Origin of the sequence: uncultured Tateyamaria sp. (assembly GCF_947497045.1) — a bacterium.
Classification (GTDB): domain Bacteria; phylum Pseudomonadota; class Alphaproteobacteria; order Rhodobacterales; family Rhodobacteraceae; genus Tateyamaria.
In genome coordinates, this window is record NZ_CANMEU010000001.1 from 331,777 (window position 1) to 445,233 (window position 113,457).

The following is a 113,457-nucleotide window of genomic DNA, read 5'->3' on the forward strand; positions in this document are numbered from 1 at the left end:
TGAAAGCTGGACTGACCCTGTTGGCCCTGGCCTATGTCTTGAGCCAGTTTTTTCGCGCATTTTTGGCCGTGCTCACGGCCCCATTGGGCACCGACCTCGGCGTTGGCCCGGATGTTCTGGCCACCGCGTCGGGCTTGTGGTTCCTCGCCTTTGCCGCCATGCAGATCCCCGTGGGCATTGCGCTGGACAGTCTCGGGCCCCGCCGCACCGCCGGGTGGCTGTTCCTTTTTGGAGGTGCGGGTGGCGCTGCCCTGTTCGCAGTTGCGCAGGGCCCCCTCTATATCCATGCCGCAATGATACTGATCGGGGTGGGCTGCTCACCCGTGTTGATGGCCAGTTTCTATATCTTTGCGCGCGAGTTTGAACCGGCACGCTTCGCCACCCTCGCGGCGCTGATGATTGGTGTGGGAACGGTGGGCAATCTGATCTCATCCTACCCGCTGGCCTTTGCTGCGGACACGATCGGGTGGCGTGCAGCCCTTTGGGGGCTTGCCGCCCTGTCGGGGGTGATCGCCCTTGGTATCCTTACAACCGTGCGTGATCCGGCCAAGGTGACGGGCACGGTGGAGGGTCGCCTGATGGACCTCCTCCGCCTGCCTGTGTTGTGGCTGATCATTCCGCTTGCGGCGATGAACTATGTTCCGGCTGGCGCTGTGCGCGGCCTTTGGATTGGTCCGTACCTGCGCGATGTGTTCGAGATGAGCACCAGCCAGATTGGCCAAGCCTCTTTGGTGATGAGCGTGGCCATGATTGCAGGGGTTGTGGCTTACGGCCCGCTTGATCGTATCCTGGGAACGCGAAAATGGGTGGTTTTTGCGGGCAATGCGCTGACGGCATCCTGCGTACTTGCCCTTGCTGTCTGGGTCGACGTGTCCCCCATCCTTGCAATTGCGCTGATGGCCGGGATCGGTTTTTTCGGAGCCACCTTTCCCGTCATTGTCGCCCATGGGCGCAGCTTTTTCCCGGCGCATCTGACGGGACGAGGCGTGACGCTGATGAACCTATTTGGGATCGGGGGCGTGGGGGTGATGCAATTTGCGTCCGGGCGCATTCACACGGCCGCCGCTGGCAGTGACCCGGGCGCGCCCTATGTCGCCGTCTTTGCCTTTATCGGTGTGGCCCTTGCGCTGAGCTTGATCCCCTATGCACGCAGCCGTGACAACGTGGGCTGAACCGCCCCCTTTCCCCTCGCGGCTATTGCGTATAAAGCGCCCTCACCTACCCAAAAAGGAGAAGTCGCATGGGGTATCGTGTCGTCGTCGCGGGTGCCACCGGTAACGTGGGCCGTGAAATGTTGAACATCCTGGCCGAGCGCCAGTTTCCAGTGGACGAATTGGCCGTACTGGCCAGCCGCCGTTCGCTTGGGACCGAAGTATCCTTCGGTGACAAGACATTGACGACCAAGGATATCGACACATTCGACTTCACGGGCTGGGATATGGCCCTGTTCGCCATCGGCTCGGACGCGACCAAGACATATGCGTCCATCGCCGCCGAGGCCGGCTGCGTGGTCATCGATAACTCGTCGCTTTACCGTTATGACGCGGACGTACCCCTGATCGTGCCGGAAGTGAATGCCGATGCGATCATGGGCTATTCCAAGAAGAACATCATCGCCAACCCCAACTGCTCGACCGCGCAGATGGTTGTGGCCCTGAAACCCCTGCATGACCGCGCAACCATCAAGCGCGTCGTCGTCAGCACCTATCAGTCCGTGTCCGGCGCGGGCAAAGAGGGCATGGACGAGCTGTGGGACCAGACCAAGGCGATCTACAACCCGACCTCGGATGTGCCCCCCAAGAAATTCCAGAAGCAGATCGCGTTCAACGTCATCCCGCAGATCGACGTGTTCATGGAAGACGGCACCACCAAGGAAGAGTGGAAGATGATGGTGGAGACGAAGAAGATCGTCGATCCGTCCATCAAGGTCACGGCCACATGTGTGCGCGTCCCCGTCTTTGTAGGCCACGCCGAGGCGGTCAATATCGAGACCGAGGATTTCCTCGATGAAGACGAGGCTCGCGATATTCTGCGCGAGGCCCCGGGCATCATGGTCATCGATAAGCGCGAGGATGGGGGCTATGTTTCGCCTGTGGAATGCGCGGGTGACTATGCCACCTTCATCAGCCGGATCCGGCAGGACAGCACCATCGACAACGGGCTGAACTTCTGGTGCGTTTCGGACAATCTGCGCAAGGGTGCGGCCCTGAATGCCGTTCAGATTGCCGAGCTGCTGGGCACGCGGGTGCTGCAAAAAGGCTGAGGGCGGGGCGGAGGACACCTCCGCCTTACGGGCCGACGTGACGGGGTAAGGCGGAGGTGTCCTCCGCCTTTTTCACGCGCGCTTGCGCCAAACCTGCGCGATCATTTCCCTTTCCCTTTGTCGCTGTTGCATGCACCCTGTCCACGACCTCGAAGACGAAAGGTGCTGTTCCATGCGTTTGCTTGCCGTTGCTTTGCTGCTGTGCCCCCTGCCCGGCCTTGCCGATACCTTCACTCTGGACGCGCCGCCTGTCGCGGTCACGGCCTATGCCAGCGGTGCGCAGGTCACCCGACGCACCAGCGTTGATCTGCCCGCAGGCCAGCACATCCTGCGCATTGCAGACATGGACCCGAACGTATGGCCCGAGGCGATTGATATCCGCCTGCAAGGGGCTGTGATCACGGCGCGCCAATGGACGCAGGCACCTGATCAACCCTACCGCGCACCGCGCACGCCAGCCTGGCTGGCCGCCAAAGAGGCGCGCGATCAGGCCGCTGAGGCGCTGGCCGCACGTGACGATCAGATCGCACTTGCCCTTGCCAAAGGCGATGCCGCGCAGGATCAGATCGCATTCCTGAATGGCATCGCCCTGCCGGATGAGACCGGAACGGACGTGGACACGTTGCGTGCCATCGGTCAGTTGATCGCAAGCGACGGCACAGCCGCCCGCGCTGCCATCCGCGCTGCCGAAACCGAGGCGCGCACCTTGCGGGCTGATCGCGATGACCTCGAGTTTGCCCTGCGTGAGGCCGAAGCCGCCTTGCGCGCTGTGACGCCGTCCAACACGCAGCCCGCCACGTTGACTCTCAATGTCACGGTGGAACAGGCGGGGTCTGCAACGCTGGAGATCAATTACATCAGCGATTTCGTGCAGTGGGCCCCGACTTACCGCGTGGTGCTGGCTGAGGATGACACGCTGATGATTGAGCGCGGCGCGAGCGTCACCCAATCATCGGCGGAGGACTGGACCGATATCAGCCTGACCCTGTCGACCCTTTCGCCGTTTGAAGGATCCGAACCCGGCACCTTGCGCCCCTTGCGCCGCCGCATCATCGATCCAAAGGAAGAGGCCGAGACATTCTCGCGCTTGCGCGCGCAATCGGGTGTGGCGGATATGGCCTCGCCGATCATGGAGGCACCTGTTATAGTGGAAGAGGCCACCGCCACCGCCGATTTTTCCGGGGTCGGGGTCAGCTACACGCTGCCCGGCACGGTCTCCATTCCCGCCCAAAGCGACGCGGTGCAGATCGCCCTCGACACCCTCGACTTTGATGCTACCCTGACAGCCCGCGCCGTGCCTGCCCTCGACGACACCGCCTATCGACTGGTGGAATTCGAAAACACATCGCCCGAAATCCTGTTGCCCGGCGAAGCGCTGCTTTACGTGGGCACGCAATTGGTCGGGGCGGCTGATCTTGACGCGCTCCCGCCCAACGACACGGCCGACATCTTCTTTGGCCGCATCGAAGGTCTCCGCCTGACCCGGACCGTGCTTGACCGCAACGAGGGGGATCGGGGCATCATCACCCGCTCCAACGAACAACGCGAGGAGATACGGATCGATATCGAGAACCTGACCGACCGCGCATGGGATGTCACCCTGCGCGACGCCGTGCCCTTTTCGGAGCAGGAGGATCTTGTGATCGACTGGAGTGCCACGCCGTCGCCGGATGACACTGCGGTAGACGACCAGCGCGGTATCCTTGAATGGGACCTGACGCTGGCCGCTGGCGAAACCCAGTCCATTGCGCTGCAAACCGAGCTGAGATGGCCCGAGGGCATGATTCTCAGATAGCTGTTTTTGCCCATTCTTGGTTTCTATCTGCTTAACAAAAATCCGGCGTAAGCCTGCCGCATCCTCGGATGCGGCATTGGTTATAGTTTTATCTATATCTTATCGACGTCTAAGCTATTGATATAAAAATAAATCCTGAACCTTAAACCTGATCGTTAAAACTCGCGCGGATCACGCAAGAAATCAGTAATTTGCGCCTGTCATACCAGTCTCATCAAACCGGTCGGGGGGCCGGGGAAAGTGTCAGCACCGAGGCTGATGCACAACATAAAGGTGAGTGGGATTATGATGATGAACTGGATGATGACGCTGATCCGCGGATCGAAGACTGAAACAACTGACCGCGCTGACGATGATCGGTCGCAAGTGACACGGGACGAGGTGGCCGATCTGTTCGCCGCTGACCTGGCCCGCCCGGCGCTGCAAAAGCGCGCCAAGGTGCAGCGCCGCAAGCCGCGCCGCTTCACGGCAGTAAGCCTTCCTATGTGTGCCTGAGATCAAGCAAGGCCTGCGCACGACATCACGCGCCACTCTGATCGGGCGCGGCGGGCCATAGGATTTTCAAGCAATAAAAAATCAAGGCTCGGATCACATACCGGCCTGACAAGAACTCCATACGCATTTGGGTAACAAACGTTGAGGTGCGTGGCGTATGGATAAAGTGGGGTAACGAGTGGCGAGGCGGTGGACCGGACAGCGGTGCGCCGCCTCTTTTTTTCGCCCTGCGGCGGGATCAGAACCGTTCGGCGCGCACGACTTCGCAGTCGCTGATCGACACGATCCCGATATGACGATCCACCACCGCAAATGCGGCGTCCAGCAATGCATCCAGTCGGTCGGGCCGGATCACGCAGACGACCTGCACCATTCCTGTACCCCGGCTGACCTGACCTTCGCGGCTCCACCCGCCGGACCGGCCTGATCCGCCCAGCACCGGCAGCACCGACCATCCGGTCACCCCAGCCCCTTCCAGCGCATCCGTCAGACGGCTTTGCATGACCAGTTCGATGATGATGGCAACCCGTTTGGCTTTGTGCGTCTGCATGGTGGTGTGGTGCTCCTTCAGGTCAGTGCGCTGGCCACAGCCACATAGATCGGCAGCCCAAGCGTCAGATTGAACGGGAATGTCACCCCGAGGGACAACGTCAGGTAAATCGATGGGTTCGCTTCGGGCAGGGCAACCCGCATGGCCGCAGGCACCGCGATGTAGCTGGCCGAAGCCGACAGCACCATGAACAGCACGACCCCGCCCGTACTCAGCCCCAATACCAGCCCCGTGCCAAGGCCCAGGGCCGAGCCCACAAGCGGCATCACGACCCCAAAGGCCAGTACACCCGGCTTCAACACCCCCGACCCGCCGCGCAATCCACGCCCCGCGACCAGCCCCATATCCAGCAGGAACAGGCACAAAACCCCCTGGAAGGGTGACACGATAAAGGCCTCGATCTTGGCCAGTCCTTCGGCCCCCGTGATCCACCCGATGGCGAAGCTGCCGACCAGCAACACGATGGAGCCGTTCAGCATGATCTCGCGGATCAGGTCCTTGTCCATCCGGCGGGCATCGCCCCCGCGCGAGATCAGCCAGAGGGCAGACAGGATCGCCGGGGCCTCCATCGCCGCGGCAACCGCAACCATGTACCCTTCAGAGGCAATTCCACTGCTTTCCAGCACCGATGTGCCCGCCACGAAGGTCACAATCGAGATCGAGCCGTAATGCGCCGCAACCGCAGCGGCATCCAATCGGCTCAGCCCGCTCATCACCTGCAAGAGTGCAAACGCAATCAGCGGCAGGACGGCTGACAGGATCAGTCCGGCAATCAGCGACAGGGCAAGCGTCGCGTCGATGCCATGATCGGCCACACTCACCCCGCCTTTGAACCCGATGGCGAACAGCAGATAGATCGACATGCCCTTGGCCACCGCCTCGGGGATATTCAGATCGGACCGCGCCAGTGCTGCGGCCACCCCAAGCGCAAAGCTGAGGATAATGGGCGACAACAGGTTGGTCGCCGCAAGGCTCAGGATTTGATCCATGCGGATCCTTTCAGTCAACCGGCGCCCTAGACGGGTTGAAAATCAAGTGTTTTACCCATGAATTGGCTCATCCCGCCTTCCGCGATATCCGTCCACAGCCCGTGAATGCTGAGCGAGCCGTCGTTCACGCGTTCCTCAACAAAGGGGAAGGTCATCAGGTTTTCCATAGACGTCACGACGGCCAGTTGTTCAAGCCGTTGGGCTTTGTCCTCCGGTCCCTGAATATCGGCGACTTCGCTGAATTTGGGTCGCAGAATATCCATCCAACGCCCGACAAAACTGGACTTTTCCTCAAGCTCGGGGGCTCGTCCCTCGCACATGTCGATACAGCCCTGCACCCCACCACAGCGCGAGTGGCCAAGCACGACGACATGCGCGACCTTGAGCACATTCACCGCGTATTCCACGGCTGCCGAGGTGCCGTGGTGATCCCCGTCCGGCTCATAGGGGGGAACGAGGTTGGCAATATTGCGGTGGATAAAGAATTCGCCCTGATCCGCTCCGAAAATCTGCGTGACCTGTACCCGGCTGTCACAGCACGAAATCACCATCGCCCGCGGGCGCTGTCCTTCAGTAGCCAAGCGGCGATACCAGGCGGAATTTTCGGTATAAGTGGTCGCTTTCCACCCCTGATACCGTTGCAAAAGAAATGTCGGAAGCGGTTTAACCCTGTGCATGGTGTGGTTTGGCCTGTCCCTGAGTGGCTTTAGGGGCGGTAAATACCCGGAATTGTCAGCAAATTCGAGCAAAAAGGCGCTTTGGCCCTAACGATTTGGGAACCGTCTTTGTGGCATCACAGGTTCAACCGTGGGGGCGGACCACAATGTGTGACAAGAGGTGATAGTTTTGAAAAATGTAACTCAAATCCGATTGGCTGAGGCTGTGCATGTCGATCAAGACCGTTTGGGTGCCCTTTATTCCCAGATGGATGCCGACAGCGCCGAAGATGTCGTGTGCCGCGCGATGGAGGAGTTGGCGTTGCGTATGGGCCATTGTGACCGGCAGTACCGCGCGGGCGATCTTGGAGCATTGCACAAGTCCAGCAAGTCGCTGATCGCGATTGCGGATCAGATCGGGATGACGGTTTTGGCCGGCGTGGCCCGTGATGTTGCGACTTGCGCAAAAACGGGCGATCTGGTCGCACTTGCCGCCACCCTGGGGCGGTTGATGCGGACGGGTGAGGGGTCGCTATCGGCCATATGGGAGTTGCAGGACGTGACCATCTGACGCCGCACCCTTGCAGCAGCAGGCAAAGCAGATAGGCTGGCAGGCATCACATGATCAAAAGGTGCCTAAATGCCACTTACCTTCGCCGCGCCCGACGCCGCCGCCATCCCTTTGCACCTGCTTGCCGAGGATGCAGTGCAGCCTTGGCTCGACACGCAAAGCGATACGGTAAAACACTGGGCCAGCGCGCAGGGGTTCACAGGGGCCATCGGACAGGCGTTGACCTGCCCCGGTGCGGATGGGATAAGCGTGGCCGCCATCGGCTATGGCACCGCTGCCACGCGTAAACGGGGCCGGTTTCATCTGGCTGCCGGGGCCACGCGATTACCATCAGGCACCTACGATCTGAAACACACACTGGATGCCGACACACGCGATGTCGAAGCACTCGGCTGGTTGCTCGCTGCCTATCGGTTTGACCGCTACAAGGACCAGTCCGCGATGAAAGCAGCGTTGATCGCGCCCGAGGGCACAGACGCCACAAGGATTGAGGCGATTGCCAACGGCGAGGCCCTCAGCCGCACCCTGATCAACACACCAGCCTCCGACATGGGCCCCCCGGATCTTGAGCAGGCCGCCCGTGATCTGGCCGAAAAATTCAACGCACAGATCAGCATAATTGCGGGCGACGACCTGCTCGCGCAGAACTTTCCGATGATCCACACCGTTGGCCGCGCAGCAGATCGCGCCCCCCGTCTGATTGACATGCAGTGGGGGAACAACGGGCCACGCCTGACGCTTGTGGGCAAGGGCGTTTGTTTTGACACCGGTGGGCTGAACCTCAAACCGGGAGCATCCATGGGGTTGATGAAAAAGGACATGGGCGGGTCTGCTGCCGTCCTTGGGTTGGCACAGATGATCATGGCAACCGATCTGGACATCCGATTGCGGGTCCTGATTCCCGCAGTCGAAAACAGCGTTGCAGGCAATGCGTACCGACCCGGTGATATCCTCACCTCGCGCAAGGGCCTCACGGTCGAAATCAACAACACCGACGCCGAAGGGCGGCTGGTGCTGGCAGACGCGCTCGCACTCGCGGATGAGGACAAGCCCAATCTGATCATCTCGATGGCGACACTGACAGGAGCGGCGCGCGTGGCCGTTGGCCCCGATCTTGCGCCCTATTTCACCGACAGCGATCCTGTGGCAACCGCGCTGGAAACAGCGGCGCGCACGCAAGCGGATCCCGTCTGGCGCATGCCGTTCCATGACCCCTACGAGGCGATGATCGAACCGGGCATTGCTGACCTCGACAACGCGCCAAAAGGCGGGTTCGCCGGGTCCATCACCGCCGCCTTGTTCCTGCGCCGCTTCGTGACCGAAACACCCTACATGCACTTTGACATCTACGGCTGGCAGCCAAGCGATGCGCCCGCCCGCACAAAAGGGGGTGTGGGGCAAGGCACCCGCGCGCTGTTTGCGGCCCTGCCCGATGCTCTCAAACCATGAGTGATCCGCGAACGACACCCAATCCAGACTATCTGGGTCTCGATCGGCCCGGCCAAATCCTGTGGCCCCATGTCGATCTGTGCCGCATGCCCGGGGGCGTGCGCGACCGCCAGCTTTTGTGCGGCGCGCATGTGACGGTCATGGGCGAGGACGACACGCATGCCTACATTCGCGCCGCCCATGATGGTTATATCGGCTTTGTGCCAAGCCGCTGCATCGGGACACAACTGCCCCCAACGCATCACATCACAAGCCCGGGCGCACATGCCTACCGCAAGGCATCCATCAAAGCCCCCGAAACCGCCGCTTTCAGCTTTGGGGCCGCGCTCACGGCTCGCACAACCTCGGATGACTTTGTCGAAACGCATCTCGGGCACGTGCCCAAAGCACAACTGACACCGCTGCCATCAACGAACCCAACAGACACGGCACGGCTGTTTCTGGGCACGCCCTACCTGTGGGGCGGCAACACACGCGCCGGCATCGACTGCTCCGGGCTTGTACAAATCGCGCTCACAACCGCAAACCAGCCCTGCCCCGGCGACAGCGATCAGCAAGAGGCTGAAACCGGCATCCCCGTGCCAGACCAGGACTACCGACAAAACGACCTGCTGTTCTGGGAGGGGCACGTGGCGCTGATCACCAGCCCGACAACCATGATACACGCCAATGCTTATCATATGCAGGTCGTCGAAGAAGACATCACAACCGCCCTCGACCGCATCGCCAGGACGGCGGGTCCCGTGACCAGCCACAAACGGATCACACCCTTCTTTTGACCAAAAATACCGTGGGGAAGTTTGAAGGGGCAACGCCCCTTCATCAGCAAAAATAGATAGCCCCCGCGCAAGCGGACAATCGGGTCACTCCACCGCGCGGATCAACTTGCGCTCAAGCACCCGCAAGACCGTCTTCAGATCGTGACCGCGCCGCAGGATCTGACCGCCAATACCGATCACCGCATACATCCCCTGACGCCCACGCAGCTTGGGACGCTTCTCAATCCGATAAAGCGGGGTCTCAGCCGTCCGGCGAAACACCGAAAACACGGCAACCTCGCGCAAACAGGAGATGCCGTAATCGCGCCACTCGCCCGCCGCGACCATCCGCCCATACAGCGACAGGATCACCGCCAGCTCCGTGCGGTGAAACGCCACCTGCGGGCTGGGCATCTCATGCGAGTTTGAAGGGGGGGGCGTATGCAACGTCATACCGGACAGTCGCGCGGTGCGACACACATTTCAAGAGGGGTCGTTACGAATGCTTGAACGCGTTACAGAATACGGGCAACATCCACATATTCGGAAACGCATGAGGGGCCATGACACCGCAAGACCGCGCAGAACGCAGCGCAGACATCATGTGGGCCAATGACGCCGCCAGTCAGTCTTTGGGCATGCACATCGCCGCCATCGGCCCCGGTACGGCGACCCTGAAAATGCCGGTGCGCACTGACATGCTGAACGGGCATGGCATGTGCCACGGCGGCTTCATCTTTACGCTGGCCGACAGCGCCTTTGCCTTCGCCTGCAACACCTACAACGCGCGCGCTGTCGCCCAGTCCAATCAAATCACCTACCTCATGCCCGCTCAACCAGACGAGACCTTGACCGCAACAGCAACCGAAGTTGCGCGCCATGGTCGGACCGGCACCTATGACGTCACTGTCACCGGAGCGGCTGGCCAACAAATCGCCCTGTTCCGCGGGCTATCGCGCACCATCAAAGGCCACCATTTCCCCGAGGACAGCGCATGAAAGACCTCACGCCAACCAGACACATGCTGGATCCCATCGAGATCGCCAGCCGAGACGAAATCGAAGCGCTCCAACTTGAGCGATTGAAATGGTCCCTATCGCACGCCTACACAAATGTCCCGCATTACCGGGCCGCCTTCGATCGCGCGGGCCTGCGCCCGGACGATCTGCACAACCTCGCCGACCTCGCCAAATTCCCCTTCACCGTCAAACAGGATCTGCGCGACAACTACCCTTTCGGCATGTTCGCAGTACCGCGCGGTCAAGTGAAACGTATCCACGCCTCCTCGGGCACAACGGGGCAGCCTACGGTCGTGGGCTACACCGAAAACGATCTGAAACACTGGGGCGATGTGGTCGCGCGGTCCCTGCGCGCGGCGGGGATGCAACGGGGGGACCTGCTGCACAACGCCTATGGCTATGGCCTGTTTACCGGCGGCCTAGGCATCCATCTGGGTGCCGATACACTTGGGCTGACGACCATTCCGATCTCGGGCGGAATGACCCCGCGCCAGGTGCGTTTGATCACGGATTTCGAGCCCAAAGGGATTACGGTCACGCCCTCCTATGCGCTCTCGGTTCTGGATGAATTTGCAGCCCAAGGCATTGATCCGCGCACATCCTCTCTTGAGGTTGGCATATTCGGAGCCGAGCCATGGACAAACGCCATGCGCCGTGAAATTGAGCAAGCCTTTGATATGCACGCCGTTGATATCTATGGCCTTTCAGAGGTCATCGGCCCCGGCGTCTCGATGGAATGTGTCGAAACCAAAGACGGGCTGCACATCTGGGAAGACCATTTCTTCCCCGAAATCATCGACCCCAATTCAGGCGAACCCGTGCCCGAAGGCAAAATGGGCGAACTTGTCTTTACCTCACTGACCAAAGAGGCATTTCCCATCATCCGCTACCGCACCCGCGACCTGACACGGTTGCTGCCCGGCACGGCACGGTCCATGCGGCGTATGGAAAAGGTGACGGGGCGATCTGACGATATGATCATTCTGCGCGGGGTGAATGTGTTTCCAACGCAAATCGAGGAATGCCTGATGGCCACCCCCGGCCTTGCGCCACATTTCCAGATCGAGCTAACCAAACCCGACCGTATGGATCAGATGCGGGTACTGTGTGAGGCAACAGACGGGTCCGTGGACGCAGCATACGCGGCCAGCGCCCTGGGTGACCAGATCAAGCAGAGCATCGGGATCAGCGTCACGGTCGATGTGAGGGCTCCGCACAGTGTCGCGCGTTCCCAAGGCAAGGCGGTGCGTATCATCGATAATCGCTGACGGATCAGCGCGCGTAGCGGGCGAGAAAGGTCTCAACCGCACCATCGACCACCCGGTCAATGTCAGCCTCGCTCACGGTGTTGATAACACCGAACATCAATCGGGGCCAAAGGTCAGCCTTACACAGTTCCCCAAACTGATCCGCGGCCAAGGTCAGATCGTCGATCCGCAACTCACCGCGCGTGACGGATTCGGCAAAATAAGCCGCCATCTCGCCTCGCATCCGTTCCGGGCCGGATTTGTAAAAGGCACGCCCGATCTCCGGAAAGCGATCCGATTCCGCCACGCAGATCCGAAACACCTGCTGTCCAAACTGCGAGGTGATAAAGCGCAAAAAATGACGCCCCGCCTGGCTCAGCACCTCGCGCGGTGGGGCGGACATATCAATGTTGTCGATGGCAGCCTGGCTTTGACGGGCGCATTCGGTATTGGCGACCTCCATGAATAACAAACGCTTGTCGGGGAAATAGCTGTAAAGCGTCGCCTTGCTGACGCCCGCCTCTTTGGCGATATCGTCCACGCTCGCGCCCTCAAACCCGTCCGCCATGAACACGACCCGTGCCCCTTCAAGCACCTGATCGAATTTGCGGCCCTTCCGGACGATGAGGGTGGCGTCGTTCATATGGTGTCCTGTCTGGCAAGGACTTGGTTTATAAACCGATCCGTTCAGTTTCCATAGACAATTCCACTCAGATGCCGGTGCAGGACACATCAAAGGACGCTGCGTTCTCTATTCTTTACTCCAAAAGCGGATCGGCGGTGGATAGCGTCGTGCACACGCGATACGCTTGATCCATGCTTGCGATCCTGTTGAAAACCCTGCCCTTCTTTGCGCTGATCGGTCTTGGATATTGGGCAGGACGCACCCGGTTTTTCAGTCAGGAGGCGACCGCCTACCTCGCCAAATTCGTGTTCTACTTTGCGCTATCGGCAATGATCTTCCGCTTTGCCGCCAATCTGGAACTGGCACAGGTCTGGGACGGTCGGCTCGTGGCCGCATATCTGTGGGGGACCGCGTTTGTTTACGGGATCGCCACAGCCGTAGGGTTTTTGCGCGGGCTTGATGTGCAAACAAACGCGGTCGAGGCGCAATGCGCCGTGATCGGCAATGCGGGTTTTCTGGGCTTGCCGATGCTTGCACTGCTCTTTGGCCCGCAAGCCATTGGACCCGTGATGTTGGTGCTGGCCACTGACCTTATCGTATTTTCCAGCCTGATCGTGATCCTGATCACCGTAGGGCGGGACGGGCGTATGTCACCGGCCGTCCTTCGCACCATCGGCATCGGGCTCATCAAGAACCCGATGATTGTCGCGATGGGGCTGGGGTTGATCTGGGCAGGGCTGAAACTGCCAATCCCCGCCCCGATGAACGATTTCCTGAACATCCTGGGCGGGGCCGCCACCCCTGGTGCGCTCTTCGCCATCGGCGCTTCACTCGCCTCGAAATCAGCCGAACGGATCGAAATTGCAGGCTGGCTGAGCTTTTGCAAGCTGGTGCTGCACCCGGCATTGGTGGCGTTTTCCGCCATCTATCTGTTCAAGGTCGAAGCCTTCGGAGCAGCCATGATCATCGCCTGTGCAGCCATGCCGGTGGCGGGCAACATCTACATGCTGGCCCAGCATTACGGAGTCGCGCCCCAAAGAGTGTCGGCAGCAATCCTCGTTTCAACCGCACTCAGCGTGATCACCCTCACAGCCGTCATCGCATGGATCAGCTGATCCTCTTCATCTTGCCAAATAAACTCCCGCCGGAGGCAACCGACAGTTGCTGCCCGCGCAGAGGCCCGATAGCGATAGGACAACGAAAGGACAGCCCATGAAAACTGTATCCGAAAGCGCCTGCTTTGGCGGCACCCAAGGGGTCTATACCCACAGATCGAAGGCTTGCGCCTGCGACATGACATTCGGCCTGTTTCTGCCCCAGGAGGCGCGCGACGGGCCCGTACCGCTGTTGTGGTATCTGTCGGGGCTCACATGCACCCATGAAAACGCGATGACCAAGGCGGGCGCGCAGGTCTGGGCGGCCGAGCAAGGGATCGCTCTCGTTTTTCCCGACACCTCCCCCCGGGGCGAGGGTGTGGCCGATGACGAAGGCTATGATCTGGGCCAGGGCGCGGGCTTTTATGTGAACGCCACCCAAGACCCTTGGGCCGCGCATTATCAGATGTGGGATTACGTAACGGATGAACTGCCCGCTCTGCTTGGCGAAACCTTCGCCCTTGATATGGACCGTCAGGCCATCACCGGACACTCGATGGGCGGTCATGGTGCACTGACGATGGCCATGTCCTTACCGGGGCGTTTCCGGTCAGTGTCCGCCTTTTCGCCCATCACCAACCCGACGGCCAGTGACTGGGGGCGCAAGCAACTTTCTGAGTATTTGGGGAACAACGAAGAGCTGTGGTCGCCCCACGACGCCACCTTGCTGATGCGCGCAAACGGGTTTGACGGCCCGATGCTGGTCGACACCGGGACGCAGGACCAGTTTCTTGACCTGCTCAAGCCCGAAGCACTGGCCGAAGCCACCGCCGCCCGTCGTCAGCAAATGACCTTTCGGATGCAACCGGGCTACGATCACAGCTATTTCTTTGTCTCTTCTTTCATGGAGGATCATGTGAATTTCCATGCCGAGGCTTTGTGGGCATGACCACGCTTTACATCGACGCCGATGCCTGCCCCGTCAAAGCCGAGGCAGAGCGCGTCGCCACCCGGCACAGGATCGCCATGAAAGTTGTCAGCAATGGTGGGCTGCGCCCGTCCCGGAACCCTTTGGTCGAACACATCATCGTGGCCGAAGGCCCCGACGTGGCTGATATGTGGATCGCGGACCGCGCAGGTGCGGGGGATGTGGTGATCACCGGCGACATCCCATTGGCAGCCAAATGCGTCGAAGCCGGCGCGCGCGTGCTCAAACACAACGGCGAGGCGCTGACGTCCGCCAACATCGGCAACGTGCTCGCCACCCGCGATTTGATGAGTGATCTGCGCGCCGCCGACCCCTTTCGTCAAGGCGGCGGCAAAGGGTTTACCAAAGCCGACAGATCGCGTTTTCTGGACGCGTTGGAGCGGGAACTCAGGGCAGCCACGAAATGACGATCAAAGCAGTCGTATTTGACATCGGCAACGTGCTGATCGAGTGGAACCCCGAGCGGTTTTACGACCGCGTCATCGGCGAAGACCGCCGCCGCGCCATGTTTGCTGCCGTCGATCTGCACGCGATGAATGACAAAGTCGACCTGGGGCACCACTTTACCGACACAATCTATGCCACGGCTGAACAATACCCGGACTGGCGCGCCGAAATACGGATGTGGCACGACCGATGGATCGAAATAGCGGCCCCCATGATTGATCATTCGGTTCGGCTGATGGCTGCGTTGCAGGCCAAGGGCATCCCCGTCTTTTCGCTGACCAATTTTGGTATTCAAAGCTATGACCATGCGGCCACGCACTATCCGTTTTTGCGCCAGTTCGATCGTAATTTCATCTCGGGGCATATGCAGGTGATCAAGCCGGATCCGACGATTTATGAGATGCTTGAGGCAACAAGCGGTCTGTCAGGGGATGCGCTGATCTTTGCGGATGATCGCGCAGACAACGTTGCCGCCGCCGACGCGCGGGGTTGGCACACACATCTGTTTGAGGGCCCGCAGGGCTGGGCCGACCGGCTGGTCTCCGAAGGGCTGCTGTCGCAAGCCGAAGCCGCATGACAATCCCCTTCATCTCCTTCGATGAGGGCGACGCGCTGCTGGACTGGATCGGCCTGACCGATACCTTAGCCACCGGTCACGATCTGCCCCGGGCCGAGATTGGCGATACGTTCTTGTACCGCGATCCCGACACGTTGCTGAGCCGGGCAGCGTGGATCGACGGGCTGGGCATGGCTGTGAAATCCGCCACCATCTTTCCCGGCAACCCGGCCAAGGGCACGCCGATGGTCAATGGCGGTGTCGCGCTTTATTCGGATATCGACGGCACGCTTGAGGCGATCATCGACTTTCATCTGGTCACCAAATGGAAGACCGCCGGGGACAGCCTGCTTGCCGCGCGCCGCCTCGCACGCCCTGACAGCCACAACATTCTGATCGTCGGAGCCGGAACGGTGGGCCATGCGCTGCACAACGGCTATCGCACCCTCTTTCCTGACGCGACCTTCACGATCTGGAACCGGACTATAGCCAAGGCGCAAGCCATGGCCGATATCTGCCCGGATATGATCGTGGCGCAGGATCTGGCGCAGGCCGTGCAGGACGCGGACATAGTTACATCCGCCACAATGTCCACCGATCCGCTGATCAAGGGCGACTGGCTGCGCCCCGGCCAGCACATTGATCTGATCGGCGCATACCGCCCCGACATGCGCGAGGCGGATGATGCGGCCGTGCTGGCTTCCCGCATCTTTGTTGACAGTTATGAAACCACTCTCGACCATATAGGCGAGATCAAGATTCCATTGGAGGCAGGCACCATTTCCCGCGATCACGTTCAGGCGGACTATTATGATCTGGCCGCGTTCACCCGCGCGCCGGACGATATCACCTTGTTCAAGAACGGGGGCGGGGCACATCTGGACCTGATGACAAGCCGCTACATCCTTGATCGGTGGCGCGGGCAATGACGTGGTTTGTCGTCATCCTGCTTGGGCTGATCGCTGTCCCCGTCACGGTCGAACTGATGCGCAACGGCGTTGACGACAAGGTCCGCGCCGATGCCCCGGGCGATCTGGCGCTATTGTCCCAAGGCACCACACATTACGAATGGATGGGGCCCGAACGCGGCCCTGTCGCCGTGTGCATTCACGGTCTGACCACCCCGTCCTTCGTGTGGCGGGGTATGGCGCGCGGGCTGGCACTCATGGGATTTCGGGTGCTGGTCTATGACCTTTACGGGCGCGGATATTCAGACCGGGTGCGTGGCGCACAGGATGCGGATTTCTTTCTGCGCCAATTGCTGGACTTGCTGCGATATGAACAGGTTGGCGATGATCTGACGGTGTTCGGCTATTCCATGGGGGGCGCGATTGCGACGCATTTTACCGCCAAACACCCCGAACTGGTCAAACAACTGGTGCTGATCGCGCCCGCAGGCATGGTCGAACTGGGTGGGGGCAAGTTGGCGCTGGCCCGCGATCTGCCCATCATCGGCGACTGGCTGTTCTTGCTGATCTATCCGTTTGAGGTACGCCGTGGGATTGCACGGGACAGCACGCTGCCCACATCTGTTGAGGGCGTTTATGACATGCAACAGCGGGAAACCGGGCGGCGCGGCTATTTTCCGGCGGTGCTGGCCAGCTTGCGTGGTCTTTTGCGCGGCACGACCCAAGACCAGCACGCTGCCATCGCGCAGGCCGGGGTGGCCGTGCTGGCGATCTGGGGGGCCGAGGATGATGTTATCCCACTGTCGTGCAACGACACGCTGGCCGAGTGGAACCCGAACGCCCAACAGGTCGTAGCCGAAGGGGCAGGGCATGCGTTGATACACACCCACACCGAACAGGTGCTTGAGGCGTTGCGCACCTCTCGGGGTTAGCGGCTAGGCCGGGTTCGGCGTGCCCAAGGGACGTTCGCGAATAGGGAGATGCACAATGGCACTGAACGCCCCGATGGCGACGCCGATCCACCAGACCTGTTCGTAGGACCCGAACGCGTCATACATGCGGCCCCCCAGCCACACCCCCAGGAACGATCCCAATTGGTGGCTGAAAAACACGATCCCATAAAGCGTGCCCATGTACCGCAACCCGTAAATATGGGCCACAAGCCCGCTGGTCAGTGGAACGGTCGCCAACCAAAGCGACCCCATTGCGATGGAAAAGACGATCACCGTCATCGGCGTCATCGGGTAGATGATGAACAAGGCGGCAACGATGGTGCGGGCGGTATAGATCCCCGCCAGCAGGTACTTTTTGGAATACCGTTTGCCCGCCCATCCGGCAGCCAGAGTGCCCCCGATATTGGCCAGGCCGATCAGTGAAATCGACACCGCCCCCAGGGCGGACGTGCTTGTGACCCCGATAGTGTGCAGCATGCTCCCGGCCAGGATTGGGCCGCATACCTCGGTTACGAAGGCTGGGAAATGGGCGGTGATAAAGGCCAGCTGATAGCCGCAGGAAAAGAACCCCAGAAAGATAAGCGCATAAGTCGGGTCCTTGAACGCCTTGATCAGGATTTGCCCCATACTGTCTTCCAGATCGGTCCTGGATGCAGTGATTGGCGCGCGCATCAGCGGCAGCGTCGCAAGCATCGCCAAAATCACGCCGGCAAATACCAGAAACACGTTTTGCCAACTCATCATCCCAAGCAGCCATTCGGCCACGGGCGCACCAAAGACCTGCCCCGCAGACCCGGCCGCCGTGGCGATGGCAAGGCTCATGGATCTGTTGTCATCGCTTGAGGCACGCCCGACCACAGCCAGAATTACCCCGAACCCAGTGCCTGCGATCCCGAACCCGACCAGCCACGCATAGGCCTGATGCTCCGCCGGGGTGGTGGAGTAGGCCGACAGGACCATACCAGCGGCATAGATCAGCCCGCCCATAACGATCGCCTTGCGATCCCCGATCTTTTCGGCAATGGCCCCAAAAATTGGCTGCCCGATCCCCCATGCAAGGTTCTGGATCGCAATCGCCAGTGAAAATTCGGACCGCAGCCAGCCAAATTCATCCGCAATCGGAATCTGGAACATCCCGAACGAGGCCCGCACCGCAAAGCTGACCATGATGATAAAGCAGCCCACCAGAAGAACGGGCGTGAACAGGGGCATACGGGCTTGCATAAGGCATCTCCGGCGGGGGTAGACCGACACTAGTCATCACGGAATCGCCCCGTCAAATCAGGAATTTTTGGGCTCGCATCACAATCCCTGAACCGCGCGATCTTTTCACATCGGCATTGGCGCGGTAGGCATGACGCGATGACAGATTTACTGACCGAGTATCAATCGCTTGTGGCCGCAGGCACCTTGCAGCGCGATGATGCGCAAGAGGCCGTCTTGCCCGAATTTGAACGCATCCGGGCGGCTTTGGCCGAACCGGTCAAGCGGGGTTTGTTTCGCAAGGCCCCCGAGCCGCCCAAGGGGCTGTACCTGTGGGGCGGGGTTGGGCGCGGCAAGTCGATGCTGATGGATTTCTTTGTCGACCGGGTCGAGGCCCCCGCCCGCCGCGTTCATTTTCACGCCTTCATGCAGGAAATCCACGCAGCGATGCACGCGGCGCGCAAACGCGGGGTGGATGATGCGATTGCCCCGGTCGCCGCAGACGTTGCCGCATCCGTGCGCCTACTCGCCTTTGACGAAATGCAGATCAACGACATTACCGACGCGATGATCGTGGGGCGTCTGTTTGAGGCGCTGTTCGAGGCTGGTGTCGTCGTCGTCACCACGTCAAACCGCATTCCCGATGATCTTTATAAGGACGGGTTAAACCGCCAGCTTTTCGTGCCGTTCATCGAATTACTCAAGGACAAGATGGTGGTGTGGGAACTCGCCTCGCCCACCGATTACCGGCAGGATCGCCTCACTGGCAGTACCACCTATTTTACCCCACTTGGCGCGCAGGCACGCGGCGAAATGGACGCCATTTGGGCCGCCTTTTCCGGGGGGCAGACCGGATCGCTTGAATTGAAGGTGACGGGCCGCACCGTTACCATTCCGCAGTTTCGCAACGGTGTAGGCCGGGCCAGCTTTTTCGATCTGTGCGCGCAGCCCCTTGGTCCAGCTGATTATCTGATGATTGCAGATGCGTGCAACGTGCTTATGATCGACGACATCCCGTGCCTGTCGCGCAGCAATTTCAACGAGGCCAAGCGTTTCGTCACCCTGATCGACGCGCTTTACGAGGCGCGCGTGCGTCTGATCTGCTCAGCGGCGGACAAGCCCGAATTGCTGTATCTTGAGGGCGAAGGCACCTTTGAATTTGAGCGCACCGCATCGCGGTTGCGCGAAATGCAAAGCGACGCCTGGGCCGCCTAGTTCTGCGCCTTGTTCACCAAAGCCGCCAGCAACCTGTTCGTGTCCATCCGGCCCGATGACATTTGCAACTTGCGGGGGGGCACGAATTCTCCACGGGCGGCGGCTGTGTTCAGCAACGCGTCGATATAGGCGTTGGATTGCCCTTCGGTCAGAGCCTGCACGAGCAGCGTATGGAACCGATCCCCCGGCCCTGCGGTATACCCGAATCCTGCCAGTACATTTGCCGTCAGCGCCCGTAGATCGCTGTGATTGGCGTCCGTATCTGTCAATCGGATGGGTTGGCGCAACTGTCGGCTGACCGCCTGAGAGGCCGAGGGGGCCTCAAGCGCCAAAAGCGAGGCGTCGGCGCGCGTGACCTCCGAAGTCGTTCCGCTCAGTGGTTGTTGGGGGGCTTCGGCGCTGGCTTGATCCATCTCGGGATCGATGCCGGGTTGCATCACGATCAACCCGATTGTGACCAGCAAAAACACCGCCGCAATCGACAACATTTTGATGTTGGACAGGGATGGATCGTCCCGCGACAACGCGCTCTGCCACAGCGCGCTTATCCTGCTGATCAGCCTGTCCATACCGCTTCCCCCAAAGCTGACTGTCGTGACAATGCGTCGTTTGCAGCCTTATACCCACAAAATATAGCCAGACATGCCGTGACTGGTCAATATAATGTGGGTATGTCAAGGGGTTTGAGGACCCGATGCCCGCGGCTTAGCCGTTTTCGCGCAATACCGCGCCCGCCAGATACAGCGACCCGCAGATCAAGACCCGCGCATTGGGGTTGCCCGTCACGATGTCCGTCAATGCGGTGTGCACATCCGCCGCCACGGAGGCTTCAAACCCCACATCATCCGCTGCCTTGGCCGTGTCCGCCGCTGTCAGCGTGTTTGCCTCACCCGGAATGGACACCGCCACAAGCCTCTGAGCGACCTTGACCAGCGGTGCCATATATCCGCGCGCATCCTTGGTGTTGAGCATGCCGCAGATCAGAAATGTGGACCGTTCAGGCAAGGCGCGCAGCACCGCCGCCAAGGCTGCTCCGGCGGCGGGGTTATGTCCGCCGTCCAACCACAGTTCAGCCCCGGTTTGCGCCGCCGTCTCGGCAAGCGGACCCGTGCGCAATCGTTGCATCCGCGCAGGCCAGGTGGCGCGGGTCAGCGCCGCCTCGCAGGCATCCGCGTCGCACCCAAGGTGGCGCAACGCCGCCAGTGCCATACCTGCGTTTTGAATTTGATGATCCCCGGGCAGAATGGGGCGCGGCAGGTCCAGCAGGCCAGCCTCATCCTGATAGACCATACCATCCCGTTCGGGGTTGGCGTGCCAGTGCTGCCCATAGGCCAGAACCGGCGCACCCAACCGGGCGGCGCGCGCTTCGATCACGTCCATGCCCGCGTCATCCTGCGGGCCGACGATGCAAGGCACGCCGCGCTTGATGATCCCCGCCTTTTCACCCGCAATCGCCGCCAAGGTGTCCCCCAGAAAGGCCTCGTGATCCATCGACACAGGGGTGATGATCGTCAATGCCGGGGTGTCGATCACATTGGTCGCATCCAGCCGCCCGCCAAGCCCGACCTCAAGCAGGGTGAAATCCGCAGGCATGCGTGCAAAGGCAAGGATGGCGGCACAGGTCGTGATTTCGAAATAGGTGATGTCTTTGCCACCATTGGCCGCATAACACTCATCCAGCAAAGCCGTCAGCGCCGGTTCGGAAATCAGCTCTCCGGCCAGCCGGATCCGTTCGTGGAACCGGGCAAGGTGGGGCGAGGTATAGGCGTGCACGCGGTGCCCGGCAGCCTCAAGCCCGGCGCGGATCATGGCTTGGGTCGATCCTTTGCCATTGGTCCCCGCAATGTGGATCACCGGGGGCAGATCGTTTTGCGGATTGCCCAAGGCCTCAAGCAGCCGCCACATCCGGTCCAGTGTGAGGTCGATGATCTTGGGGTGCAGCGCCATCATGCGCGCAAGGATGGCGTCAGAGGTGGGCGTCGTCATTCGGAGGTGGCAGCGCCATCTTCGGCGGCGGCTTCGGGGGCAGGCAGATCGCCTTTGACGGCAGGCGGCAGGCCCATCAGCATCCGTGTGATCGTGATCAACTCATCGCGCATTTCGGTGCGCGACGTCACCCGGTCCAGCATCCCGTGGTCCAGCAGATATTCAGCGCGCTGGAACCCTTCGGGCAGTTTTTCGCGGATTGTCTGTTCAATGACGCGGGGCCCGGCAAAGCAGATCAGCGCATTGGGTTCGGCGATATGTACATCGCCCAGCATCGCGTAGGACGCTGTTACACCACCCGTGGTCGGATGGGTGAGGACGACAATATAGGGCAGCCCCGCCTCTTTGAGCATTTGCACCGCCACGGTTGTGCGCGGCATTTGCATCAGGCTCAGGATGCCTTCTTGCATCCGTGCCCCACCCGCAGCCGAGAACAGGATCAGCGGGCGGTGCAATTTCACAGCCTCCTCGGCAGCGGCGATGATCGCATTGCCGACATACATCCCCATGGACCCGGCCATGAAGTTGAAGTCCTGCGCGGCAGCCACGATGGGCGTGCGCCCGATCTCGCCGGTGGCGACCAGCATCGCCTCTTCCTCGCCGGTGCCTTTTTGGGCGGCGCGCATCCGGTCGGGATATTTCTTTTGATCCCGGAAATGGAGGGGGTCGGCCGTGGGTACGGGCACCGCCACCTGATTGAACACTCCACCGTCGAACAACGCGGTAAACCGATCACGCGGGGTGATCCCCATGTGATGGTTGCAATTTGTGCAGACGTTCAGGTTGTCGCTGAGTTCGCGGTGAAACAGCATCGTGCCGCATTCATCGCATTTGGTCCACAGATTGTCCGGCGTTTCGCGGCGCGAAAAGATCGAATTGATCCGAGGCCGGACGTAATTGGTGATCCAGTTCATGGGCACTTCCTGCTGCGATGTCTTGCGTCCAGATAATCCTGACGCGTCCGAAATGCAATCAAGCGCGAATGGCAAGCCGCGCTGTAAGCCAACTGACCAGCATGAATGCAAAGTCCACAGGCAGCCACGCGGCCATCTGCGCCTCGTCTCCGATGCCAAAGGGCAGCACATACAGAGCAAGGCCCGACATCTCGTCCGGGGTGGCCGTCAGCACCATCGCCGAGACGTTGTTGGCGAAGTGAACAGCCATCGCAGGCCCAAGGGTGCCCGACCGCGCCGTGAGGTCCGCCATCAGAATGCCGAACATCGTCGCCCACAGCGCAATCACCCACGCATTGCTGCCCGCACTGGCCGGCATGTAGTGCCCGATTCCGAACAGGGCCGCCGGTGCCAGCATCCAGATCAGCGGAGAGCGAAAGCGCGCTGCCAGTTGTTGCTGAATGTAGCCGCGAAAGAAAATCTCTTCGGCGCTGGTCTGGATCAACACGGCCAGCAGCGCGATGGGCAGCAGTGCAAACCACCGCCCGAAGCCCATGTTGCGGCTCAGGGGTTCGTTGAAATCGTAAGGGGGCAGCATCCAAAGTGCTGCCGTCAGCAGGATCATCGCAAACAACACGACCGTGAACTGCCGCCCGGCAAGGCCGGGTGCACCGATCAGAGATACGGGCCTGCGTTTGTGCACCATGATCACGACCAGTGCGGCGGTCACCGACAACAGCCCCAGCTGGAACAGGATGATCAACATCCCCTCCGCCGTCTGTCCGGTTTGTCCATCAGCCATGATGGCGCGCACTGTTTCGGGCTCCATCAGCCCAAACAGCGTGCCAAACACCAGCTGGCTGAGTGCGAGGAAAATACCCGCCGCCAGTATGATCCCGAGGATCAGCCGCCAGATCTGGGGGCTACGCGTCGCGGGCTCGATAAACCGCGCGTGCGGGCGATAATCAAAGGACAGCACCTTCATTCGTCAATCGGCGGGGCAGGTGGCCCTTCGTCTTGCGGGATGGACACGTTGGCCTGGCGCAACAGGTCCGCAGCCCCGGTAAGGTGGCTTGCAACCGTCTGCAACAGGACTTTCAGAACGGCTGTGTCATTGTCGAGGACCGCACGAAATTCAGCGGCCCCGATGCGCAGGAATTTGACGTGGCTGGAGGCGGTCAGGTGCAACTGGCGCGGTTCATCCAGAATAATCGCCAGATCCCCGATCAGGCGTCCCGGTTCCACGGTCGTGACAATCCGGTCCTTGCCGTCCAGCGCATCGTAGCTCAGCACTGCCGTGCCCGACACACACAGATAGGCCGCATCCGCCTTTTCATTCATCGAAAAGATGCGCTGCCCCGGTTCGGCCTCGTACCATTGCGCCGCAAACGCGAGCAACCGCTGGTTCCGGCTGTCCACGCCCTGAAATAGCTCGGTGCGGGCAATGACACGCAATTTGCGGTTCAGGTCATCACCTTCGTCCTGATCGTCATGGTCCTGCACACCATCGATGCGCCCATCCTTGATCTCGACAAAAAGGTCATAGGCATCCGGGTTCTCAAACTTTTCTTCCAGAAAGATCAACGTGGCCTCGGGCAACAGTTTGCGCAATTCCCCACGGGTCTTGCGCCGCTCGTTTGCGTCATGGCTGGCCAGCGCCCGGTCAAGGACCAACACGTCGGGGCGCTTAATCCCCGCGCGTGAAAACGCAGCCCGTTCGTGGAAGATCGTGGGCAGGTTGGTGCCGCCAAGCCCGGTCCGAATGTCAAAAATCGTTTCCGCCACCAGCCTGCGCAGCCCCTTGTCGCTCAGCAGCTCGGCCACCAGATCCTCGATCAGTTCGCCCTTGGTGCCCGCCACCATCGATATCCGTCCATAAAGGGCGTTTTCCAACAAAGTCAGGCGGGGCAGATAGTTGTCGGGTTCGACCGGAGTGAAGAAATCGGTTGTCTGTTCACGCAAAGCCGCCCCGTTGGTTTTGCGGATTTCCACAATTTCCTTCTTGAAGCTCTCGGGGAATGCAGGGCCAATCTGTTCCGCAGTAAAGGCGAACGGCACTGTCAGCAGCAGCGCAAATTCCTCATCCGTCAGTGCAACATCGCCCTTGTCACGGCGGCGTTGTGAGATGTCGACAAGACGCTCGTACATCTCTTCGTCGATGTTGAGCGCGGTGAACAGCGGGTGGCTTGTCCCATCCATGCCAAAGGTCTGGTGCAATGTTTCAATAAGGGTTTGCGAAATCGCGATACCCTGTTCGGCCAATCCGTTGTCAAAGACCAGATTGATGAACACCGTGTTTGCGGCCAGCCCTTCCTGACTGATGTCGCGTGAGGGCGACGCGAACAACAGGTTACCCCCCAAAGGCACCGTCGGGTTAAATTCGTCTGGGTCAAACCGGTAAACGGCATCGATCACGCCCTTTTCACGCAGGCACTCTTCGACGGCGGGGCGCATTTCGACAATGGCTCTGGCAAGCTCGGGATGCCGCTCTGCGTCGATGCGGCTGTTGAGCATGCGGCGGAACATGAATTCGTCGATGCCCATCGCCTGCACAAGTTCAAACCACCATTTGCCGATCTCGTCTTCGGTCGTCAGACCGGCAAGGGCCGGGTCCACCCAATCCGCGTCAATCCGATCAAGGCTGTTGCCCGACCGGATCGCCTCGGCCGTAAAACGATCCCGTTTTCCGTTGTTCCAGGGCACCGTCTGGGGGCTGGTCATAAGCGGCATCAACAGATTGGTGCCGAGTGTGCCATCAAACAGATAAGGGCGCGAATGGGCGTATCCGATGCGCGCGGCAATCACTGCCTGATGCAGCTTTGACAGATCGTGACCCGCAATCGAAACCGTGCCCCGTGTCGGCAGCACCTCGCGTGTCAGCAACTCAGCCATGGCGGTGCGTTCGGTTTGGTTTTTGGCCTGAATGGCCACACGCGCGCCTTGCGGGATGGTCAGATCGATCTGTTCCAGCACCGGATTGCTGTCGGTGTTGCGCACCGTGACATCGTCCAGCACGATGTCGCCACGCAGATGTGGGATCTTGTCGGGTTCGCCTTCAAAAAGGCTTTCGTCGACCATGTCTCGCGGCGCAAAGCGTTCCGTCACGATTTCCCACCGCAGCGCCATATCCTGCGTCTGGTTGTAGTAGGTCAGCAGTTCTTTCCACGGGTTCGACAGATCTTTGTAAGCTGCCAAAGCAGCGACCAGCGCGCCCACGGTAATCTCGCCCTGAATGGCAAGATACCCCCCGACCGAATAGAAAAAGAAGGGCGTCAGTTGAGTGATGAAGTTGTTGAGAAACTTCATAAAAAACTTTTGCTGATAAATCTTGAAGCGCAACTCGAAGATATGGTTCAGCCGGTCGGTGAATTGGGCCAGTCGATACCGCAGCCCGCCATTGGTACGCAGGTCCGAAATCCCCGCCGCACTTTCACCGATTTCGGACGAAAAGGCGCGCACCTGCTTGATCCGGTCTTTGTTCAGCAGGTTGATGCGCCGTTGCAGGATCGGAATGATGTAGGCCTGAAGCGGGATCAGCGCGACCCCGGCCAGGCCAAACCACACCGATTGCAGAAACAGGAACACCACGATGATAAGCATCTGGCCCGCCTGAAACACGGGTTGGGCCACCATGTCCCCCATCAGCCCGCCCATCGGCTCGGCTTCGGAGGTGACCATGCTGACCAGCTCACCCTGACTGGTGGAGCGGAAATAGCTGCGCGGGAATCGCAGCATCCGGCTGATCAGCTGGAACCGGAAGCGGCGCAGCAGCCGTTCGGCGGTCACCCCCTTCATGGTGTTGAGCCGCATTTTGAGCAGCCCATGCACCAGCACAGCCCCCAGATATCCAAAACACAGCGCCAGCAGGAACTGGATCTGCGTCACCTCGACCCCCCACACATCAATGGTGTTGTCCGTCGCCCCGATCGCGTCATTGATCACCCGTTTGGGCAATTCCAGTGTCGCGTAGAGAAACGGAAACGTCACGATCGTCAGAGCCAGAAGCATCAACTGATCGCGTTTGGAGTGCTTCCAGATGAAAGCGAAAAGAGTGGAATCCATGCGTCGTCCCGATCGGTCGCCCGCTGGACAATAGGCTGATATAACAACCGCGCGCGTGCCGTAGCGGCAAATCTAGTGCCCGCCAACACCCATTACAACCGCACCGCGACCAACGCGGGCGCTTGCAGGGGTGCCGACCAATGGCTATTCCGGTCCCGACACGTTCAGGGAGACGCCAGATGCTTAACGGCAAGTTCGACAAATCCAAGCTGCCCAGCCGCCATGTGACCGAAGGGCCAGAGCGCGCGCCACATCGCTCGTACTACTACGCGATGGGCATGACCGAGCAGGAAATCCACCAGCCGCTGGTCGGTGTCGCCACGTGCTGGAACGAGGCCGCCCCCTGCAACATCGCGCTGAACCGTCAGGCGCAATCCGTGAAAACCGGCGTGAAATCCGCGTTCGGTACCCCACGCGAATTCACCACGATCACCGTTACCGACGGCATCGCGATGGGTCACGAGGGCATGCGCTCATCGCTGGCGTCGCGCGAGGCGATTGCCGACACGGTCGAATTGACCATGCGCGGCCATTGCTATGACGCCATCGTGGGCCTTGCGGGCTGTGACAAATCCCTGCCGGGGATGATGATGGCCATGATCCGGCTGAACGTGCCTTCTGTCTTCCTTTATGGCGGATCGATCCTGCCGGGCCGCGCGCCCGCTGACGCTGCGGTGCCTGCTGAATACGCCGACCGGGACCTGACCGTCCAGGACATGTTCGAAGCCGTCGGCCACCAGCAAAACGGCACCATGACCGAGGCTGAATTAGACATCCTCGAACGCGTCGCCTGCCCCACCGCCGGGGCCTGTGGCGGCCAATTCACTGCCAACACCATGGCCTGCGTGTCCGAGGCCATCGGCCTTGCCCTGCCCAATTCGTCAGGGGCCCCTGCCCCATACGAGAGCCGGGATTCCTATGCCGAGGCCTCGGGTGCTGCGGTGATGACCCTGATCGAAAAGAACATCCGCGCCCGCGACGTCTGCACGCGCCAGGCGTTCGAGAACGCAGCGCGTGTGGTGGCCTGCACCGGTGGGTCCACCAATGCAGGACTGCACTTGCCTGCCATGGCGCATGAGGCGGGTATTGATTTCTACCTTGATGATGTGTGCGAGATTTTCCGCGACACGCCCTATTTCGTCGACCTGAAACCTGGTGGGCAATACGTCGCCAAGGACCTTTATGAGGTCGGCGGCATCTATGTGGTGATGAAGGAACTGCGCAAAGCGGGTCTGATCCATGAGGATTGCATGACCGCCACTGGCTATTCCATCGGCGAAGAATTGGACAAGATCGAAGGCGAGGCCGACGGCAAGGTCATCTACCCCGTCGAAACGCCGATCACCAAAACCGGCGGCGTTGTGGGCCTCAAGGGCAACATCGCACCCGAAGGTGCCATCGTGAAAGTGGCGGGCATAGAGGCGCAGCACCAGCTGTTTACCGGCCCCGCACGGGTGTTTGAGTGTGAGCAAGACGCGTTTGAGGCCGTTCAGAACCGCACCTACAAAGAAGGCGAAGTGTTCGTGATCCGCAACGAAGGCCCCTCGGGCGGGCCGGGCATGCGCGAAATGCTCGCCACCACGGCAGCCTTGTCCGGTCAGGGCATGGGCAAAAAGATCGCCCTGATCACCGATGGCCGTTTTTCCGGGGCCACACGCGGGTTCTGCGTGGGTCATGTCGGCCCCGAAGCGGCCCACGGTGGACCCATCGCATTGCTGCGCGATGGCGACATCATCACCATCAACGCTATCGAAGGGTCGATCAACGTCGCCCTGACCGACGAAGAACTGGCCGAGCGTAAGGCTGCATGGAGCGGCCCGCGCGAGACGATCTATGCCTCGGGTGCGCTGTGGAAATACGCGCAACTGGTTGGCGAAACCTACAAAGGGGCGGTTACGCATCCCGGCGCGAAGGTCGAGCGGCATGAGTACATGGACCTGTAAGGCCCTGATTACGGGCGCCTTTCTGGCTCTCGCAGGCTGTGACGAGTCCGAATTCGGCCCCAGTTCGCAAGCGCTGTTATCTGCCGATCTGGGCAACAGCGGTGTGCGATTGGTACCGCCGCCCGGGTATTGCATAGACAAACGCAGCCTGCGCGCGAGTTTCGCGTTGATGGCGCGCTGTGACACCCTTGGCGGGGAACGCAGTGTGGCCGTGCCCCTGGCGGTTATCACCGCCACCGCGACCCCGCGACTGGACGGGGCGGCATCGGCAGCAACCAGTTCCGAGACCGTACTGGGCCGCCTGCACACATCGACGCTTGCAATGGTGCAGGTTCGGGGCGCGCCTCCCAGCCCAACCTTGCGCGATGTCTATTGGCGCGGCGTTGGGGATGTCGGGGATCATGTGCTGGGCCTTGCGATATATGAAAGCAAGGACGGGGCGATCTTGGGCGAGCAAGCCCCCGAATTGCTGGTTCAGGCCATGCAGCGCACCCTGTCCCAGACTGCCGCTCTCACAGCACAGGCGGCAAACAATTCTGTATCCAGCCCATGAAACCAATTGGCAACGCCACCCTGCCCGGTTTATCTGAAGGAAACCTTTGGCATAGATAACAAGCCCGATGAACAATGGGCAGCCAAGCGTAGGGGCATATGGCAGGCAAAAGCATCAAGTTCATCGACAAACTGGCGCATCGCCGTGCGATGCGGCGATGGGCCCGTGCCGCACGGAATGCCGGCGACACCCCACTGGACGAATTGCGCGGCACCCGCAGTGCAGCACGCCTGTTGCGCAGTCACCTTGATCGGTTGATCCACCGCGCCGATGAACGCCTTGCCTTGCCTGCGATCGGCTCCACCAGCTTTCCCCGCCCCCACAATGCGGACTGGTCATGGCGCCCTGAGTTGTGGCGCGGCCCATTGGCAACCAAGGGGCTGTCCTCAGTCCAGACAAAATCAATGCTTGGGGATGAGGTAACGCTGTTTCACGACTGCGCCCTCAGCGAATTGACCCTGCGCCAGTTGCGCAACCAGCGCGAGGAAGACCTTGCGCCCTATGGGTTGCGCCTGGACGTGTTCAAGTTCGATGGCTCGTTCCTGAGCCTCGTGATAGACCTGCCTACGGAGGCGGTCCAGGGCATGCGCAAGACCCATCTCATCGGCATGAATGCCATTGTCGAGATGGAAAAACCGCTGGAAATATTTGGCCGCCTCAACATCCGCCACGGGCCCAACACCGAACAGATCGTGCGCGAGTTGCCCCTGAACCATAAGGACGTCACGGTTGAATTCGACCTCGCCTATTCCAAGCTGAACGAGAAGCGGGTTGAGCGGGCATGGATTGATCTGATCTTTGAAGGGCCGCAGATGAACCAGGTGACACTGCGCGATCTGACATTCTCGCGCCGCCCCCGCGCCGCATTGTGAAGGAGTTGTCGACATGAGCACCCTGACACTGACACCCACGAAAATGCGCCACGGCATCTGGCAGGGTGTGCTGATGCAATCGGGCAGCGGCGTGCCACAGATCTCCGTGACCCACCTGGGCAACGCAGTACCTGACGTGCAGGTCAGCGAAAGCGGTGACACGGGCCAATGGATGCTGCAAGTCCCGATCCCATACGAGGCGATTGCGGACGGCGTGCAGGTCTTTGTGATCACCGATGCAACGGATGGCGAAGAGTTGGGGCAGTTCACCTTGATCGCCGGTGAAGCCTTGGGCGACGACATCCGCGGCGAGGTCGAATTGCTGCGCGCCGAGCTGGACATGCTCAAGCGGGCCTTTCGACGGCATTGCGTCGAGACGGGGTGAAGCGGTCTTTGCCAAGGCGTTAAAGCCGGCGTGAACATCTTATCACGATGATGCCACATTTTTTGGGTATTCGAGCCGAGCTCAAAGTGCAGCGGAGCCCCGCAAATGAGGTATCTTCGGTTCGTAAGGCCCAACACTATCGAAAATTTTGGTGCGCGCGAGGGCTTCTTTTGCGCCGCAGGGACGTCCTCGAGCATTACACCTCTGATCAGCTCGAGAACCTTTTGGCATGGTTTCGCTCCAATCTCACGATCCCGGACAAATTCAATCGGTCCCGCTCAAAAAGGATCATGGGACAAACGCACTGCGGGCATCAGCTGGTTCAAGGAAGACGCCGCTGACGCCATCCAACGCTCTTAGGAGTTGATCACACTGTTGAGAGAAAATGGCTATGCAATCGATACCATTCGCACCGAACGGGTCGGTTACACTGTCTACGAAGATCAACAACAGGTCGTCGCAAAACCGTTTTCTGACACGCCGATATGACTGTGATCGCCCACGACTGATGCCAATCTGACCAAAGCGCCGCCGGTCCATGAGCATGTCGTGCGTATATGCGCTTTCAGCGTTTCGCCGCCACCTTCAGCGCCGCCCGCAGAACCTGTCGATCTCCGACGTGATTTGCGAGGACCAAAATCAGCCGGGCGTTCAACGCTTGACTGTCAGCATCGCTTAACCCCTGATGCACGGCCAGCAGTTCGTCATAGAACCCGTCGGGGTCTGCGATGTTTGGTTCCAGGTTCAACGTCATATTTCAGCCCCCTTTCCAAGTGCGATACGCAGCGCGGCGCGAATGTCGTCGGCACCTGCCGTGTTCCAGCGGGCTGCGACGTGCTGGTCGGGGCGCAACAGATAGATAGCATAGGGCGCATCGCCCAAATAGCGTGCGCGTACCATGTCATTGGGGTCATCAACGCTAAGATCAAGCGACACGTGATGAATGGGCACGCCGTCTACCTCTTCGATTTGGGGCGCATCCACATCAAGGCTCAGCACCACAAACTGCCCCGGCAGACGATCGAGCAGGAAACCATCGGCCAGAGTTGCATCCACACAGGGTGCTCCCACCCGCGTGCGCGCAGGCCCGTCAAGCCTATCCGGGCCGTTCAGGGACAGCCCATCATAGACGCATGGCACGGACAGCCGCCCCGAATTGACCAGAGGGCGGGCAAAGGCATGGTCGCGCGCCAGTTCCAGCACTGCGTTGCGGAACCTCTTGCTCATCTCGCTTTTGGGGGTCAGGAAATCAGTGGCGCGGGTTGAGTTCAGGATATTTTCGTCTGCCCCATGCGCCCGCTCTTGCGCGTAGCTGTCCAGCAGCGTGTCGGGGGCCAACCCCTTGACCACCAAATCCAGCTTCCATGCGAGGTTCTCCGCATCCTGCACGCCTGAATTTGCACCCCGCGCGCCGAAGGGCGAGACCTGATGTGCGCTGTCCCCGGCAAAGATCACCCGGTCGTGGCGAAACTGCGCCATACGCCGACACTGGAAGGTATAGATCGAGGTCCATTCCAGCTCATACTCCGCCCCTTCGCCCAGCATCGCATCCACACGGGCGCGAATGTTATCCTCGCGCAGTTCCTTGGCGCGGTCGATGTCCCAGCCAAGCTGAAAGTCGATGCGCCAGATATCATCAGGTTGTTTGTGCAGGAGCGCGGATTGGCCTGAGTCCTTGAAGGGCGGTTCGAACCAGAACCACCGTTCGGTGGGGAAGTCGGCCATCATCTTAACGTCTGCAATCAGGAAATTGTCCTCAAAAACGCGCCCATCAAAGCTGAGACCCATCATGTCGCGGATGGGCGAGCGTGCACCGTCACAAGCGATCAGCCAGTCAGCTTCCAGCTGGTAGGGGCCGTCAGGCGTGTCGACCTCAAGGCGAACGTGGTCACCGACCACCTCCAACCCCGTCAGCGCATGCCGCCCACGGATTTCGATAGGGACACCTTCGTCTTGGGCAACCCGGATTTCATCCACCAGAAATTTCTCGAAATAAGGTTGTTGCAGGTTGATAAAGGCCGGGTTCTTGTGCCCGCCTTCGGGGGCGAGGTTGAATTCGAACACCTGTTCGGGCCCGTGAAAGACACGGCCCACGTTCCAAACGACACCTTTGTCCCGCATCCGTTGACCGGCTCCAAGCCGGTCTGCAATTTCAAGCGTGCGCTTGGCAAAACAGATCGCGCGACTGCCTTGCCCCACCCCTTCGTGGTCATCAAGCACAAGCACCGGCGTGCCTTTGCGCCCCAGATCAAGGGCCGTTGCCATGCCGACAGGGCCCCCTCCGACAATCACAACGGGGCGGCGCTGCGCCGGCTGCGTCTGCGTCGCAATCGGTTCGTAAGGATAGAGTTTGAAGGCGAGATCGTAGCGAATATCGACCATTGGCTTACCCTTGCAGGGCCTCCCACATTTCGATGTCACGTTTGTCGGTCCAGATGCGAGGGTGCGAGATCCCACAAGCTTCGTCATAGGCGCGAGCGACATTGAAGGGCAGGCAGTGTTCGTAGATCGCGTAGTCGTGGAATTTCGGATCACACGCGGCGCGCACCGCATCCCACGCATCTTTGAGCGAGCCGCCACGGGCGGCAACGCGGGCAGCAGGGCGGTAGGTGCTGTCAACAAAGTCGCGCGTGCTTTCGATAGCGATGTTCACGGCGTCCTGCCCCATCAGCGCGCCACCACGTCCCGGCGCAATCGCGTCTACGCCGTAGGATTTGATCGCATCCAGCGTCGTCCCCCAGTCCGAAAAATGCCCGTCGCCGCAATAGCAGGCCGAACGGTCCTCTACGATATCACCGGTGAACATGACGTTCTGATCAGGCACATGGACCACCGCGTCCCCCGCCGTGTGGGCGCGACCCAGATGTTTGATATCAACCCGGCGGTTGCCCAGATAGACGGTCATGGCATCACTGAAGGTCGTGGTCGGGTAGGTCAGCCCGGGGATGCTCTCGTGCCCTTCAAACAGGCGGGGGAAGCGTTGGAACTCGCTGTCCCAGTCTTCTTGCCCGCGTTCGACCACCATGGCGCGGGCCGTATCGGACATGATGATCTGATCGGCACCGTAAGCCGACGCGCCCAATACGCGAACCGCGTGATAATGGGTCAGCACCACATGACTGATCGGTTTATCGGTGACCTCGCGCACCTTTTCGATGACTTTGGCGGCCAGACGTGGGGTCGCCTGCGCCTCGACGATCATCACGCTGTCATCGCCGATGATCACGCCCGAATTGGGGTCACCTTCGGCGGTGAACGCCCACAGACCGTCACCGATCTCGTCAAAGGTAATCGTCTTTTCCGTCATGTCCCCTTGGGACGCAAAGGCCTTTGCCATAGTATCTATCCTTGTCGGTCAAACCTGCAATTTCGTGCATGGGTAATGGTTCGTTTTGTAACTAACAAGGGTCACTATTGCACTAAAGCGGACGACCACGCACCCAGAAACAAGGATCGTTTCAGCGTATCAAGATAGACCAGCAACCCCGGCTCCAGTGTGACAACGCCCGTTGGGGACATGTCCACTGCACCGATCGCAGGGAGAGGATAACCAGGCCGGTCCGTCTCGGCCCACGCGCCGGAAATGAGATAACGGACCAGATCGGTGGCCGAATCGGTTTGCGATGTGGTGTCCAGAACCAACACAGTCCGCATCATCGTCGTGGCAAAGTCGGTTGGAGTGATGATTGCCACCCTTTCGCGGGTTTCCGGCCGGGTCGCCGCATAGCTGCCCAGCACATTGTAGGCTACGAAAAGGTCACCTCGCGCCAAGTCGTCGATCATGGCCCCCGAACAGCAATAGAGCCGTGCACCAAGGCTGCCGAACACCTCCATCAGCCGCCAATAGGTCTCGGAGGTGCGCGCATCCTGCGTGGCAAACAGATAGCCAAGACCGGACAGGCGCACATCATATGTGCCAACCCTGCCACGGAAAAAGTCCGGATCGGCGCGCAGGGCTTCGATCAGCTCTTGGCGGGTTTCGGGCAGGGGGCGGCTCGCAAACGCCTCGCGGTTGAGGACAATGGTGGCCGGTTCGTGGGTGAAGCCGAACAGGCTTTGACGCCATTGGCTGCCCGCACTTGGGTCAACATCCGGCAACCGACGCGCCAACCCGTCATTGGCCAGCTTGAGTTGCAGATCCATCGCGCTGGAAATGACCACGTCAAAACAGTCCCCGCATTGCGCGATGATGTCGACAATGTCGGCAGACCCCGCAACGGCGTAATCAATGCTGACACTTGGGTTCTGCGCGATAAATCCCGTCAGGATCGGGGCGAAACTGTCGGTGTCCGTGCTCGACAACACCCGCAGCGTCTGCGTGGCCTTAGGTGCGTCAAACATCTGACGCTCCTCAAAATCCGCCGCGCGTGCCACACTCGCCCACAGGATCAATACGACAAATGCAAGACCGCGCATGCGCCACCCCCTTTCAGGTTCTTGAGTTCCAGATGACCACCATGCGCCTCTGCCACATCCTGCGCGATGGTCAGACCAAGGCCCGAGCCAACCGTGTCCTTGACGTTGTTCCCGCGTTGAAACCTTTGCGAAAGCATATCGATCTGGTCACCGGGAAATCCGACCCCCTGATCCGTAACGGTGATCATCGGATCGGGATCCCTTGCAACGGCGATGCGCACCACCTTGTCGGGCGTCGAATATTTCAGCGCATTGTCCACCAGATTGCGCACCGCATTCTGGATCAGGATCGGGTCCGCCTTGACCGGTACCGGGCCTTGATCGACCAGCCTTAGGTCAAGGTCCATCATGTCGGCCACGGGCGTTAACCGATCCACGATGTCCGAACAGATGGCCACCAGATCTATGTCCTGTTTTTCCAGCTGATCACGGCGAAAGGTGACCATGGCATGATCAAGCAGCTGACCCGCCGCCCGGCTGCTTTCGTCGATGGCCCGGATCATGGCGCGCAGCGCTTGGCGGTTTTCGTCCTTATCGACCCGCATCAAGGTCACCTCGGCATGGCTGCGCACCGTCGCAAGCGGGGTGCGGACGCGGTGGGCAGCCTCGGCAATGAAGGTCTCAGATTGGGTCAGCGACAGGTTCAGCCGGGTCATCAACGCATTGAGCGAGCTGACCAGCGGCAAAAGTTCGGTCGGCACCGTCCGGGTCACGGGGCGCAGGTCGCTTGGGCCACGACGCGCGACCGACTCGGCAATCTGGCGCAAAGGGCGCAAGGTCGATGCCGACGTCCAGAGCGCCATGCCTGCCGCCAGCAGAAAGAACGCCGCACCAAAGACCGCTGCGTTGATCGAAATCCTCAGCAGGGTGCCCGCAAGACTGTCGCGGGTCTGGGCCACGCTGATGGTCAGCGACACCGGGCGCGGGTTGGCGGGCAGTGTTTGCGTCACGCTGGCCACCCGCACCTGCGCCCCGGCAAAGGCCTGCGTGGAAAAGCCCGGCGTTTGGCGGGTCTGCGCGGTTGCCCCTTCAAGCCCTACATAGCCCGACAGCAGTGTCTGGTCCTGATAGATCGCATAGAACACGCGGTCATCGGCAGGCGTGTCCAGCATGGCAAACGCCGCATAGGGCACATCCAGTTCGATCTGTCCGTCCCTCACAACCGCCGCATCCAGCAGCGAGGTCATTGACGCCTCAAGGATGCGATCCTGACTTTGTTGTGCGATCTGTTGGGCATAAAGCCGGATCACCATGTAAAACAGGACCGCCAGGACCGCCGCACCCCCGATCAGCGTCAGCGTCAGGCGACGCCGTAATGAGCGGGGCCTAGCGTTCATCAAGCCGATACCCAAGGCCACGATGGGTCGAAATGGTGACGCTGGAAGGTTCAAGGTGCTTGCGCAACCGTCCCACATAAACCTCAATCGCATTTTCCGTGACCGTGTCGTCATAAGAAAACAGGCGGTCCACCAACTTGCTCTTTGAGAATATCTGCCCCGGCGCGTTCATAAACAACTCAAGCAGGCGCAGCTCGCGGTTGCGTAGGCTGACTTCGATATCCCCGATCCGCAGCACGCTGGCCACCGGGTTCAGAATGGCCGTCCCCCGTTTGATAACAGTTTGTGAGGCCCCGGCACGGCGACGCAACACGGCGCGGCATCGGGCTTGCAGCTCGGCGTGATCGAACGGTTTGGTCAGGTAGTCATCCGCGCCCAGATCCAACATGCCCACACGGTCCGACACTTCGGACCGGGCGGTCAGCACAATGACAGGCGTGTCATTCTGCGCCGCCCGGTGGCGCTCGAGAAAACGGCGCCCATCACCGTCGGGCAACATGATGTCAAGCAGGATCAGGTCGTAGTCCCCGACGCTCAAATAGTCTGCACCATCCCCAAGAGTTGGTGCATGATCCACCACATGCCCGTCCAGCCGCATCCGATCGCCTACGGCGGCGGCCAGGTCCATGTTGTCTTCGATCAGCAGGTATTTCATTGGTTTATGCCGCGCGGTCAGGTCGTGACAGGTTTATGTCAGGTTTGGATGTTTCAATGTGAGCATTCGCGCGCCAGCCGTGCGGAGTCAAATGGGAGGACATTATGAAAACGTTTGAACTGAGCCGCCGTGCTCTGCTGGGTGCTGCTATGGCACTGGGCCTTGGTGGCCAGGCAATCGCGGACGGCCATCAGGTTGTCGACAGCATCCACTTTCTGATCCCCGGCGGTGCCGGTGGTGGTTGGGACGGTACTGCGCGTGGCACGGGCGAGGCGCTGACAGGGGCGGGCCTCGTGGGCACCGCATCCTATGAAAACATGTCAGGCGGCGGCGGCGGCAAGGCCATCGGGTTCCTGATCGAAAACGCTGACAGCAACCACGGCACACTGATGGTCAACTCGACCCCCATCGTGATCCGTTCGCTGACAGGCGTGTTCCCCCACAACTTCCGCGACCTGACACTGGTTGCAGGCACTATTGGGGATTACGCTGCCATCGTTGTAGGCAAAGACAGCCCTATCAACTCCATGGATGAATTGCTGGCGGCGTATGATGCGGACCCATCGGGCACAGCCGTTGGTGGTGGTTCGGTCCCGGGTGGGATGGACCACCTTGTTGCGGCCATGGTGATGGAAGCGGCAGGCAAGGATGCCCTCGGTGTCAAGTACATCCCCTACGATGCGGGCGGCAAAGCCATGGCGGCACTGCTGTCGGGTGAGATCGCGGCCCTGTCGACAGGCTTTTCCGAGGCGGTCGATCTGGCCAATGCGGGTGAAGTCAAGATCATTGGCGTGACAGCGCCCGAACGGGTGGATGCGTATCCGGATGCGGCCACCATGAAAGAGCAGGGGATCGACACGGAGTTCGTGAATTGGCGTGGGTTCTTTGGTGCGCCCGGCATGCCTGCCGAGCAGGTAGCGGCCTATCAGGACGCGCTCGCCAAGATGTATGATACGCCCGAATGGGAAGCCGTGCGCGCGCGCAACGGCTGGGTCAACATCCACAACAACGGTGACGAATTCAAAACCTTCCTAGAAGGTCAGGAGAAAGTCATCGGCGATCTGATGAAAAAGCTCGGGTTCCTGTAATCCAAAGGAGCGGCTGACGCCGCACGCTTTTTGTAAAAACAGGACGAGGGGCCAGCCCCTCGTGCTCCCCGAGGTATTTTGAGCGAAAGGAAGAGGAGATTGGTCACAACCTCCTCCCCTCGCGAAGGCTTTCAACGGCCTTCCTCTCGCACGGTCATCAACTCCTCAGCCTGTACCGCATGACCTTAATGATCGTATTTTCTTAAAATTTGCTTTCCTTTCGCTCAAAATACCTCGGGGGAGCCTGCAAGGGCTGGGGCAGCGCCCCCTAAAACAAGAATTTCGGCCCAGCAGTTGGGGCCTACCCCACTGCTTGTCATAGGAGAGACAGATGGCACTTGATCGATGGATCGGACTGATCTTGCTAGGAATATTCCTGGCCTATGGCTACACCGCCTGGTTCACAATGGATGCTGCTCTTGCCCCGTTCATGCAGCGCAACCCGATCTGGCCTTCGTCCTTTCCCAAAATCCTATCGATCCTGGGGGTCGTTTGTGCCCTGATCATTATCACGGGCATCGAAGGCGGAGAAGCCAAGGTCGGCGACATCGACTACCGCAGACTTGGCGACTACAACATCGCTCAGGCGCTCATGCTGTTGGGGTTGATGGCCCTTTATGCGCTTTTGCTCCGCCCGGCGGGCTTTTTGTTTTCGACCATTGCGTTTCTGATTCTCGGGTCCGTGATCCTGGGTGAGCGGCGCTGGATCACGATGATCATCGTGTCAGCCATCGCAACAGGGATCGTCTGGTATTTGGTGCAGGTCGTGTTGGGCATTTATCTGCGTCCCCTGCCCGGTTTCATAGGAGGTTAGGCCATGATCGAAGGTATTCTCATCGGTCTGCAAACGGCCCTTTCACTGCAAAATCTGCTGATGGTGATCGGGGGCTGCCTGATCGGGACCTTCATCGGCATGCTGCCCGGCCTTGGGCCGATGTCGATCATCGCCATCATGATCCCGGTTGCCATTTCGATCGGTGACCCTGCTGCTGCGCTTATTCTGCTGGCAGGCGTCTATTATGGCGCGATTTTTGGGGGATCGACCTCCTCAATCTTGCTGAACGCGCCGGGGGTCGCGGGCACGGTCGCGACCAGTTTTGACGGATATCCCATGGCGCGCGAGGGCAAGGCAGGCAAAGCCCTCACCATTGCGGCCATCGCGTCCTTTTGCGGTGGCACCATCGGGGCTATTCTGCTGATGATATTTGCGCCGATGCTGTCTTCGGTCGCACTTTTGTTCCACTCCGCCGAGTATTTCGCCTTAATGGTTGTTGGGCTCTCGGCCATCGCCGCCTTTGCGGGAACGGGTCAGGTCGCCAAGGCGATCATTATGACCCTTCTTGGCCTCATCATGGCAACCGTCGGCGAGGGGGCATTGTTCAACATGCCGCGCTTTACGATGGGCCTGATGGATTTGCAGTCCGGCTTTGGCTTTGTGACCCTTGCGATGGCCATGTTCGCCTTGCCTGAGGCCATCTTTCTCGTTCTGAACCCGGGGCGCTCGGCTCAAGGCGACGGTGGTGCGATCAAAGATATGCGCATCACCCGCAGCGAGGCGAAATCCATCGCCCCGGTCATCGGGCGGCAGTCGTTGCAGGGCTTCTTTATCGGGGTCTTGCCCGGCGCTGGTGCCACTATCGCGTCTTTCCTCGGCTACGCTGTGGAACGCAACATCGCTCCCAAGACCGAACAAGAACAGTTTGGCAAAGGGTCGATCAAGGGCCTTGCAGCCCCCGAAACGGCCAACAATGCGGCCTGTACCGGATCGTTTGTGCCCCTGTTGACCCTTGGGATTCCCGGCTCTGGTACCACTGCGATCCTGCTGGGTGCTTTGATTGCGCTGAACGTCACGCCGGGGCCGCGTCTGATGTTGGATGATCCACAGATTTTCTGGGCCGTCATCATTTCAATGTATATCGGCAATCTGGTGCTGTTGATCCTGAACCTGCCGCTGATCCCTTACATTGCGAAAATCCTGTCTGTGCCGCGCAATTTCCTGATCCCCTTCATTCTCTTTTTCACGCTGATGGGGGCCTATATCGGACAAAACAACGCGACTGAATTGCTCCTGCTTGTTGGTTTCGGGGTTTGCGCCACAGTGCTGCGTTTCGCGGATTATCCGCTCGCGCCGTTGCTGATCGGTTTCATCCTTGGCGGTATGCTTGAGAACAACTTCAGCCGGTCCATGCAGCTATATGACGGGGTCAGCTTTGTCTGGGAACGTCCCATGACCCTTGGCTTGTTGGTGATTGCAGCATTCCTGGTGATCCTGCCAAGCTACCGGGCGCGCCGTGCCCGAGCACGGGCCGCTGGCATCGCTGACGGCGATTGATGCCGCCTGTGCTCTGATCCGCCAGACCGGGTGGCGATCAATGGCGGTCGGGGCAAAGCTGCCTTGGTCGCGTCATCAAGGCTGTGCGTCTTAATCGCGACGCTACGCCGCGATCAGGGGCAACATGGTTGCTACAATCTTTCACGAGCACTAAACGCAATTCAGTTTTTGATGCGCTCCAGACAAGGCTTACCATGTCCAACACTTCAAAACCTTCAACAGTGGATCGGCTGTTGGATCAAATTGAGCAGAAGAGCGCGACAATCGGCATTATCGGCATGGGTTATGTGGGCATACCACTGGCCGTTGCCGTTGGGCATGCCGGGTACCGGGTCATTGGTTTTGATGTCCTTCCCGACCGGATCGAGCAGCTCAATTCATGCCGCAGCCCAATCGGCCATATCCCTGACGCGGCTCTTGAGCAAATTCAGGAGACCGGCTTTGAAGCCACAAAAGACTTTGCGCGTACCGCCGAATGCGAAGCGTTAATCATTTGCGTGCCCACACCTCTGGATAAAACACGCGAGCCCGACCTGAGCTTTGTGACGTCCACAATGGATGCCATCGGGCCTTATCTGCGGGCAGGCCAATTGTTGGCGCTGGAAAGCACCACATGGCCCGGAACCACAGATGAGATATTGAAGCCCTATGTGGAGCGCGCCGGTCTGACGGTCGGCGAGGACTTTTTCCTTGTGTACTCGCCAGAGCGCGAAGATCCGGGCAACGCCAGCTTCAGCACGCATTCGATCCCCAAGATTCTTGGTGGTGACACGCAAGCATGTCGCAAGGTAGGCGTCGCACTCTACAGCGCGTTTATCGACGAGGTTGTGCCTGTCAGTTCCACCAAGGCGGCTGAGATGACAAAGCTGCTGGAGAATATTCAGCGGTCTGTAAACATTGGGCTGATGAACGAGATGAAGATCGTCGCGGAGGCGATGAACCTCGATATCTTTGAAATCATTGATGCCGCCGCGACCAAACCGTTCGGCTTTGTTCCCTACTATCCCGGCCCTGGAGTTGGCGGCCACTGCATCCCGATCGACCCGTTTTACCTGACGTGGAAGGCGCGCGAATTTGGGTTGCACACGCGGTTCATCGAGCTTGCAGGCGAAATCAATGCCACGATGCCGACCTATGTCATCGACAAACTTGTGCGCGCCCTGTCAGAACGCGGCAAAGCGCTGAAGGACGCCAAGGTGATGGTGCTTGGTGTGGCTTACAAACGCGACCTAGAAGATGTCCGCGAAAGCCCATCGGTTCTTGTGATGGAAATTTTGCGCGACTGGAATGCGGACCTGTCCTATAGCGACCCGCACGTACCGATTTTCCCGGTCATGCGCGAACATCGGTTTGATCTGTCATCGACGGAACTTACACCCGAAACACTGGCCCAGCAGGACGCGGTCCTTTTGCTGACGGATCACACTGGCTTCGATTACGATCTGATTGCTGAACATGCGCCTCTTTTGATCGATACGCGCGGTGTCTATCGCCGCCTCGGGAAAAAGGTTCCTACGGCTTAGGTTCGGGGCGTCTGGCCGATAAAGACAAGAGCAGAGGTGGTGCAGTTCTTTGAGCCTTCGCCGTAGCGGATAGCCACGCGCCTTAAGTTATTGGGCCTGCCTGACGATGAAGGTCTTGTTCGGCATACCACTCTGGCCGACGACGACACCAACGCGCTATGACGCAAGGCAGGGCGTATTCGACTACATCAAGATGTCTACAACCCAAAACGCAAGCACACAAACAACGACATGCCGTCGCCCGTTGACTTCGAAGAAAGACGGATCAAACTGAGATAAGCCGGTGTCTAAGAAACTAGGGGATCTCAGTTCTGGTGAACAAACTTGTGCGCGGGGCAAGGCATCTTTGCCGCTGACCTCGCCAAGCTTGAAGCAACTCAGTTTCGCGCTGATGATCTGATCCTTACCCCCATCCTCTATCAGACGCATATTTCGCAGCTGATACGCCCCACCCGGATGCGCCGGGGCGGCGCATCCGAGCAGGACGGAGAGTGAGGTGAGCCTTGGGACATTGCTCACCTCGGACACTGCCTGTCGGGAGTCCGGGATGCCAGCACGGGGAGAAACTGGCGGGTCAGGCAGGTATTCGAAACACTGTTAGGCCGATTGCAAGGCTGGTGTCCTTTTGTCCTTCTGAGATGACGACCCTGTGGTCTGCGACATCGTCGACGGCTCCGCCGGAACACGGATCAACAGCGCATTCTGCACGCTTACAGAGGTGTCCAGTTTCATTTCGCCACCCAACTGGTGCAAAACCGTGGACGCCGTCAAAAGGGTTGTGCTGACATGAGCCTCCCCTTCGGATGCAGGATCGGCACAGGGGTAGAGATGATCCATAAACCGCTGCAACACTTGCGGGACATCGGTGGACAGGCGAAACACGACGAAGCCGGGCTCAGCCACTGCATCAATAGACACTTGCGAGCCGCCACATTCCGCAACTGCGCGCGCCGTATTGGTCAACAAATCCAGAAGCACCCGAAACAGGGCCGACCCATCCACCGTAAAGATTACAAGCGGGGCCACAGACACTTTGAACTCAATCGGCACGCCAGACTTCTTCTGATGGTCCCGCGTGAAATCGGCGATGTTGCCCAACAACTGACGGGTGTCATCACAATTGTGAAGCTGCGGCAAAGCAGCGTCCACCGAAGGCTGCAATTCGGAGCGACAAATCGCGTTCATACGCTGAATGGCGCGTGTAATACGATCAGCCTGGCGCTGGACATGCTCGTCTTTGTGCTGTTCCAAAAGCTCGGCGGCGAGGCCCGCGCGCGTCATCAGCCCCTTTATGTCATGGGCAACGCCACGCATCTTCAGGTTATCGAACGGCATGGTGGTTTCCTATGTTGGCACATCAACTCAAGTTCAACGCGAGTGAGTGGTGACTGTCGGTCCATGTCCTCAAACTAGTGCGATTCGAGGCATGCATTATTCCACGGTCTTGCCCAACCATTGCGATTGCGTGCGATCAGGCTCAGAGGTCTGCCGACTTTCTGAAAAATGCGCATTACGTGGGATGTCAGGCTGTCTAATCCCTCCATTTGAAGGATGATGGACAACAACATTACCGCCCAAAAAAAGCTTGATCATGGTCACCCGCCGGCGAACGGATTTCGGCCATGTAGGCGATGGATATGCCCTCGTTGGGCGCAAAGCCGGAGCGCAGCATATCACCTGTCCGAAGGCATGCAGTTCCTTAATCTCCGCCTTGACCGCTTCCGTCGCGCACCGCGAAATTCAGGGGCGGCAAGCGTTGGATTGCTCATGATGACAACAGGGGAAGCCTCCCTGTCGGAATGATTCATGTTCCGGATTCCGAGGAAGAGGATGATCAGTTCTGCGAGTGTAGGATCGGTGATTTCCTGATGTTTACCAACACGCTCAAGAATATATCTGGACCGAGGGATACCGATGTCGAGTAACGCTGAAACGTCACTTGGAACCGTCCAAGATGTCAGTGGCGTTTCGATCAGCGTCACGATGAATTCGAAGCGGCTTTCCGGGCTGACTTTTGTTCACGGGCACGCTCATCGCATCGGGCAGCTAGGCAGTTTTGTAAAGATTCCAATCGGCTATATCGATTTGTTTGGTATCGTTTCCCAGGTTGAGAGTCTAAAGATGATCTTCGACATGAAGCAGGAGATTTTCTTACGCTCGGCCGCCAAGGGCCTCATCGCTGAAGAAGAAATCGCTGAATTTCTAGGAATCTTCTTCAAGGAACAAAGGTTGGCAGACACTGTCTCGCTTACAGGGGCTACAAAGGGGAAGCTGGGAAACAACAAAACAGGTGACATTGTCTGTGAGGTCGATGGCAAAGACGACAAAAGGATTGTGATTGAGTCAAAGTTCGATAAGAGTCTTGCCCTCGGCGACATTGGCTCGAGAGACGTCTTTGCAAGTGGTGCAGATACGGCTTGGAGCCAACTGATCGAAGCTCAAGCAAACCGAGACGGCAAGACCGCAATTATCGTTTTTGATGTCGCTTCTGTTAGTAACTCGGTGTCCAAAGCTGTACAAAATGTCAGGTTTGTTCCCGAAATTGGTTTTTGCGTAATCATCGATAGCGGCAAGGGTGATTACACCAACCTCGTTATTGCCTACATGCTTGCTCGCGACCTAGTCAAAAACGCAACTAGGATAGAGTTGGACAAAGACTTCCTTGCACTGTTCGTCAACCGAATGATTAAGGACGTGAGTGAAGTCAGACAAATCGAGAAACTCGTGCGGAGCAATATCCAGAACAACCAGAAGATTTTGGAACAACTAGAGAAAAGCATGCTCGCGTTAGAGTTTACGCAAGAGTATCTGATGAGATTCTTGGCCGATGGAACGCTCAGCAAAGAGGACCTCTTGGATTACTATTCAGGTGACGAGGTAAGGGCAAAATTTAAAGAAATAGATGTACTTGGCTGACGGCTTGCAGGTTTGGCGATGCACAGCAGATAGCCATTCTTGATGCAGGCCAGCATGTATCATCTCTTGACGCATGTATCAATTCGTGATACGGATCGTCTATGATTCAAAGCACCAAGGGCAAACTCGCCGCCAACGCCTTGAAGGAGAAGTATGGCAAAGGCTTCCCAGGTGACTTGGTGAAGCGCACGCGGGCGATGCTTTCGGCGCTGGACGCTGCGGTTGTTGTCGAGGATTTGCGGTTCCCGCCCGGCAACCATCTGGAAGAACTGAAAGGGGATCGGGCCGGGCAACACTCCGTGCGGATCAACGGGCGATGGCGCATCTGCTTTGTCTGGACGCCGAACGGCCCCGCCGATGTCGAGATTGTGGACTACCATTGAGAGGATACGCTGATGAGCTTGCTTGAAGACCCGATGCACCCCGGTGCAGTCCTGAAAGAGCTTTACCTCGACCCCCTGGAGATTGGGGCCATCGCGTTTGCGCGGCGTCTGGGCGTGCCTCGGACGCGGATTGAGCGGTTGATCAAGGGCACGACCGGGATCACGCCTGACACGGCCCTGCGGCTTGCTCGTGTGTTCAACACGACCCCGGCCTACTGGGTAAATTTGCAGACGAACTACGACATGGCTTTGGCCGCCAAGGAGATTGATGTTTCGAACATCGAACCTCTTATCGCTGCTTAACCTATAAGACGGCGAATCCAGGTGCTATGTGCCATAGAAGCGACTAGACACCTATGGCCTCCTTGATCTCGACTATTGCCGGACCAAGAGCAGACCGAAGATTGGCACTAGTTTGGGGCCTCCACATTACTAGATTCACACCGCTGAGATCGGTTGGAACTTTCGCCCCCGAAGCTGTCGAAACAACTAAGAACACGCGATCTGCCCCCAACGCACCGATAAAAAGGCCCGCTTCAAATATGACATTATCCCGGGGTGCGAGGACGTCTTGCTCACGGTACTTCAGTTCGTCGTCGGCGGTAATACAGAAGACCGCGTAATCATACTTTTTCGTGCTTTCAACCAGATCATTGAAAGCGGTCGAGGTTGGTTTGAATACATCCTGATGCCAAACAACAGACTCAATGTCTGTTGTTCTATGAAGGCCCCATTTAGGAGGGTTTGGGGGCCGTGGTGGCCCCGGTACCCCGGCCACTGTGGCCCCCGTCTCAATCTCAGGCTCTGCGGTCGGCTCCAGGGCCTCGACCTTTGCCAGATCGATCCGGTAAACGACGGTGAATCCGTTCTTGCAGGTCCGCGCGCCAGTCTCGACCAGGATGCCTTCCTTCAGGAAGTCCCGGATCGTCCGCTTGACTGTCGTTTCGCCCAGCTCCGTATGCCGCTGGATCGTCCCCTTGGAACACCAGATGCCAGACCCATCGTCCGACGCCTTGTCCGCCAAGAACATGATGATCTGCTTGCGCGTCGCACTCCCGAACTTCCGCTCCGCACAAGCATTCGCCACCCGCCAGCTCATGAGAACGCCCCGAAAGCCGCACAGACGTACGAATTTTGTACAGGTTTTGTACGAGATTTCGGTCGTTTTCGGAGAAATCGGCGGAAATCGAAACGGGCGTTTCTGCACGCTTCTGCAGAACCCCTTGCAAATAAGTCATATTTTTCAGGCAGTTTTGGCGACCCCGGCAGAACGGGGTGAATTTCGAAGTATCAATGCCTTAGTCGGAAAAGTTCCAACTTCCGCCGCTATAAGAAATCAAGGGCTTACAAGGTGGGGGTCCAACTTTTTCGAGGGTAGTACCCTCAAAAAGAAAATCGCCGGAGGGGTTGCAGCCCCATCCGACGACAAACAAAAGTTCAATGCCCCATCTGACTACCAGAATCTGCTGAATCCCGCAAGCGCAGGATGGGAGGTGCGGGCATGATGCGGCACCTCACACATAATGGTTTACCGAGCGGCATGACGCGTTGGCAGTTCTTTGGATTGATCGAGCGCGGTCGCCGTCAACTGGGCCTGAGTAAGGGCGCAACCGCCTACCTGAAAGTGGCAATCTCCAACACTATAGACGAAGATTTTGTCGCTGGCCGGATTTGCAGCTTCTGGACGTCGGTCACGAAGATTGCGGCGCAGGCAGGCCTGGACCGGCGGCAGATCGCGCGCATCGAAAGTGATCTGGTCCAGCGAGGGCTGCTGGCGAAAACGGCTTCAGACCACAGTCGCCGTGCTGGCTCCCGCAGAGGCGGGAAAATCGGGAATGAATTTGGGATCAATCTCGCCCCCCTGATTGCGCAGGCAGTCGAGATTCAAGCTGCGGCTCAAAAGGCTGCCTTTGAAGAGGAAGAGGCCGAACGGCTTCGCCGCCGGATCAAAAAGCTGTTCGGTGACATCCGCAGGCTTTGTTCCGGTGGTGCGATGGAAGCCGCTACGGAAGTCCTGCCCAATCGGCGTCCTTCAACCATTCAAAGTTTCGAAAGGCTGCAGCAGGTAGCCGAAGCACTGGAAGCGGTTTGGGAGGATTTTTCCGCGCAAATTGGTAGGGGTGAAAAGTCCCACCAGTGCGACATTTCACCCGCGCTCAATACAAGTAAGGAAAATATTAACAAAACCTGTAGGGCTGAGAGGCGGGATGATGCTCAGCCGGTCCGCACATCAGCTGCCCAAGTGGCGCTGCTGGCCAGTGCGCCACTGCGGGAGATCATCGAGTTATATTGGAATGCGCTCGACAACCGGGGTCGCCTCAGCTGGCAATCGGTCCAATCAGCTGCGAAAGATCGGGCCAATCAGCTTGGAATCAGCGCCGTTACCTGGCAGCGGCAATGCAGGGCGTTGGGCCAGGATAGGACCGCGCTGTGCCTCATGATCGCCGATCGCAATGCAGACCGCTCTGACGCCTACCGGGTCAGGGATGCCGCTGCCGCGTTCGTTGGCATGGCACGATCAGAGGCGCGCCAGGGCATGGTCGTCAACAGCCTGCTCGGGGAACTGCTCGGCAGCGATGAAGGGCAAAGCAATGGTGGTTGATTCATTGCAGCCACAGCCCCTGATTTGCCATCGAGTCGCCCTCGCGACGACAGACCGCGCGCCCACCACAAGGCTGGCGCGGGCTGGTGTTGCAGCCGCTGAAGGCGGCTTCGGTCCCGTTGGGACCGGCGGCGCAGCCGCTTGGTTGGGTGCAGGGGCGCAGCGCCTTGCCCGGCGAGTTGTTTATCAACTCAATAGTCGGTCAGTATTGCGTTTCTTTTGTTGGGGCCGCTGATCATGTCCGGCCCTCAATTTTTACATCTCCAAAGCTATTCACGCAAACCGAACAAGATCGGTCAAAGTGTCCAACAGGTCTTAGATGAAGCCGCGCGCGAACCAGAGTTTTCAATACATGTGGAAAGCCCAATGCCACCGAAAATCATCTATGGTCTGACACCGCAAGAAGTACGCGAAAAGCACGATGAGATTATCGACGCTGGTTATGTCGAGGCCACCTTGAAGGATGGCACAGTCGCTCGCAGGGGTATTCGAAAGGACCGCCATACCCTGCTGACGGCAGTGGCTTCCTATCCGTTGTTGACGGCACAGGTCGCAGATAATGCGGCTGCGCGTGACGAATATGAGCGTTGGGTTGAACTCAATGTCCGCTGGCTCAAAGACACGTTCGGCGATCGGCTCGTATCCGTGATCGAGCATATGGACGAGGAACACCCGCATATCCATGCTTTCATCTTACCTCTTGGCGATACCAGTTGCTCAGCCCGTCATCTGAATCCGGCCTGGCAAGTCAAAGAAGAGGCCGAAGCGTTGGCCAGAGAAAGCAACAAGCCCGCCAAAGAAGCGGTCAAACTTGGTAACCTCGCCTATCGCGCGCGAGGCCGAGAATTGCAGGATCAATACTTTGAGGAAGTTGGGCTACCCGCAGGTCTTACCCGCGTTGGTCCCAAGCGAGAGCGTTTGTCGCGGGAGCAGTGGAAGCAGCGCAAGGAACAGGCGCGACGCGATGCTGCATTGCATCGTCAAATGCTGGCGCGTGTCGAAACCCTCGTCGACGCGGAAGCCCAGCTCGATGTCGAGGCGGATAAAAAGGCCGTCGAGGTTGCCGATAAGTTGGCACGAGTCGAAGCGCTTTATGAAGAGGCATTGTCGGCAAAGAGTGACGCAGAGGCAGATGCGTGCCTGATCTTGGATCGAGCCAAAGCTGAAAGTGCCCAAATCAAGCAGCGAGCCCTCACAAAATTGGATGAAGAGTCCCAGAAACTGGATCGTGAGTCTTCCGACCTGCAAGCTGCGCGCACAGCGTTTGAACATGAAAAGCGGACCATTGTTCGTGAAACCGTTTCACGCGTGGCCTCTGTTACTGCGCGCGTGCTGCTCGGCGTCTTGATGGGCAAAGTGCGCTTGGATGAAAAACGTTCAGAATTGCAGTTCGACGACCTCAAGCTGGCCCAAGATGTGGAGCGTTTTGAGATTGCGCCCATAATCCAAAAAGCGGTCGTGTTGGTCAGCAAAGTCTGGACCAAACTGACCTCTGCGCGGTCCACTTCGGAGGCAGAGAGCGAACGGAAGCATGTTTCGGAAGCCCTCAAGCCCATCGCGAGACCACAATCGGGAGGCATTGAGCCATGACCAAGGATTTAGATGACCGCATTGCAGATCTTGAAGCAAGGCGTCGCGAGAACAGCCTGGCAACAGCGCGTGACGCGGAACGAATCGTTGAAGAACTTAATGAAGCTGTGCGTCAGGCATCCGTGTCGGTTCGCGATTTGAATACACGAACAGATTTGATTGATGAACGCAGCTCAACACTGGAACGGCGTCTCCGGCAGCTCTGGTTGTACGTCGGGGCTGGCGTCACTGCCGCAGTCATTGTGGCGATACTGATTATAGCCTTTGCATTCTGGTCTGGGGCCATGGTCAAAGCCGCCGCTGAGAATGAGGCCTCGCTTTTGCGAGAGAGGTATGCGGCGGAAATCGTCGTTGCGCGTGAAGAGGGAGAAGCAGCCTTGGCCGACCTTCAAGCTGATCTTGCGCGCCAAAGCGAAGTTGCCGCTGAACAGCTAACTGAAATTGGGGCTGATCTGGCCTCTTTGTCGGAAGAGAGGGATGTCGTTCGCCAAGAGCTTGAGCATTTCGTCACTCTTCGGGACCGGGTCGGCATCGAGTTGGTCGATTTTCGTGGTCGTACCGTGATTGTCGTGCCTGAAGGCGCTCGGTTGAGGCGCTGGCGGGCGGCGGGCCTGTCTGAGGTGGCGCACTTGAATGGTCGCATGTATCGGTTGTCAGACTGAAGATAGGCGATGTTGTTACGCTTTAGCGTAATTATCTGAAATATACGTTGTGGCGTAATTTTTATTCATATACGCTCTAGCGTAAAGGAGCAGCGCCATGGAAACCCTCGCCCGCACACCAGAACATATTGGAACAGCCCTGCGGCGTGCCCGGAAAGCCAAGGGATGGACGCAAAAGGACGTCAGCGCGCGGTCTGGCTTGCGCGTGGCCACAATCTCGTCAGCCGAAAACGGAGACGCAGGCACGCAGATCAAAACGATCCTCGCAATCATGATGGCGCTCGATCTCGAATTTCGGATCAATGATCGCGGCGCGAACCAGCCTGACATCGAGGATATATTCTGATGGCCCGAAAGCTGACAGCATTGCTGAATGGGCGGTTGGTTGGGGATATCGACATGGCGCGCAGTGGCGCGATCACGTTCCGATATGAGCAAGAATGGCTGGCGTGGGAGCATGCCTTGCCCATTTCGCTATCCCTGCCGCTTCAAGAGCAAGCGCACCAAGGCGCACCGGTCATCGCCTATCTGGAAAACCTACTTCCCGACAACTCAGCAATCCGAGAACGGGTTGCAGCCAAGGTCGGTGCGGGTGGTACAGACGCTTACAGCATGCTGGAAAAGATTGGTCGTGATTGCGTCGGCGCGCTGCAGTTTGTGACCGAAGACGTCGCAGTGGAACAAACGGGTTTGGATGGTGAACCCGTGTCCAACGCGCAGATTGCAGCACTGCTTCGGAACCTCGCAACGGCTCCGCTAGGGATTGAAGAGGACGATTTCCGAATTTCACTGGCTGGCGCACAGGAAAAGACGGCATTGCTGCGCAAAGACGGTGAATGGATCAGGCCACACGGCATGACGCCGACAACGCACATTCTCAAGACACAGCTCGGCATACTGCCAAACGGCATCAACCTGTCAGACAGTGTCGAAAATGAATTCCTTTGCATGACGTTCTGCCGTGAGATGGGTATGGAAGTAGCCGAAGTGGAAATCGTGGACTTTGAAGACGTTCGCGCGCTTTCGGTCACCCGTTTTGATCGGCGTTGGACACGCGATGGGCGGCTTATTCGTCTGCCTCAAGAGGATTTTTGCCAAGCACTCAGCATCCCGCCCAGCCAGAAATACCAGATGGACGGCGGCCCCGGCATCGCTGATGGTATGCGTCTGTTGGCTGGCAGTGACCGTCCGAACGAGGATCGCCTTGCTTTCTTCAAGGCACAGGTGTTGTTTTGGCTTCTCGGCGCTACGGACGGCCATGCAAAGAACTTCAGCATTGCGCTGCGCCCCGGCGGCGGGTTTCGGATGACGCCGCTCTACGACGTGCTTACGGCGCAGAAGGCGGTCGATGATGGTCAAATCCGGCACAATCGCATGCGATTGGCGATGAGCGTTGGCGATCAAAACCACTATCGGATCAATGAAGTTGTGCGCAGGCACTTTTTGGAGACTGCCAAGATGGTTGGTATTGGGCAGGACTTAGCGAACGGCGTAATCGCCGAAATCCTTGATGAGCTTGTCGCTGCGACTGAGAGAACCAAAACCCAGTTACCCGCAGATTTCCCAGCTGCGTTATTGAATTGTGTAGAAGCTAGTCTTTCGGGTCGGGCACAAGCCTTATCGCCAGTCTAGATCGAAATTCAAAGCCGTTCAGGAATTTGTTTGCCGATTTCGTGAACGAAGTCTGAGGTGTTTGCTTCAAGGGCGTTCAGCACGACCAAAAGCTCGATAACATCGAGGCGGCGTTCACCAACTTCATACTTCCCCACAAATGATGCAGGCTTACCAATGCGCTTAGCCAACTGGGCCTGCGAAAGACCGGCGCTGCTACGCTCCTCCACAAGCGCGGTCAGCAAATACCTGTAGGCCTCGGTGTGAACGGTTCCCGCCAATGAATGTCTCGCTTTCAGTTTAGCGAAACGGCTACCCCCATTACGGGTTTACCCCCAAAATAGGGGTGATATGATCCTCTCAACGCTGATCTCTAGAAAGGCCCGTCTGATGCACACCATCACTTTCTTCGCCAATAAGGGCGGCTCTGGCCGCACCATTGCAACGATGGCGCTGGCCTGTGGCTTTCTGGCGCAGGGCAAACGGGTCGCCGTCATGGACTGCACCGATCAGGCGGGCTGCAATCCCAACGGTCCGCATCCATCCACCCTTCAAAACTGGATGAGGCAGATGGCGGCGTGCAAGTTCCGCCCACCGCAGTTGGAGCTGATTGAATGCCAGACGCCAGGAGAGGTCGAGGATTGCGCCGCCGCAGCTGACGCGCGTGGCATTGATATCCTGCTGATCGACACAGCAGCGCGCATTCGCGAACCTCAGATTGCCGCTCTGGGCATTGCCGAACTGGTCATCGCACCGGCGATCAGTCCGTTCGAAGCCAGATGCATTCTGGACGGCATTGATGAATATCTGGGACCAACTGAAGACGTGATGTGTTTGGTGAATGGATGCCGCAACGGCGCACCTGAGGCTACTGAAACGCGCCGCACCTTCGGCCATTTTGCAGTATTCCATTCTGAGTTGCCCTCGGCCGAAGCGCTGTCTGACCAGATCCTCAACGGCGACATTGGTCACTTCACCGCATCGCTTGCCTGTCGGCCCGACAAACCCGGTTTTGCCCGATACCGCGAAGCACAGGATGCTTGGACCGCTGTTCAGCGCTTAGCTTTTGAGGTCGAGTTTGCCTTAAACGGTCATCGCCTTGAGCTCTTCGACGGCCACTCAGCTTACCCCATCAAAAGAAAGGCTGTCGCATGATCCGTAAATCGCTGACATTTGGAGTCGCTTTGGCCTCAATGGCGCTACCTGCCTTCGCAGAGAACGAACTCACGCCGCTCCCCGCACCTGAAGCTCGCCCATACCCCTATGAAATCCTCGGCCTGCAACCGGGCGATCCCTTGAGCGGTGTTCTGGCCGTCTACGCAGAACGCAGCGAAGCTGCTCCAACAAGCGAGAGCGAAGTTCTGCGGGTACAATCGCCTGACGGCAACGTGTTTGAGTTCACCTATCAGCAATTCACGCGCATTGGCGATGTTGGCGTCAATGGCAGGCTCGCTGGTGCGGACCAAGATCAGGTGACGGCCATGCTATCGTCCGATGTGATGGAACAACGACCGATGGCGATCCACCGCTCTATGCGCCAACCAAGCGACGAGCTGCCCGAACCGCTGGAACTGAAGGCGCAGATCGAGGGACGTTATGGTCCTCCGTCCCGCGTCGAGATCGACGGGCGCACCATGACGCTGACCTATGCCTGGAGCACCGAGGGCTTCATTGAAAACCTGGATGCGATTGGGGAACTGATTCATGAGGAAACCCGTACCGAGATGGGTCGGCAGCGCACCGTCCGGACGACTTACGAGCTGTGCGGCAACTCGCGGCACTACCGAAATGACGTGTCCTACCGCTTTGCCTATCCGCGCGACAATGAGATCAAGACCGGCTGTCTCGCCACCTTCACCGTCACCTATCGTGGTGAGCCCGGCAGCACGCTCATCGGCTTCTCACTTGTCGATTACGAGCTCGGCCGTCAGCACATGGCGGAACTTGATCGACAAATCGTCGAAGCCCTGACCGGCCAAGAAGTCGAAGCCTCGGACATGGATCTGTGATCAAGGATAGCCACATGCATAAGAACCCGCTATGAAGCGCGCATGATCAACAAGCGCAAACATATCACCCCAGACTAGCGCCCGCATATTGGCGGGCGGCTATGAGCCGTTCGCCTCTGATGATCCGTCCATCTTTGCACTGTCTCTGACGCCGCCGCCATCGGGCACGCCGGAGAAAAGACATGACCAACTGGTACACTGCTGACCCGCATTTCGGGCACGAGAACGTCATCAAGTTCTGCAACCGACCATTCCGCTCGGCCAACCATATGGACGCGGTTCTGATGCAGAACCTCTGGGCCATGGTTGGGCCGAAGGATGCGCTGTGGATCATTGGCGACTTTGCCCATGGACCGAAGGCCAAGGAGACCGAATGGCTGCGCAAGCTCTTCGACAAACTGCCGGGAGCGGAAAAGCACCTGGTTGTTGGCAACCATGATCTGGAACCGACGCAGGCGTTACCCTGGACCAGCGTCACGCATCTGGCCGAAGTTCGGGATGGTCCCCAGAAGCAAGCGCATACACTCTGCCATTATCCGATGATCACCTGGAACCACGCCCGTCGTGACGCGCTCCAGATCTTCGGTCATGTCCACAACAACTGGCGCGGCTCTCGCAACAGCGTCAACGCTGGAGTCGATGTCTGGGACTTTATGCCCGTGCGCTTCGATGACATCACGCGCCGCGCGAAGACGCTGCCTGTGAACAAGCACTGGGCCGATGTCGAACACAACGCGAAGGAGATATGAGATGTCCCGATCATATCGCAAGACACCCATCTGCGGGATGACGACAAAAGAAAGCGACAAGCCATTCAAGAAAGCCGAGCACAAACGGGCGCGGCGAGCTGAAAATGCACGTGATCTGACCTATGATGAGCCACCCGCCGCAAAAGCGTTCGGTAACCCATGGGGCGCACCCAAAGACGGCAAGCAATGGATTTATCCCAAGCGCTTCACAGAGATCATGAGAAAGTAAGATTGATGGCGCGTTTTCTAGTCTGGTCTGACCTGCATGATGAATTCTGGGGCGACTTCGATCTGCCCGACCTGTCCACCCCAGTGGACGGAGTTTTGATCGCTGGCGACACGCACACCATGGGCCGTCACCTCGATATCCCGGCACAGGCTGCGCGGAAGTATGGCTGCCCTGTCGTCGTGATCTGGGGCAATCATGAGCCTTATGGATCGATCTGGTCTGACTTAATCGAACAGGAAAATGTGCAGCTGACTCAGCTGCACGCCGAAGGCTTGGACATCCGCGTCCTCCACGGCGCGGCAACAGAGATCGCGGGCGTGCGCATCATCGGCGCGACCCTCTGGACAGATTTGGCGCTCTATCCACCGTTCGAATATCTGGCCCGAACAATGGTGTCTGCCTACATGCAAGACTACCGCGCGATCCGCACCGCGCCCAAAATACGCTTCACCATCGACGATATGTTGGAGCGCCATGCACAGGATAAAGCTGCGATCTTAAGTGCGCTCCGTGAACCGCACGACGGCCCCAGCGTTGTCATGACCCACCATCTGCCAGTGCGAGAATTGATCGCCCCTTGGCGTATAATTGGAGGGGAGGACAAGCGGGCGATGAACAATGGTTTTGCCTGCGACCTTTGGAGCAAAATTCGCGCTTTCGACATCCACACTTGGGTATGGGGGCACAGCCATGAGGGCAAGAATTTGGTAATCGAAGGTAATCAGGGTCCGATCCGCTTTGTAACGAACCAGCGGGGTTACCCTGGTGAAGAAGTGAGGTTTGATAGCTGTTTTTACTTAGAGGTTTGACTTAACTGAAGTGCTCGGTCCCAGACGTGCTACATCTAGTGTCTCAAACATTCATGATCCGGGAAATCGTCGATCTAGATACCCCAAGCGTCCGCGCAATTTCGGCGTTGTCCTGGCCTTGTTCGCGCATGGCAAGTACCGCTCTTCGTTGATGCGCAGATAGCTTTGGAGGCCGCCCCAATCGTTTTCCTGCGCGCTTGGCTCGTGTGCGGCCTTCTGCCGTGCGTTCGGCAATCAGGGATCGCTCGAACTCAGCAAGACCCCCAAGAACAGTGAGAATGAGCTTTCCGGTAGGTGTGGTCGTATCTGCCCATGGGTCGGCGAGGGACCTCAACTTTGCTCCTTGTTCTTCCATGGCGTGGACGATTTCCAACAGATCGCGCGTTGACCTCGCCAACCGATCCAACCGTGTCACGATCAAGACATCCCCTGCGGCAAGGGCCGCAAGGGCTCGCTTTAGCTCTTGTCGATCGCCGCGCGCGCCGCTTGCTGTCTCTTGGAAGACTCTGTCGCAACCAGTTTGCACCAGCTGTTCGAGCTGAGCATCGAGGGTCTGGCCGGAAGAGGAAACGCGCGCATAACCGATCATTTTCATCTGGAAATTATGCACGCGAATTCTGCACGCTCCAAGTGCTTGATACTATTAGGGCAGCGGGCGCGTGCAGAAGTCTTGATTTATGCACGCCTCTGCTTCCAGCAATCACCTCCCTAGACCATTTGGCCAGCTAAGCGGAAGGGTCAGATTTTTGCGCCCCATGTCAATATGGACAATAGAGCCTACGCACTTGCAGCATGGAACGCGAGCTATATTCAGCAACCATCAAGTCCCGGGCTTGTGGGCAAATAGTAGGCCCATTGGGGATTTTTTCAATTCTATATGGGCATTTTTGAGATTTCGAAAACGTTCAGGGATTTCTCGAAGTTTCGGTGTATCAACTAGTTGATTGACAGCTAGGCTTGCCGCTCCAAAGCTGCCAAAGCCCGTCGCAATTGATGCTATATCTATTGCTCCAGCCACCATCATTGAACCTAAGTCATGTCCAGCAAACCTAACCTTCTTCTTCCGTAGATCTTTGACCTCGGCGATGTGTTTGTCGAACGCGTCTCGAATATTGTCTACTATCTGGTCGCTTGAACGAAAGAAGTTGTCCGGGTTGGCTTGAGCTAAGCTGTCGACGCCGACCGAAAGAACGCCTCGGATCTCATCGAATGCGCCTTCCTTTCGCATCTCAATAAGTGCTTCAGGGGGGATTTTCCCTAGCCACTCTTCGTCAGTGGTGGCCGCTCTTTGTAAACCTTGGACCATATGTAGGTTCGCGTTATCCTCTGGGGAGATTGCGGAATTGTATTGCAGCTTCCAGTTGAAATACTTCCATGATGTAGGTGCATCTATAAGGGGAATACCTGAAAGATACCGGCTTTTCAGAAGTATATCCGTCGCTTGACCCATTCTGCCGAAGCTCTGACCTACAACAAGTTTGCCAGCATGAGGATCACCACCAATTAACTCGTTCCAATCCCCGTCAAGAGATCGTGTGATCTGCTCCTCCAAACTGCCAGTCCAGTCTGTATCAAAGATTAAGCGTTCGGGATCAGCTAAGGCTGCGACCACCGATGCTGGTGTCTGAAGGTTATCGACGTAAGCCCACAATTCATCTGAGTCAGAAAACTGTCTTCCAAACAAATGACTTGCATGCACTAACCCATCCTTTGTCGACACCTCTTTCAAAAATTCTCCTTCACCCTCGTCAATCGATGATCTGAAAGGAGCGAAAGCGACGATAGGATTAGGAAAATCTGCGGTAGCTAGGTCCTTATAATTAAGAACATTGAGTATGTGTTTGACTAGGTAGTAGATTTGCCGCTCTACACCCGCACCCTCGAAAATATGACGGCTCTGCGAGAATGGATCGCTCAGTACGATTGTATCCATGTATAGACCAGCGGTACTCACAATATTTTTCTGATAACTTGGGAAAAGATCGCCACCAAAAACAGCTTTAGTGCCTTGCAAATCTTGAATGTGGTAATGAGCTGAATCCGCAACGTTCGACCAGAAATCTTTTAGTGCCTCCAAAAAGGCAGGTATCTGAGGGGAAAAATCTTTCACGAAGTCTTCGTGGCGGGTTGCTGCCCGTGCGAACTGATGTGCGTCCAATCCGCTAGAAGCAGCTAGTTCAGTCAGAAAACCAAGATTTTTTTCAACAAATTCAAAATACATCCCGGATATGTCGGACAACGAAATAGCGCCTTTAGCTTGGTCTCGTTGTGCAGCATGGGCAGCCATCAAGGCCATTGATCGAATGCGACCGTCCACAGTTGAGAGGTCAATCTTTCCATCTAAACCGTAACGAACCTTGGAGAGGCTTTCTTCAACACCTTCGGCAAGGTGCTCGGCAATTTTGATTTTGCCGTCCTCAAACATCACTTTCAAAGTTTCGAGACGCCAGCGTAGTTCGTCGTCGTAATCATCTTGGCTCATTTAGCTGTTTATCCCTATTAGAAATGTGAATGTCGGTGTCGATGGTGTGGAGGTGTAAATAGTCCGAAAGTACCCCAATCGTTTGATAAATTGGCAATTTTGTCAGTGTCTTGAAGTAAAATGGGAAAGACATAGCGACTCAGAAATGTCTCCGCAAAGTGGCACTATTTGGATCGTATCTGTATCCAGAAATCGTCCCGTCCTTGATCCGCTCGACGGCTTCCTTGACCACAAAGAGCGGGACCAGGAACCATTCGCGCGGCATAACCGGTCGCCCGAAGCGATCCGGGATCTCAATTTCAAGCCGTGCGGGTTCAAAGATTCGGTGGATCAGGTTTTCCAGCTTCGTTCGGTTGATGTTGTAGAGTTCGTAGGTCGCCACGATCTCTACATTTGCCATCAGAAAAGTAGGCTGAAGGTGAGCGCCAGCGATGCGCTTTTCCACGCTCATGTTGGTCACTCCGATCTTGTGCACCAGCTCACGGTTCTCCACGACAAGCGGATGATTGGCCTTGCTCCGCAGCACATAGATCCTTCCGCTTGCTTCATCACCGTCGATCGTCTGATCGGAGAACAAGGGGCCCGCGGTCGGCTCGGTGATCCGCCGTCCTGCCTCGTCCTTGTTCAGAGAACGCTGAAGCGATCGCATGAGCATGTTGCTCTCGGTCCCGTTATCGAAGATCACGCGCAAACGTGCATCTGTGCGCCCTTGGTCGTTGATTGTCGTCTCACCCTTATCTGCGACGTAGGCTTTTTGGCCTCCAACGATAAAGAAGCGCCCTTTCTCAATTTCAGCCTTCATCTCGAAAGGCCGCGTGTTACGCAGGCCGCTATCCAGCTCTTTCTGCACCTGTTCAAAGAGCGGTTGGAAGGTGTCGAAGTCTTCGCACTTGTCGCGGTTTGCCACCTCTTCTGCGGCCTTCTTCTCAGCAGTCGATCGAACGTGCTTCAGTTCCGTGATCGGGGGGGATTCAACCTCGATCCCCAACTCAGCCAGTAGCGCATCATCGTCGAGTTCCTCTGCGCTAGCCAATGGCGCTTTGGCTGCGCCTGTCAAAAGCCCAGACCCGTCCAAAGGCTGGACCAACTCGTGGCACTCTTGAAGCTCGCGAATACGGTCTAGCCTGACTGCGTAAAGACGTTCGAAAATATCACGCTCCTCGCCGTGCTGTGGTGCGGAGCCATGTTCTTTAGAAAAGCGCTGTATCTCCTCAAATCCTGCGATGATGCGCTCTTCGCGGGGTGTGCGCGTGACGGCGTTCGTGGTTTCGACCTCGACGCCAAGCTCAGCCAGCAGCGCATCGTCTTCTTGGGTGAACTCTTTAGCCATTAACTGCCTCCTGCTTCATGCGCAAAAGGTAAGCGACGCCCTCTGCCATCTTCTTTTCCCAGGCATCGGGCGAGGTGATATCTGGCAAGCGTCCACGCTCTTGCTTGAACTTAGCAGCGCGGCGCGCTAGATCACGAGCGTCCTCGGGGGAGAGCTGGATCTTCTTTGCTGAGATCACCGCCTGCACCTGCTTCAGGCTTTCCTCGCTCATGGTCTTGGCCAGGATCGCGTAGGCTTCGCCGAACGGATTGATCCGGTCGATCAGGTCAATGTCGAGCTCGCGCACGTCCATCGCGAATTTTCGCACGCCATCGATCAGCGCCGTGTTACTACTCACCTGTTCATCATCAGGCACGGAAAGCGCAATCTCTTTGGCCTTCTGGGTCAGGTTCAGAGCGGCAACCGCATGCTGACGCACGGCCTCCTGATCCTCGGCATCCAGTTCAGGGAACTTCGCCCCGACGATCTTGCCCATGCGCACTTGTGTTAGCTCTTCGGGCACCAGCTCTTCGTCAAACAACCCGCGTTCGATCGTCGTCTTGTCCTGAACAAAGGCGGTTATCACCTCATTCAAATCCTCCTGGCAAATGCGCTCGGCTTCTTTGCTCTTGGGTTCTGCCAGTCCCTTGATCTCGATCTGGAACTGACCGCTTGCCTCATTGAAACCGACATTCTCCTTGGCCGGGTCATAGCCGCCTTCGCCATAGTCGAAGCCTTCGACCGGCCCGTTCTTTGGACTCTTCGGTGTGAAGTTGAAGCGCGGGGCAAGCACCTGCTCCATGAGCAAGCTGGCAGCGATCGCCTTCAGCGTATCGTTCACCGCCTCCGTGACGGCTGCCTCGGCAGCGTCTGGCTCAGCGATCAGGTTGGTAAAACGGGCGCGGGATTTGCCTTTGGCGTCACGGGTGGCGCGGCCAATGATCTGCACGATCTCGGTTAGGCTGGCGCGATAGCCGACTGTCAGCGCATGCTCGCACCAAATCCAGTCAAAGCCCTCCTTGGCCATACCCAAGGCGATTATGATATCCACATGATCGCGGTTGTTCTTCTGAGCTGGATTTTTTAGCGCGCTCGATACCTTGTCGCGCTTCACAGCCTCATCATCCACCAAATCAGCGATCTTCAGCACGTGCCCTTCAGGCGTCTTCACAAGCTGAAAGCCGGTGGTTGAATCGGTGCCCTGCCAGTCCCCTAAGGCGTCGATGATATGCTCAACCTCGCGATGCTTGTCCTTCGTGCTCTCACGCGAATTCACGCTTGGGATGTGTAGGATGGTCTTCTCGGCAGGATCGAGCACCTTCAGGATGTCGTCGGCATAGGAACCTGAGTAGAAGAAATATCCGATATCGAGCGTTTTCAGATATTTGTAGCCGTTCAGCTGCTCATAGTAGGTGTAGGTGATGGTGTCGAACTTGGCTTCGTTCTCAGGCAACAAGATCGGCACGGCGTCACCGCGAAAATAGCTGCCTGTCATAGCCACGACATGCACACGGTCACGCGCGATGAAGTCGTTGAGCTGCTTGCCAAGAATGCTGTCTTCGCTTGCTGAAACATGGTGAAACTCGTCCACAGCGATCAACCGATCATCGAACGCCTCCACACCAAGCTTTTCCACGGCAAAGCGGAAGGTGGCATGGGTGCAGACAAGTATCTGATCGCCGCTCTCGAGAAAGGCTGCGACCGATTTGACCTTGCCGCCGTCTGTCCCAGGCGAATTGCACAGGTTCCATTTCGGCGCGACCGTCCAATCCGCCCAAAAACCAAACTTGCTCAGCGGTTCGTCATTGAAGCTCGCACCGATCGACTTTTCCGGCACCACGACGATCGCCTGCTTGATCCCTTGGTTCGCCAACTTGTCGAGCGCGATGAACATCAGCGCGCGGCTCTTACCCGAGGCAGGCGGCGACTTGATTAGAAGATACTGCTCGCCCCGCTTCTCATAGGCGCGTTCCTGCATCGCGCGCATGCCCAGCTCGTTTGATTTCGTCGAGTTCCCGTTCTGTGCGTAGCTAACAGAAACTGAGGGAACGGTCCTTGTGCTAACCATTTATGCCAACTTTCAAAAAATTATTATTTACATCAATCATTTCCGTTCCCCTGCTATATCCGCCATAGCCGCCTTTAATACCTGAAAACAAACCTTCGCTGTATGTTGGTCTGGTGAGAAGCCAGATGCCATTTGCTGGTAAGGGTGGATGTAGTTTCGAAAATCTCGGAGCCCGTGGCTAAACTTTTTCACGTCGGGTTTAAGCAGCCCGATTTCACATGCGGCATCAATAAGTTGCGCGAGGCTCCACTCGTGAAAGCGTTTTGTCTGACCATCACTTGCCTTAGGGCTGCATTTGGCTTGGTTGAACTTTGATGGTTCTTTCTGAGCCGTGCCCAGAATAACAGCCTCCAGCACGCTACCGCAGAGGAAGATCACGGATAGGTTCGCTCCAGCTTTCAATGCCGTCCGCGCTTCGTTCAGCCTTGCCTCAATGATTGGAACAACTGGGGCATCAACGGGCAACCTTGCGATGTTAGGAACGGCGAACTCACGATCCAGAAAAGTCTCTTCGGTTGGCGCATCAGTTGGCTTCGCTTTCTTTCCCAAGAGCCGATTTGCGATACCGCGACCTTTTTTTAGGACTGGCCGGTCGATCACGCGCCCGTTTAATTCGCAATCCGCCTCATAAGAATCCATCATCTCGGACAGCACTTTTCCGACAACGGTATCTGACTCCTGCTCCCAGAAAGACCGCATCTTTTTGCCTTTGGAAGTCCCATAAGTTTGGTACTTTGGGCCATGAATATTGATCCCATGGCGCTTGAAGAATTCGCCATAGCTGGCGTCAGAATAATCCAGCACGTAGCCTCCACCCATTTCCAGAAGCTTCTCGATGTAGCGCTTCTCGATGTCTGTCAGGCTACTCATGCAGGCACCGCCTTGGTCACCTTGGTGTAGAGCTCAAACAGCTTTTCGAGGCGTTCGGTGTCGTTGCGGAAGCGGCGGCCGATGTAGATGCGTTCAAGCGTCTCGTCGTTGCGATCATGGGCGGCGCGCAGGTCTGTGGGCATCTTTTCGGGATCGTAGAGATCGGCGATAGTGGCAGGGAAATGCGCCTCGCGTGCTAGAAGGATTCCCTCGGCACAACGGTTCAGGTCTGCCTTGTTTTTCTCAGTCAGCTTGGGGACGGGAAAAGTGTTCCAACCCATAGTGTTGGAGTAACGGAGACGAGTTTCGAGTTGCCCGCAGACAGTTTTCACCCAAACAAGATGCAGCTTCGAAGCGACCAAAGCCATTTTCCAAACTGGTGCATCATATAGAGCGAGCGCAAGATTGGATATACGCACGTCCGGGGCCAACAGGCCACATGGCAGATATTCCCGCCTCTCAGAGGAAACGCTTGGAACAACGATAGTGGCGTTTTTTCCAATAATCGTCCGTTCGAACTTGTAAGGTGTCTTGAGGCCCGCCTTCCCGCGCTCACTGCCATTCAAGCGGTATTCACGCACTCGTTCCAAGCGTTCCGCTATTGGCGGAATGGAAAATGCTAATTCCGCTTGGTCATCCTCCACCCAAAGGCAGTACCTTTGAAGACCATTGATAAACTCAGATGAACCAACGATCGGATTGATAAGTTGGGAGGCTTCTGGATAGGCTTTCAGTATCGATTTCTTCTCATCGGACGAAAGCAATAGATTACCTTGGTCGCGCGGGATGTTTCCACCAAACATGATCGAAACATCAGAAATTGGCTCAGATGCGCGCAGCACAATGATGTTTGCGCTCTCTGTCAGGTACGCGTTAATGCTCTCAACAGACTTCTGAAAGTCAGAACCGTAGATTGTTTTGCTCCGCTCACCTTTGGCCGCCACCCCAGCAATGATGCAAGTGACTTGGGCGTTGTTGCTTGCGTTGTTCCCCCAAAGAAAATTGTGATGTGCAAAGAATATTTCTTGTTCGTTTTCAAAAATTCGAGGCCAGACCAAAGGGACCTGAACCCCTTGGCAGATTGAATTCGTGGACACAAATGCAAAGCAGCCGCCTGTTCTTATGAAATCTGAAGCCTTCCAAAACCATCCAGAGATATAGTCAATTGCCCGAACTTTTTTCTTCCCTGGCAGTAGTGCGTTCAAGTCCTCCTTCTGCTCTTTGGTCTGGTATTTGTCACCAATATAGGGTGGATTGCCGCAGACATATGTCTCCCCGCCTTCGTTCTCGAAGTCGATCTCGGCCTGATCCACAAGAGACATGAAAAGGTCGTCGGCATGATGCTTCACTCCGGTCCCTGTTGGCGGGCATATGGTCAGCCAATCAAGTCGCAGGGCGTTGCCGCAGGTGATCCAGTTCATCGCGTCGAGCGGCAAAAATTCCGCTAACGCTTCCTTTTGCCCGCGATAGGTCACGTCACACTGATACTCGGCGATAATCAGAGCTAGCCGCGCGATCTCGGCAGGGAAATCACGCAGCTCGATCCCGCGATAGTTCGTCAGCGGTATTTCTGTGCGCCGGTCAGCTTCGTTGCGCCGTTCGTTGATCTCGGCCTCGATCGCCCGCATTTCCTTGTAAGCGATGACAAGGAAGTTGCCCGATCCGCAAGCCGGGTCGAACACCCTGATCTTGGCAACGCGATCTCGAAGGTTGCGCAGCTTACGACGGTTGTCGCCCGCCTCTTCTAGCTTTTCGCGAAGGTCGTCGAGAAAAAGCGGATTGAGCACCTTCAGGATGTTCGGCACGGATGTGTAGTGCATGCCAAGCGCGCCGCGCTCTTCGTCATCGGCCACGGCCTGGATCATCGAGCCAAAGATATCCGGGTTGATTTTCGTCCAGTCAAGGCTGCCGATATGAAGCAGATAGCTGCGTGCGATCTTGGAAAAACGTGGTACGTCCGTGCTGCCCGAAAACAGCCCGCCGTTCACATATGGAAATACATCGGCCCATCGGGGTAGATCCGCAGTCGCGCGTTCCTCGATCGCAGTATTCATCGCGCGGAACAGCTCACTGATCACTTCATGCGTGTTGGAGCTGTCCTTGGCGCTCATTTGCGTGACTGTCGCGGTGAACAGGTCCTCACCGTTCAGGATCGATGTATCCTCGGCAAAGAACAAAAAGATGAGCCGCGCCATGAAGTGGTTCATGTCGTGGCGACGCTCAGCTTTGCCCCAATCAGGGTTATCGTTCAGCAGAGTGATGTAGAGCCGGTTGAGCCGTCCTGTCGCCTTGATGTCGAAGGCGCTCTCGCGGATTTGTTTGACGGTGCTGATGCCTGCGAGCGGCAGGAAGAAGCCGAAGTGATCGGGAAAATCGGTGAACGCGCAGGCGATGGTTTCCCCTGTGCTCAGATCTTCGGCTTCAAGCGCCTCACCATCGGTGGCAAGGATGAATTTCGCCTTGGCTTTTGTTGTGGCCGGACTGGCCTTCAATTGCTCCAGGGTCTTCGTGACCCCACCTGTCGGGCAGGTCTTGATGTGAATATTGTTGGTCTGAAGCACGCCATCCAAGTCAGATTTATTGGATGCGCCGCTGCGCAGCCGCTTTATCGTGGTCTGTTTGTTCCCAAATGCTTCCAAGAAGGCGAATGGGAACTCTTCCGCAAGGAATGGCTGCTCGGCCAAAGCCGATATGGCCTCTTCGATCTCTACGGCGTTCATTTGTCAGCCGCCATGCTGTTATCTGCCGGGTCATCACCGTCTTCGTCGGGAGGGAGATCCTCCGCGACCATCTTATCCCATTCGGCCATGTCACGTTCGTAGGCTTCCTGATCCTTGCCATAGTCTTCCCAGAACGGCGGCGCCGGCAGATCTTCGTGATGATACTTGTACCTTGTCACGGATTTAACGGCTTCGATGATATCGTCAGGCCGCGCCCTTTCTCCACTACGCTGCCATTTGAACATCTGGTCTAAGACATCCCGTTTGGTCGTCATCGGCATATCTTTGTAATTGTTGCCCAAAAAACAGAGCGCTTTTATCGCTTCATCAACAACGAACCTGATCTCATCGTGCTTCGGAGCTTTAGAACCACCCAGCAGAACTTCGTTCAAGTCTGCCCCGGTGAATGCTTCAAGTTGGACAAGAGCACTTGATGGGATCGGTCGTTTGCCCGTTTCGTACATGTAGTAACTTCGCGCTGATACACCCATCATCTCGGCCATTTCTGCCTTTTTGAATTTCCGCTTCTTGCGGAACGCCTCTAAGTTTTCATGGACCCTTACGCTCAGAGCCTCGGCGAGCGTTTGATCATCGATCATTGCCTGCATCGCCGCTTGTTCATCCGCGTGCTGTTGCTCGGGTGAGCGATCATCAGGGGGTAGCTTAAAGCTCATCACAAAAATCGGTCCTATAGTTCCGGTTTTTGTACCTTGATCAGATTCAGCTTGTTTGTAAAGCGGGCCCGCGCATAAATGTAAGAAGTTGCAAGGAATGGAGAAAATCAGTGTCCGAATTGCTTAGTCTAGGCCAAACGCCCGAGGAGTGGAGCAAGCATCTGGCGGGACATGGAGTTCATGTGTCACCTCGCCTTATTCGCTCCAAGGCACGTGCCACCGGGAACTACCGCCAGCTTGGGCATTTGATGCTCCTTTTGCCGTCACATATCGAAGCACTCACCGAACCAGGTAGGCCCGAAATTGATCAGAAAGAAGGATCAGCGGTCCAGTCCAAGGCAACTGGCGAAGAAGGCTAGAGAATGAAGCATGCGCGCATAAATACGGATTGGGGTGCCGCATTGCGCCGCGCCGAAGCTGCGCGGTATTGCGGTCATTCCGCCGGACATTTCGACAAACTTGTGAAAAATGGTACTTATCCACCGGGGCGCGATGCGGACGGTGTTGCTGTCTGGCTGCGTTGGGAACTTGATAGCGCCCTTGCGGAACTTCCGACCGTATCGGGTTCAGACTGGAACCCAACAAACAGCTGTGATGAGGCATTTGGGTGTACATAAAGTTGAAACATCTCAATCCGTCCGGGTGCTTTCCAAGCGGCAATGTTCGGTACTACTATCGCCCCAAAGGTCAGAAGGGCATTGCCATGCCTGATTTGCCTCCGGATGATCAGCGTTTTCTTGACGCGTACGCGGCGGCTTCAGGTGGCGAGGCACCAAGTTATCCTCGGCCAAGGCAAGGCAGTCTCGCGCTAGCTGTCCCCAGATACCTCGCGTCCGACAGCTTTGCGGCTCTTTCTGATGAAACTCGGTCCTCCCGACGTCGAATGTTGGATGAAATTCGCCGAAACCATGGAACAGGACTGGTTCGAGACCTCCGTACCAAACATGTCGAGGCAGCACTCAGCAAATTCTCTGGGCATGCAAGAAATAACCGTCTCAAAGTCTGGCGCGCTTTTGGCAAGTGGCTTGAAGATATCTACAAAATTGAAGACCCCGCTCAAAATGTGAAGAAATCACCCGTCCCCAAGTCAGACGGCCATGTTCCCTGGTCCAAGGATGAGATTGCGACTTTCCGTACGCACTGGCCTATTGGGACATCGGAACGTCTTGCATTCGAGGTTATTTTCTTCACTGGCGCTCGAATTTCGGATGCCTTCCGGCTCGGTCAGGGCAATGTCGATCAGGAAGGCTGGCTGGTGTTCAATCAGCAGAAGACTGGCGGCGAGGTTGCAATTCCATTTAGCCGACCTCTGCCAGATTTCGCCTCGGACATGCAAAGCGATCTTCAGTTTCTTCGTGCGGCGTTGGATGCGCGGTCTGATAAACACATTACCTGGATCACCACTGCCTTCGGGACCTCGCGAAGCGTGAAGGCTGCCGGACAATGGTTTGCAGCCAAAGCGCGGGCGACTGGCATCCAGGGTCGGACGGCACATGGTCTGAGAAAAAGCCGGTCGCAGGCCTTGGCCGAAGCAGGCGGGAACTCAGTTCAAATCGGCGCATGGACAGGGCATGAAAGCCTCTCCGAAATCGAGCGCTACATTCGCGGCCTCAACAAAAGAAAGGTGCTCACCGGCACGGAAACAGAACAAAAAGTTCCAACTTCCGCGACCAAAGTTCCAACTCAACCAAAAAAGACAGGAGAATCAAATGCTTGAAAAAGTGCTGGCAACCCCGGCAGGATTCGAACCTGCAACCTGCCCCTTAGGAGGGAACCATTCATAGCGCTATTCCTTCTGTGATTTCTTGCTCTTGGGTGTTTGTACAGGGTCTTCCTGTACATGGTTTGTACGAAATCGGGCCCTGACATCGGCCTCATCCGTCTCTGCATGGGCATATATGCGCATGGGCAAATTGGGGTCTGACCAGCGGCCTGCCTTGGCCGCAGTGACCGGATCAACGCCCTGACGGACGACCAATTCGGTGAAGAACCCATGGCGTCCTGCCGGGTGGGCGGAGAGATATGGGATACCTGCGCTCTTACAGATCGTCTTCCAACGCGTGTTGTAGCCCGTCGAACTACCGTAGCCGAACACGCGCGGTTTCATAAACTTGCCAGTCTTTCGGTTCTTCGGGCGCTTGGGCGGTAATGCCAGCAGCTCGTCCATCATCTGCGGCGAAACGGTGATCCAACTTTCCGGATGGCCCTTCTGCGCCTTCACCCTGACTTTGTTCTCGGCGGGGCGCAGATCGTCAGGCTCGATCGAGACAGCCTGATCGATCCGCGCCGCCGTCTCGAACATGAAGCGGACCAAAGCAGCATTGTACGGATCAGCAGCGCGACAGAAAGCTTCGATCCATTCTTTGTCAGCGGGCATGCGTTCAACGCGGCTGGTCTTCCCCCGGCGCTTGTCCTGGGCAATGCGCTCAAACTTGTCATAGGGCTTCACCCGAATGAGCGGCGTTCCTTCCAGCTCGTGCGCGTTGTTGATGACTGCACTCGCTGGCGTCACGATCTCGCGCCACCAAGTGTCGCTCGAGGCCTTTGGTTTCAGTTTCGGACCCAGGCCCTTCAAAAGCGCACCAGAAATCGCGCCCAAGGGCATGTCGCCAATCTCTTCAACAATCGGGATCAACTGCTTCGCGGTCTTCGGCGAGGCATTGTAGAGCATGATTGCATCGGAGAACGTCTTGCTCGTCTCATCGCCAACGACATGACGGCGGATTTGCAGTTCAGTTTCACGGGCTACCCAGTCCCGTGCGCCTGCTTCTGTAGTCGATCTAGTGCTGTCGCGGTATGTGCGTGTGATCGGTCGGCCATTGTATTCGATCTTGCCGTAGACGTAGTAGTACTGGCCTCTCTTGTAGATTTGGAGCGGCATGCCTGGCCTCCTTCAAAAATCTTGTCGATCTGTGCGGGCGTGATCAGCATGGTCCGCCCAAGGCGATAGAATGCGCCCGTGTCGTTGGCACGCTCACGCAATGTTCTCTCTGAAATGTCGATACCCATGCCGGACATGACCTCGACCCATTGCGCAGGCGTCTTGCCAAGCCCCAGGATTTGCGAGCTGTCTGATTTGTCGGTCTCTGCCATTTCAGTCATCCTTGTCCGCTTGAGTTGAAACTGCGCGCCGCATGGAATCGCTTGTTAAGCACCATTTGACGTGGTCAGATGGGAAATATCGGAATAGTTCGTCATTTTTTGCAATGTTCGCGAAAAAATACGATCTCGTCAAATGGAAACTGCGAATGGCGCGGAAAGACGCTGAATTGTTTGCTTCGATGGGTGCGCGCCTAACTGTTGCGCGCAATGAAGCGGGACTATCTCAGGCCGCAATGGCCAAAGCGCTTGGTGTTTCACCTAGGGCCTATCACAGTTATGAGAAGGGCCAGCGCGGCATTCCGGTCGAAGCATTGGTGGCGTTCGGCGAGCAATTTGACGTCGATGTGCCCTGGTTATTGTTGGGCACGAAGGCGATACGCGCAGGCCACGATTTCAATGCTTTGAAGGAGATCGAGACCTCACTCGATCAACACCTCAACGCGGAAAACATCAGAATCAAGAGTGAGAAGCGCGGGGCAATCGTCGCGCGTTGGTACCAGTCGCTAGTCGAGGGACGGGAAGTAACGGATGATGACGTTCACACTTGGATCGAACTCGTAAGGGAGTAGGCAAATGCAAAAACCAAGCGACCAATGGAAGAAACTTCGCCGCGCAGCACTGGAACGCGCGCGCCGCAATATGATCGAACCTTTGGAGGTCGTTCACCTCGCACTTCTTGGTGCCAGCGCGCTGTACTTGGCCGGATTTCTGCGCCTAAATCTGTTCGGTCAAACTGACGAATTCTCGCTGGCTTCTGGAGCCTTCGTTCTGCTCGCAGCCGCTGGCGGTCTACTTGTGCCTGTTCTGACTGGATCAGCATTGACACTGCACTTTGCAGACCGTCGTTTGGGGCAGCTTCTTCGTGAATGACGACACAGTAATGATAAGCCGCTGGAATGCACCAAGCCTGGCACACGATGTTCGCGCGTGCTGCGAAAGGGCTTAACCTGAATGGCCTTCGGAGTGTTCATTCACCGCAGTGACTCGATCTACGATGACGTCCCCTCCGAACGCTATCAGTTCCCGCGGCAGTATCTGTCCCGAGTACAGCAATGTGAAGGTGACTGGATCGTGTATCTTGAGCCAAGCAAGGTGAAAGGTACGAAGGGGTACTTCGCAGTCGCAAAGGTTCAAGAGATCATCTCTGACCCTCGAAAGTCTGACATGTTCTTGGCTGTAATCGAGCCTGGAACGTATCTCGATTTCGGTGATCCAGTGCCGTTCCGCGATGCCGAAAACATAGTTGAGAAAGGCCTGCTAAACGACGAGGGTCGCATATCCGGTCGCGCACAGGCAGCTGTGAGAACGCTATCCAATGAAGACTTCGCTAGGATCATCGAGCGCGGGTTATGCGTTGACGATGACTTTCTGCCCCGCGTGGGAGACCTTGCGGCGATTACTGGCTTTCAAGATGTCCAAGCTCCATTTCAACACATGCCAGCTCGCGAGCGCGTCAATCAACTGACCAGCCGCGCGGTGCGGGACCGAAACTTCAGAAAGAATGTCCTAAGGGCCTATGGCGAACGCTGCGCTATTACGGGGCTCCGTTTGATCAACGGAGGCGGGCGAGCCGAAGTAGAAGCGGCCCATATCCGGCCGGTTGAGCAAGACGGGCCCGACATCATTAGCAATGGGATCGCGTTGTCTGGGACTGCCCATTGGATGTTTGACCGCGGATTGGTCGGGCTGAACGATGATCTAACGATACTTGTTTCGAGACAGAGCAACGACGTTGGAGCCGTAACGACGATGATCAATTCAACAGGAAAGCTATTGGCTCCCAGTCGGCGGGCGAACAGACCACGGTTAGAATTCGTTGCATGGCACAGGAATCACTGTTTCAAGGCCTGATGGCTCGTGAGATGGTGCTCGCACGAATGCCAGCCCACCTCACTGATAAAACTACTTGCCTTGCGAATGTGTTAGGCTTCCGGTCTAACGAAATGTGAAACAGATTAAGCAGAGAAACGATGCAATTCCCAGAAAACTTTGATACTGAACGATGCCTGCTCTTCCTTGGCTCCGGATTTTCAGCAGCAGCAACAAATAAGCGGTCTGGGAATCCGCCAGTCGGGAACGGTCTTCAGAAGGCAATTTTGTCTGAAATTGAAGAAGAGCATGCGGATATTGATCTGAAAGATGCAGCCTCTTACGCCGCTAGCAGAGGCGTGAATTTGTATGGACTATTGCATGATCTTTTTGTCATCACGGGGTTGAATGAAGATCAAAAGACCGTTTTGGGCAAGCGGTGGAGAAGGATTTATACCACAAATTACGATGATGCTGTCGAGTTCTTTGAAAAGGACAGCGGAACGGGAACCCGCCAATCATTTTCGATTGATGATGATAGACCTCGCAAGTTTCCTTCGAACACCGTGGTGCATTTGCATGGGTACATTCATGCTTGTGACAAGAAAAATGTTCTTTCACAGCTAGTACTTGATCACCGCTCATATGCAGAGCAAGCGGCCTTGGAGAGCCCGTGGTGGGATCAGTTTGAAAGAGACGTTCAAGGCGCTGAATGGATTTTCTTTGTAGGTTACAATTTAAATGACTTTGCTGTCGCCAAGTACCTGACCAAAGATCCCCGAATTTCCCGGAAAACTAGATTTATTCTGCGCGACCCCGTTAGTGATTACTTACTCGATAGGCTAGAAGGGTACGGCTCAGTTGACTCGATCTCAACGGGTGGATTTGCCGAGGCTTGCGCCAACGCCAAGACTCGTGACCCAATCAGCGATTTTCGTCAACTCAATGCCTTCCGGCTGATCGACCCTTACAAAGACAACAAAGCTGTTGCTCAGCCAACTCCAGTTGAGATTGAGACCTTCCTGACAAAGGGCAACTTCAACTTTCAATCTTTGTCCTCAACCTATCCAAAGGCCGAGTTCGCTCTTCCACGAGCGTCGAAGATGAAAGAGGCGGTCGAGGCTCTTTCAGATTCTAAGACGCTGTTGCTTCATTCTCGAACCGCCAACGGCAAGAGCATCTTTGCCGATATGCTCAGCCTCGAACTGTCGGCCGCTGGCAAGAGTTGCGTACGCTACACAAGTCACAGTGACATCCCCCCGTCAGAGATTGAATTTCTTTCTCAAGTAAATGATCTTGTTGTTTTTTTCAGAACCTATGACGATGTGGTGGCAGTGTCCAACGAAGTTGCCCAGTTGAGGGAGAACGCTACCTTCATTGTCGAAATTAACACCGGCACTGATCAAGTTCGTCGAAGCGAGGTGCACAGTTTCTTGCCAAGTCCAATTGGCAGGCTGGATCTGAATCCACTTGAAAGACAGGATCGACAAGATTTCGGAGAACTTCTCTCGCGTTCAGGCATACCATCAGACGGACTTGATCTGTCGGGGACAGGCCGGACTGAGTTGCGCGATCATCTCGTAGATTTGTTAAACAGCCCTTACATCAAGGAGCGTTTGAACAATGCAGTCAAACCCTTACTAGACGACAAGGAAGCGATGAAAGTTATTGCGACTGCGTGTGTGATGAGAGCATTCTCAATTCATGTCGGGACTGACTTCATCCGTGCGATTACGGGTGGTGATCCCTACGATATTCTTTTGAAAAATGAGGTCGCAGCTCTTGAGTTTGGCGCTTTGTCACCAGATGCGCTCGCATTGCATTCCGCGGTATTTGGCGAGTTTTTCTTGAAGGAACATGTGGGTGCGCGCGGCATAGTAAGCGTCATTTGCCGGTTGGCGATAGAGGCGGCCAAACGCAAGAAAAATGGCGCAAACCTCGGTTCCCAGCGAAGCCGGGAAGCCCGTAAGGCCCTTGGTGCCCTTCTGCAGTACGGAAGAGTATCTTCTCTGCTTGGCAGTGCCGCCGCAGAGACACAGAAATCCATAACTGATCTCTATGAAACACTGAGAGACAACATCATCATCAATGATGAGCCGCTGTTTTGGTTGCAATATAGCATATTTATGCAGGATTTAGGCAACTACGGCATGGCGCGAAACCATCTAGAAACCGCGTATCTACGAGCAGAAGCGACCGAAGGTTTCCGAACTTATCAACTAGATACGAATTATCTGAAGCTAATCCTTCAAGCACCTGCTGACGAAGATGATTTCCCAGGCGACACCGAAATTCTGTTCGATCTTATCGACAAGGTACATGATATGCTGTTGGCACCTGATCACAGAATACATGCAATTCGAGTTCTAGAAGATATCAGAGTCTTCTGCGCCAATAATGGTTCAGACCTCACTGATGGCGAACGTCAACGGCTTTCCATCCAGTGCTTAGGAATCGTAGGGACACTTGAAGCGTTGGATGTCGGTATCAAAACCGAATTTGAAACCGATAGATCAAAAACTGCGGTTGAAGAGGCCGTGGCTCTACTGGCGTCGTACAGTTAACAATGAGAAATGTCCGAACTCGTTCGGTTCGTTTGAGCCGCCGGGCCAATTTAACAGAGGTACGTATCATATCTTGACACATGTATCTCTACGTGATACATCACCCTCATGATCCAAAGCACCAAGGGCAAACTCGCCGCCAACGCTGTAAAAGGCAAATACGGCAAAGGCTTCCCCGGTGATTTGGTAAAGCGCACGCGGGCGATGCTTTCGGCGTTGGATGCTGCGGTTGTTGTCGAGGATTTGCGGCTCCCGCCCGGCAACCACCTGGAAGAACTGAAAGGGGATCGGGCCGGGCAACATTCCGTGCGGATCAATGGGCAATGGCGCATCTGCTTTGTCTGGACGCCGAACGGCCCCGCCGATGTCGAGATTGTGGACTACCATTGAGAGGATACGCTGATGAGCTTGCTTGAAGACCCAATGCACCCAGGTGAAGTCCTGAAAGAGCTTTACCTTGATCCCCTGGAGATGGGGGCCATCGCCTTTGCGCGGCGTCTGGGTGTGCCTCGGACGCGGATCGAGCGGTTGATCAAGGGAACTACGGGGATCACGCCTGACACGGCGCTGCGCCTTGCCCGCGTGTTCAACACGACCCCGGCCTACTGGGTGAACTTGCAGACGAATTATGACATGGCGCGGGCGGCGAAGGATATAGACGTATCTAATATCGAGCCGCTTGTCGCTGCCTAGCATGGCAAGTCGAGATTTAGGGGAACTTGTCTGTGCCTCAAGGTTTCTCCTGACGTCGGCATCTAGTGTCAACAAGTGTGTGGAAAAGTGGCGACAGCCTGCATGATATCTCATTTGTGCGATCGACCCGAGGTTTTGACCACATGCGTAGCAGCGGAATACGCAACGCCTCACATGTGGTTATACTTATGACTCAAGGTTCGAAAACTTCTTAGACTGCGGCCCTCAAATCGCAAGAACTAAGGACACCAGCCGCAAGAGCAAGTCCAACAACTCACGCAGGAGTCTCTTTCGCTTAGACCTGCCGATCCGTCGTTTTGGCGATGTTCTCTTTGATCTCAGAGAGGCTAAGGCCAACAGCAAGACGCGAATTCCATCAAGTACCAAGGCAAGTTCATTTTCCATTTCAGTCTCCTTTCCCAATAGAGATCGGAGTTCTGGAGTGTCGCTTCAACTTATTGATTTATTGAATGAAAATGATTAATCAACTCAATTAATCCCTGCGATGATTTCCGATTGGTATACACAAGTCTCGAAGCCGAGGCTGGTCGCTCAAATAAATCAATTGTCCTAAGTCGATGCGCCAGTACTCTGTTGGTTAAGGCCTCGAAGCAGGTCATGCAGAAAACAAGTTTCGTTCAGACTAAGGGAGGAAGAAATGCCTAAATCGCTCAAAGACTTACGTGGATGGAATCAACCTACTGGCTGCGTGAAAGCAATTAGTATGCCTATTGACCAATATCTCCGGAGCCTAACCCGGGGAATAAGCAATGATGGAGCCTTCAAAGGGGCTCTACACTCATACTGCCAAGAGTACTTTGATCGATGTGGTATCGAGGACTGGGCCTATAGACACCAGATTTGCGACCAATTCCGTAGCGGTCTAGCATTTCCGACTCTGTTATCCATTTGGATCGACTCTGAGGCCTTTCGGTCCGCATACAGCCAGGAACTTGGAGCAAAGCCACCCAGAATCCGGGAGCGCGCACAAGAGCCTAGGTCGACGTTTTTTGCCAAATTCGTCCGTGAATTTTGGTTCGATACTTACAAAGAAGCCGTCTATGGCAATGCCGACAGCGCGCACAACCAAAGGGTAAAGAAGGTTGCTAAGGCGGCCAAGGAAGTCGACCTAGTAGAGTATTTTTATGTCTCTAGGATAGATGTTCGCTACTTTGCCAAGCCAGCGCTTCACTCCTTCTTTACTGAGTTCCTCCCGCAGAAAATGGACATCAAATGAAACCTTTGAGGCAGGGATTCTAATCGAGTTATCGCCGCCCTTAGTTGGGCAACAATGAGAAACAGGGAGAATGTAATGACTGCGTTAGACCCCAAAAAAGCTGCTCCACAAAGGTATTGTGGAGCGGCTGACACCCAAGCCGGAGACTTCATAGGCACCTTTGTTTGTTTAAACAGCCTTTATCAAGTTGTCGAAGACTGGCTGATCAGACTTCGTGCAAACGGCTCCGACCCGGGCTTTGTGCGCCTGCTTCAAAACGTCGAAGTCGTCGATATTGTCGATGGCAACATGTTGATTACTTGGCGTGATGATGGAACGGATATCGCAAGCGTACACCGTACACTTGATTTGCTGCACCATGACATCAGTGAAGGCTGCTGTGGGCTGGTTTGGCCGCCGGGCGCTACGGGTTTTCACCTTCTAAATCGAGGGACCGAAGAGAGATGCGGTGGGCGCGGCTATATTAGTCAAATTGAGCATTTGCCTGCGAAAAGGACAGCGATTATCGCACTCGAGAACAAAAAAAAAGACCACATTGAAAGCGCAGGAGCCGCCGAACAAATGAAAGACATGCAAAAAATCGAGGACCGTTTGTGTGATAATGCACTCACAGAATTTCCTTCAGCAAATCAAGTCGTTGAACTCGCAGCCGAAGTCCTATCTGTAAAGGAATGGTCTCTTCGTGGGATCAGCACAACCTTGGAACCAGACGCAAGAGCGCGCGGTATCCTAGCCTTTTGCTTTGTTGCGCTGGTACCGTGTGACCCGGAACAGTTTGCCGAGTACATGAACTACCGCTCCATGGAAGAAATCCAGACCGATGCAAGTTACGGTCGGTTTTTGATGGAGGCAGATTCGCAGGACGCGAGTGTCGGAAAGTCGTTATGGGCAGAGCTGTTCAGCCTTCAAAAGCCTGACTTTCCAATGGAAGTGGCGGATGAGATTAAGGATGCGTTTTCGTTCGATGAATCTGAGCATGGTGACAACATAGTGAGCATGACAGCGTATCGAGAAAAGCTTGGCGGCGATGAAGTCGTTAAGGGTCTAGGAGACCTGTTTTCACAGCTGTCTTAAGATAGGTCAGATCAATCATTCCATTCGGCCAGTCTCAAAAGATTGGCCGAATGACATTTCTCGACATGCACTGCGATTATGCATTCAGCCGATTTGGTCACTACATAGACAGGGAAGCCAACGCGGCGAGCCCGTAAGGCCAACCTCAATGCCGCAACCCCCGCTCCGCATGCGCTTCCTGGCTGTCTAGCTGTCCCTCAATCTCTCGGCGGCGGCTTTCGCTAAGGTCAAGCTCTGCTGCAAGCTCTCGTCCAGCGTCTTGTAGTTCGCCTCGTCGTTCAGCAATCCGCTCAAGGCCTGCATGGATGCGGCTTGTGAACGAATGAGCAAGGTCACGCAGTCTTTCAAGCCAGCCAGTTCCCTCTCGATCCTGCCGGTCGAGCGTGTCTCCAAGGCGGTCAAGTCCTTCGCGGAGGCCTCTGAGGCCGTCACCAACCGCTCGACGCAGGCGAGCAAGTCGCGTTCCAAGGCTGTCAGTTGGGTCATCTAGTTCTCCTCGATCCGAATGCAGGTGACATGTCTCTCGCCCATCGTGCAAGTCCTGAGCCGTGTCTTCGACGGGTCCAGGATCAGCCATGTCCCCCCGGGCCGTTCGATCCGTGTCAGGCCCAGTTCCGTCAGCTCCGAGCGGTTCAGATGCACCGTCCAGAAGAAGCTCGCGGCCATCATCGAGGCGATCCCTGTCACCAACATCGCCACGATCAGCCAGGGCGAGATCATCAGCCAAAGGCGGATCGATTTCAGCCGCGTCTCGAACAGGCGCGCCGTCTCGGTCTGAAAGCGGCGCGTATCGCTCGCGATGGTATGCTGCGCGGTGCCCACAATGTTCTTCAAATCGATCCTGAAGCTCTTGAGCTGGGACGAGATCGAGGCGACGTGTTCCTGTCTGATCTCGTCGAGCTCCGCGTTCAGTTTCTCGCTCAACCGGGTCGGCTTGCCAGTCTTCATGGAAAATCTCTCCTTTCAGCCGCCAGCGTTCGCCGGTCTCCGGATCGCGGGCGGTGATGTAGGCCTTGCCGGTCCGCGGCAGATCGAAGCCTGCGTCGGTGAGCGCCTCAATCATGGTCGCGCGGTCTGTGATCAGGCCCAAATCAATCTGGTCCAGTATCCAGGCGTGCAGCTCGTCCCGGCCCTGGGCGCGGGTCGGGGCCTCGATGGTGTCACGCACCTCCTGAGCGCGCTCCACGTCCATCGGGTCGGCCCAGCCGTGGCGCTGGTTCATCACGTCGCGCAGGCTGTCGTAGGCGTCCTGATATCCGGGCGGTGCAATGTTGAGGCTCTTGCCCGTCGTCAGCTCCAGGCGCGGCGTGCAGAAGTGAAGCTCGACCCGGCCTTCGTGGCGATGGCGGACCCAGAGCACCTCATATTGCTCAGGGTCCAGCCCCGCGAAGGCCAGCCGCTCGAACTGGTCCATGACCTCGGCCTGCTGGTCGTCGGTCGGGGCGTCGCTGTCGGCAAAGCTGATCACGCCCGCGCGGTAGGTCCAATGGTGGCGACTGGCATCGATCAGGGCCTCGGTGCGCTCGGGGTTGCCGCGCAGGACCTCGGGCAGCGGATCGCGTGTGACGGTCACTGGCTGGCCCTCTGCATCACGGATCAGGTCGCGATTGCCGTCATAGGCCAGCACACGCTCGGCCACGAGGTACCCGACCGGCCCCGCGCCCGCGCCCTTGCCATTGGGGAAGAACTTGATCAGCACCGCCGCGCCTCATCAAGGAGCGCGGCAAGCTGGCGTTCGATCACCACGAGGCGGCGGGCGACTGTGAGCGTGTCGAGGTCCGTGCGGCCGACCTTCATGGCGTGGTTCAGCCAGCGGGCGATCTGGTTGAGGTTGCCGCCGATGCGCCCGACGGCCAACACAAGCGCCGGATCGACGCGGGGCACGGGTTTGCGGCGACGCGCTTCCGTGAGGCCCAAAGCCTCGCGCAGAAGCGTCGAGGCAGGCAGGCCAGCGGCCTCGGCCTTGGCGCGCAGTAGGGCCTTCTCGGACGCGGTGCAGCGGAAGACGAAGGTCTCGGTCAGCGGCTCTTTGGCGGGGGTCTTGCCCCCGCCGGTGGGGTTCGAAGGGGAGGCGTGCCGCCCCTCGCAAGGTCCCGTGTCATCGGCGCAGCCGTATGACATGGGTCGCCTTGCTGTTTGCGCTTCGGTGGAATCAGGAATGCTCATGATCTGAGTCCTGCCGCCTGGATTTGTGCCTGCGTCACCAACTTAGCGGCCAGCAGTGCATCAACTTGGACCGACGTGATATGGCGGCAGAGCGGATGCTTGTCGGTCACCCAATTCGCCAAGCCTGCGAGCATCACCGCTTCCTTCGCCTTGGCCGCTTCTTTGCCTCTGGCGATGTCTTCGACGTAGGCCCGCCAGCGTCCCGACCTAAGCCAGTTGTCGGAGAAACAAACCTTCGAGCGGGTGAAGCCCGCGCTCTCAGTCGCATAGGCCTTCACAGCCTGCAACAGGTCCTCGACCTCTGTTCCGGCATCCAAGACGTCCCTGATCCGCCCGAGGCATTCAGTCTTTCCGCGCAACCGGTCGGGCGGATAGGAGGCCAAAATCTTCTCAGCTACTTCTTCCTCCGCCACCACGCGCTCGCGCGTAGGAGGTTTATGGATGGTTTTAGGATGGTTTGGGGGCCGTGGTGGCCCCGGTACCCCGGCCACTGTGGCCCCCGTTCCGGGTCCAGTCTGGACGGGGTCCACTGTGGCCCCCGTCTCGATCTCGGGTTCTGCGGTGAGTTCGAGCGCCTCGATCTTGGCCAAATCGATCCGGTAGACGACGGTGAATCCATTCTTGCAACCGCGCGCGCCGGTCTCGACCAGGATACCTTCCTTCAGGAACTCCCGGATCGTCCGCTTGACGGTGGTCTCTCCCAACTCCGTATGCCGCTGGATCGTCCCCTTTGAACACCAGATACCCGACCCATCATCCGACGCCTTGTCCGCCAGAAACATGATGATCTGCTTGCGTGTCGCACTCCCAAACTTTCGCTCCGCGCATGCATTCGCGACACGCCAGCTCATCGGATGGCCTCAAAAGCCGCACAGACGTGCGAATTTTGTACAGGTTTTGTACGAGATTTCGGTCGTTTTCGGGGAATTCGGCGGAAAACGAAACGGGCCTTTCTGCAGGCTCGGACAGAACCCCTTGCAAATAAGTCATATTTTTCAGGCAGTTTTGGCGACCCCGGCAGGATTCGAACCTGCAACCTGCCCCTTAGGAGGGGGCTGCTCTATCCAGTTGAGCCACGGGGCCGACTGCCCCCGGAGTTATCGCCTTGATCGCCCGTTGTCACCCTGTTCAACGCCACACCGCCACCGGGAATGCTTGAAATCCCTGCGTATTTGACGGTAACTCGGATCCATGACCTGTGTGAGGACTGAGCTTGACTGATCGCACCCAACGCCCGCTGACATTGCGGGATGTGTCTGCCGCCTCTGGCGTGTCGGAAATGACCGTAAGCCGGGTCTTGCGCAATCGCGGCGACGTGTCCGAGGCCACCCGCGCCAAGGTGCTGGAAGCGGCAAAAACCCTTGGCTACGTGCCCAATCAGATCGCAGGCTCGCTTGCCTCGCAACACGTCAATCTGGTGGCGGTCATTATCCCTTCCCTCAGCAATATGGTGTTCCCCGAAGTGTTGACGGGCATCAACCAGGTGCTTGAAAACTCGCCACTTCAGCCCGTGTTCGGCGTCACCGACTACATGCGCGACAAGGAAGAGCGGGTGCTTTACGAGATGCTGTCCTGGCGCCCCTCGGGGGTGATCATTGCGGGGCTTGAACACTCGGATGCAGCGCAGGCGATGTTGAAAAATGCCGGTATTCCAGTGGTTGAAATCATGGATACCGACGGCAACCCGGTCGACAATATGGTCGGCATTTCGCACCGGCAGGCGGGCCTTGATATGGCGCGCGCGATCCTCAAACAAGGCTATTCCCGGATCGGGTTCATGGGCACCTCCATGCCGCGCGACCACCGCGCCCGCAAACGCTTCGAAGGGCTGACAGAAGGGCTCGCCAAAGCGGGGATCGAGATTGAGGCGCGTGATTTTTACGAAGGCGGCTCGGCGCTCGCCAAAGGGCGCGAAATGACGGCTGCCATGCTGGACGCGAACCCGGACCTCGATTTTCTGTATTATTCCAATGATATGATCGGTGCGGGCGGGCTGCTGTACCTGCTGGACGAAGGGATCGACGTGCCGGGACAGATCGGGCTTGCCGGGTTCAACGGGGTCGAATTGCTGCAAGGGCTACCACGCCAATTGGCGACCACAGACGCATGTCGGCTTGAGATTGGCCGTGCGGCAGCGGACATCATCCTCGCGCATAACGACCCGGATGGCGACCACAGCCCCAAGCACACAACGCTGACCCCCAAGATCTCCTATGGCGACACGCTGCGCCGTCACATGCGTCAGCCCACCGGGTCGTGAGCCCCTTTACACTGACAAACGCGCAGGCGCGTCTCGTTTTTCTCGACCGTCACGCCTTGTCAGAGTCCCCTCAGGGGCCTGCGCACGGGACCGAGTTGCTCACCTTGATTGAACGTCTGGGGTTTGTGCAGCTCGACAGTATCAACACAGTCGCACGCGCCCACGATATGATCCTGTTTTCGCGCAAGCCCCGGTATCGACCAAAGGCCTTGAAGCGTCTTTATGAACAGGACCGGGTTCTGTTTGAACACTGGACCCACGATGCCGCCATGATCCCTGTGCGATTCTATCCTTACTGGCATATGCGTCGGTCTCGCGATGCCGCCCGTCTGCCCGAAAGGTGGTCAGAGTGGCGGCGCGAAGGGTTCGAAGCGAAGTTCGAACCCGTTCTCGACCGTATTCGAGATCGTGGGCCATGCTGTTCGGGCGATGTGGGCGAGGATGAAAAACGCAACTCCGGCGGGTGGTGGGATTGGCACCCCTCCAAGACTGCGCTGGAATATCTGTGGCGCAGTGGGGCCTTGCAGGTTGTGCGTCGTGAGGGATTTCAGAAATACTATGACCTGACCGAACGGGTCTTTGACCAGACCACTATTGGCAACGCCCCGGACGAAGCCGAAACCATCGACTGGTGCTGCCGCGAAGCACTGGATCGGTTGGGTTTTGCCACCCACGGCGAGTTAGCGGCATTCTGGGATCACATCTCTCCGGCAGAGGCCAAGGTCTGGTGCAGCGAGGCACTGGCCGCCGGGCGCATCATCCAAGTCAACGTCACAGGCATGGATGGAACTGCACGCCCCGCTTTTGCGCGGCCTGATCTGCCGGACGATCCCGGTTTGACCCTTGATCCCACCCCCCGCCTGCGCGTGCTCAGCCCCTTTGATCCGGCCTTACGCGACCGCAAGCGGGCCGAACGCCTGTTCGGATTCACCTACCGGATCGAGATTTTCGTACCAGAACCCAAGCGCACATACGGCTACTATGTCTTTCCGCTGATGGAAGGCGACAAACTGGTCGGGCGCATTGATATGAAGGCGTTTCGTGCGGACGACACTTTGCGGGTCCGCGCCCTGTGGCCCGAACGTGGGGTGCGGTGGGGCAAGGGTCGCCAGCGGAAACTAGAGGTGGAACTCGACCGCATGCTGCGCCTTGCCGGAGTCAACCAACTGGCATTTGACGATGGCTGGATGCGCGACCCTGTATGAACACCGATTGCACCGCCCGAAGGAAACGATAGATTGGCGGGTATGGAGACACTCCCTTTTTCCCCTTTGATCCGCTCGGTGGGTTTGACCGGTGTATTGGTCACATTCGGCGCGCGCGCCACGGACGAGGCCAATCGCGCCGCGATTGCGTTTCGCGGGGCGGTGGATGCGCTGGCATGGCCTGAAGTGGGCGAAAGCAGCAGCACTCTGGTGTCTGCATTTTTCCAGATCGATCTGTCCGCACATTCCTTTTCGATGATCCGTGACCGATTGGCCGACCTCCTCGCCAGCCGCGATTGGTCGGCCACGCCCCTGCCCAAGGGCCGCGCCCTGTGGACCATTCCGGCTGTATTTGGCGGAACCCGCGCCCCGCAATTCAACGAAGCCGCCGAGGCCGCAGGCCTGAGCGCAACACAGGCATTGGCGGACCTGACCCAGACCCGACTGCGTGTTCTGACGTTGGGATTTGCGCCCGGCCAGCCCTATCTGGGCATATTGGGCGCGGCATGGGACATTCCACGCCAAATCGGGCTGACCCCCAACGTGCCTGAAGGTGCCTTGGTTGCTGCGGTGCGGCAAGTCTGTTTGTTTGCCAAGGACACCCCGACCGGGTGGCGTCATGTGGGCCAGTCGGCCTTTGCCTGCTTTCGCCCCGACGCAGAGGTACCATTCCCCCTCGCACCGGGAGACGAGGTGCAATTTGCCGAGGTCTCCGTTGCCGAACTCGAACGGCTCGAAGCCCACGGGATCGACGGCGCGGAACGCACGGTGATCGCATGAGGGCGCTGATCGTGCATCAGGTCGGACCCGGCGTTGCCGTACAGGATTTGGGACGGCCCGGCTTTCTGGCTGTGGGCTTGACCCGCGGCGGTGCGGCGGATGTTTTGGCTCTGCACGAAGGGGCGACCCTGTTGGGCCAAAGCGTGGATCGCGCCGCGTTGGAGATGGTTGGCACCGGTGGTACCTTTGAGGCCAGCGAGGACATGCGCATCGCATTGACCGGGGCCGTGATGAGCGCGCAGATTGATGGCGAAACGGTGGCGTGGAATGCCAGCCATGCTGTGCCAAAAGGGGCGCGGCTGGTTGTCGGGCCGACACGATCCGGCGCATATGGCTATCTGCATGTGGGCGGCGGGTTTGAAACGGAACCAACGCTCGGGTCCCGCGCGACACATCAGTCCTGCGGGCTTGGGGCATTGATCACCGCAGGCCAAACCCTGCTGGTTGGCCAGGACAAAAGGCGCGATATCGGCATGACATTGGCCGTTCCCCCTCGCCTGTCGGGGGGTGTCGTGCGCATCGTACCATCCATGCAAACGATGGATTTTGATGCTGATATCCGCACAAGATTCGAAGCAACCACCTTTCGCCGTGACCCACGGGCCAACCGCCAGGGCATACGGCTGGACAGCAACGGGCCGGGTTTTTCCAACCCCAGCGCCCTCAGCATCGTCAGCGAAGTGATTGTGCCCGGTGACATCCAGATCACCGGGGACGGAACCCCGTTTGTGTTGATGGCCGAAAGCCAGACGACAGGCGGCTATCCACGGATCGGAACCGTCCTACCCTGCGATCTGCCAAGGGTTGCCCAAGCCCCGGCGGGGGCCGAATTGCAGTTCGAGTTTCTGGAGCTTGAGGCTGGGGCGCAAGTGCAGGCCCGCGCCAATGCCGATTGGGCGAAACTGCGCACGAGTGTGACGCCGCTGGTGCGCGATCCTGCGACGATGCAGGATCTGCTCAGTTATCAATTGGTCAGCGGTGCCGTCTCCGCGACCCACTCTGATCTGGACAAAGGATAAGCCATGTATGTCGATCTGAACGCCGATATGGGAGAGAGTTTTGGCCCGTGGACCATGGGCGATGATGCGGCCCTGCTGCGCACGGTGACATCCGCCAACATCGCCTGCGGGGCCCATGCCGGTGATCCCGATGTGATGGCCAAGACAATGAGTATTGCGCTGGAACAAGGCGTGGGGATCGGATCACATCCGGGCTTTGCCGACATTCAGGGGTTCGGGCGGCGGCGCATCGACATGCCGCTGGCCTCTTTACAGAACTCGATCCGCTGTCAGGTGGGCGCGACATTGGGCATGGCGCGGGCCTTGGGGGCCGAGGTGCGGCATATCAAATTGCACGGCGCGCTTGGCAACATGACCTCCGAAGACGAGGATATGGCGCGGGGCTGTTACGAGGCGGCATTATCCGCGCACCCGGATGCGATTGTAATGGTGCTGGCCGCGACAGCGCAGGAACGCGCGGCGCGCGCGTTGGGCGCGCGTTTTGCCTGCGAAATCTTTGCGGACCGGGCTTACAACTCGGATGCCACCCTAGTCGATCGGCGCAAGCCCGGCGCGGTGATCCATGACGCGGATCTGGCCGGCAAACGGATGGTCGAGATGGTCAAGGCCCAAGCCATCATCACCGAAGACGGTACCCGCATCGACACCCCCATCGACAGCATTTGCTGTCACGGTGACACGCCCGAAGCCGTCGATATCGCAGCCTCCGTGCGCCGCACGCTCGAGGCCGAGGGGATTACCGTGCGCAAGTTCGAGGGACGCACGGGCTAAGACGTAAGGCGGAGGTGTCCTCCGCCAATCCGCCCTCAGACCAGATCGGCGTCGGTCATAATCTCGACCAGCGCAGGCCCATCCACATCCAATGCCTTTTGCAAGGCCGCTTCAACCGCGTCCGAGGACACGACCTTTTCCCCATGCGCGCCGCAAATCTTGGCGAAGGCGGCAAAGGAGGGGTTGTGCAGATCGGTTTCCCAGACCGGCCATTCGCCTGATTTCTGCTCCTTAGTGATCTTGCCCAGCTGACCGTTGTGCAGCAGCACATGGGTGATATCCATGCCGTATTTCACTGCCGTGGTCAGCTCCATCGGGTACTGCCCAAAGCCGCCATCGCCCGAGATCGAGATCACCTTGCGCCCCTTCAGCCACTCGAAATCCTGCGTGGCAGCCCATGCGCCCATGGCCGCAGGAAAGCCAAAGCCGATGGACCCCAAATAGCCCGACATCAGCACCCGCTGGCCCTTGGTTTCAAAGTAGCGCCCAAAGGAATAGGTGTTGTTGCCCACGTCCACCGCGATGATTGAGTCGGCAGGCGCGACTTTCGACAGTGCATCGAAGATGGCAAAGGCGTGGATGCCTTTCTCGGTCTCCTCGGCCATGCGCGCGTGTTTCTCACGCCGCCAGATGTCCCACCGCTCCGCCAATTCGCTGACCTGATCAGGCGCATCAGCAGGGCGTTTGAGTGCGGGTACGACCGCCTCGCAGAATGCCCCGATCTCACCCCAGATCGGCAGCTCAACCGGGTGGAATTTACCCAACTGCATCCGCTCGTAATCTACCTGAATGATGGGTTTGGATTTCTCGATCCCTGTATGGTTGGAAAAGGATGTGCCAAGCGTCAGGATCAAGTCCGCCTCGTTCATAAACCATGACGCAATAGGCGTACCAGACCGCCCCAGCACACCTCCGGCCAATGGGTGATCGTCCGCGATCAACCCCTTGCCCTTGAATGTGGTCAGCACAGGCGCACCAAGCTTCTCGGCCAACGTCGTGATCGCCTCCATATGATCCCACGCGCCATAGCCGATCACGAGAATAGGCCGTTTTGCGCCGTTCAGCATCTTGGCCGCGTCCGCCACGTCCTCGTCAGATGGTTTCACAACCGTCCGACCCATCCGTCCGTCAGGCGTGCTGGCTGGCGCGTCCGAAGCGTTGGTCTGCATATCATCGGGAAAGATCAGATGCGCCACGTCCTGCTGCACCAGCGCGTTCTTCATCGCCAGCGACACAAGCTCGGAATGGTTCGAGGTGCTCAGCACCGTCTGGCTGAACTTCGTCACCGCATCAAAGGCCGAGGCCAGGTCGATATCCTGAAACGCACCAGGACCAAACACTTGCGTCTGGACCTGTCCAGTCAGGGCCAACACCGGCGCGCGGTCCACCTTGGCATCCCATAGACCAGTCAACAGGTTGGTAGCACCGGGGCCTGCGATGGTCAGGCAGGCGGCAGGATGGCCCGTCAGCTTGCCATAGGCTGATGCGGCAAAGGCCGCGGCCCCCTCGTGCCGGATGCCCACATAGTTCATCTCACCCGCTTCAACGCGCATCCGGATCGCATCCGCCAGCCCGAGATTCGAGTGACCCACCATACCAAAGACGTGTTTGATCCCCCAGTTGACCATGCTTTCAGCCATTTGGTCAGACACAGTGCGCTCGTGCGGTGGTTCAGGCTCAAGACCCACAAAAATCTCGTCACCATCGATCTTGATCGGATAGATCGTCTGCCCGCTATCTTCATGCCCGCCGGGAGGGGCACCCGTCAGCGGATCAAAATCCCACCCATGCCATGGACAGCGGATCCAGCATTTGCCGCCCTCGCCCCGTTCAATCGACCCTTCACCCAAAGGACCCCGCTGGTGGGGGCAGTGATTGTCCATCGCCGCCCACTGCCCGTCAAAGTGCGACAGGCAAATCGACGTCGTGCGCGCCGTCACAGTCTTTACGCGCCCCTCGGGTAAGTCGCCCGTGTGCCCCACGCTGATCCAATCCAGTGTGCCAGTGTCCGTGTCGCTCATGTTACTCCTCCAAAGGGCACACCCGAAATGTCGGACATGTCCTTTTTCCATGTGGTCAAGTCGTCGATGTTGAATTTGTTGAGGTGATCATGCCCACAGGCGCGCGCCATCACCTGCATCAGCTCGGTACTTGCCTCAAAGAAGTTGGCAAGCTGGCGGGCCGATTTCTCGACAATCAGGCGATTGACCAAATGCGGCTTCTGGCTCGCGATCCCGACCGGGCAATTGTTGGTGTGGCAGGCGCGCATGGCCAAACATCCGATGGCTTGCATGGCCGAATTCGACAGCGCAATCGCATCCGCACCCAAGGCCAGCGCCTTGATGAAATCCGCGGGTTTGCGCAAGCCCCCTGTAATGACAAGGCTCACATCGTGCCGCTCCAGCCGGTCAAGATGGGCACGGGCGCGGGCCAGTGCGGGGATCGTAGGCACCGAGATATTGTCGCGAAAGATCGTGGGCGCGGCACCTGTACCGCCGCCGCGCCCATCAAGGATGATGTAATCAACGCCCACAACCAACGCCGCATCAATGTCCTTTTCGATGTGCTGCGCGCTCAGCTTGTAGCCGATGGGAATGCCGCCCGTACGCTCGCGCACCTCATCGGCAAAGTCCCTGATCTGCGCCGGATCGCTCCAGTCCGGAAAACGTGCGGGTGAAATGGCCGCTTCGCCCTCTTCCAGCCCACGCACCTCGGCGATTTTTGCGTTGACCTTGTGGCCAGGCAAATGCCCGCCCGTTCCTGTTTTCGCTGCCTGCCCACCTTTGAAATGGAAGGCCTGCACTTTGGCGACCTTGTCCCAACTGAACCCAAACCGGGCCGAGGCGAGTTCGTAGAAATACCTGGAATTGGCATCCTGCTCTTCGGGCAGCATGCCGCCTTCGCCCGAACAAATGCCAGTGCCTGCAATCTGTGCGCCACGTGCCAATGCAATCTTGGCCGGTTCGGACAGCGCGCCATAGGACATATCTGACACAAACAGCGGAATATCGAGGCGGAGCGGTTTTTTGGCATTGGGCCCAATGATCACTTCGGTGCCCACGGCATCATCATCCAGCAGCGGCGGCTTGTGCAATTGCGCGGTCAGCAATTGGATATCGTCCCAGTCAGGCAATTCAAGGCGCGACACCCCCATCGCATCCACCACACCGTGATGCCCGGTTTTGGACAGACCATCGCGGGCGTATTGCTGGATCAGACCTGTGTAGGGTTCCTCCTGCGCTCCTTTGGAAGGGTCGGCATAAAGGCCCAGATAGGCGTCGCGGCTGTAGGGTTGCGGGTTCTCGAAACCCCATTGCTTGATCTCATCCGCATCAACGCAAATGTCGTCGCCATCCACCCACGATTTGAACTTGGGCAACGCCTCATTGTTGGCATATTCACTGACGCCGCTGTCGAGGCGATAGTCCCAATCGTGCACCCCGCAGATCAGGTTGTTGCCTCGCACAAACCCGTCCGCCATAAGTGCGCCTCTGTGCAGACAGCGCCCGTAAAAGACCGAGATATCATCGTCAAAGCGCACCACCACCAGATCGACTTCACCCACAATGGCATAGGCAGGTGTTCGATCGGCCAGCTTGGACAGCTGCGCCACAATTTCTTTTGTCATCAATAGGTCCTGAATTTCGAGTTGGGCTCAGGATTGCATAGCGAAGCATAGAAAGCACCTCTCAATTCCTGCCGTGACAGCGATGGCAAAAGTTGGCTTGGGGTATTCGCGGGCCACCAAGGGTGTAGATCACTGTCGCCGTGGTCCAACACCGTCTTGATATCAAAAAGCAGGTCATGGGATGTCAGATATGTGCGCAAAAAACTGTGCCCTTGCTCACCAACTCGTGATGCGCGACGGCGCAGATTTTACCCCACTTCGGCCATCTGCCCGGTCCGTGCAGCCGTTTTAATCGCCTCAATCACCTGCACGGCGCGCAGCCCATCCGCCGCACTCACAAGCGGTTGCGCCCGTCCTTTGATCACATCTGCAAAGTGGGCGATTTGCGCGGACAGCGCATCAGCCAGGGGCAATGGCACGCGGGTTTGCGTAATCGGTGCCCACCAGTCGGGCCCTCCCTCTTGCGACCAGACCGTCAGGTTGGGCAGCGCCAACGACCCGCGCGTGCCGCCGATCACATAGCTGGACTGGTCCGTCTTGGGGTATGCTGGATTTTCCCCCGCGGTCAGCTCCCAACTCCATGGGCCAAGGGCCACATCCGACAGGTTCAACGTGCCCAACATACCGGATGCGAATTTGACAATCGCCACGCTGACTTCTTCGGCGTTCGTGCCACGCACCACATTGCTTTCGAAAGCATGGACGGTGGTGATCGGCCCACACAGATGCATCAGGACATCAACGTCATGGATCAGGTTGATAAAGAGCGGACCCGCGCCCGCACCCTGCCGCCACGCAGCGGCAAAATAGTGATCCGGTTTGGGGAGCCAACACTGCCCATGCAAGGTCGTCAGCATGCCAAGCTGGCCCGACGCGATGATCTCCTTGGCTTTGGCAATCAGCGGGTTGTGGCGGCGATGATGCCCCACAAGGATCGGCACATCGCCCGCTGCCGCGACAAGTTCAGCCCCTTCGGCAGCGGTGCTTGTCAGCGGTTTTTCGATCAACATGGGGCAGTCCGCATCGATCAGCGTTTTGGCCAGCGTCGCGTGCAGCGCGTTTGGGACGGCAAGGATCACCCCGTCCGACATTGACGCCAGATCGCCAAGCGTGTCAGCGATGGGCCACGGGCTGTCCTTGACACCCGGATCAAGCACCGCCGACAAGGTAACGCCCGGTGTGCGTTCAATCGCCGCGATATGCTGTTTGCCGATCAGTCCGATCCCGGCCACTCCAATGCGGATCATGCGATATCTCCCTTGAGGGCGGCCATGATCCCTCGCAACTCGGCCAGACCGCGCATGCGCCCGATCAACGGATAGCCGGGCAGGCTGTCGCGGCCCCGATCGTCCAGGAGTTCCTGACCGTGATCAGGACGCATCGGGATCGCATGATCTTCGCATCCTTCCGCCCGTCGACGCGCCTCTTCCTTCATCAACGCGCGCAAAGCAGCGACCATATCAGTGTCGCCTTCAAGGTGGGCCGCTTCGAAAAAGCCGGGTCGATCCGGGTCGGGCGAGGGCAACCGCTTGGTGTTGCGCAAGTGGGCGAAATGGATCCGGGGGCCAAGGCGGGTCACGAAATCCACTACCTCAAACTGAGGGGCTACCCCAAGTGACCCCGTGCACAGAGTTGCTCCATTGGCTGGGGTATCCACCGCATTCAGCGCGATCTCATAATCCGTCGTCGAAGACATGACCCGCGGCAATCCCAATAGGGAAAACGGTGGGTCATCAGGGTGGCAACACAAACGAAGCCCCAGCGTCTCGGCCAACGGTGCCACCTCACCCAGAAAGTCGATCAGGTTCTGGCGCAGTTGGGCCGCTGATATCCCGGCATAGCTCGCCAATCGCGTGCGCACATCCTCCAGCGTCCAGCCGTCATTTGCGCCTGGCAAACCAGCGATAACCGTGTGGGTCAGATTGGCCTTGGCCGCGTCATCCATGGCTACAAACGCAGACTTGGCGGCCTCTTGCACCGCCACGTTGTAGTCCTCCGCGGCACCGTTCCGTTTGAGAATGTGCAGATCAAATGCTGCAAATACGGCCAGATCGAACAACATCGCTGTGCCACCATGGGGTTGCGGCGCGTGGGTCTGGGTACGGGTCCAATCGAGGATCGGCATGAAGTTATAGCAAATCGTGCGCACACCTTGGTCGGCCAGTGCGCGCATGCTGGATTTGTAGTGCATCAGGTGGTCGGCCATGTCAGGGCCTTGGGTCTTGATGGCCTCCGACACCGGCAGGCTTTCGACCACCTCCCACGTGAGACCGACACGTTCTATCATCCCCTTGCGCGCGGCAATCGCATCTGCGGGCCATGGCGCGCCCGGCGCAAAGCCGTGCAATGCGGTAACAACCCCGGTAGCCCCGACCTGGGGCAGATCGGAAAGTTGCGTGGGATCGTCCGGGCCAAACCAGCGCCAACACTCGATCATGGCTGCCATCCTGTGTGCAAAGGGTGATCGGGATCGAGCGGCAGCGCAACAGGTGTGCCACTGCGATGCGACGCGTAAATCGCCGTGACCAAAGCGATCGAGGCCGCACCGTCCTCAAAACTCACGGCGGTATTGGGTTGATCGCTCAGCACCTTTTGAACCTCACTCAGAAAACCGGCGAACCCCGCGGGGCCCGTTGGGGTCGCCGAAACAACCGCATCGATCTGCGCCTGTTTTGCCGGATCGCGTGCGGTGAACGTCCATGCCCCCTGCCCTGGCGCATACGGGTTCGTATCCGAAGTTGCGGTCAAATGCTCATAGACGAACCGCAGCCGCGTTTCGTCCCGCGCATGTCCCAATGTAACCGAGCTTGTCGCCAGCGCACCGCCCTCCAACTCGAATATAAGCGCGGCGGAGTCCTCGGTATCGATCGGGTTCACAATCGTGTTCAGTCGGGCGATTACGCGGGTGATCGGTGCCATGAAATGAGCGAGCAAATCATGCGCATGGATCGCATGGCCCAGCACCGCGCCTCCTTGTTCACCCGCCCATGTGCCACGCCACGGAACCTCGTAGTAATCCGCCCCCCGGTTCCAATGCGTCTCAAGGGATGCGGCGCGCGGTGCGCCTGTCAGCCCTGCATCCTTCAAGGCGCGCAACTGATCGAACGCTGGCCCAAAGCGGTACTGGAACACCGGAAAGATATGGCGCTTGGCCCGCTCCATCGCGTCGCGCAGGGTGTCGATATCGGCCATGGAAGTCGCAAGGGGCTTCTCGCAAATCACGTGTTTTCCGACAGCAAGCGCCTTGAGCGCGATGGGCACATGCAAGTGAGGCGGCAGGCAGATATCGATCAGGCCCACATCGGCAGATATCGCCTGATCCACATCCGCAAGGGCCACGATGCTGTCACCGCACAAGGCGGCGCGGCGGTCCGGATCCTGATCCACCAGATGGGTGACCTTGAACCCGGACAGCCCTTGGTAGGCCTCAAGATGCTGGGCCCCGATCCCGCCGCCCAAGATCGCGACGCGGATCACGCCGCACCTGCTTCGGCCATGGCTTGCGCATGCAGCGCAAGGTCCATCACGTTAAAGCAATGGGTCTGGGTCATCGCGGTTTCGGTGCGGTGGGCAATATCATGCGCCAGCCGTTTGAAATAAGGCAACCCGGCACCACGCGCATCAATGACTTCGCACCTGTCGTCATTCACCAGCACGAGGCTGTCGGTCCCGACCCGTCCACCGACATCGACGTATTTGCGCAATTCGATATAACCCTTCGTCCCCAAAAGGGTCAGCCGCCCATCGCCCCAGTTTGGCAACGCATCCGGGGTATACCAATCCACCCGAATATACCCCGAGGCATGGGCCGACCGCAGCGCGATCTCTCCGAAATCCTGTAGGCCTGGGTCCTTGGGATTGGCGTGGTTCGCGGCATGCGCCATAGTGATCTGTGCCGTCTCTGACCCTGTGAAATGCAGGAATTGATCGATCTGATGTGATCCAATATCGACTAGTACGCCTCCGTATTTTTCGCGATCAAAGAACCAATCAGGACGGGTCTGTCGGTTCAGCCTGTGCGGCCCGAGCCCGGTGGTATGAACGACGTGGCCAATGGCCCCATCCCGGACCAGTTGATCCGCAAGTGTGACGCACGGCACCTCGAACCGTTCAGAGAAGTTGATGGACCAGATGCGCCCGGTTTCAGCTACAGCCGCTTTGATCTGATCAAGCTGGCGTTGCGTCGTGCATCCCGGCTTGTCGGTCATAACGTCATGACCGGTCTGCATCGCGCGTACGGCAAGCGCGGCGCGATCCGCCGGAATGGTCGAAATCAGCGCCAGATCAGCGCCAGTACCCAATGCGGCCTCAAGGGTGTCAAACCTATGCAAATCCGGGAAGCGTTCAACATATCCGGCAAGTGGTTGGGGGGTGCCTCGCGTCCAATACCCAAGGCACCTGCCCCCGATCCGCGCCATGTTTTCGGTCATGCCGTAGATGTGGCGGTGATCCAGTCCTAGCGCGACAAAGGCGAGGGTCATCGGGCGACCTCGACGCGTGCGTGGCTGCGGCTGGCCTGTTCCATGGCGTCGATAACGGCGTGGACGTGCAGCGCCTCCGACGGCGGCGCGATAGGCGCGCGATCGCTGCGCAGCGCATCGGCGAAATCCTCGATCAGTGCCTGATGCCAGCCATGTGTGAACGCCATGGGGTCCGCACCGCCCCCTGTGGCCCCAGTGTCGGGCGTTGTCGCGTCCTCGCGTCCGTCATGCCAATGAATGCGCAGGTGATCGCCCTGCAAAGTGACCTGCGCTTTGGTCGTGGTCAGTGTGATCGTCTCGGCAGTGCCGGGAAAAGCCGTTGTTGCCGCGCTCAACACACCCGACGCACCAGAGGCGAATGTGAGAAGGGCGGTGGCGATATCCTCCCCCTCCATCCGGTGCAACGGACTGGTTTGCATATGCGCCTGAAGGTGGGTGACAGGCCCCGCCAACCACAGCCCCAGGTCAAGGGTGTGGATGGCCTGATTGATCATCACGCCACCGCCGTCGCGCGCATATGTGCCCCGCCCCGGCGCATCATAATAGGTCTGGTCACGCCACCACGGCACGCGCATATCGACGTGGATGATCTCACCGAGGTCGCCGCTGATGATTTGCGATTTCAGAGTTTGAACCGCTGCCCTTGTCCGCAGTTGGAAACAGACACCCAATGGCACCTCCGCCCGCGCGTAGATCGCCGCGATTTCCTTGGCCGCCCCCAGTGTGCGTTCGACCGGCTTTTCCATCAACGTGGGAACACCAGAGGTGCTGAGGGCATTGGCATAGTCCGCACGCACATTTGGCGGCGTGATCAGGATCGCAATATCGGGTGCGTCCTGCAACGCAGCCTCAGTCGAGCCGTAGGCCGACACGGCGTACCCGAGCGTGTCCTCCGCCTGCGCACAAAACGCCTGCGTACGGTCGATATCCCGCCCCAGAACCCCGGCCAGCGTCAGCCCCGCAGTGTTGTCCCGCAACGCCAATACATGCGTCTGCGCGACCATCCCCATCCCGATCAGCAAAACCTTCATCGACGTCCTCCACAACCCAGATTGGCGGCATTTAACACATGCGCCAAGGGGCATTCGTGTTAGGCTGCGCAAAAAGGGGAGACTGGCAGATGGTGCTGCACCTATCAGGGCTTGCGCAACGGATTTATGATGACGTGCGGGATGCGCCCATTGTGTCGCCCCACGGTCATTGCGACCCGGCATGGTTCGCTGATGATGCCGCGTTTGAGGACCCCGCCGCGCTGCTGGTCATCCCGGATCACTACGTGTTTCGGATGCTGTATTCCCAAGGAATCTCGATGGCTGATCTGGGCGTGGGCGTGCCCGCCAGTCAGCGTGATCCGCGCGCGATCTTTCGCCTTTTTGCGGCACACTGGCATCTGTTTCAGGGCACCCCAAGTCGGCTTTGGATTGAGTATGTGCTGCGTGATACACTTGGCTGCGACATGGATTTGGGGCCCGATACGGCCGATGCGGTCTATGATCATATTTCCGCATGGCTCAACAATCCCGACAACCGCCCCCGCGCCTTGTTTGATCGCTTCGGTATTGAGGCGCTGGCGACAACCGATGCCGCCCTCGACGATCTGAGCCACCACCAGACCGTTCGCAACAGCGCATGGCAGGGCCGTATCCTGCCAACCTTTCGCCCCGATGCGGTGCTTGACCCGACCATGCCGGGCTGGCGCGATGCTGTGGCGGCCTTGGGTAATATGACAGGCGCGGATACCGGTAACTTTCAGGAGTTTCTTGAGGCGCTGCGGCAACGTCGCGCGACCTTCAAGGCGATGGGGGCAACGGCAACGGACCATGCCATTGAGCAGCCTCAGACGGTGTGGTTGGACGATCCCGCACAGGTCTTTGGGCGGCTGCTGCAAGGGGACACCGCGCAGGCCAAACCGTTCTACGGGCACATGCTGATCGAAATGGCGCAGATGTCGGTCGAGGACGGCTTGGTCATGCAACTGCACGCAGGCAGTCGACGCAATACAAATACAGCGGTTATGGGCCACTTTGGCCGCGACATGGGTGCGGATATTCCGATCGCTGTAGATTGGGTGCGCGGGCTTGAGCCACTTCTCAATCGAGTGGGCAATGACAACCGCCTGACCCTTATCCTGTTCACGCTGGACGAAACGACATACGCCCGCGAACTGGCTCCTATGGCAGGTCATTGGCCTTGCCTGCGCATCGGCCCGCCATGGTGGTTCCATGACAGCGCGAACGGGATTGCACGGTATTTCGATGCGGTGGTCGAGACAGCGGGTTATTGGAACCTTGCTGGGTTCAATGATGACACCCGTGCCTTTCTATCGATCCCGGCACGCCACGATCTGTGGCGGCGCGGAGTGGCAGTGCATTTGGCGGCGCAAGTCGAGCGGGGGTATTTCAGCGCGGGCACCGCTGCCGAGATCGCGCAGCTGCTGGCGACCGACCTGGCCCGCGACACCTATCGGTTGGGTTGAGCATGCCGCGTATTCTACATTTCGGTGTCGGCAATTTCTTTCGCGCGCATCAGGCCGCGTATACCCAAGGCACACGGGGCTGGCGGATTACCGGGGTCAGCTTTCGCTCCAGCGATGTACGCGATGGGTTGTCGGCTCAAGGGTATGATTATGCGCTGCTGATCAAGGATGCGCATGAGACCGCGATCAAGCGCATCACGGTGCTGGACCATATGCTGGTCGCTCCCGAGGCCTCCCAAGCGGTGATAGACGCGGTGGCGGATGGGGAGGTCAAGGTCATCACCCTGACCGTTAGCGAAAAAGGTTATCACCTAACCCCAGACGGTCGGTTGGACCTCACCCACTCGGCCCTGGTTGCGGATCTGGCCGGGGGCTCGTTAACCCCTGTCGGGGCCTTGGTGCGCGGTCTTTCACAGCGCCGCGATGCCGTGACGGTCCTGTCCTGCGATAACCTGCCTGACAACGGGCCAAAGCTGGCCCGCGCCGTCCACGACTTTGCCAGTGCTGCGGGGGTTCCAATCCCAATGAACGTCACCTTTCCCGCCAGCATGGTGGACCGGATCACCCCGGCGACAACCGACGCTACCCGGATCGAGGCTGATGATCCCATGACGGTACCAACCGAAGCCTTCAGCGAATGGGTGATTGAGGATCACTTTGCCGCTGCACGCCCCGACTGGCCGGGGGTACAATGGGTCAAGGACGTAGCCCCCCATGAGATGCGCAAGTTGCGGATGCTGAACGGCGCACACTCCTACCTCGCCTATGCGGGCATTTTGCGCGGCCATACCTATGTTCACGAAGCGGTTGCGGACCCGGACCTGCGCGCCACGACCCGAACCCTCATGGCCGAAGCGGCGCAGACGTTGCCGACAGAGGTTCAGGCGCAAGCCGCACAATATGCGGGCGACCTGATTGCGCGCTTTGAAAACCCGAACCTGCATCATCGTCTGCGCCAGATCGCGATGGATGGCAGCCAGAAACTGCCCATCCGCATTCTGGCGACCCTGGCAGAGCGGACATCAGACAGCCCCGCGCTTGAGGCGGCGGTGGCGGCGTGGATCGGCTTTGTTCAGGCAGAGGTCGCAGCGGGGCGCGCACTTGACGATCCAATGGCCGACCACATTGCACGAGCCTGCCGCACCAGCGACCCCACAGGCGCGTTGCGCGCCCTGATCGGCGCACCCTAGGCCGGGATGATTGCGCCCTTGCAGCCGATCACCTTGATCGCCAGATCGTGCCCTTTGCGCAAGGCAGGTGCCTGGGTAGACCCGCTCAGCAAGGCACCCAGATAGCCGCCGTTGAAACTGTCACCAGCGGCGGTGGTGTCCACGACAGTCTCGGCCTGGGGAAAGCTGTAGCTTTGTCCGGTCTTGAGGCAGAGCGGCCCGGATGGCCCCCGTTTCAAGGCACCCGTACGTCCCATATTCAGAAAGCGGCGCGCGATCTGTTCGGGTGTTTCCCCCGTCAGCAGCTGTTCATCATCGATCGAGGGCAGCGCGATATCGGTCAGCGCCCACATCGCATCATTGGCCAGTCGGGCCGAGTCCTGATCAAGCCATAACTTGGGTCGGTAGTTGCTGTCATAACAGACCCGCCCGCCCGAATTGCGAAAGGCCTGAAGCCAGCGCATCAAACCGGTGCGCGTGGCAGCAGGCAGGATCGCAAGGGTGATCCCCGACAGGTAAATCACGTCATAACGCGCCAGCGCATTAAAGTCGGGACCGGTGTCCGTCATAAAGGTTAGCCGCGCCGCCGCACTGTCACGCCAATACGTAAACGACCGCTCGCCCGCATCATCCGTGGTGATGGCGTACAGCCCCGGCGTGCCTTCTGGGTCGCGCGTGATGTATTTGGTGCCGACCTCTTGGGCGGCAATAAAATCCGCAATCCGGTCCGAAAATGCGTCTGTACCAAGACGGGTGATGTAATCGACCCGCACATCCGGTGCGGTTCGTTTGAGGTAGATCGCGGTGTTGAGCGTATCACCCGCCACACCAACCCCTGCGGTTTCTCCGGCAAGGCTCAATTCGATCATCGCCTCGCCAATCGCTGCGACCCTCATATGGTGCCCCTTTTTGCTGTGCGCCGCCAGATGATCAACCCCGAGATCACAATGATCCCTGCGCCCAATATCGTCCACCTGTCCGGAACATCATTGAACACGATGTAGCTGGTCAGCGCCAGATAAAGAAGGAAGCTGTAGGTATAAGGCATCAGCGTATTGGCCGGGGCATAGGCATGCGCGCGCGAGAAAATCTCGTGCCCTGCCCAGCCCCACAGGCCGAGCCCGATCATCAGCGCCCATTGCAGCGGTGTGGCAGGTGGCACCCAGACCCACCACGCAAAAGGGGCCAGCAGGATTGCCCCCGTCGCGCCCATGTAGAACTGCATCGTCTCGGCGGCGACCACACCCGAAATCTTGCGCGTGATAATCGAATAAAACGCCAATGCAAACGCGTTATAGACCGACAGCAGCGCCACCCAGCTGAACGCCGCATCAAAGGGGCGGATCACCACCAGCACACCCACGAACCCCAGCAAAATCGCAAACCAACGCCATGGCCCCACCCGTTCACCAAGCAGCGGCCAGGACAGCGCACACACGATAATGGGCGTCGAAAACATGATCGACCCGGTAATGGTAAGGCTCAGGTAATTGAGCGCGATGAAGTTGAACAGGGTGGCCGAGGCCAGCAGCACCGCGCGCAGCAAAACAAGACCCAGGTGCGCCGTCTGGAAGCTCGACAGGTTCGCCCCCTGTCGCAGCACCATCAGCGTCGAGATAACGAAATGCGGCGCATAGCGCATGAACGCCAGTTGGAACGCGGGCAGCCCCGCCAGCACCAGCCATTTGACCGATGTGTCGATGACCGCAAAGAACACATAGGCCCCAAGCGTCATCACGATCCCAAGCGCGGCGCGATCCTGTTGAGCTTGCGCCGCGATGGCCATGATCTACCCTTTGAAACGGTCCGCGTAGTAGTCGACCATTTGCGACACCATATCGTCGGCCCGGCCACTGTCGCGCGCGTCCCGCAAGGCCCCGAGGGCACATTTCGACATCATCGACTCCACGCCTGCATCCGATGCCATCTGCGCATAGTACCCCACGTCCTTGGCCGCGTTCTTGATCGCAAAGGCCAGCTGGTTGGGGTCCCCGTCCACGCCGTATCCCTTGACGAAATCCATCATGCCGGACTTGAGCGGCCCTGCCGCCATCACGTCGTACAGATCCTTGCGCGGCACTCCGGCCACGTCCGCCATTGCGAAGGCTTCGGCCATGGCATTGGCAACGGTCATGCCGAAGAAGTTGTTGATCAGCTTGATCGTGTGCCCTGATCCAAGTGCACCAAGGTGAAAGACATTCTCGCCCAGATCATCCAGCACCGGGCGCACCCTGGCGAACGCATCCGCATCGCCCGCGCACATGATGTTGAGCAACCCATCAACCGCATGGGACGGCGTACGACCAAGTGGGGCGTCGAGGAAATGTCCACCCACACGTGCGACCTCATCACCCAGGGTCCGGGTTGATCCCGGCAGCGACGTGCCGAAATCAATTACCACGGCACCCGGTTTCAGCCCTGCGATCACGCCATCATCGCCCCGCATCCGCGCCTCGACATTATCGGAGGTGTCCATGCACAACATGACAATATCGCTCGTGGCAGCAACGTCCTTGGCGGTGGTTACCTCGGTTGCGCCGCGTTCCACCGCGCGGTCCACATAGGTGCGGGTGCGGTTCGCGATCACCGTCAGCGCATATCCCTGATCCTGAAGCCGTCCGACCATTGCGCCGCCCATCAGTCCAAGGCCAATGAAACCGATTGTTGGTTTGCTCATGTCGTTTCCTCCTGTGCGGGAATGGTGTCAAAGGCGCGTGTTTTCAGCCCCTTCTGAATTTCATAAATCGAGATCGGCACATCCGGTTGGGGTTGCGGGATACGGATCGGGATGTCTTTCAGTCGCGGGGTCAGCGTCGGCTCGCCACACAGCATCCGGGTGTTGTAATCAGCAATGCCGTCCCATTTTGTCATGCTTCCCATGATCGGAAAGGCATCCGCCGCCATCATTTCGTAAAACAGGATGCGCCGCGAGCGGTCGGACGTATTGAGCGCCGATCCATGCACGATCCGCCCGTGATGAATGCTGATCGACCCGGCAGGCCCGGTCAGTTGCACCGCATCCTCGGGGTTCAGCCCATTTTCTTCGGGCAGCATCGCACCGGCAAACACCCCATCGACGTGATGGTCATAGACAGGCCCCTTGTGCGATCCTGGATAGACCATGAGCGGCCCGTTTTCCGGTGCCATGTCGTCAATGCAAATGCCGATCGCCAGAATGTCGTCATTGGTGTGAGGGTAGAACGCATAGTCCTGATGCCATTCCACCGCCGCCCCATAGCCCGCCGATTTCATGTTCAGCTTGGTCGTATGTAACCGCAAATCTGGTCCGATCAGATCACGTGCAGGGGCAAGCACATGGTCGGAATACATCAACTCGCGCATCACATCCGAAATGGTGTGGGGCAGCTTGATCCGGCGCAGGCGGGGGTTTTCCGGCGTGTGGCTGTCCTCGAGATCAAGGCGGTCACTGCTGGCGGTCATGGTCGCGGCTTCGGCCTCGAACCGGGTGATTTCATGGCGAATCTTGGTGAGCCATTCGGGCGGAATCCGGCTTTCCAGCAACAGATAGCCGTGGGTGTCAAAGTGGTCTTTCTGCGCAAGGCTCAGACACTCCATCACATCACCGCTCCAATCTGCCAGGGCACGAACTCGTAGTCACCCAAACCCTGCGCCTCGGATTTGGTCTGCTCGCCCGATGCGACCCGCAGGAACATCTCGTAAATCTCGCGGCCCTGGTCCTCAAGCGACACGCCATCGCTCAGCATCGCGCCTGCGTTTACGTCCATATCTTCGGTCATGCGGGTGTACATCTCGGTGTTCGTGGCCACCTTGATCGTCGGCGCAGGTTTGGACCCAAAGGCCGACCCCCGCCCAGTGGTGAAACACACAAGATTGCAGCCGCCCGCGATCTGGCCCGTTACACTGGCCGGGTCGTATCCGGGGCTGTCCATGAACGTGAAACCGCGCGCCCGCAGCGTTTCGGCATATTTGTAAACGCCGGTGAGCGGGGTGGTTCCCCCTTTGGCCGCCGCCCCAAGCGACTTTTCAAGGATCGTGGTAAGGCCCCCAGCCTTGTTTCCCGGTGAGGGATTGTTGTCCATCGAGCCGTTGTTGCGCTTGGTGTAATCCTCCCACCAGTGGATTAGTCCAAGCAGCCGCTCGCCCGTTTCCCGATCCGCCGCGCGGGCCGTCAGCAAGTGTTCCGCACCATAGATTTCGGGCGTTTCGGCCAGCACGCCCGTGCCCCCCTGCGCCACAAGCAAGTCCGTCGCGTAGCCCAATGCCGGGTTGGCGGTGATGCCGGACCATGCGTCCGACCCACCGCATTGCAATGCCACTTTCAACTCCGATGCGGGGCACACCGTCCGCACCGCCTGATTGGCGAGCGGCAGCATTGCGGCAACCTTTTCGATCCCCTTTTCGACGGTCTTGCGCAATCCAGCAACCGACTGAATGTTCATCGTGTGAAACAGCGGGCCCTGTTTCAACCCCCACGCCTCAAGCAGCCAGTCGATCTGGTTTATCTCGCAGCCAAGGCCGACCATCAACACACCTGCGTGGTTAGGATGGCGGGCATAGCCCCACATGACGCGCTGCAACGCCTCAAACCCGTCACCTGAATCCGCCATGCCACAGCCTGTACCATGCACAAAGGCGACGACCCCATCCACGTCGGGATAATCGGCCATGATGTCGGGGGTAAAATGCGCCGCAATCATCCGTGCTGCGGTGGCTGAACAATTCACAGACGTAACGATGGCGATATAGTTGCGCGTGCCAACCGTCCCATTGTCGCGGCGATAGCCCATGAACGTGTCGCCTGTCGCCTCGGCCACGTGGCGCAAGTTGGTGCCGAATTCGTATTCCACGTCCGTTGCGCGAAAGTCGATATTATGGGTGTGCACATGGTCGCCTGCCGCAATGTCCTGCGCGGCATAGCCAATCACCTGCGCGTATTTGCGCACCGGAGCGCCCTTGGCGATGTCCACCACCGCAATCTTGTGACCGGACGGGATGAGAGCGCGGGTTTCGCATCCTTCAACCCCCACCCCGACTTTCAAGGCGCGCGTGGCCGTGACGACCGTGTCGGCAGGATCAAGGCGAATGAAGTCCATCGCGCTGCCCCACCCCTACAAGAGTATCGAAATGATCGGCGGATAGATCAGCAGCACCGACAACGCGAGCAACTGGATACCGATAAAGGGCAGGAACCCTTTGAAGATGTCCGTCAGGGTGATGTGTGACGGAGCCACGGATTTGAGGTAGAACGCCGCAGGACCAAAGGGTGGCGACAGAAAGCTGACCTGCATATTCATGCAGAACACCACCCCAAACCAGATCGCCACGTGGCGCGGGTTCAAATCGCCGAACATCCCGATCTCGTCGATGGGCAGTTTCAGCACGATGGGCAGGAACACGGGAATGATCAGCAGCACGATGCCCACCCAGTCCATAAACGCCCCCATGAACAGCAGGATCAGCATCATCAGCCCGATGACCAGCATGGTTGGCAACTCGGACCCGACGATGAAATCGGCCACGTATGTGGGGCCGCCAGCGATGGTATAGGCCCCGGCAAGGGCCGTCGCCCCGATAGTCACCCACACGATTGTGCCCGTGGATTTAAGGGTTCGCATCAGCGAATCCCACACCAGTTCCACCGATGCTTCACCGCGCAGAACCGCGATCACAAAGACCGCCATGGCTCCCATGCCGGCCGCTTCGGTGATGCCCGTGATCCCGCCATAGATCGACCCCAACACAACCCCGATCACGACCATCGGTGGCACAAGCCCCTTACCCATTGACCAGCCGGTCGCGGTGCGCCCGCGCCCAAAGACAAAGACCGCCAACACCATGCAGATCACGAACAGGCCCGCGAAAATGCTGATATACTCCGCCGTGCCCCAGAACGCCGCATCCCCTGTGTTGGCCGCATTCGATCCCGAGTATTCAAAGAACGCGGCACGCAGGAACAGCGCAGCGGTGAACCCGGCGACAACCACATTCATAAACGCCCCGAACAGGGCCCATTTCTCGCGCCCCCGAGGCTGGGCTTCCAAATCCGCCTTTTCCGCCAGCAGCGCCGTCTGTTCGGCTTTCTCGGCTTGGGTCATGCCATTCACGCCCGCCAGTTCACCCAGCCGTTTTTCGATCCGCTCTTCGGGCAGGGGCGCATCCTCGGGCTTTAGCGTGGTGCGGATGATGATGTAGATGATGATAAACGACGCAAGCATGAAACCGGGTATGAAAGCGGCCGTAAACAGCGCCTTGATCGAGGTTTCGGTTATCAACCCGTAGATTATCAGCACGATGGAAGGCGGGATCATGGTGCCAAGGCTCCCGCTCGCGCAGATCACCCCGATGGCGAGGTTCTGGTTATAGCCCAGACGCAGCATCTGCGGCAGCGCGATCAGACCCAAAAGCACGACTTCGCCCCCGATGATGCCCGACATCGCTGCCATGATAACGGCCATGATCGAGGTCACGATGGCAATGCCCCCACGGGTGCGGTTCAGCCAGACATTCAGCGATGTATACATCTCCTTGGCGATTCCCGAGCGTTCGAGCAGGGCAGCCATGAAGATAAACAGCGGAATGGATATGAGAACATAACTGGTTAAGACATCCCCGTATATACGTTGAGGCAGGATGTTGAGCGGACCTGTGCCCGGTCGCCCCGTGAGCAGCCCCTCGCCCCACAGCGTCGGGTTGAGCAGCAAGGCGGGCTCGAATTTCATCACCAGGACAACCACGGCCATGAAGGCCGAGGCAAATCCAAGCGGCATCCCGATGGCCAGCAGCAGGATCAGCCCCAGCATCAGGACAAGTGAAATGGTTCCGACGTCCATGGATTACTTCCCTGCCACTTGCGCCTTGATGCGCTCAATTTCTTCTTCATCGAGGTCTTCGCCACCGTAGTGGACCTCTTCCTTGTTCCAGTCCGAGATCAGGTTGACGACGGCCTGCAAGGCGACAAGCGAGACGATCAACAGCACCATCGGCTTCATGGTCGCGGGAATGGGCGGATCAAAGGCGGTGCCGAACGTCTCCCACCGATAGAACTTGTCAAAGGCTTCGCCATAGCCGCCATAGACGAGGAAAAAGGCGAATACGACAATCAGTGCGGTCGAGATCGTATCGAATATCCGCTGTAGCCAGCGCGGTACGGCATCATAAAGCAGGACAATCCGGATGTGGCTGCGTTGCTGCATAGCGTAAAGGCCCGCACACAGAAAGACGAACCCGGCGAGCCACAGCGACATCTCATTCGCCCACAGCGTCGGGGCTTCGAACACGTAGCGCAGCAACACCTCATACAGCATCACGCCCGTAAGGATCACGATCAGCATCATGGTGACGCGACCGATGAAGACGGCCAGACGGTCCGCAGGTTTCCAGCTTTCAAACTCCATCCCCGCGCGGCGCACGGTGCGCACGCCAACGATTGCGAACACGGGAATTCCGATCAGCGCCAGCCAATCGACCACATCAGAAAAGCCACCAAACAGGCCACCAAGGCCGGGCGAGACATCGACCCGGTTGAACAGAGCCGACAGCTTGTCAAATTGCGAAGGGTCGTCGGGGGGATAAAAATCGAGGGTGAAGGCGGGCATATGCCAGACCACCCAACCGCCGCACAGGATAAAGGCGAGTGGCACAAGCCATTCGACCAGAGTGCCAGAGCGCACCTGCTGCATCACATCGTCCCCCTGTCCGTAAATACGCCCGGTCGCAGGATATATCCGTGCTTTGGGCAAAGTGAGGTCGCGCAGCGTGGCGCGACCCCGGATCGTTTACTTGGACACAAGGCCCAGCTGGGTGAGATAGCTCAGGTGCGCATCAACCAGCGCCTTGGCTTCCGGCGTGTCCGCAAACTCAGGCCATGTGGCCTGGGCCGCATCGCGGAACTTCTGAAGCTCCTCAGGGGCCCACTGAGACAGGGTCACACCATCTGCGCGCAGTTGGGCAGCCGCTTCGGCGTTCTTCTTCTCGAACGTCAGGGCGGTGCGCAGTGCGAGGGCTTCCATGGCGACCTTCATAATGGCCTGGTGCGCTTCGGGCATCGCGTCAAACACGGCCTTGTTGCACGCCAGGTGATCCGAAGGCATCGAGTGGAAGCCGGGGAAGTTGGCGTATTTCACGATGTCATAAAGACCAAGGCCCACATTGTTGGCCAGACCGGATGCGTCCGCACCATCGATGATACCCGTTTCAAGCGCGGTAAAGATCTCGGTGAAGTCCATCACGATGGGCGAGGCACCAAGCTTCTCAAAGATCTTGGTTTCCATTCCCGGAGGCGAACGGAATTTCCAGTCCTTGAAGTCCGCAACCTTTTCGATGGGCTTGGACGAGGCAAAGCTCTCCTGGCCGTAGACCCACCAGCCGATCAGCTCCATGCCGTACTTGTTGTACAAGGGTGCCGCCGCTTCACGACCGCCACCGAAATACAGCCAGCTCAGCTGCTGATAGGGGGTCTCGTAGCCACCCATGATGTCGCCCACGAACTGGAACGCCGAGTTCTTGCCTGTCTGATACCCGCCACCCGTCATGTCGCAGTCCAGAATGCCTGTGGCAGCGGCATCAAAGGTTTCGACCGATTTCACAACGGACGACGAATAGAACATTTCGACTTCGATGGCGCCACCGGACATTGTCTGAATGTCTTCGACATATTGCGCGGCCAGCTTGCCGGACACGGTTTCAGGGGCGTAGTGCGTTTGAATGCGCAGTTTGGTTTCGGCGTGGCCATCAGCCATCGCACCGGATGCCGCAAGCGTCGCGGCGACAGCGACGGATGCCGCCTTTTTGATGAATGTCATATTTTTCTCCCAGACATGTTGGCATGCGCGGTCAAGATCTGATGCCCCGATTGGCGCGCGGTAAGGGAAGGCTATGCGCAGACGTTCCACACGACAACATAAAAGTGAAATTCGGCCAAATTTCGAGATTATGATGGAATTTCGAAATTTTCAGAGTTAGAGTTTAGGGGATCATTCACACCAAGTTGTTTGCCACATGTCTTATGACACCGACATATTCAACGCCTTGCGCCACCGGCTGATGACCAACGGGTTTGAACACGGCCAAAAGGTGCGCGCCGAACATTTGCGCCTCGAATTTGGATGTTCCGCCAGTACGATTCGCGAGGTTTTGTTTCGGCTGTCCACCATCGGGCTGGTCGAGTTCCGCGAACAGCGCGGGTTTCGCGTGCCCGAGCAATCCCGCGCACTCATCCACGAATTGACCCATCTGCGTGTGCTGCTTGAGGCCGAGGGCACGGCCATGTCGATCCGCCGTGGCGGGGTCGCATGGGAGGCTCGCCTGACCGCCGCGCACCACCAACTCAGCCATCTGGAGATGCGGCTGCAAAGCGCCAGGGACACTGCGCCCTTTGTTGATCTCTGGTTCGATGCCGAGCGGCATTTTCACGAAACCCTGATCTCGGCCTGCGGTTCTGATGCGCTGCGCGACACCCATCAACAGATCTATTGCCGGTTTCGTCAGCAACTGATGATCGAGGACCGCGCCTTTGATTTCATCTCGGAAAACATCCGGCATCATCAACAAATTCTGGATGCAGCCATGGCCGGGGACGAGGCCCTGACACGCCAGAAAATCCACGATCACCTCGCACGTCACCTGATAACCGATGCGCAGGTCGAACCTGCCTGAGTCCTGAAGCCTAGTCGCGATAGGCCTTGTGACAGGCCCGGCATGTTTCACCAAGAGCGGCAAGAGCGGGTACAAGGTCCTCGGGCTGGCGCATGGATGTGGACAGGTCCATGGCGACGTTCTGCATGTGCATCGACTTCGCCCTGAAATCATCGAAGTTGTCCCAGATGTCCGGCTTCGCCTCGGATTTGGGGTCCATCTCGAAGGCGGCAAACAACTCTGGCGTCTGCGCGGCATATCCGGCAATCGCCACCGCAGCGGCACGCGCAGCCTCGCCATCGAACGGGGTCTGTCTCTTGGCCATATCGCCGATGATTTTCATATTCTCGCTGATATCGCTCATCCCTATCATCCGCTGCATGACCGCAGCGTTCTTCACACCGGAATGGGCCAGCGCGATCCCGCTCGTCGCAGCGACGACGCAAACTGCGAAAACACCAAGCCTCATCGCTGCAAATCCTCTTCGATATAGACATCCACGATCTCACGAAATGATTCTTCGGCCCCGAACCCAAGCGCGATCGCCCGCTCGGGCAGGAAGTCGCGCGGCCAGCCCTCGACGATCTTGGCGACCGCGGCATCGGGTTGCGGCTTGATCAGGGCGACCACATTGTTCCCCGCCACATCGCGCAGCGCCTCGATCTGTTCGGCCACAGTGCAGCTGATCCCCGGCAGGTTCAGAGCGCGCCGCCCTTCAAGCCGTTCCGTATCCAGCGTTCCAGCATGCACCAGAAATCCGGCGGCAGACCGGGGTGAGGCATGCCAGTGCCGCACTGTGTCAGGCACAGGCAGCACCGCCTCGTGACCATTGAGCGGTTCGCGGATAATCCCGGAGAAAAAGGACGAGGCTGCGAGGTTTGCCTTGCCCGGCCGCACACAGATCGTGGGCAGGCGCAAGGACATGCCGTCGATGAACCCCTTGCGCGAAAAATCCTGTACCAAGAGTTCGCACGCCGCCTTTTGCGCGCCATAGCTGGTCTGCGGCGATTGCAGGAAATCATCCGTGATCTTGTCGGGGTATGGGCCGCCAAACACAGCGATGGACGAGGTGAAGATCAACCGCGGCACGTACTCTCCACCGCTGGCGCGATGCTGCGCGCGCAACGCCTCAAGGAAATGCCACATCGGCCACAGGTTGGTTTGCCAGCCCAGATCGAAATCGGTTTCGGCCTGGCCCGAGACGATGGAGGCGAGGAAATAGATCGTGTCGAACCGTTCCGCCGCCAAAGCCGCCCCTTCGGCGACAACCGACAGATCACCGATGCGCCGGTCCGTGCCTGCCCCACCTTCGGGAAAGGCGATGTCATGCAGCGTCAGCGCCACCTCAGGATCATCGGCAAGACGATGCGCCAGCTTTTGGCCGACCATGCCGCCGCCACCCAGGACCAGAACCCGTTTCATGTGTCCATCCCGTTGCGGCTGCGCAACTCAAGATAAAGGCCCGAGTGATCCCTGTCCGCCCCGTCCATATGCTCGACAAAATGCGCAAAGCGGTCGCGCACCCCTTGGGTCATGGGCAGGGACAGGTCGACTGATTCGGCCTCTGCCAATACGTTATTCAGGTCCTTGAGTTGGAATTTCGAGAGTCCGCCAGGTGCGAAATTCCCGGTCGTCATCCGCTCGCCATGCTGTTGCAAAATGGTACTGTCCGCAAACCCGCCCTTAAGAGCAGCGCGCAGGGCTGCCGGGTCCGCACCACCCCGTTCGGCCAGCAACATCGCCTCGGCCACCGCTCCGATGGTGACAGCCACGATGGTCTGGTTGCACAGTTTGCTGAGCTGGCCGGTGCCGGACGGGCCGACATGCACGGGGCGTCCCATAACCTCAAGGATAGGCGCGGCGCGGCCGAAATCATCCGCACCGCCCCCGACCATGATGGCCAGCGATGCGCCTTCCGCCCCTTTGGTGCCACCTGACACAGGCGCGTCCAGATGGGCCACGTCGACCTCGTCCAGCGCCGCAGCCTGCGCACGGGCTTCGCCGGGCTTGGTAGACGACATATCGATCCAGAGTGCGCCCTTCTTCAGCGCTTGGGCAACATCATCGACAACGGACAAAACGGTCGGCCCATCGCTCATCATGGTGATGATGATGTCCGCGTTCGCGGCCGCCTCGGGGATGGTGTCGACCACCTGTGCCCCGACCTCGGCCAAGGGGTCAGCCTTGGCGCGGGTGCGGTTCCAGACCGTCACCGGCACGCCCGCCCGCGCAAGGTTGCGCGCCATCGGAAAGCCCATCAGCCCGGTCCCGAGCAGGGCCACTTTTTCGAACGCCATCGCGCGTACTCCCATTTTGTCGTGACGGCTGGTCAACAGTTCCGCCATGTCCTACGCTAACACCAAAACGCAGGCCAAGGGCCAGCGCAACACCTGATCAGGATGGGAGGGACCACATGGGCCGTTTGGACGGAAAGCGCGCGCTTGTGACAGCGGCAGGTCAGGGAATCGGACGGGCCAGCGTGATCGCGATGGCCTCCGAAGGGGCGCAGGTCTTTGCCACCGACGTCAATGCCGAGTTACTAGGCGATATGCCCAAAGGTGTCGAAACCTATGTTTTGGATGCGATGGACGACACCAGCATCCGCGCCGGGGTTGAACACGCTCAACCGGATATATTGTTCAACTGTGCGGGCTTTGTGCACCACGGATCGGTTGAGGCCGCGACGGACGACGAATGGGATTTTGCCTTTGATCTCAACGTCCGGTCCATGTTCCGCACCATGCGCGCCGTCTTGCCCGGTATGGTCGAACGCGGCACAGGGTCGATCATCAACATGTCATCGGCCTGCTCAAGCATCATCGGGGCACCCAATCGCTTCATCTATGGCACGACGAAGGCGGCTGTCATCGGCATGACCAAATCCGTCGCCGTCGACTATGTGAAAACCGGGGTGCGCTGCAACTGCATCTGCCCCGGCACCGTCGAAAGCCCAAGCTGGCATGACCGGGTCAAGGCGCTTGGCGAACAGGTCGGCAGCTATGAAGCCGCCCTTGAACAATTCGTGTCACGCCAGCCCATGGGCCGCGTGGCCACCGCAGACGAAATCGCAGCCCTTGTGGTCTATCTTGCCAGCGACGAAAGCGGCTTTACCACAGGACATCCCCACATCATCGACGGAGGCTGGTCAGGACAATGACTCGTAAAATTGGAATCGAAGATTTGCGGTCGCGCAAATGGTTTATGAACCCGGACAACCCGGAAATGACCGCGCTCTATCTTGAGCGGTATCTGAATTACGGCCTCACGCGCGAGGAATTACAGTCCGGCAAGCCGATCATCGGGATCGCGCAGACCGGTAGCGACCTTTCGCCCTGCAACCGGCATCACATCGAACTCTCCAAGCGGGTGCGCGACGGGATCATCGCCGCGGGTGGCACCTGTATCGAAGTACCGGTGCATCCCATTCAGGAAACCGGCAAGCGGCCCACCGCCATGCTGGATCGCAACCTTGCCTATCTCAGCCTTGTCGAGACGCTGTTTGGCTACCCTCTGGACGGGGTCGTGTTGAACATCGGTTGTGACAAGACCACGCCAGCCCTCCTCATGGCCGCCGCCACCGTGAACATCCCTGCCATCGCCTTGTCCGTCGGACCGATGCTGAACGGCTGGTTCCGGGGCAAGCGCACCGGGTCCGGGTCGATCGTGTGGCAAGCGCGCGAGATGATGGCCAAGGGCGAGATTGACGAGGAAGGGTTCATGGAACTCGTCGCCTCCTCCGCCCCATCGGTCGGGTATTGCAACACGATGGGCACCGCGACCACGATGAACTCGCTGGCCGAGGCGCTGGGGATGCAACTGCCCGGTGCGGCTGCCATTCCGGCTCCCTACCGCGAGCGGGGGCAGATCAGTTACGAAACGGGCAAACGCGCGGTCGAGATGGTGTGGGAAGACCTGCGTCCTTCTGACATCATGTCACGCGAGGCGTTCGAGAACACCATCGTCATCAACTCCGCCATTGGAGGGTCGACCAACGCGCCCATCCACCTCAACGGGATCGCCCGTCACCTTGATGTGCCGCTGTCCAACGATGACTGGCAATCGGTGGGCCATGACGTGCCCTTGATCGTGAACATGCAGCCTGCGGGTGAGTATCTGGGCGAGGATTATCAGCATGCAGGCGGTGTGCCTGCGGTGATCGGTGAGTTGATTGCCGCCGACCTTCTGCCTCATCCGGACGTGATCACCGCCAACGGCAAGACCATGCGCGAGAATTGCGGCCATGTGCGCAGCGAGGATACGAAAGTGATCCGTTCTGCCTCCGACCCGCTCAAGCAGCATGCCGGGTTCATCAATCTCAAGGGCAACCTGTTTGACAGCGCGATTATGAAAACATCCGTGATCTCGCCCGATTTCCGGGCACGCTATCTGTCCAACCCGGATGATCCCGAAGCCTTTGAAGGGCGCGCGGTCGTATTTGACGGACCAGAGGATTTCCATCACCGCATTGACGATCCGGCGGAAAACATTGACGAACACTGCATCCTGTTCATGCGCGGTGCGGGCCCAAAAGGGTATCCCGGCGGGGCCGAGGTCGTGAACATGCGCGCGCCGTCCTACCTGCTGAAAAAGGGCATCGACGCGCTGCCATGTGTCGGCGACGGGCGGCAATCGGGCACATCCGGCTCCCCCTCGATCCTGAACGCCTCGCCCGAGGCGGCGGATGGGGGCGGGCTTGCCCTGCTGAAAAACGGCGACCGGGTACGCATCGACCTGAAGAAATGCACCGCCGACATGCTGATTGATGCCACCGAACTGACGGCACGGTCCGTAGCGCTGCAAGAGGCCGGCGGCTATGCCAGCCCCGAAAACCAAAGCCCGTGGCAGGAAATTTTCCGCGACCGGGTGGGCCGCTTTGACGAGGGCATGACCCTGCGCGGCGCGGACGCCTATCAAGACATTTCGCGCAAGCATATGCCGCGCGACAATCACTAGGGAATAAACTATATGAAACTTGTGAGATACGGTGCCGTAGGCCGTGAAAAACCCGGAATCATTGATGGCGACACGTTGCGCGATCTATCCGGTGAAATCGATGATGTGACGGGCAACACGTTGGATGACGCAACCCTTGATCGGTTGCGCACGCTCGATCCCTCCGCCCTGCCCGAGGTCAAGGGCAACATCCGCCTTGGCCCTTGCGTCGGCAACTTCGGGAAATTCCTGTGTATCGGTCTGAACTATTCGGACCATGCCGCCGAAACGGGGGCTGCAATCCCAGAGCACCCCATTCTGTTCTTCAAGGCGAACTCCGCCATTGTGGGTGCCCATGACGACGTGGTCATGCCGCGCGGCTCAACCCATACCGATTGGGAGGTCGAGTTGGGTGTCGTCATCGGCACCACCGCCAAATATGTCAGCAAGGAAAACGCGCTGGATCACGTGGCGGGCTATTGCGTCGTCAATGACGTGTCCGAGCGGCACTACCAGACCCAACTGACCGGGCAGTGGACCAAGGGCAAGTCTTGCGACACCTTCGGCCCGACGGGGCCATATCTCGTGACCCGCGACGAAATTCCCGATCCACAGAACCTTGCCATGTCGCTGGACGTAAACGGCAAGCGGATGCAGACCGGCAACACCTCGACCATGATCTTTACCGTGGCCGAAATCATCGAACACCTGAGCGGGCTGATGACACTGCACCCGGGTGACATCATCACAACCGGGACGCCTCCGGGCGTCGGAATGGGCATGAAACCACCAACCTATCTCAAGGTCGGTGACGTTATGGAGCTCGAAATCGAAGGGCTGGGCCGTCAGCGCCAAGAGGTAAAACAAGATGCATGATCTGCTGCAAATCGGGGGCATCACGGATGCGATGCGTGATCGTCTGACCCCCCACTTCAATATCCACAAGCTGAGCGACGGGGATTACCCCGGCGCGGCGATCACACATGTTGCAACGAACGGTCACGATGGGGTGCCGGCGGATGTAATGGCCGCATGTCCCAACATCAAAATGGTCAGCGGATATGGTGTGGGCTATGACGCGGTGGACACCGATGCCGCCGTGAAGCGAGGCATTGTCGTGACCCATACGCCCAACGTGCTGAACTCCGAAGTCGCCACCACCACCGTGATGCTCATGCTCACGAGTTACCGCAATTTCCTGTCGGAAGAGGCGCATGCACGTTCGGGCAATTGGGAGACCAACGGCAACGCGCCCTTGTCGCGCAGTGCGGATAACCGGCGTGTCGGCATCCTCGGACTGGGCCGGATCGGGCAGGCAATTGCCGACAAATTGGCCCCGTTCAACCCCGAAATCCACTATCATACCCGCACCAAGAAGGACGTGGACTACATCTATCACGAGACGCTTCTCGGCATGGCCAAAGCGGTCGAGGTGCTGATCTGCATCACCCCCGGCGGCCCCTCGACCAACAAGATCGTAAACGCGGATGTGATGGCGGCCCTGGGCCCCGACGGCCTGCTGATCAACGTCTCGCGCGGGTCGGTCGTGGACGAGGCAGCGATGGTTTCAGCCTTGCAAACCGGGGCCTTGGGTTATGCGGCCCTCGATGTGTTCGAGGCCGAGCCAAAGATCCCCGATGCCCTCAAATCCATGCCCAATGTCATCCTCTTGCCCCATGTCGGCTCGGCCACGCATGAAACGCGCGCGGCGATGGGCGATCTCGTGGTCGACAACCTGCTGGAACACATCAAGACCGGCAAGGTGCTGACGCCCGTACCCGAGACCGCCCACCTCAACACATGAGCGCGATCACTGACGTCACCGCGCGCCTGTTCGAGGTACCGCTGGATGAAGTGCTGGTGGATGCCAAACACGGCGACCACTTTCACTTTCATCTGGTGACGGCCACGGTCACGCTGGCGGATGGGCGTACCGGCACGGGCTATACCTATAACGGGGGCCGGGGCGGACATGCCACGGCCGCAATGATCACCCACGATCTGGCCTCATTCCTGATCGGTCAGGACGGTGAAAACGTCGAAGCGTTGACCGAGGCGATGGACTGGCACATGCACTATGTGGGCCGGGGCGGTATCCTCAGCTTTGCGATCTCGGCGGTGGATATCGCGCTATGGGATGCCCGGCTGAAGGGTACAGGGCAGTCGCTGCTCAAGGCGGCTGGCGGCGCGTCAGATCGATGCCGGGCCTATGCGGGCGGGATCGATCTGGGTTTTGACCTGCCCAAGCTGCTCGACAGCATTCAGGGATATCTCGACCGGGGCCATAACGCGGTCAAGATCAAGATCGGCCAACCGACCGAGGCCGAGGACGTGACCCGGATCAAGGCGGTGCGTGACCTGATTGGGCCAGAGGCCACGTTCATGGTCGATGCGAACTATTCCATGACCACGGATCAGTCGGTTTCAATGGCAAAGGCGATTTCGCCATACGACATCACGTGGTTCGAGGAACCCATTCTGCCGGACGCATTCGAGGACTACGCCGCAATCCGGGAGGCTTCGGGAATGGCGGTGGCGCAGGGCGAAAACCTGCACACGATGCACGAATTCGCGCGTGCCATGCCGCATGTGGATTTCATCCAGCCCGACGCGTCAAACTGCCTCGGGATCACGGGGTGGTTACAGGTGGCCGAAATGGCGCGACAACACGATGTGCCTGTGTGCAGTCACGGAATGCAGGAACTCCATGTGTCGCTTGTGTCATCCCAGCCACATGGAGGCTGGCTCGAGGTGCACAGTTTTCCCATCGATCGCTACACCACACGGCCTCTCGTGATTGAGGACCATCTGGCGGTTGCACCTGACGTGCCGGGGATCGGAGTGACGTTTGATTGGGCCAAGCTGACCCAGTTCGAGGTTGGTCTATAACGTAGGGTGGGCGATATCGCCCACCCCGTTGATCTTTAGTTTTTGGGACCGAGGGCGTTCAACCCTTTCAGAATATCA

110 protein-coding genes, 1 tRNA gene and 1 pseudogene (2 of these 112 cut by a window edge) are annotated in these 113,457 nt (G+C 58.3%); 61 read left to right on the top strand and 51 right to left on the bottom strand.

The window, feature by feature from the left end; translation table 11 throughout:
• From Q0859_RS01885 to Q0859_RS01900, 4 genes are all read left to right on the top strand, one after another.
• On the top strand, positions 1-1,172 hold the 3' portion of the coding sequence (locus Q0859_RS01885) for an MFS transporter (protein WP_299147169.1). It extends 1 nt beyond the left edge of the window; only the last 1,172 of its 1,173 coding nucleotides appear in the window; the start codon is cut by the window's left edge — 2 of its three bases fall inside, at positions 1-2; its stop codon occupies positions 1,170-1,172.
• Between the two features lie 68 nt (positions 1,173-1,240).
• Positions 1,241-2,263 (top strand): aspartate-semialdehyde dehydrogenase, encoded by a 1,023-nt coding sequence (locus Q0859_RS01890; protein ID WP_299147172.1) that lies wholly within the window; start codon positions 1,241-1,243, stop codon positions 2,261-2,263.
• Positions 2,264-2,435: 172 nt separating this feature from the next.
• Positions 2,436-4,058 (top strand): DUF4139 domain-containing protein, encoded by a 1,623-nt coding sequence (locus Q0859_RS01895; RefSeq protein WP_299147174.1) that lies wholly within the window; start codon positions 2,436-2,438, stop codon positions 4,056-4,058.
• Positions 4,059-4,349: 291 nt separating this feature from the next.
• On the top strand, positions 4,350-4,553 hold the full coding sequence (locus tag Q0859_RS01900; protein ID WP_299147175.1) for a hypothetical protein: 204 nt from the start codon (positions 4,350-4,352) through the stop codon (positions 4,551-4,553).
• Positions 4,554-4,791: 238 nt separating this feature from the next.
• On the opposite strand, the gene Q0859_RS01905 is transcribed toward Q0859_RS01900, so the two are convergent.
• From Q0859_RS01905 to Q0859_RS01915, 3 genes are read right to left on the bottom strand one after another with little or no spacing between them, the layout of a single operon-like run.
• On the bottom strand, positions 4,792-5,103 hold the full coding sequence (locus Q0859_RS01905) for a transcriptional regulator (RefSeq protein WP_299147176.1): 312 nt from the start codon (positions 5,101-5,103) through the stop codon (positions 4,792-4,794).
• A gap of 17 nt (positions 5,104-5,120) precedes the next feature.
• Complete coding sequence (locus tag Q0859_RS01910; RefSeq protein WP_299147177.1) at positions 5,121-6,092, bottom strand: sodium-dependent bicarbonate transport family permease; 972 nt, start codon at positions 6,090-6,092, stop codon at positions 5,121-5,123.
• Between the two features lie 26 nt (positions 6,093-6,118).
• Entirely contained in the window at positions 6,119-6,769 is a 651-nt protein-coding gene (locus tag Q0859_RS01915) for a carbonic anhydrase (protein ID WP_299147178.1), read from the bottom strand.
• 160 nt (positions 6,770-6,929) lie between these two features.
• Between Q0859_RS01915 and Q0859_RS01920 the strand changes: the two genes are divergently transcribed.
• The 3 genes from Q0859_RS01920 (at position 6,930) to Q0859_RS01930 (ending at position 9,547) form a co-directional block, all read left to right on the top strand.
• Positions 6,930-7,319: a hypothetical protein gene (locus Q0859_RS01920; RefSeq protein ID WP_366523166.1), complete on the top strand. Its 390-nt coding sequence runs from the start codon at positions 6,930-6,932 to the stop codon at positions 7,317-7,319.
• Positions 7,320-7,388: 69 nt separating this feature from the next.
• Entirely contained in the window at positions 7,389-8,768 is a 1,380-nt protein-coding gene (locus Q0859_RS01925; RefSeq protein WP_299147180.1) for a M17 family metallopeptidase, read from the top strand.
• Complete coding sequence (locus tag Q0859_RS01930; RefSeq protein WP_299147181.1) at positions 8,765-9,547, top strand: NlpC/P60 family protein; 783 nt, start codon at positions 8,765-8,767, stop codon at positions 9,545-9,547. The genes Q0859_RS01925 and Q0859_RS01930 overlap by 4 nt, the downstream gene beginning before the upstream one ends.
• 84 nt (positions 9,548-9,631) lie before the next feature.
• Here the strand turns inward: Q0859_RS01930 and Q0859_RS01935 are convergent, their stop codons facing one another.
• On the bottom strand, positions 9,632-9,940 hold the full coding sequence (locus Q0859_RS01935; protein WP_366523167.1) for a DUF2794 domain-containing protein: 309 nt from the start codon (positions 9,938-9,940) through the stop codon (positions 9,632-9,634).
• A 149-nt stretch (positions 9,941-10,089) separates the two neighbouring features.
• Here Q0859_RS01935 and paaI point away from each other — a divergent pair, with 149 nt between their 5' ends.
• Both paaI and paaK read left to right on the top strand, forming a co-directional pair.
• Positions 10,090-10,524, top strand: a complete 435-nt coding sequence (gene paaI / locus Q0859_RS01940) for a hydroxyphenylacetyl-CoA thioesterase PaaI (RefSeq protein WP_299147183.1) — start codon at positions 10,090-10,092, stop codon at positions 10,522-10,524.
• Positions 10,521-11,813 carry a phenylacetate--CoA ligase PaaK gene (gene paaK / locus Q0859_RS01945; protein WP_299147185.1) on the top strand — a complete coding sequence of 431 codons (1,293 nt, stop codon included), beginning with the start codon at positions 10,521-10,523 and terminating at the stop codon, positions 11,811-11,813. The genes paaI and paaK overlap by 4 nt, the downstream gene beginning before the upstream one ends.
• A gap of 4 nt (positions 11,814-11,817) precedes the next feature.
• On the opposite strand, the gene Q0859_RS01950 is transcribed toward paaK, so the two are convergent.
• Entirely contained in the window at positions 11,818-12,435 is a 618-nt protein-coding gene (locus Q0859_RS01950; protein WP_299147186.1) for a TetR/AcrR family transcriptional regulator, read from the bottom strand.
• A gap of 173 nt (positions 12,436-12,608) precedes the next feature.
• On the opposite strand from Q0859_RS01950, the gene Q0859_RS01955 reads away from it, so the two are divergent.
• The 6 genes from Q0859_RS01955 (at position 12,609) to Q0859_RS01980 (ending at position 17,342) form a co-directional block, all read left to right on the top strand.
• A complete protein-coding gene (locus Q0859_RS01955; protein WP_299147187.1) occupies positions 12,609-13,532 on the top strand; it encodes an AEC family transporter in 924 nt (307 codons plus the stop codon).
• A 97-nt stretch (positions 13,533-13,629) separates the two neighbouring features.
• Positions 13,630-14,460 (top strand): S-formylglutathione hydrolase, encoded by an 831-nt coding sequence (gene fghA / locus Q0859_RS01960; RefSeq protein ID WP_299147188.1) that lies wholly within the window; start codon positions 13,630-13,632, stop codon positions 14,458-14,460.
• The gene (locus Q0859_RS01965; RefSeq protein ID WP_299147189.1) at positions 14,457-14,906 is read left to right on the top strand and encodes a YaiI/YqxD family protein; all 450 of its coding nucleotides are present in this window, start codon (positions 14,457-14,459) and stop codon (positions 14,904-14,906) included. The genes fghA and Q0859_RS01965 overlap by 4 nt, the downstream gene beginning before the upstream one ends.
• Positions 14,903-15,523 (top strand): HAD family phosphatase, encoded by a 621-nt coding sequence (locus Q0859_RS01970; protein WP_299147190.1) that lies wholly within the window; start codon positions 14,903-14,905, stop codon positions 15,521-15,523. Before Q0859_RS01965 ends, Q0859_RS01970 begins: the two co-directional genes overlap by 4 nt.
• A complete protein-coding gene (locus Q0859_RS01975) occupies positions 15,520-16,431 on the top strand; it encodes an ornithine cyclodeaminase (RefSeq protein WP_299147191.1) in 912 nt (303 codons plus the stop codon). The genes Q0859_RS01970 and Q0859_RS01975 overlap by 4 nt, the downstream gene beginning before the upstream one ends.
• Positions 16,428-17,342 (top strand): alpha/beta hydrolase, encoded by a 915-nt coding sequence (locus Q0859_RS01980; protein WP_299147192.1) that lies wholly within the window; start codon positions 16,428-16,430, stop codon positions 17,340-17,342. The genes Q0859_RS01975 and Q0859_RS01980 overlap by 4 nt, the downstream gene beginning before the upstream one ends.
• Positions 17,343-17,345: 3 nt before the next feature.
• Here the strand turns inward: Q0859_RS01980 and Q0859_RS01985 are convergent, their stop codons facing one another.
• Complete coding sequence (locus Q0859_RS01985; protein WP_299147193.1) at positions 17,346-18,587, bottom strand: MFS transporter; 1,242 nt, start codon at positions 18,585-18,587, stop codon at positions 17,346-17,348.
• Between the two features lie 138 nt (positions 18,588-18,725).
• Here Q0859_RS01985 and zapE point away from each other — a divergent pair, with 138 nt between their 5' ends.
• Positions 18,726-19,781: a cell division protein ZapE gene (zapE, locus tag Q0859_RS01990; protein ID WP_299147194.1), complete on the top strand. Its 1,056-nt coding sequence runs from the start codon at positions 18,726-18,728 to the stop codon at positions 19,779-19,781.
• Here the strand turns inward: zapE and Q0859_RS01995 are convergent.
• The 5 genes from Q0859_RS01995 to Q0859_RS02015 form a co-directional block, all read right to left on the bottom strand.
• The gene (locus Q0859_RS01995; protein ID WP_299147195.1) at positions 19,778-20,350 is read right to left on the bottom strand and encodes a hypothetical protein; all 573 of its coding nucleotides are present in this window, start codon (positions 20,348-20,350) and stop codon (positions 19,778-19,780) included. The two genes, zapE and Q0859_RS01995, sit on opposite strands and share 4 nt — an antisense overlap.
• Before the next feature lie 136 nt (positions 20,351-20,486).
• Positions 20,487-21,767 (bottom strand): folylpolyglutamate synthase/dihydrofolate synthase family protein, encoded by a 1,281-nt coding sequence (locus tag Q0859_RS02000; RefSeq protein WP_299147196.1) that lies wholly within the window; start codon positions 21,765-21,767, stop codon positions 20,487-20,489.
• Positions 21,764-22,681 (bottom strand): acetyl-CoA carboxylase, carboxyltransferase subunit beta, encoded by a 918-nt coding sequence (gene accD / locus Q0859_RS02005; RefSeq protein WP_299147197.1) that lies wholly within the window; start codon positions 22,679-22,681, stop codon positions 21,764-21,766. Before accD ends, Q0859_RS02000 begins: the two co-directional genes overlap by 4 nt.
• 58 nt (positions 22,682-22,739) lie before the next feature.
• Entirely contained in the window at positions 22,740-23,645 is a 906-nt protein-coding gene (locus Q0859_RS02010; RefSeq protein ID WP_299147198.1) for a CPBP family intramembrane glutamic endopeptidase, read from the bottom strand.
• Positions 23,642-26,722, bottom strand: a complete 3,081-nt coding sequence (locus Q0859_RS02015; RefSeq protein ID WP_299147199.1) for an ABC transporter transmembrane domain-containing protein — start codon at positions 26,720-26,722, stop codon at positions 23,642-23,644. Before Q0859_RS02015 ends, Q0859_RS02010 begins: the two co-directional genes overlap by 4 nt.
• Positions 26,723-26,901: 179 nt before the next feature.
• Between Q0859_RS02015 and ilvD the strand changes: the two genes are divergently transcribed.
• From ilvD to Q0859_RS02035, 4 genes are all read left to right on the top strand, one after another.
• Complete coding sequence (gene ilvD / locus Q0859_RS02020; RefSeq protein ID WP_299147200.1) at positions 26,902-28,665, top strand: dihydroxy-acid dehydratase; 1,764 nt, start codon at positions 26,902-26,904, stop codon at positions 28,663-28,665.
• Positions 28,646-29,218, top strand: a complete 573-nt coding sequence (locus tag Q0859_RS02025; protein WP_299147201.1) for a hypothetical protein — start codon at positions 28,646-28,648, stop codon at positions 29,216-29,218. Before ilvD ends, Q0859_RS02025 begins: the two co-directional genes overlap by 20 nt.
• 98 nt (positions 29,219-29,316) lie before the next feature.
• Positions 29,317-30,090 carry a DUF6478 family protein gene (locus Q0859_RS02030; protein ID WP_299147202.1) on the top strand — a complete coding sequence of 258 codons (774 nt, stop codon included), beginning with the start codon at positions 29,317-29,319 and terminating at the stop codon, positions 30,088-30,090.
• 13 nt (positions 30,091-30,103) lie between these two features.
• Positions 30,104-30,475, top strand: a complete 372-nt coding sequence (locus Q0859_RS02035) for a hypothetical protein (RefSeq protein ID WP_299147203.1) — start codon at positions 30,104-30,106, stop codon at positions 30,473-30,475.
• 565 nt (positions 30,476-31,040) lie between these two features.
• Here Q0859_RS02035 and Q0859_RS02040 read toward each other — a convergent pair.
• The 6 genes from Q0859_RS02040 to Q0859_RS02065 all read right to left on the bottom strand — a co-directional run bounded on the left by Q0859_RS02040 (position 31,041) and on the right by Q0859_RS02065 (position 36,883).
• On the bottom strand, positions 31,041-31,229 hold the full coding sequence (locus Q0859_RS02040) for a DUF2783 domain-containing protein (RefSeq protein WP_299147204.1): 189 nt from the start codon (positions 31,227-31,229) through the stop codon (positions 31,041-31,043).
• Complete coding sequence (locus Q0859_RS02045; protein ID WP_299147205.1) at positions 31,226-32,857, bottom strand: FAD-dependent oxidoreductase; 1,632 nt, start codon at positions 32,855-32,857, stop codon at positions 31,226-31,228. The genes Q0859_RS02040 and Q0859_RS02045 overlap by 4 nt, the downstream gene beginning before the upstream one ends.
• Before the next feature lie 4 nt (positions 32,858-32,861).
• Positions 32,862-33,812, bottom strand: a complete 951-nt coding sequence (locus Q0859_RS02050) for an MBL fold metallo-hydrolase (RefSeq protein ID WP_299147206.1) — start codon at positions 33,810-33,812, stop codon at positions 32,862-32,864.
• Positions 33,813-33,886: 74 nt separating this feature from the next.
• Positions 33,887-34,891 carry a substrate-binding domain-containing protein gene (locus tag Q0859_RS02055; protein ID WP_299147207.1) on the bottom strand — a complete coding sequence of 335 codons (1,005 nt, stop codon included), beginning with the start codon at positions 34,889-34,891 and terminating at the stop codon, positions 33,887-33,889.
• Positions 34,864-36,228 carry a sensor histidine kinase gene (locus Q0859_RS02060; RefSeq protein WP_299147208.1) on the bottom strand — a complete coding sequence of 455 codons (1,365 nt, stop codon included), beginning with the start codon at positions 36,226-36,228 and terminating at the stop codon, positions 34,864-34,866. The genes Q0859_RS02055 and Q0859_RS02060 overlap by 28 nt, the downstream gene beginning before the upstream one ends.
• On the bottom strand, positions 36,218-36,883 hold the full coding sequence (locus Q0859_RS02065; protein ID WP_299147210.1) for a response regulator transcription factor: 666 nt from the start codon (positions 36,881-36,883) through the stop codon (positions 36,218-36,220). The genes Q0859_RS02060 and Q0859_RS02065 overlap by 11 nt, the downstream gene beginning before the upstream one ends.
• Before the next feature lie 104 nt (positions 36,884-36,987).
• On the opposite strand from Q0859_RS02065, the gene Q0859_RS02070 reads away from it, so the two are divergent.
• The 6 genes and pseudogenes from Q0859_RS02070 (at position 36,988) to Q0859_RS02095 (ending at position 42,321) form a co-directional block, all read left to right on the top strand.
• The gene (locus Q0859_RS02070; RefSeq protein WP_299147211.1) at positions 36,988-37,971 is read left to right on the top strand and encodes a tripartite tricarboxylate transporter substrate-binding protein; all 984 of its coding nucleotides are present in this window, start codon (positions 36,988-36,990) and stop codon (positions 37,969-37,971) included.
• A gap of 331 nt (positions 37,972-38,302) precedes the next feature.
• Positions 38,303-38,785 (top strand): tripartite tricarboxylate transporter TctB family protein, encoded by a 483-nt coding sequence (locus Q0859_RS02075; protein ID WP_299147212.1) that lies wholly within the window; start codon positions 38,303-38,305, stop codon positions 38,783-38,785.
• Between the two features lie 3 nt (positions 38,786-38,788).
• On the top strand, positions 38,789-40,303 hold the full coding sequence (locus tag Q0859_RS02080) for a tripartite tricarboxylate transporter permease (RefSeq protein ID WP_299147213.1): 1,515 nt from the start codon (positions 38,789-38,791) through the stop codon (positions 40,301-40,303).
• Between the two features lie 194 nt (positions 40,304-40,497).
• Positions 40,498-41,826 carry a nucleotide sugar dehydrogenase gene (locus tag Q0859_RS02085; protein WP_299147215.1) on the top strand — a complete coding sequence of 443 codons (1,329 nt, stop codon included), beginning with the start codon at positions 40,498-40,500 and terminating at the stop codon, positions 41,824-41,826.
• A 151-nt stretch (positions 41,827-41,977) separates the two neighbouring features.
• A pseudogene (locus Q0859_RS02090) lies at positions 41,978-42,105 on the top strand (IS3 family transposase); the annotation flags it as partial.
• A 45-nt stretch (positions 42,106-42,150) separates the two neighbouring features.
• Positions 42,151-42,321 (top strand): hypothetical protein, encoded by a 171-nt coding sequence (locus Q0859_RS02095; protein WP_299147217.1) that lies wholly within the window; start codon positions 42,151-42,153, stop codon positions 42,319-42,321.
• A gap of 102 nt (positions 42,322-42,423) precedes the next feature.
• Here Q0859_RS02095 and Q0859_RS02100 read toward each other — a convergent pair whose 3' ends face one another.
• On the bottom strand, positions 42,424-43,161 hold the full coding sequence (locus Q0859_RS02100) for a hypothetical protein (protein ID WP_299147219.1): 738 nt from the start codon (positions 43,159-43,161) through the stop codon (positions 42,424-42,426).
• Between the two features lie 579 nt (positions 43,162-43,740).
• Here Q0859_RS02100 and Q0859_RS02105 point away from each other — a divergent pair.
• From Q0859_RS02105 to Q0859_RS02115, 3 genes are all read left to right on the top strand, one after another.
• Positions 43,741-44,742, top strand: coding sequence for a hypothetical protein (locus Q0859_RS02105; RefSeq protein WP_299147220.1), 1,002 nt, complete (start codon positions 43,741-43,743; stop codon positions 44,740-44,742).
• A 101-nt stretch (positions 44,743-44,843) separates the two neighbouring features.
• Complete coding sequence (locus Q0859_RS02110; RefSeq protein ID WP_299147221.1) at positions 44,844-45,125, top strand: type II toxin-antitoxin system RelE/ParE family toxin; 282 nt, start codon at positions 44,844-44,846, stop codon at positions 45,123-45,125.
• Between the two features lie 12 nt (positions 45,126-45,137).
• On the top strand, positions 45,138-45,428 hold the full coding sequence (locus tag Q0859_RS02115) for a HigA family addiction module antitoxin (RefSeq protein ID WP_299147222.1): 291 nt from the start codon (positions 45,138-45,140) through the stop codon (positions 45,426-45,428).
• 43 nt (positions 45,429-45,471) lie between these two features.
• Here the strand turns inward: Q0859_RS02115 and Q0859_RS02120 are convergent, their stop codons facing one another.
• Positions 45,472-46,224: a TIR domain-containing protein gene (locus Q0859_RS02120; RefSeq protein ID WP_299147223.1), complete on the bottom strand. Its 753-nt coding sequence runs from the start codon at positions 46,222-46,224 to the stop codon at positions 45,472-45,474.
• Between the two features lie 402 nt (positions 46,225-46,626).
• Between Q0859_RS02120 and Q0859_RS02125 the strand changes: the two genes are divergently transcribed.
• The 5 genes from Q0859_RS02125 (at position 46,627) to Q0859_RS02145 (ending at position 51,611) form a co-directional block, all read left to right on the top strand.
• Positions 46,627-47,727 (top strand): helix-turn-helix domain-containing protein, encoded by a 1,101-nt coding sequence (locus tag Q0859_RS02125; protein ID WP_299147224.1) that lies wholly within the window; start codon positions 46,627-46,629, stop codon positions 47,725-47,727.
• Positions 47,728-47,964: 237 nt separating this feature from the next.
• On the top strand, positions 47,965-49,317 hold the full coding sequence (locus Q0859_RS02130) for a plasmid recombination protein (RefSeq protein ID WP_299147225.1): 1,353 nt from the start codon (positions 47,965-47,967) through the stop codon (positions 49,315-49,317).
• Positions 49,314-49,979, top strand: coding sequence for a hypothetical protein (locus Q0859_RS02135; protein WP_299147226.1), 666 nt, complete (start codon positions 49,314-49,316; stop codon positions 49,977-49,979). The genes Q0859_RS02130 and Q0859_RS02135 overlap by 4 nt, the downstream gene beginning before the upstream one ends.
• Before the next feature lie 97 nt (positions 49,980-50,076).
• The gene (locus tag Q0859_RS02140; RefSeq protein WP_299147227.1) at positions 50,077-50,325 is read left to right on the top strand and encodes a helix-turn-helix transcriptional regulator; all 249 of its coding nucleotides are present in this window, start codon (positions 50,077-50,079) and stop codon (positions 50,323-50,325) included.
• Complete coding sequence (locus Q0859_RS02145) at positions 50,325-51,611, top strand: type II toxin-antitoxin system HipA family toxin (protein ID WP_299147228.1); 1,287 nt, start codon at positions 50,325-50,327, stop codon at positions 51,609-51,611. Before Q0859_RS02140 ends, Q0859_RS02145 begins: the two co-directional genes overlap by 1 nt.
• 8 nt (positions 51,612-51,619) lie before the next feature.
• On the opposite strand, the gene Q0859_RS02150 is transcribed toward Q0859_RS02145, so the two are convergent.
• A complete protein-coding gene (locus tag Q0859_RS02150; RefSeq protein WP_299147229.1) occupies positions 51,620-51,835 on the bottom strand; it encodes a helix-turn-helix transcriptional regulator in 216 nt (71 codons plus the stop codon).
• Between the two features lie 145 nt (positions 51,836-51,980).
• Here Q0859_RS02150 and Q0859_RS02155 point away from each other — a divergent pair, with 145 nt between their 5' ends.
• The 5 genes from Q0859_RS02155 to Q0859_RS02175 all read left to right on the top strand — a co-directional run bounded on the left by Q0859_RS02155 (position 51,981) and on the right by Q0859_RS02175 (position 55,386).
• Positions 51,981-52,745, top strand: a complete 765-nt coding sequence (locus Q0859_RS02155) for a hypothetical protein (protein ID WP_299147231.1) — start codon at positions 51,981-51,983, stop codon at positions 52,743-52,745.
• Positions 52,742-53,599 carry a hypothetical protein gene (locus tag Q0859_RS02160; RefSeq protein WP_299147232.1) on the top strand — a complete coding sequence of 286 codons (858 nt, stop codon included), beginning with the start codon at positions 52,742-52,744 and terminating at the stop codon, positions 53,597-53,599. The genes Q0859_RS02155 and Q0859_RS02160 overlap by 4 nt, the downstream gene beginning before the upstream one ends.
• 182 nt (positions 53,600-53,781) lie before the next feature.
• On the top strand, positions 53,782-54,348 hold the full coding sequence (locus Q0859_RS02165; RefSeq protein WP_299147233.1) for a metallophosphoesterase: 567 nt from the start codon (positions 53,782-53,784) through the stop codon (positions 54,346-54,348).
• Positions 54,349-54,385: 37 nt separating this feature from the next.
• The gene (locus Q0859_RS02170; RefSeq protein ID WP_299147234.1) at positions 54,386-54,577 is read left to right on the top strand and encodes a hypothetical protein; all 192 of its coding nucleotides are present in this window, start codon (positions 54,386-54,388) and stop codon (positions 54,575-54,577) included.
• A gap of 5 nt (positions 54,578-54,582) precedes the next feature.
• Positions 54,583-55,386, top strand: a complete 804-nt coding sequence (locus Q0859_RS02175; RefSeq protein ID WP_299147236.1) for a metallophosphoesterase — start codon at positions 54,583-54,585, stop codon at positions 55,384-55,386.
• Between the two features lie 43 nt (positions 55,387-55,429).
• Here the strand turns inward: Q0859_RS02175 and Q0859_RS02180 are convergent, their stop codons facing one another.
• From Q0859_RS02180 to Q0859_RS02210, 7 genes are all read right to left on the bottom strand, one after another.
• A complete protein-coding gene (locus tag Q0859_RS02180) occupies positions 55,430-55,981 on the bottom strand; it encodes a recombinase family protein (RefSeq protein ID WP_299147238.1) in 552 nt (183 codons plus the stop codon).
• Between the two features lie 225 nt (positions 55,982-56,206).
• Positions 56,207-57,868 carry a hypothetical protein gene (locus Q0859_RS02185; RefSeq protein ID WP_299147240.1) on the bottom strand — a complete coding sequence of 554 codons (1,662 nt, stop codon included), beginning with the start codon at positions 57,866-57,868 and terminating at the stop codon, positions 56,207-56,209.
• Positions 57,869-58,007: 139 nt separating this feature from the next.
• Entirely contained in the window at positions 58,008-59,198 is a 1,191-nt protein-coding gene (locus tag Q0859_RS02190; RefSeq protein WP_299147241.1) for a GIY-YIG nuclease family protein, read from the bottom strand.
• Positions 59,191-61,245, bottom strand: a complete 2,055-nt coding sequence (locus Q0859_RS02195) for a DEAD/DEAH box helicase family protein (protein WP_366523170.1) — start codon at positions 61,243-61,245, stop codon at positions 59,191-59,193. The genes Q0859_RS02190 and Q0859_RS02195 overlap by 8 nt, the downstream gene beginning before the upstream one ends.
• A gap of 36 nt (positions 61,246-61,281) precedes the next feature.
• Complete coding sequence (locus tag Q0859_RS02200) at positions 61,282-62,115, bottom strand: hypothetical protein (RefSeq protein ID WP_299147244.1); 834 nt, start codon at positions 62,113-62,115, stop codon at positions 61,282-61,284.
• A complete protein-coding gene (locus Q0859_RS02205; RefSeq protein ID WP_299147245.1) occupies positions 62,112-64,835 on the bottom strand; it encodes a DNA methyltransferase in 2,724 nt (907 codons plus the stop codon). Before Q0859_RS02205 ends, Q0859_RS02200 begins: the two co-directional genes overlap by 4 nt.
• A complete protein-coding gene (locus Q0859_RS02210; RefSeq protein ID WP_299147247.1) occupies positions 64,832-65,509 on the bottom strand; it encodes a helix-turn-helix transcriptional regulator in 678 nt (225 codons plus the stop codon). The genes Q0859_RS02205 and Q0859_RS02210 overlap by 4 nt, the downstream gene beginning before the upstream one ends.
• Positions 65,510-66,212: 703 nt before the next feature.
• Here Q0859_RS02210 and Q0859_RS02215 point away from each other — a divergent pair.
• Positions 66,213-67,226: a site-specific integrase gene (locus tag Q0859_RS02215; RefSeq protein ID WP_299147248.1), complete on the top strand. Its 1,014-nt coding sequence runs from the start codon at positions 66,213-66,215 to the stop codon at positions 67,224-67,226.
• A 69-nt stretch (positions 67,227-67,295) separates the two neighbouring features.
• Here the strand turns inward: Q0859_RS02215 and Q0859_RS02220 are convergent, their stop codons facing one another.
• Entirely contained in the window at positions 67,296-68,390 is a 1,095-nt protein-coding gene (locus tag Q0859_RS02220) for a tyrosine-type recombinase/integrase (RefSeq protein WP_299147249.1), read from the bottom strand.
• A 253-nt stretch (positions 68,391-68,643) separates the two neighbouring features.
• On the opposite strand from Q0859_RS02220, the gene Q0859_RS02225 reads away from it, so the two are divergent.
• The 8 genes from Q0859_RS02225 to Q0859_RS02260 all read left to right on the top strand — a co-directional run bounded on the left by Q0859_RS02225 (position 68,644) and on the right by Q0859_RS02260 (position 75,988).
• Positions 68,644-69,180 carry a helix-turn-helix transcriptional regulator gene (locus tag Q0859_RS02225; RefSeq protein WP_299147250.1) on the top strand — a complete coding sequence of 179 codons (537 nt, stop codon included), beginning with the start codon at positions 68,644-68,646 and terminating at the stop codon, positions 69,178-69,180.
• Positions 69,181-69,184: 4 nt separating this feature from the next.
• Positions 69,185-69,481: a hypothetical protein gene (locus Q0859_RS02230; protein ID WP_299147251.1), complete on the top strand. Its 297-nt coding sequence runs from the start codon at positions 69,185-69,187 to the stop codon at positions 69,479-69,481.
• 81 nt (positions 69,482-69,562) lie between these two features.
• The gene (locus Q0859_RS02235) at positions 69,563-70,462 is read left to right on the top strand and encodes an HNH endonuclease (protein WP_299147252.1); all 900 of its coding nucleotides are present in this window, start codon (positions 69,563-69,565) and stop codon (positions 70,460-70,462) included.
• Positions 70,463-70,581: 119 nt separating this feature from the next.
• The gene (locus Q0859_RS02240; protein WP_299147253.1) at positions 70,582-72,984 is read left to right on the top strand and encodes an SIR2 family protein; all 2,403 of its coding nucleotides are present in this window, start codon (positions 70,582-70,584) and stop codon (positions 72,982-72,984) included.
• A 108-nt stretch (positions 72,985-73,092) separates the two neighbouring features.
• Entirely contained in the window at positions 73,093-73,374 is a 282-nt protein-coding gene (locus tag Q0859_RS02245) for a type II toxin-antitoxin system RelE/ParE family toxin (RefSeq protein ID WP_299147254.1), read from the top strand.
• Positions 73,375-73,386: 12 nt separating this feature from the next.
• A complete protein-coding gene (locus Q0859_RS02250; protein ID WP_299147255.1) occupies positions 73,387-73,677 on the top strand; it encodes a HigA family addiction module antitoxin in 291 nt (96 codons plus the stop codon).
• 658 nt (positions 73,678-74,335) lie between these two features.
• Positions 74,336-74,914, top strand: a complete 579-nt coding sequence (locus tag Q0859_RS02255) for a hypothetical protein (RefSeq protein ID WP_299147256.1) — start codon at positions 74,336-74,338, stop codon at positions 74,912-74,914.
• A 75-nt stretch (positions 74,915-74,989) separates the two neighbouring features.
• On the top strand, positions 74,990-75,988 hold the full coding sequence (locus tag Q0859_RS02260) for a hypothetical protein (protein ID WP_299147257.1): 999 nt from the start codon (positions 74,990-74,992) through the stop codon (positions 75,986-75,988).
• Between the two features lie 145 nt (positions 75,989-76,133).
• Here Q0859_RS02260 and Q0859_RS02265 read toward each other — a convergent pair whose 3' ends face one another.
• The 4 genes from Q0859_RS02265 to Q0859_RS02280 all read right to left on the bottom strand — a co-directional run bounded on the left by Q0859_RS02265 (position 76,134) and on the right by Q0859_RS02280 (position 79,237).
• Positions 76,134-77,687: a relaxase/mobilization nuclease domain-containing protein gene (locus Q0859_RS02265; protein WP_299147258.1), complete on the bottom strand. Its 1,554-nt coding sequence runs from the start codon at positions 77,685-77,687 to the stop codon at positions 76,134-76,136.
• Entirely contained in the window at positions 77,681-78,154 is a 474-nt protein-coding gene (mobC, locus tag Q0859_RS02270) for a plasmid mobilization relaxosome protein MobC (RefSeq protein ID WP_299147259.1), read from the bottom strand. Before mobC ends, Q0859_RS02265 begins: the two co-directional genes overlap by 7 nt.
• Positions 78,151-79,005, bottom strand: coding sequence for a hypothetical protein (locus Q0859_RS02275; protein ID WP_299147260.1), 855 nt, complete (start codon positions 79,003-79,005; stop codon positions 78,151-78,153). The genes mobC and Q0859_RS02275 overlap by 4 nt, the downstream gene beginning before the upstream one ends.
• Before the next feature lie 155 nt (positions 79,006-79,160).
• Positions 79,161-79,237 (bottom strand) — tRNA-Arg (locus Q0859_RS02280).
• Between the two features lie 130 nt (positions 79,238-79,367).
• Here Q0859_RS02280 and Q0859_RS02285 point away from each other — a divergent pair.
• From Q0859_RS02285 to Q0859_RS02305, 5 genes are read left to right on the top strand one after another with little or no spacing between them, the layout of a single operon-like run.
• Entirely contained in the window at positions 79,368-80,414 is a 1,047-nt protein-coding gene (locus Q0859_RS02285; RefSeq protein ID WP_299147262.1) for a LacI family DNA-binding transcriptional regulator, read from the top strand.
• Positions 80,411-81,619, top strand: coding sequence for a crosslink repair DNA glycosylase YcaQ family protein (locus Q0859_RS02290; protein WP_299147263.1), 1,209 nt, complete (start codon positions 80,411-80,413; stop codon positions 81,617-81,619). Before Q0859_RS02285 ends, Q0859_RS02290 begins: the two co-directional genes overlap by 4 nt.
• Before the next feature lie 42 nt (positions 81,620-81,661).
• A complete protein-coding gene (locus Q0859_RS02295) occupies positions 81,662-82,399 on the top strand; it encodes a carboxyltransferase domain-containing protein (RefSeq protein ID WP_299147264.1) in 738 nt (245 codons plus the stop codon).
• Positions 82,396-83,418, top strand: coding sequence for a biotin-dependent carboxyltransferase family protein (locus Q0859_RS02300; RefSeq protein ID WP_299147265.1), 1,023 nt, complete (start codon positions 82,396-82,398; stop codon positions 83,416-83,418). Before Q0859_RS02295 ends, Q0859_RS02300 begins: the two co-directional genes overlap by 4 nt.
• A 3-nt stretch (positions 83,419-83,421) precedes the next feature.
• Positions 83,422-84,189 carry a 5-oxoprolinase subunit PxpA gene (locus Q0859_RS02305; RefSeq protein WP_299147266.1) on the top strand — a complete coding sequence of 256 codons (768 nt, stop codon included), beginning with the start codon at positions 83,422-83,424 and terminating at the stop codon, positions 84,187-84,189.
• Positions 84,190-84,224: 35 nt separating this feature from the next.
• Here the strand turns inward: Q0859_RS02305 and Q0859_RS02310 are convergent, their stop codons facing one another.
• From Q0859_RS02310 to Q0859_RS02340, 7 genes are all read right to left on the bottom strand, one after another.
• The gene (locus Q0859_RS02310) at positions 84,225-86,210 is read right to left on the bottom strand and encodes a thiamine pyrophosphate-binding protein (protein WP_299147267.1); all 1,986 of its coding nucleotides are present in this window, start codon (positions 86,208-86,210) and stop codon (positions 84,225-84,227) included.
• Positions 86,207-87,817, bottom strand: coding sequence for a glutamate synthase-related protein (locus Q0859_RS02315; RefSeq protein ID WP_299147268.1), 1,611 nt, complete (start codon positions 87,815-87,817; stop codon positions 86,207-86,209). Before Q0859_RS02315 ends, Q0859_RS02310 begins: the two co-directional genes overlap by 4 nt.
• A gap of 248 nt (positions 87,818-88,065) precedes the next feature.
• The gene (locus tag Q0859_RS02320; RefSeq protein WP_299147269.1) at positions 88,066-89,064 is read right to left on the bottom strand and encodes a Gfo/Idh/MocA family oxidoreductase; all 999 of its coding nucleotides are present in this window, start codon (positions 89,062-89,064) and stop codon (positions 88,066-88,068) included.
• Complete coding sequence (uxuA, locus tag Q0859_RS02325; protein WP_299147270.1) at positions 89,061-90,254, bottom strand: mannonate dehydratase; 1,194 nt, start codon at positions 90,252-90,254, stop codon at positions 89,061-89,063. Before uxuA ends, Q0859_RS02320 begins: the two co-directional genes overlap by 4 nt.
• Positions 90,251-91,294 carry a Gfo/Idh/MocA family oxidoreductase gene (locus Q0859_RS02330; RefSeq protein ID WP_299147271.1) on the bottom strand — a complete coding sequence of 348 codons (1,044 nt, stop codon included), beginning with the start codon at positions 91,292-91,294 and terminating at the stop codon, positions 90,251-90,253. The genes uxuA and Q0859_RS02330 overlap by 4 nt, the downstream gene beginning before the upstream one ends.
• Positions 91,291-92,298, bottom strand: a complete 1,008-nt coding sequence (locus Q0859_RS02335; RefSeq protein WP_299147272.1) for a Gfo/Idh/MocA family oxidoreductase — start codon at positions 92,296-92,298, stop codon at positions 91,291-91,293. Before Q0859_RS02335 ends, Q0859_RS02330 begins: the two co-directional genes overlap by 4 nt.
• Positions 92,295-93,329 carry a Gfo/Idh/MocA family oxidoreductase gene (locus Q0859_RS02340; protein ID WP_299147273.1) on the bottom strand — a complete coding sequence of 345 codons (1,035 nt, stop codon included), beginning with the start codon at positions 93,327-93,329 and terminating at the stop codon, positions 92,295-92,297. Before Q0859_RS02340 ends, Q0859_RS02335 begins: the two co-directional genes overlap by 4 nt.
• 89 nt (positions 93,330-93,418) lie before the next feature.
• On the opposite strand from Q0859_RS02340, the gene uxaC reads away from it, so the two are divergent.
• Together uxaC and Q0859_RS02350 are read left to right on the top strand one after the other, a co-directional pair.
• Positions 93,419-94,774 carry a glucuronate isomerase gene (gene uxaC, locus Q0859_RS02345; protein ID WP_299147275.1) on the top strand — a complete coding sequence of 452 codons (1,356 nt, stop codon included), beginning with the start codon at positions 93,419-93,421 and terminating at the stop codon, positions 94,772-94,774.
• Between the two features lie 2 nt (positions 94,775-94,776).
• A complete protein-coding gene (locus tag Q0859_RS02350; protein WP_299147276.1) occupies positions 94,777-95,964 on the top strand; it encodes a mannitol dehydrogenase family protein in 1,188 nt (395 codons plus the stop codon).
• Here Q0859_RS02350 and Q0859_RS02355 read toward each other — a convergent pair.
• The 8 genes from Q0859_RS02355 to Q0859_RS02390 all read right to left on the bottom strand — a co-directional run bounded on the left by Q0859_RS02355 (position 95,961) and on the right by Q0859_RS02390 (position 104,726).
• The gene (locus Q0859_RS02355) at positions 95,961-96,839 is read right to left on the bottom strand and encodes a sugar kinase (protein WP_299147277.1); all 879 of its coding nucleotides are present in this window, start codon (positions 96,837-96,839) and stop codon (positions 95,961-95,963) included. The two genes, Q0859_RS02350 and Q0859_RS02355, sit on opposite strands and share 4 nt — an antisense overlap.
• Positions 96,836-97,729: a DMT family transporter gene (locus Q0859_RS02360; RefSeq protein WP_299147278.1), complete on the bottom strand. Its 894-nt coding sequence runs from the start codon at positions 97,727-97,729 to the stop codon at positions 96,836-96,838. The genes Q0859_RS02355 and Q0859_RS02360 overlap by 4 nt, the downstream gene beginning before the upstream one ends.
• Before the next feature lie 3 nt (positions 97,730-97,732).
• On the bottom strand, positions 97,733-98,620 hold the full coding sequence (locus Q0859_RS02365; protein WP_299147279.1) for an NAD(P)-dependent oxidoreductase: 888 nt from the start codon (positions 98,618-98,620) through the stop codon (positions 97,733-97,735).
• Entirely contained in the window at positions 98,617-99,519 is a 903-nt protein-coding gene (locus Q0859_RS02370; RefSeq protein ID WP_299147511.1) for a phytanoyl-CoA dioxygenase family protein, read from the bottom strand. Before Q0859_RS02370 ends, Q0859_RS02365 begins: the two co-directional genes overlap by 4 nt.
• Complete coding sequence (locus Q0859_RS02375) at positions 99,519-101,018, bottom strand: altronate dehydratase family protein (protein ID WP_299147280.1); 1,500 nt, start codon at positions 101,016-101,018, stop codon at positions 99,519-99,521. Before Q0859_RS02375 ends, Q0859_RS02370 begins: the two co-directional genes overlap by 1 nt.
• 15 nt (positions 101,019-101,033) lie before the next feature.
• Positions 101,034-102,755 (bottom strand): TRAP transporter large permease subunit, encoded by a 1,722-nt coding sequence (locus tag Q0859_RS02380; RefSeq protein WP_299147281.1) that lies wholly within the window; start codon positions 102,753-102,755, stop codon positions 101,034-101,036.
• A gap of 3 nt (positions 102,756-102,758) precedes the next feature.
• Positions 102,759-103,604 (bottom strand): TRAP transporter small permease, encoded by an 846-nt coding sequence (locus tag Q0859_RS02385; protein ID WP_299147282.1) that lies wholly within the window; start codon positions 103,602-103,604, stop codon positions 102,759-102,761.
• A gap of 96 nt (positions 103,605-103,700) precedes the next feature.
• Positions 103,701-104,726, bottom strand: coding sequence for a TRAP transporter substrate-binding protein (locus Q0859_RS02390; protein WP_299147283.1), 1,026 nt, complete (start codon positions 104,724-104,726; stop codon positions 103,701-103,703).
• A gap of 196 nt (positions 104,727-104,922) precedes the next feature.
• Here Q0859_RS02390 and Q0859_RS02395 point away from each other — a divergent pair, with 196 nt between their 5' ends.
• Positions 104,923-105,579, top strand: a complete 657-nt coding sequence (locus Q0859_RS02395) for a GntR family transcriptional regulator (RefSeq protein ID WP_299147284.1) — start codon at positions 104,923-104,925, stop codon at positions 105,577-105,579.
• Positions 105,580-105,589: 10 nt separating this feature from the next.
• Here Q0859_RS02395 and Q0859_RS02400 read toward each other — a convergent pair whose 3' ends face one another.
• Genes Q0859_RS02400 through Q0859_RS02410 form a run of 3 tightly spaced genes read right to left on the bottom strand, consistent with a single transcriptional unit; the run spans position 105,590 to position 107,903 of the window.
• Complete coding sequence (locus Q0859_RS02400) at positions 105,590-106,027, bottom strand: cytochrome c (protein WP_299147286.1); 438 nt, start codon at positions 106,025-106,027, stop codon at positions 105,590-105,592.
• A complete protein-coding gene (denD, locus tag Q0859_RS02405; protein WP_299147287.1) occupies positions 106,024-106,980 on the bottom strand; it encodes a D-erythronate dehydrogenase in 957 nt (318 codons plus the stop codon). The genes Q0859_RS02400 and denD overlap by 4 nt, the downstream gene beginning before the upstream one ends.
• A complete protein-coding gene (locus Q0859_RS02410; protein WP_299147288.1) occupies positions 106,977-107,903 on the bottom strand; it encodes an NAD(P)-dependent oxidoreductase in 927 nt (308 codons plus the stop codon). Before Q0859_RS02410 ends, denD begins: the two co-directional genes overlap by 4 nt.
• Positions 107,904-107,971: 68 nt before the next feature.
• On the opposite strand from Q0859_RS02410, the gene Q0859_RS02415 reads away from it, so the two are divergent.
• The 5 genes from Q0859_RS02415 to Q0859_RS02435 are packed head-to-tail and all read left to right on the top strand — an operon-like array spanning position 107,972 to position 113,379.
• A complete protein-coding gene (locus tag Q0859_RS02415) occupies positions 107,972-108,715 on the top strand; it encodes an SDR family oxidoreductase (protein WP_299147289.1) in 744 nt (247 codons plus the stop codon).
• The gene (locus tag Q0859_RS02420) at positions 108,712-110,511 is read left to right on the top strand and encodes an IlvD/Edd family dehydratase (protein ID WP_299147290.1); all 1,800 of its coding nucleotides are present in this window, start codon (positions 108,712-108,714) and stop codon (positions 110,509-110,511) included. The genes Q0859_RS02415 and Q0859_RS02420 overlap by 4 nt, the downstream gene beginning before the upstream one ends.
• A gap of 12 nt (positions 110,512-110,523) precedes the next feature.
• Entirely contained in the window at positions 110,524-111,366 is an 843-nt protein-coding gene (locus Q0859_RS02425) for a fumarylacetoacetate hydrolase family protein (protein ID WP_299147291.1), read from the top strand.
• The gene (locus tag Q0859_RS02430) at positions 111,359-112,294 is read left to right on the top strand and encodes a 2-hydroxyacid dehydrogenase (RefSeq protein WP_299147292.1); all 936 of its coding nucleotides are present in this window, start codon (positions 111,359-111,361) and stop codon (positions 112,292-112,294) included. Before Q0859_RS02425 ends, Q0859_RS02430 begins: the two co-directional genes overlap by 8 nt.
• The gene (locus Q0859_RS02435) at positions 112,291-113,379 is read left to right on the top strand and encodes a mandelate racemase/muconate lactonizing enzyme family protein (protein ID WP_299147293.1); all 1,089 of its coding nucleotides are present in this window, start codon (positions 112,291-112,293) and stop codon (positions 113,377-113,379) included. The genes Q0859_RS02430 and Q0859_RS02435 overlap by 4 nt, the downstream gene beginning before the upstream one ends.
• Before the next feature lie 35 nt (positions 113,380-113,414).
• On the opposite strand, the gene Q0859_RS02440 is transcribed toward Q0859_RS02435, so the two are convergent.
• Positions 113,415-113,457, bottom strand: partial view of a S41 family peptidase gene (locus tag Q0859_RS02440; protein ID WP_299147294.1) — the 3' portion only. It continues 1,298 nt past the right edge of the window; the window shows 43 of its 1,341 coding nt (coding positions 1,299-1,341); its start codon lies beyond the right edge, outside the window; its stop codon occupies positions 113,415-113,417.

Bases quoted from the DNA above. Each gene is read 5' to 3' on its own strand.
- Q0859_RS01890 (WP_299147172.1), top strand. From the start codon at position 1,241: ATGGGGTATCGTGTCGTCGTCGCGGGTGCCACCGGTAACGTGGGCCGT.
- Q0859_RS01895 (WP_299147174.1), top strand. From the start codon at position 2,436: ATGCGTTTGCTTGCCGTTGCTTTGCTGCTGTGCCCCCTGCCCGGCCTT.
- Q0859_RS01900 (WP_299147175.1), top strand. From the start codon at position 4,350: ATGAACTGGATGATGACGCTGATCCGCGGATCGAAGACTGAAACAACT.
- Q0859_RS01905 (WP_299147176.1), bottom strand. From the start codon at position 5,103: ATGCAGACGCACAAAGCCAAACGGGTTGCCATCATCATCGAACTGGTC.
- Q0859_RS01910 (WP_299147177.1), bottom strand. From the start codon at position 6,092: ATGGATCAAATCCTGAGCCTTGCGGCGACCAACCTGTTGTCGCCCATT.
- Q0859_RS01915 (WP_299147178.1), bottom strand. From the start codon at position 6,769: ATGCACAGGGTTAAACCGCTTCCGACATTTCTTTTGCAACGGTATCAG.
- Q0859_RS01925 (WP_299147180.1), top strand. From the start codon at position 7,389: ATGCCACTTACCTTCGCCGCGCCCGACGCCGCCGCCATCCCTTTGCAC.
- Q0859_RS01930 (WP_299147181.1), top strand. From the start codon at position 8,765: ATGAGTGATCCGCGAACGACACCCAATCCAGACTATCTGGGTCTCGAT.
- Q0859_RS01935 (WP_366523167.1), bottom strand. From the start codon at position 9,940: ATGCCCAGCCCGCAGGTGGCGTTTCACCGCACGGAGCTGGCGGTGATC.
- paaI (WP_299147183.1), top strand. From the start codon at position 10,090: ATGACACCGCAAGACCGCGCAGAACGCAGCGCAGACATCATGTGGGCC.
- paaK (WP_299147185.1), top strand. From the start codon at position 10,521: ATGAAAGACCTCACGCCAACCAGACACATGCTGGATCCCATCGAGATC.
- Q0859_RS01950 (WP_299147186.1), bottom strand. From the start codon at position 12,435: ATGAACGACGCCACCCTCATCGTCCGGAAGGGCCGCAAATTCGATCAG.
- Q0859_RS01955 (WP_299147187.1), top strand. From the start codon at position 12,609: ATGCTTGCGATCCTGTTGAAAACCCTGCCCTTCTTTGCGCTGATCGGT.
- fghA (WP_299147188.1), top strand. From the start codon at position 13,630: ATGAAAACTGTATCCGAAAGCGCCTGCTTTGGCGGCACCCAAGGGGTC.
- Q0859_RS01965 (WP_299147189.1), top strand. From the start codon at position 14,457: ATGACCACGCTTTACATCGACGCCGATGCCTGCCCCGTCAAAGCCGAG.
- Q0859_RS01970 (WP_299147190.1), top strand. From the start codon at position 14,903: ATGACGATCAAAGCAGTCGTATTTGACATCGGCAACGTGCTGATCGAG.
- Q0859_RS01975 (WP_299147191.1), top strand. From the start codon at position 15,520: ATGACAATCCCCTTCATCTCCTTCGATGAGGGCGACGCGCTGCTGGAC.
- Q0859_RS01980 (WP_299147192.1), top strand. From the start codon at position 16,428: ATGACGTGGTTTGTCGTCATCCTGCTTGGGCTGATCGCTGTCCCCGTC.
- Q0859_RS01985 (WP_299147193.1), bottom strand. From the start codon at position 18,587: ATGCAAGCCCGTATGCCCCTGTTCACGCCCGTTCTTCTGGTGGGCTGC.
- zapE (WP_299147194.1), top strand. From the start codon at position 18,726: ATGACAGATTTACTGACCGAGTATCAATCGCTTGTGGCCGCAGGCACC.
- Q0859_RS01995 (WP_299147195.1), bottom strand. From the start codon at position 20,350: ATGGACAGGCTGATCAGCAGGATAAGCGCGCTGTGGCAGAGCGCGTTG.
- Q0859_RS02000 (WP_299147196.1), bottom strand. From the start codon at position 21,767: ATGACGACGCCCACCTCTGACGCCATCCTTGCGCGCATGATGGCGCTG.
- accD (WP_299147197.1), bottom strand. From the start codon at position 22,681: ATGAACTGGATCACCAATTACGTCCGGCCTCGGATCAATTCGATCTTT.
- Q0859_RS02010 (WP_299147198.1), bottom strand. From the start codon at position 23,645: ATGAAGGTGCTGTCCTTTGATTATCGCCCGCACGCGCGGTTTATCGAG.
- Q0859_RS02015 (WP_299147199.1), bottom strand. From the start codon at position 26,722: ATGGATTCCACTCTTTTCGCTTTCATCTGGAAGCACTCCAAACGCGAT.
- ilvD (WP_299147200.1), top strand. From the start codon at position 26,902: ATGCTTAACGGCAAGTTCGACAAATCCAAGCTGCCCAGCCGCCATGTG.
- Q0859_RS02025 (WP_299147201.1), top strand. From the start codon at position 28,646: ATGAGTACATGGACCTGTAAGGCCCTGATTACGGGCGCCTTTCTGGCT.
- Q0859_RS02030 (WP_299147202.1), top strand. From the start codon at position 29,317: ATGGCAGGCAAAAGCATCAAGTTCATCGACAAACTGGCGCATCGCCGT.
- Q0859_RS02035 (WP_299147203.1), top strand. From the start codon at position 30,104: ATGAGCACCCTGACACTGACACCCACGAAAATGCGCCACGGCATCTGG.
- Q0859_RS02040 (WP_299147204.1), bottom strand. From the start codon at position 31,229: ATGACGTTGAACCTGGAACCAAACATCGCAGACCCCGACGGGTTCTAT.
- Q0859_RS02045 (WP_299147205.1), bottom strand. From the start codon at position 32,857: ATGGTCGATATTCGCTACGATCTCGCCTTCAAACTCTATCCTTACGAA.
- Q0859_RS02050 (WP_299147206.1), bottom strand. From the start codon at position 33,812: ATGGCAAAGGCCTTTGCGTCCCAAGGGGACATGACGGAAAAGACGATT.
- Q0859_RS02055 (WP_299147207.1), bottom strand. From the start codon at position 34,891: ATGCGCGGTCTTGCATTTGTCGTATTGATCCTGTGGGCGAGTGTGGCA.
- Q0859_RS02060 (WP_299147208.1), bottom strand. From the start codon at position 36,228: ATGAACGCTAGGCCCCGCTCATTACGGCGTCGCCTGACGCTGACGCTG.
- Q0859_RS02065 (WP_299147210.1), bottom strand. From the start codon at position 36,883: ATGAAATACCTGCTGATCGAAGACAACATGGACCTGGCCGCCGCCGTA.
- Q0859_RS02070 (WP_299147211.1), top strand. From the start codon at position 36,988: ATGAAAACGTTTGAACTGAGCCGCCGTGCTCTGCTGGGTGCTGCTATG.
- Q0859_RS02075 (WP_299147212.1), top strand. From the start codon at position 38,303: ATGGCACTTGATCGATGGATCGGACTGATCTTGCTAGGAATATTCCTG.
- Q0859_RS02080 (WP_299147213.1), top strand. From the start codon at position 38,789: ATGATCGAAGGTATTCTCATCGGTCTGCAAACGGCCCTTTCACTGCAA.
- Q0859_RS02085 (WP_299147215.1), top strand. From the start codon at position 40,498: ATGTCCAACACTTCAAAACCTTCAACAGTGGATCGGCTGTTGGATCAA.
- Q0859_RS02100 (WP_299147219.1), bottom strand. From the start codon at position 43,161: ATGCCGTTCGATAACCTGAAGATGCGTGGCGTTGCCCATGACATAAAG.
- Q0859_RS02105 (WP_299147220.1), top strand. From the start codon at position 43,741: ATGTCGAGTAACGCTGAAACGTCACTTGGAACCGTCCAAGATGTCAGT.
- Q0859_RS02110 (WP_299147221.1), top strand. From the start codon at position 44,844: ATGATTCAAAGCACCAAGGGCAAACTCGCCGCCAACGCCTTGAAGGAG.
- Q0859_RS02115 (WP_299147222.1), top strand. From the start codon at position 45,138: ATGAGCTTGCTTGAAGACCCGATGCACCCCGGTGCAGTCCTGAAAGAG.
- Q0859_RS02120 (WP_299147223.1), bottom strand. From the start codon at position 46,224: ATGAGCTGGCGGGTGGCGAATGCTTGTGCGGAGCGGAAGTTCGGGAGT.
- Q0859_RS02125 (WP_299147224.1), top strand. From the start codon at position 46,627: ATGATGCGGCACCTCACACATAATGGTTTACCGAGCGGCATGACGCGT.
- Q0859_RS02130 (WP_299147225.1), top strand. From the start codon at position 47,965: ATGTCCGGCCCTCAATTTTTACATCTCCAAAGCTATTCACGCAAACCG.
- Q0859_RS02135 (WP_299147226.1), top strand. From the start codon at position 49,314: ATGACCAAGGATTTAGATGACCGCATTGCAGATCTTGAAGCAAGGCGT.
- Q0859_RS02140 (WP_299147227.1), top strand. From the start codon at position 50,077: ATGGAAACCCTCGCCCGCACACCAGAACATATTGGAACAGCCCTGCGG.
- Q0859_RS02145 (WP_299147228.1), top strand. From the start codon at position 50,325: ATGGCCCGAAAGCTGACAGCATTGCTGAATGGGCGGTTGGTTGGGGAT.
- Q0859_RS02155 (WP_299147231.1), top strand. From the start codon at position 51,981: ATGCACACCATCACTTTCTTCGCCAATAAGGGCGGCTCTGGCCGCACC.
- Q0859_RS02160 (WP_299147232.1), top strand. From the start codon at position 52,742: ATGATCCGTAAATCGCTGACATTTGGAGTCGCTTTGGCCTCAATGGCG.
- Q0859_RS02165 (WP_299147233.1), top strand. From the start codon at position 53,782: ATGACCAACTGGTACACTGCTGACCCGCATTTCGGGCACGAGAACGTC.
- Q0859_RS02170 (WP_299147234.1), top strand. From the start codon at position 54,386: ATGACGACAAAAGAAAGCGACAAGCCATTCAAGAAAGCCGAGCACAAA.
- Q0859_RS02175 (WP_299147236.1), top strand. From the start codon at position 54,583: ATGGCGCGTTTTCTAGTCTGGTCTGACCTGCATGATGAATTCTGGGGC.
- Q0859_RS02180 (WP_299147238.1), bottom strand. From the start codon at position 55,981: ATGAAAATGATCGGTTATGCGCGCGTTTCCTCTTCCGGCCAGACCCTC.
- Q0859_RS02185 (WP_299147240.1), bottom strand. From the start codon at position 57,868: ATGAGCCAAGATGATTACGACGACGAACTACGCTGGCGTCTCGAAACT.
- Q0859_RS02190 (WP_299147241.1), bottom strand. From the start codon at position 59,198: ATGGCTAAAGAGTTCACCCAAGAAGACGATGCGCTGCTGGCTGAGCTT.
- Q0859_RS02195 (WP_366523170.1), bottom strand. From the start codon at position 61,245: ATGGTTAGCACAAGGACCGTTCCCTCAGTTTCTGTTAGCTACGCACAG.
- Q0859_RS02200 (WP_299147244.1), bottom strand. From the start codon at position 62,115: ATGAGTAGCCTGACAGACATCGAGAAGCGCTACATCGAGAAGCTTCTG.
- Q0859_RS02205 (WP_299147245.1), bottom strand. From the start codon at position 64,835: ATGAACGCCGTAGAGATCGAAGAGGCCATATCGGCTTTGGCCGAGCAG.
- Q0859_RS02210 (WP_299147247.1), bottom strand. From the start codon at position 65,509: ATGAGCTTTAAGCTACCCCCTGATGATCGCTCACCCGAGCAACAGCAC.
- Q0859_RS02215 (WP_299147248.1), top strand. From the start codon at position 66,213: ATGCCTGATTTGCCTCCGGATGATCAGCGTTTTCTTGACGCGTACGCG.
- Q0859_RS02220 (WP_299147249.1), bottom strand. From the start codon at position 68,390: ATGCCGCTCCAAATCTACAAGAGAGGCCAGTACTACTACGTCTACGGC.
- Q0859_RS02225 (WP_299147250.1), top strand. From the start codon at position 68,644: ATGGAATCGCTTGTTAAGCACCATTTGACGTGGTCAGATGGGAAATAT.
- Q0859_RS02230 (WP_299147251.1), top strand. From the start codon at position 69,185: ATGCAAAAACCAAGCGACCAATGGAAGAAACTTCGCCGCGCAGCACTG.
- Q0859_RS02235 (WP_299147252.1), top strand. From the start codon at position 69,563: ATGGCCTTCGGAGTGTTCATTCACCGCAGTGACTCGATCTACGATGAC.
- Q0859_RS02240 (WP_299147253.1), top strand. From the start codon at position 70,582: ATGCAATTCCCAGAAAACTTTGATACTGAACGATGCCTGCTCTTCCTT.
- Q0859_RS02245 (WP_299147254.1), top strand. From the start codon at position 73,093: ATGATCCAAAGCACCAAGGGCAAACTCGCCGCCAACGCTGTAAAAGGC.
- Q0859_RS02250 (WP_299147255.1), top strand. From the start codon at position 73,387: ATGAGCTTGCTTGAAGACCCAATGCACCCAGGTGAAGTCCTGAAAGAG.
- Q0859_RS02255 (WP_299147256.1), top strand. From the start codon at position 74,336: ATGCCTAAATCGCTCAAAGACTTACGTGGATGGAATCAACCTACTGGC.
- Q0859_RS02260 (WP_299147257.1), top strand. From the start codon at position 74,990: ATGACTGCGTTAGACCCCAAAAAAGCTGCTCCACAAAGGTATTGTGGA.
- mobC (WP_299147259.1), bottom strand. From the start codon at position 78,154: ATGAGCATTCCTGATTCCACCGAAGCGCAAACAGCAAGGCGACCCATG.
- Q0859_RS02275 (WP_299147260.1), bottom strand. From the start codon at position 79,005: ATGAGCTGGCGTGTCGCGAATGCATGCGCGGAGCGAAAGTTTGGGAGT.
- Q0859_RS02295 (WP_299147264.1), top strand. From the start codon at position 81,662: ATGGAGACACTCCCTTTTTCCCCTTTGATCCGCTCGGTGGGTTTGACC.
- Q0859_RS02300 (WP_299147265.1), top strand. From the start codon at position 82,396: ATGAGGGCGCTGATCGTGCATCAGGTCGGACCCGGCGTTGCCGTACAG.
- Q0859_RS02305 (WP_299147266.1), top strand. From the start codon at position 83,422: ATGTATGTCGATCTGAACGCCGATATGGGAGAGAGTTTTGGCCCGTGG.
- Q0859_RS02310 (WP_299147267.1), bottom strand. From the start codon at position 86,210: ATGAGCGACACGGACACTGGCACACTGGATTGGATCAGCGTGGGGCAC.
- Q0859_RS02315 (WP_299147268.1), bottom strand. From the start codon at position 87,817: ATGACAAAAGAAATTGTGGCGCAGCTGTCCAAGCTGGCCGATCGAACA.
- Q0859_RS02320 (WP_299147269.1), bottom strand. From the start codon at position 89,064: ATGATCCGCATTGGAGTGGCCGGGATCGGACTGATCGGCAAACAGCAT.
- uxuA (WP_299147270.1), bottom strand. From the start codon at position 90,254: ATGATCGAGTGTTGGCGCTGGTTTGGCCCGGACGATCCCACGCAACTT.
- Q0859_RS02335 (WP_299147272.1), bottom strand. From the start codon at position 92,298: ATGACCCTCGCCTTTGTCGCGCTAGGACTGGATCACCGCCACATCTAC.
- Q0859_RS02340 (WP_299147273.1), bottom strand. From the start codon at position 93,329: ATGAAGGTTTTGCTGATCGGGATGGGGATGGTCGCGCAGACGCATGTA.
- uxaC (WP_299147275.1), top strand. From the start codon at position 93,419: ATGGTGCTGCACCTATCAGGGCTTGCGCAACGGATTTATGATGACGTG.
- Q0859_RS02350 (WP_299147276.1), top strand. From the start codon at position 94,777: ATGCCGCGTATTCTACATTTCGGTGTCGGCAATTTCTTTCGCGCGCAT.
- Q0859_RS02355 (WP_299147277.1), bottom strand. From the start codon at position 96,839: ATGAGGGTCGCAGCGATTGGCGAGGCGATGATCGAATTGAGCCTTGCC.
- Q0859_RS02360 (WP_299147278.1), bottom strand. From the start codon at position 97,729: ATGGCCATCGCGGCGCAAGCTCAACAGGATCGCGCCGCGCTTGGGATC.
- Q0859_RS02365 (WP_299147279.1), bottom strand. From the start codon at position 98,620: ATGAGCAAACCAACAATCGGTTTCATTGGCCTTGGACTGATGGGCGGC.
- Q0859_RS02370 (WP_299147511.1), bottom strand. From the start codon at position 99,519: ATGGAGTGTCTGAGCCTTGCGCAGAAAGACCACTTTGACACCCACGGC.
- Q0859_RS02375 (WP_299147280.1), bottom strand. From the start codon at position 101,018: ATGGACTTCATTCGCCTTGATCCTGCCGACACGGTCGTCACGGCCACG.
- Q0859_RS02380 (WP_299147281.1), bottom strand. From the start codon at position 102,755: ATGGACGTCGGAACCATTTCACTTGTCCTGATGCTGGGGCTGATCCTG.
- Q0859_RS02385 (WP_299147282.1), bottom strand. From the start codon at position 103,604: ATGCAGCAGGTGCGCTCTGGCACTCTGGTCGAATGGCTTGTGCCACTC.
- Q0859_RS02390 (WP_299147283.1), bottom strand. From the start codon at position 104,726: ATGACATTCATCAAAAAGGCGGCATCCGTCGCTGTCGCCGCGACGCTT.
- Q0859_RS02395 (WP_299147284.1), top strand. From the start codon at position 104,923: ATGTCTTATGACACCGACATATTCAACGCCTTGCGCCACCGGCTGATG.
- Q0859_RS02400 (WP_299147286.1), bottom strand. From the start codon at position 106,027: ATGAGGCTTGGTGTTTTCGCAGTTTGCGTCGTCGCTGCGACGAGCGGG.
- denD (WP_299147287.1), bottom strand. From the start codon at position 106,980: ATGAAACGGGTTCTGGTCCTGGGTGGCGGCGGCATGGTCGGCCAAAAG.
- Q0859_RS02410 (WP_299147288.1), bottom strand. From the start codon at position 107,903: ATGGCGGAACTGTTGACCAGCCGTCACGACAAAATGGGAGTACGCGCG.
- Q0859_RS02415 (WP_299147289.1), top strand. From the start codon at position 107,972: ATGGGCCGTTTGGACGGAAAGCGCGCGCTTGTGACAGCGGCAGGTCAG.
- Q0859_RS02420 (WP_299147290.1), top strand. From the start codon at position 108,712: ATGACTCGTAAAATTGGAATCGAAGATTTGCGGTCGCGCAAATGGTTT.
- Q0859_RS02425 (WP_299147291.1), top strand. From the start codon at position 110,524: ATGAAACTTGTGAGATACGGTGCCGTAGGCCGTGAAAAACCCGGAATC.
- Q0859_RS02430 (WP_299147292.1), top strand. From the start codon at position 111,359: ATGCATGATCTGCTGCAAATCGGGGGCATCACGGATGCGATGCGTGAT.
- Q0859_RS02435 (WP_299147293.1), top strand. From the start codon at position 112,291: ATGAGCGCGATCACTGACGTCACCGCGCGCCTGTTCGAGGTACCGCTG.